This window comes from Pseudomonas sp. B21_DOA (genome assembly GCA_030544685.1).
Lineage (GTDB): Bacteria > Pseudomonadota > Gammaproteobacteria > Pseudomonadales > Pseudomonadaceae > Aquipseudomonas > Aquipseudomonas fluorescens_AO.
Map to the genome: position 1 here is coordinate 5181111 of CP086683.1, position 115343 is coordinate 5296453.

The window sequence follows — 115343 nt, forward strand, 5'->3', positions numbered from 1 at the left end:
TCGCCTGCCGCATGGCCACAGGTGTCGTTGACCAGTTTGAACTGATCCAGATCGAGGAACATCAGCGCATGCCGCCCGGGCTGGCGCGTCAGGTTGTGCAAGGCCTGCTCGAGGCGATATTCGAATTCGCGACGGTTGGCCAGCCTGGTCAGCGCGTCGTGGGTCGCTTGCCAGGACAGATTGGCGATGTATTGCCGCTCCTGGGTCATGTCGTGCAACACCAGCACCGTGCCGCTGACATTGCCGGCGTTGCGGATCGGCGCACCGACCAGGGTCACCGACAACGTGCTGCCATCCAGACGCTGAATCAGCTTGGAATGTTCGCTGCCGCCACTGAGCTGGCCGCTGAGAATGTGCTCGATCAAGGTCAGCCCTTCGGTCTGGGCGTTCTCGTCAAGCAGGTTGAACAGCGCCGACAACGGCAGGCCCGCCGCCTGCTCGGCCTTCCAGTGGGTCATCACCTCGGCGGCCGGGTTCATGTAATCGATCGCGCCGTTGACGTCGGTGGTGATCACGCCATCGCCAATCGACTGTAGCGTAATGTGCGCGCGATCCTTCTCCAGCTGCAGTGCATGGGCAAATTCATGGCGTTGCTTGAGCAGTTTGTGCGTGCGCCACAGCGCCAGCACGATCAGACCCAGCGCGGTGGCCAGGTTGGTGAACAGCAGCAGGCGCATGATCACCCGCGAGCCTTCGCCCAAGGCATCGCTGAAGGCTTTCGCGGCTGGAGTTACCGCATCGTTGATGGCGAAGATCTGTACTTTCCAGCGCTGCACATCGCCGGGGCTGGCCTGGTTCTGCGCAATGCCCTGATGCATCTCCTGCGCGACTTCGTGCAGCCGGTCGAGGTAGGCATCGCCGATTGTCCAGCGATCGATCGCGGTTTCCAGATAACTGAAATGGCGAAAATTGAGATACAGCCAGATCAGGCTGGAGACGTCGTCCGGGTGATTGCCCCCTTGAGAATGCCTTCACGCGCCGCTTGCAGATCAGGCGGCTGACGATCCAGCGCCAGGCGCAATTGGTGCCCGCCCTGGGGCACGGCGATCGCCGTCAGGTACTTGTTATAGATCGCCTCGTCACGACTGTCGGCGTAAAGGTTGAGGTAATAGATGGCGTCCTTCTGGCCTTTCGACCACAGGCTTTCGCCGGCCACGTAGCCACGCACGGCCGAAAGCACGTAAAGGCTCACGCCCCCAGTAATGCCTGGAACACCACGACAGCAATAAAGGGCCAGACGATACCCAACAACCGTGGTGTTCCCAGAGTCTGCTTTTGCTTCATGAGATTCCTTGCATGAGCACTGCCCGCTCGCCTTCCGGGCGAATTCGCTATGACGAGACTAGGTGGGGTTCTCGTTCAAGGCAAGGCGCGGCTGTACACCGCGCGCAGAACGTCTGACAGGCCGGCAAGGGTTTCGATCAGTGCTGTTGCAGGTTGCCGTAGAGCTTGGCGTACAGACCGCCGTCGGCGATCAGTTGGCGATGGTCGCCGTCCTCGGCGATTTGCCCACCGTCGAACACCAGCACGCGGTCCGCCTGTTTCACCGCCGACAAGCGATGGGCAATGATCAGCGTGGTGCGGCCATTGAGAAACTTCGCCATCGCTTGATGCAGGTTGTACTCGGTGGCGGCATCGAGGGCCGAAGTGGCTTCGTCGAGAATGACTACTTTCGGCTCGGCGAGAATCATCCGCGCAATCGCCAGACGCTGGCGCTGGCCGCCGGACAGACGCACGCCGGAGCGCCCGACGATGCTGTCGAGGCCGTTGGGCAGCGCGCGAATGGTCGCGGCCATTTGCGCGATTTCCAGCGCCTGCCAGCAGGCTTCGTCGCTGCGCATGCGACCCATAGTCAGGTTGGCGCGCACGCTGTCGTTGAACAGCGCGGGATGCTGCAGCACCACCGCGACGTTCTCGCGCACGGTCTCCAGACCGATCTCCTGCTGGGTCGATCCGCCGAAGCGAATGGTCCCGGCCGCTGGCGTGTACAGACCCAGCAGCAACTGCACCAAGGTACTTTTACCGCCGCCGCTGGCGCCGACGATCGCGACTTTTTCACCGGGCAGGATCGACAGGTTCATCTGATCCAGCACCAGTTCGTCGCCATAACCGAAGCTCAGGCCTTGCACCTCGATGCCGACGGTTTCGCGGCCCTTGAACGGATCGACGCCGCCGGGATACTGCGGCTCGTCGGCGCGCGCCAGCAATTCATTGATCCGCGCCAGCGCGCCACCCGCTGCGTAGTAGGCATATTGCAGATTGAGCAGCTGTTCGACCGGGCCGATCATGAACCACAGGTAACTGAACACCGCGAGCATCTGCCCGATCGACAGGTCGGAAAACAACACGGTGAGCATCGCCGCCGCGCGGAAGATGTCGATGCCGAACTGGAACAGCAACCCACTGGCGCGATTCGACGCGTCGGTTTTCCACTGCGAATTGACCGCGTAGTTGCGCACTTCCTGCGCGCGCAAACCGAGGCGCCCGAGGAAATAGCCCTGACGGTTGCCGGCGCGCACTTCCTGAATCGCATCGAGGGTTTCGCTCAGCGCCTGAGTGAAGCGCGAGGTGCTGTCGTTCTCCAGTTTTTTCAGGTGCTTGACGCGTTTGCCCAACTGCACCGTGGCGTAGATCACCAACGGGTTGAACAGCAGAATCAGCAGCGCCAGCTTCCAGTGCATCCACATCAGGATGCTGGCGGTGCCGACCAGCGTCAGCATGGCGACGAGGAAGCGGCTGAGGGTTTCGCCGACGAATTTGTCGAGGGTATCCAGATCGGTGACCAGGTGCGTGGTCACCGTGCCGCTGCCGAGGCTTTCGTACTCGCCGAGGGAAATGCGCTTGAGCCGTTCGATCAGGCGCACGCGAATGCGGTAGACGATGTCCTTGGCCAGCCGCGCGAACAGCCGCGACTGCAACACGCCAAAACATAGGGCGCTGCAACGCAGGGTCAGGGTTACCACCAGCATCAGGCCGATATAACCCGCCGCCTGCTGCCACATGCCCGGCAAAAAATGATTCATGACTTTCAGCGCGGCATCGCCGTGGCCGAGCAGGACCTCGTCGACCAGCAATGGCAGCAGCAAAGGAATCGGCACGCTGCACAGCGTCGCCAGCACGGCCACGCCGTTGGCGATCCACAGGGATTTCTTGTGATGCAGTGCCAGACGCCGGACTTCAGCCCAGCTCAGCCGGTCGACACGCTCTACGGCTGGCGTGTCATCGGCGCGGTCAGACACAGGCCGCGCGCTCCAGCCAGCGGCCGAGCAACGGCGACAGCTCGCTGAGCGGTTGATAGCCGTTGGTCAGCAGCGCCAGTTGCCCGTTGCGCTCGGCCAGCAGGGTCGGGAAACCGGCGATGCCCAGATCCTGCACCCAAGTGAAGTCGGCCTGGGTCGCCTTGTGCTGATCGGCATGATCGAACAACGCTGCGAATTCGATACGCGGCACACCGGCCTGCTCCGCCAGTTCGACCAGCACGCTGGCCTGGGTGACATCGCGTCCTTGGGCGTAAAACGCCTGCTGGATCAGCCCGACCAGTGTCCACGCGCAATCCGGCGCCAGACTGCGCGCGGTGACGATGGCGCGACAGGCAGGCTCAGTGTCATAGACAAAGCCGTCGCGCAACGCACCGTCGAGCTTGAACGGCTGGCCGGTGGCTTCGGTGACCGCCTGCCAGTGCTCAAGAATGTAGCGCCGCGTGGTCGGCTCCAGCGCCGAACCGCTGCCGGTACGCAAGCCGCCGACCACCAGATGCAGCTCCACCCCGGCTGCCTGCGCCTGCTCGACCAGTGCCTTGGCCACCGGAGCAAACCCCCAGCACCATGAACACATCGGATCCATCACGTAGAGCAGGCGCGCAGACATGGTTAAGCCTCGGTGGATGCTTGCTTATAGTTGTAGCCGATCGGGTGCGGCTGGTTGCGCGCCTTGGCCAGTTCGATCTGCTTTTGCCGATCGATGGCGCTGCGCCGGGTCTTCTCGCTGAGCTTGTCCCAGCAATGCGGGCAACTGATGCCGGCGACGTAGTGCTCGGAGGCGCGATCTTCAACACTGACCGGCGTGCGGCAGGCATGACATTGATCGTAGTCGCCTTCCGTCAGGTCGTGGCGCACGGTCACGCGGTTGTCGAAGACGAAGCAATCGCCGCGCCACTTGGTTTCTTCCTGCGGCACCTCTTCGAGGTACTTCAGGATGCCGCCCTTGAGGTGGTAGACCTCTTCGAAACCTTCGCCGAGCATATAGCTCGAGGCTTTCTCGCAGCGAATGCCGCCAGTGCAGAACATCGCGACCTTCTTGTGCACGGCCGGGTCGAAGTGTTCTTTGATGTAGTCGGGAAACTCGCGAAAACTGGTGGTTTTCGGATCGATGGCACCTTCGAAGGTGCCGATCGACACTTCGTAATCGTTGCGCGTGTCGATCAGCAGCACTTCCGGGTCGCTGATCAGCGCGTTCCAGTCCTGCGGCTCAACGTAAGTGCCGACCTTCTTGTTCGGGTCAACGCCTTCGACGCCGAGGGTGACGATCTCTTTCTTCAGCTTGACCTTGGTGCGATAGAACGGCTGCTCATCGCAGTACGATTCCTTGTGGTCGATGTCGACCATGCGCGGATCGTTCTTGAGCCAGGCGAGCAGACCGTCGATGCCTTCGCGGCTGCCGGAAACCGTGCCGTTGATGCCTTCTTCGGCAATCAGCAGAGTGCCTTTGATGCCGTTGTCGACCATCGCTTGCAGCAGAGGCTCGCGCAGGTCAACGTAATCTTCGAGGGTGACGAACTTGTACAGTGCCGCCACGACAATCGGTTGTGTCATGGGTATTTCTCCAGGTGGCTACCCTCGCAAAGGGTGAACCGGATTCAAAAAAACGCGCCGGCTAAGCGGCGCGTTGCGGATTCTAGCAAAAACATGATGTGTTTTGGATTTACTCAGTCTTCTGTGACAACACAAAACCTGTGGCGAGGGGATTTATCCCCGTTGGGTGGCGAAGCAACCCTAAACCCATTCAGCCCCGTTCCTTCTGCCAGGACCGTGGTTACAGGGTTTACGACTGCTGCGCAGCCGAACGGGGATAAATCCCTCGCCACAAAAATCCCGCCACATCCAAAAAATCAGTGCTTGCTACCGCCGGCACAGGTCGGCGACGCCGGGGCGCCGTCGATCTCTGCCCATTCCTGCGGGGTGTAGGTGTGCAGCGCCAACGCATGGAACTCGCCCATCAGCTCGCCGAGCGTGCCGTAGACTTTCTGGTGGCGCTTGACCCGGTTCAGGCCTTCGAACTGCGCGCTGACCACCACCGCCTTGTAGTGGGTCTGTGACCCGCGACTGTGCATGTGGCTTTCATCCAGCACTTGCAGGTGCTCAGGCTGTAACAGGGCCAGCGTCGATTCGATGCGTTGTTGCATGGTCATCACGAACTCCGCTTACTTCTTCTTGGCTGGCGCCGCGGCCGGGGTCAGCTCTTTGGTCATGTCGTCGAGCAGCTTGTTGACCACTGGCACCGCGCTTTCCAGTTTGCCCTGGGTCATCTGCGCCGACTGCTGGGTCAGCTGCGGCATTTTTTCGAGGACTTTCTTGCCCAGTGGCGACTGGTAGAAAGCCACCAGATCTTTCAGCTCGGATTCGCTGAAGTTGCTGGTGTAGAGCTTGACCATGTCCGGTTTCAGCTTGTTCCAGCCGATGGCCTGGTCCAGTGCGGCGTTGGCCTTGGCCTGGTAAGTTTCGAGCACGGCTTTCTTCGACTCAGGGGCTTTGGTCTGTTCAAAGCGCTGGGCGAACATTTGCTGCACTTGCATGTACACCGGGGTGCCCAGCTTGTCAGCGTGAGCCAGCGTCAGGAAAGCTTCGGCACTGGCGTTGTGGCTGGCGGTATCGGCAAGCACCTGGCCGCTGGCGCAAACCAGTGCAACCGCGGTACAGATGGCGCGAAGACGAGTCATCGAGTTTCCTTTAAGCAAAGCGAGGTCGAACCCCAAGGGCGACCATTCTGCGCCTAACAATCGCTGTGGCTCAACCCCGGCCCTTGCCGCGCTTGATTGGCGGGGTTTTGCGGTCAACAATCGAGTCGATGGAACCACCCGGGCCGACGCCGGCCTAAATTGCGCCAACAGACCAACAGGAGTGTGCACGATGAGCCGTATCGAAACCGACAGCCTGGGCCAGATCGAGGTCCCGGACGACGCTTACTGGGGTGCTCAGACGCAACGCTCGCTGATCAACTTCGCCATTGGTCAGGAACGCATGCCGCTACCGGTGCTGCACGCCCTGGCGCTGATCAAGAAAGCCGCCGCGCGGGTCAACGACCGCAATGGCGACCTGCCCGCCGACATCGCTCGCCTGATCGAACAGGCCGCCGATGAAGTCCTCGCCGGCGAGCATGACGAGCAGTTCCCGCTGGTGGTCTGGCAGACCGGCAGCGGCACCCAGAGCAACATGAACGTCAACGAAGTGATCGCCGGTCGCGCCAACGAGCTGGCCGGCAACCCGCGCGGCGGCAAGTCGCCGGTGCACCCCAACGATCACGTCAACCGCTCGCAAAGTTCCAACGACTGCTTCCCCACTGCCATGAGCATTGCCACCGCCAAAGCGGTGCAGGAACAACTGCTGCCGGCGATTGCCGAGCTGTCCGGCGGCCTCGCTGAACTGGCGGCGCGGCACATGAAACTGGTGAAGACCGGGCGCACGCACATGATGGACGCGACGCCGATCACCTTCGGCCAGGAGCTGTCCGGCTTCATCGCGCAACTGGATTACGCCGAGCGCGCGATTCGCGCGGCGTTGCCGGCGGTCTGCGAGCTGGCTCAGGGTGGCACCGCAGTCGGCACCGGGCTGAATTCACCGCACGGCTTCGGTGAGGCGATTGCCGCCGAACTTGCTGCGCTGTCCGGTTTGCCATTCGTCACCGCGCCGAACAAGTTTGCCGCGCTGGCCGGCCATGAGCCACTGGTGACGCTGTCCGGCGCGCTGAAAACCCTCGCCGTGGCCTTGATGAAGATCGCCAACGACCTGCGCTTGCTCGGTTCCGGTCCGCGCGCAGGTTTCGCTGAAGTGAAGTTGCCGGCCAACGAGCCGGGCAGCTCGATCATGCCCGGCAAGGTCAACCCGACCCAGTGCGAAGCGCTGTCGATGCTCGCCTGTCAGGTGCTCGGCAACGACGTGGCGATCGGTATCGCCGCCAGCCAAGGACACTTGCAGTTGAACGTGTTCAAACCGGTGATCATCCACAACCTGCTGCAATCGATCCGTTTGCTCGGCGATGGCTGCAGCAACTTCCAGCAGCACTGCATCGCCGGGCTCGAGCCGGATGCCGAGGCCATGGCCCAGCACCTGGAACGCGGGCTGATGCTGGTGACCGCGCTGAACCCGCACATCGGTTATGACAAGTCGGCGGAGATCGCCAAGAAGGCCTACAGCGAGGGGCTGACCTTGCGTGAGGCGGCGTTGCAGCTGGGTTATCTGACCGATGAAGAGTTCGATGCCTGGGTGCGGCCGGAGAACATGATCGAGGCCGGGGCCAAGGGCTGAAATCTTCAGTGCCTGGAAGTCAGCCTTCGCGAGCAAGCTCGCTCCCACAGTGGACTGCATTCTCATGCTGGGAATGCGCAAAAATGTGGGAGCGAGCTTGCTCGCGAATGCGGCCGGCGCGGTTCAACTGGCTGCCATCTTCATCCGACGCGCCTTCAATCCTGCAATCATCGACGGCCCCAACGCCACCAGCGCCGAACCCAGCACCACCAGCACCGCCCCGCCATAGCCCAGCGCATTGATTTGCTCGGCATGCACGTACTCCGGCCAGATCCGCGCCGCAATCGCCACCGCAACAAACGTCACCAGCGGCGTGATCGCCAGCGTCGCGCTGACCCGCGATGCTTCCCAGTGCGCCAGTGCTTCGGCGAATGCGCCGTAGGCGATCAAGGTGTTCATGCAGCACGCCAGCAGCAGCCAGCCCTGCAACGGGCTCAGGCTCAGCGCTTCCAGCGGATGCACCCACGGCGTCAGCAACAGCCCGCAGAACAGATAGATCACCATCATCACCTGCAACGAATTCCACACCGTGAGCAATTGCTTCTGGCCCAGCGCATAGAAGGTCCAGACCGTCGACGCCAGCAGCACCAACAGCACGCCGGCGGTGTAATCGGACAGCGAAGTCAGCAGCTCGGCCAGGCGCTGATTGAAAAACAGGCCGAAGCCGATCAGCAACACGAGCAAGCCGATGCCCTGGCCGATGCTGAAGCGCTCCTTGAACACGAACAGACTGGCGATCAGCAGCATGATCGGCCCCATTTGCACCACCAATTGCGCGGTGCCGGGGCTGAGCAGGTTGAGGCCCATCAGGTACAACACGTAATTGCCGACCAGCCCCAGCACCGCCATCAGTACCAGCCAGCCACCCTTCGGCCCGAGCACCTTGCGACTTGGCAGGCGCTTGACCGACGCCAGATAGATGAACAGGCAGCCACCGGACACCATCAGGCGAAACCAGGTCACCGTGACCGGGTCCATCACCTGCAATACCTGTTTGAGCTTGATCGGCAGGATGCCCCACAGAAACGCGGTCAGCAGCGCCAGGAACAGTCCGTACACCCAGCGCCCCGATGAAATGTGCATGCGAACCCCAAAAGCCTGCTGACAAGAACACTCATTCTAGGCGTCCGGCTGCGCACAACACAGGGACAGTTGCCGGCAGGCCGCGAATGAAACTGTGCAGGTCGCAGCAGTAAACCGGCGCGCCGCCGTTGATCGGCCGGGCAGGCGCGCCAAGTGCTTCAGGCATAAGCTGATTGCAGACTTTTCAACGCATAGCAGGGAGACCTACATGTACGCCATGCGCGCCGAGGACAGCGCCCCCGCCACCCGTTTTCGCAGCGACCGCGTGTGTCGGGTCAATGGCGAGCTGTATTTCAGCACCCGGGAAAATACCCTTGAGGGGCCGTTTGACGGTCAGGTGATCGAGCGGGAAATTCAGGCTTATATAGCGCGGATGCAGCGGCAGGGTTCCAAGGGCTAACCGTGTTGATCCCATCGCTGGCAAGCCAGCTCCCACAGGATTTTTGACATATACAAAACCTGTGGGAGCTGGCTTGCCAGCGATGGCGATCTGACCGACGACAACGAACGGAGGATTTAGCGCACCGCCTCAAACAACCCGCTCGCCCCCATCCCGCCACCCACGCACATGGTGACGATGCCGTAACGCAAATCGCGCCGCTGCAATTCCCGAATCAGGTGCCCGACCTGGCGCGAGCCGGTCATGCCGAACAGGTGACCGATGGAGATCGAGCCGCCATTGACGTTGTACTTGTCGTTGTCGATTTCCAGCCGATCTCGGCTGTACAGGCACTGCGAAGCGAACGCCTCGTTCAACTCCCACAGATCGATATCCGCCACTTGCAGGCCTTTGGCCTTGAGCAGCTTCGGTACCGAGAACACCGGGCCGATGCCCATTTCGTCCGGCTCGCAACCGGCCACAGTGAAGCCACGGAAGAACGCTTTCGGCTTGAGTCCGAGTTCCAGCGCCTTGTCCAGGCTCATCACCAAGGTCATCGAGGCACCGTCGGACAGCTGCGATGAATTGCCCGCCGTCACCGAACCGTCGTCGGCGAACACCGGCTTCAGTCCGGCAAGGCTTTCGTAGGTGGTGTCCGGGCGGTTGCAGTCGTCGCGCTCGACCACGCCATCGACAATCTGCACCTCGCCACTGTTCTTGTCTTCGACGCGGTATTTCACCGCCATCGGCACGATTTCATCGTCGAACAGACCGGCGGCCTGGGCCTGAGCGGTGCGCAGCTGGCTTTGCAGCGCATAGCGATCCTGGGCCTCGCGGCTGACGCCATAACGCCGGGCGACCACTTCGGCGGTCTGGCCCATGGTGTAGTAGATGCCGGGGGTCTGTTGCTTGAGCAACGGGTTGATCAGGTGATCGGTGTTGACGCTTTTCAGGGTCAGGCTGATCGACTCGACGCCGCCTGCAACGATGATGTCGCTGCAACCGGAGGCGATCTGGTTGGCGGCAATCGCAATCGCCTGCAAACCCGACGAGCAGAAGCGGTTGAGAGTCATGCCGGCGGTGCCGGTGCCCAGGCGCGAGAGCACCGCGACGTTGCGGCCAATGTTGTAGCCCTGCGCGCCTTCGTTGGAGCCGGCACCGACGATGCAGTCCTCGACACTGGCCGGGTCGATATCGTTGCGGGTCAGCAGCGCATTGACGCAGTGGGCCGCCATGTCATCGGGGCGGGTCTGGTTGAACTTGCCGCGAAAGGATTTGGCCAGGCCGGTCCGCACGCTGTCGACGATCACCACTTCACGCATGGCATACCTCATTGTTGTTGTCGGTTGAGAGTGGACCTGAGCATAAGTCCACCTTCTTGCCGACCGCGAGGATCATTCACCCGGCGTATGCGCGGCCATCGCTTCAGTCCTTGTGCTTTTTGGCCTTCTTGTCGGATTTCTCGAAGGCGTCTTCCAGCGCGCGGTTGATGGTGCGCAACACTTTCACCCGTGCCCAGCGCTTGTCGTTGGCCTCGACCAGCGTCCACGGCGCAATCTCGGTGCTGGTGCGGTCGACCATGTCGCCCACGGCTGCACGATAAGCGTCCCATTTTTCCCGATTGCGCCAGTCGTCTTCGGTGATCTTGAAGCGCTTGAAGGAAATCTCTTCGCGCTCCTGGAAGCGCTCCATCTGCGTATCCTTGTCGATGGCCAGCCAGAACTTGACCACGATCACGCCGGCGTCGGCCAATTGCTCTTCGAAGTCATTGATCTCGCCGTAGGCGCGCAGCCAGTCGGCCTGGGTGCAGAAACCTTCGACCCGCTCAACCAACACCCGCCCATACCAGGAGCGGTCGAACACAGTAAATTTGCCCCGCGCCGGAATGTGCCGCCAGAACCGCCACAGGTACGGTTGCGCGCGTTCTTCTTCGGTTGGTGCGGCGATCGGGACGATGCTGTACTGACGCGGGTCGAGCGCCGCCGCGACTCGGCGGATAGCCCCGCCTTTGCCGGCCGCGTCATTGCCTTCGAACACTGCCACCAGCGCATGGCGACGCATGCGTTTGTCACGCATCAGCCCGGACAGGCGCGCCTGCTCGGTAATCAGTTGTTCTTCGTAGTCTTTCTTGTCCAGACGCTGTGTCAGGTCAAGGCTGTCGAGCAGATTCAACTGATCGACCGGCGTACCCAAGGGCGCGGCGCTGACCTCGCGCGGATTGACCTCGGCACGCTTGAGCGCATTTTGCAGGCCCTCGAGGAGAATCTTGCCCACCGCCAGGCTGCGGTAGTTGGCGTCGGCGCCTTCGATGATGTGCCACGGCGCGTAATCGCGGCTGGTGCGGCGCAGCACGCGCTCGCCGTATTTGACGAATTTGTCGTAGGTCTGCGATTGCTGCCAGTCCAGCGGGCTGATGCGCCAGCTGTGCAACGGGTCGTCGGCCAGCGCTTTGAGCCGCGCTTTCATCTGTTTTTGGACAGGTGGAACCAGAACTTGAAGATCAGCGCGCCTTCATCGCAAAGCATTTTTTCCAGACGCTCGGCGCCAGCGATGGCCTGATCCAGACGCGGATCCTTGAACAAACCATGAACCCTGCCCTGGAGCATCTGGCTGTACCAGTTGCCGAAGAAAATCCCCATTCGACCCTTGGCCGGCAGCATCCGCCAGTAGCGCCACGCCGGTGGCCGTGCGAGTTCTTCATCGGTTTGCTGGTCGAAGGTGCGCACTTCAATCAGGCGCGGGTCCATCCATTCATTGAGCAATTTGACCGTCTCGCCCTTGCCCGCCCCTTCGATGCCGTTGATCAGGATGATCACCGGGAAGCGCTTCTGCTGCTGCAATTCGAACTGGGCTTCAAGCAAGGCATCGCGCAGCGCAGGGACCGCCGCCTCATAAGTGTCTTTGTCGATGGCGTGACCAATTTCAGCGGATTCGAACATGGGACGGCTCCTTCCAGGGTTCAGCAAGACTAGCGGATTGGGCACGGACGCGGCGCATAAATTCCCATGAACTCAGGACGGGAGGAGAACTTTGTGTGAGGGGATTTATCGTTGACTGGCTGTGCAGCAGGCGTAAATCCGGGAAGTGTGGTTTGGATCGGGAAAACGGGGTGGATGGTTTTGGGACTGCTTCGCAGTCCAGCGGGGATGAATCCCTCGCCACAGGGTTCTTTTCACCGCGAGCCTTGTGCTAAATCAGGTAGTACCGGCGCGATCGGCTAGAATGGCCGCCTTGTGTTTGCCGAGCCTGCCATGAAAGCCGAAATGCCCCACGCCCAACTCGACTGGGACGACCAGGGACGCCCACGTTCGCGGGTGTTCGATGACGTGTATTTTTCCGACCAGTCGGGGCTGGAAGAAACCCGTTACGTGTTTCTTGAGCAGAACCGTCTGGCCGAGCGTTTCGCTGCACTGCCCGCCGATGGGCGCCTGGTCATTGGCGAAACCGGCTTCGGCACCGGGCTGAATTTTCTCTGCACCTGGCAGTTGTTCGAACAGCACGCGGTGGCCGGCGCACGCATGCATTTTGTCAGCGTGGAAAAGTACCCGCTGGCGCCAGCGGATCTGCAACGGGCCCTGGCACTTTGGCCGGAACTCAAGCCGTTGGCCGATCAGTTACTCAAGCACTACGTAGCGATTCATCAAGGTTTTCAGCGCATCACTCTGGCCGAAGGCCGGGTGACGCTGACCTTGCTGATCGGCGATGCGCTGGAGCAACTGCCTCAACTCGATGCGCAGGTCGATGCATGGTTTCTCGACGGTTTCGCTCCGGCGAAAAATCCGGACATGTGGACCGCTGAGCTGTTCGTCGAACTGGCGCGTCTGGCCGCACCGGGATCGACCATCAGCACCTTCACCAGCACCGGCTGGGTCCGCCGTCTGCTCAACGCTGCCTGGTTCAAGATGAAGCGCACGCCGGGCATCGGCCACAAGTGGGAAATCCTGCGTGGCGAATTTCTTGGCTGGCCCGCCGAGGTGGCGGCGCCGATACCGGCGAAACCCTGGTTCGCCCGCCCTGCTCCACTCAACGGCGAGCGCCGGGCGCTGGTGATCGGTGCCGGCCTGGCCGGCTGCGCGACAGCATCGAGCCTGGCGGCGCGCGGCTGGCAGGTGAGTCTGCTGGAGCGGCATGCGACGGTGGCGCAAGAAGCTTCGGGCAACCCGCAAGGCGTGCTCTATCTCAAGCTGTCCGCCCATGGCACGGCGTTGTCGCAATTGATCCTCAGCGGCTTCGGTTACACCCGGCGTCTGCTGGAAACGCTGCAGCGCGGCAGCGACTGGGATGACTGCGGGGTGCTGCAACTGGCGTTCAATGCCAAGGAAGCCGAGCGCCACGCGCAACTGGCGCAGGCATTCCCGGAAGATCTGCTGCATTGGCTGGAACAACCTGAAGCCCAGGCCCGCGCCGGTGTCGGCGTAGCCCACGGCGGCTTGTTCTACCCCGAAGGCGGCTGGGTGCATCCGCCAGCGCTGTGTCAGGCCCAGGCAATGCATGCCAACATTGATTTGCTCAGCCATCACGAAGCTTTGGAACTGCGCAAAGTCGCAGACCTGTGGCAAGCCTTCGACGGCGAACGACTGCTCGCCAGTGCGCCGGTGGTGATCCTGGCCGGAGCCGCCGAAATCAAACGTTTTGCCCAGAGTGCCGAACTACCGCTCAAGCGCATTCGCGGGCAGATCACGCGTCTGGCTGAGACAGCAGAAAGTCATGCGCTGGCCACGGTGGTGTGCGCCGAGGGCTATGTCGCCCCGGCACGACTGGGCGAGCACACGCTGGGCGCCAGTTTCGACTTCAACAGCGACGATCTGACGCCCACGACAGCCGAGCACCAAGGCAATCTGGCAATGCTCGAAGAGATTTCCAACGATCTGCTCACCCGTCTGAACATCAGCGAGCAGCCAGTCGAGAACCTTGAAGGCCGCGCCGCCTTCCGTTGCACCAGCCCGGATTATCTGCCGATCGTCGGCCCGCTCGCCGACCGCACAGCCTTCCTCCAGAGCTACGCAGCGTTGAGCAAGGACGCCCGCCAAGTGCCGGACGTCGCTTGCCCATGGCTCGACGGACTTTACGTCAACAGCGGCCACGGTTCTCGCGGGCTGATCACCGCCCCGCTGTCCGGCGAATTGCTCGCCGCGTGGCTGGACAACGAGCCGCTGCCGTTGCCACGCAGCGTGGCCGAAGCCTGTCATCCCAACCGGTTCGCCCTGCGCCAGTTGATTCGCGGCAAGTAGGTTTCAGTCGTCGGGCATTACACAGAGGCCGAGGTCCATCAGGCGTATCGACTCTTCGGTCAGACGCTTGATTACGGCTTGTTGTGCCTCATCGCGCTCGAGCCTGATGGCATCCATCTGGCTCAGGTAATCGGCGGAGGGCAGCGTTTCGGCCTGTTCGAATACAGCATCGATGCGCGGTGCGTAGAGCGCATCGATGGGCGAGAATTTCCGCGCGAACGTGCGCTGCAGATAGTCTGTCCAGAACCCTTGCCGCTGCATGAATTTCAGCCATTCAGGCGACAGCTCCGCCGTCATGATCCGGTTCTTGGCCGTCTCCAGATCGGCAGCCGTCACGCCCCCTGTTCGGCGAATTGCATCCGTCGCGGCTGCCCGGGTAAATCGAGCGCCTCGGCGAGTCCGGTGCGATAGGCCAGATTGACCTCCAGTGCGTCAGCCTTCGGATGTTTGCGCACATGTTCAAGCGCAAGGTCGCCGAGCTTTTCCAGGCGAAACAGGCGCTTTCCCAGTTCCAATAGCGGTTTGGCAGTGACCGGCCGGCCGCCGGCGATATTACTGACCCGATCAACTTCGACCGCCACTTCCAGATGACTGAAGTTCATCGCCGCGCTGTCCGTGCAGTTGATCGGATTGGCGGCGAGGTTGAGCACTTGATCGCACAGCACCGGGTCACGCTGCGCCGCCTCAAGCACAGCCCAGACGCGCCGGCGCATGTCGGCACTGCCCTGCGTCGCATCAGCGGTATCGCCCAGTTCCGACAACAAGTGAAACAAGGCCTCGCCACGCTCATCGTCCTTGAAAGCGGTCCAGATCCGTTCACGCTCGGCGGCCTGCGCTGGGGGATTGCCGATCATCCACAGCGAACGGGCCTTCTGCTCGTCCAGCCGAGCGATATCGTCCTGCAGGTAGCCCATGCCGACACCGATGTTGTTGCGGTAGTTTTCAAGGTGAGTCTCGCTGGCCGCAGACAACGGATTGAAGCGCAGATTCAGCGCCTGACTGAATCGACGCGACACCTCGAACAACCAGTCGGGCAGATCCTTGATCTGGTTGTTGCGCAGGTCCATCCACTCGGCAGACGTAAGATTTTTGAGGCCGACCGGCATTTCCGTAAGTCCCGTTTCGCGCAGCAGCAATCGGCGCAAATCGCGCATGGCACTGACGTCCGGCGTCGCGCCCAGAGGATTGCCATTGAGATTGAGGTAGTGCAGCGTGGTCATGCGTTTGAGCTTGGCCAGCGTCGGCTCCGTCAGCCGCAGCTGATTGTTTGCCAGGCTCAGCCGCTGGAGATTGGGCATGTACGACAGCATTTCCGGCAAGCGTGTAACGCTGTTGTTGTCCAGTTCCAGCGACTCGAGCTGTTTGAAGGATTTGAGAAAGTGCGCGACGTCGTCGCTCTGGGCCATGTTCTTCATCGATAGCTGCTGGATGTGATCAAAGCTCACCCCCGGCGGCAGTGTCGGCAGCTTGCCGACGCGCATGCCATCAAGGTTGAGCGTGCAGAGGGATTTGCCCTGTTCGTCGGGCACCCAGTGAAACCGGCGAAAACCCTCCTCGATCAGTTCTGCGGTCATTTTTCGGCTGTGGCGCGCTTCTGCCAGGTCACCCCCAAGGCCTTCAGGCCCAGCGCGTCCTCGCTCCAGACAAACAAGGCGTCACGCAGGGTTTTCAGTTCCTGCTGCAGCGCTTTGACCCGGGTCGCGCGGCTCAGCGGATCCGCGCCGAGGCCATCGATCAGTTGGCTGGCCTGGGTTTCACTCAGGCGCGGGTATAGCCTGCGCACTTTGCGCAGCAGCCCGCGCGGATGCTTGTTTGCAGGGGCTTGATCACCTTGCACGCATGCCGGTTCCTCGATCCTCGCGGCCTTAGCGTTGCGTAACGTACGAGCCGTGACCTGGCGTTCCTGCAAGGCGGCATCAAGCAGCTTGCTGCGCAATTGCCGGGTGTTCGCGGCAAAACCCGGCAGCGTGCGCTGACGCTGCGGCAGTGCCTTGAAAAGGGCGGTGAACAACGCTTCAGGCCCCGTGGCCACCTTGCCAAGGGACTTTCCCTCGCCGCTGAACGCTTCATAACCGGCGGCGGATTTCACCAGTGTGCAGGTGTTTTCCGCGCTGGCCGCCGTGTCCCCGACCTCTTCCAGAACCGGCCCCGCCAGGGTGTTTTCGCGCAGCTGCAGACGCCATTGCGTATCCCAGCTGTTCAGGCGCGGCAGCAAGCGGATGGCCAGCGCATCAGTGTCAACGTTGGCCAGACGCGGCCAATGAAAACCCGCCAGAGCGTGATCGAGGCGCACCTCCTCAATGCCGGCCCTGGCCCGCTGCGCAAGGCGCAACGGCACCCGTCCGGTCGATCGCAGGTGCTGGCGCTCGACACTGGTGGCGCGGTCGACCAAGCGTTGTCCATGACGCGCCGAAAGGTCAGTGAACACCTGGCGTAATTTCACCAGTTCACCCGCCTCGCTCTGGTCGTAACGCTGGTACATGCGCTTGAAGGCCGCGCGATGATCCGCAGTGAGTGCCGCGGCCAGCTTTTTGCCAGCGCCGATGCCTGCGTGGATTTCGCCACCTTGGCGCCAAGCATCTCTTTGACTTCGTGCTGGTCAAGGCCATCGATGACCGTTTGCAGCAATTGACCTCGGGACAACTGCTCGCGCGTCACCTCGACACTGAGGGTGTCGTCGAGCAAGCGCGTCGCAGGATAGGTTGCTTCAATGGCTTTTTCGGCGCTGGTCACCGCGATATAACGGTCAGTCGGCCAGCCCGGCAACGTCGGCAAAGCGTGCAACTGCTCCTCGACAGGCTGGCCGGAATGGTACTCGCCGCTGTGCAATTCGATTGTCAGCTCGCGCAATTGCCGGATCAGGCGCACGCGCTCCACGGTGTCGCGCAAGCGCACCGGCAGCTTCAGGTTGTCATTGAAGGTTTGCAACAGCGCCTCGTGCGAGGTGTCGCTGAGCCGGCGCATCATGTCCAGATCATCATCGACGAACTCGCTGAGTTGTGGATCGATGCGCTTGAGCGTGTAGGCCGAGCTGCTCCACTCTTCCGGCGCCTCGTTGGGAACCTGCCAGCCGCCCTCGACATGCCGGACCAATTGTGGGGCATAGGCGTTTGCACGTTGCGCGTGTTCGAGGTGCCAGGTCTTGCCGTCGGCGTCGTACTTGCCCGCAAGCAGCCGATGGTCGACACGGCCTATGGTCTTGACCCCGATCCGGTAGAACGCCTCGGAGCCCGCATCGATGGTGAAACCGGCTGGAAGCGCGTGCTCATAATGGCTGAGTTCCGGCTTCCACAAGCGAGGTCTTGCGGCGTGATCGAGAATCGCAGCGAATTGTCCGAAAAACTCGGGATGGCTGCGCAGCAGCTTGCCGCCCAGGGCACCGATTGCTTTTTGCCCACCGGCGAAGACGCCCATGAGGGCAATGTTCTCGACGACACTGAGCACATGCGACAGGGCTTGCTGATGGTCACCGCGTTGCCAGTCTTCGACGCCCTCGAACACCTCGCCAAGCAATTGGCCCACTGCGACGCCCATCATCAACTGCCCGAGTACCGGCACGAACAGCCCTGCCACAGAAGCCAGGGTCACTCCCGACTCGAGCCAGTCCTGCAGGCGTTTGCGACGCGCTTCTTCATCGATATCAGCGGTCGGCACCGCCAGTTTGCGCGCATCGATCTGGCGCTTGCCGACATGACTCAGCAGCATGAAATCGAACAGTGATACATCGATCGACAGCTGTTTGATTACGGCCACCTCACCCTTGCCGGTGAACGCCGTGAAGAAATCGGCCTTGTCATCTTCATCCAGACTGCGAGCGAAGTATTCCCGATAGTCCGTCGTCTGCAGTTGTTGCGTAAGGTAGAGCTTGAAGGCCGCCAGATTGGGGTACTCGTACAGGGCTCGTGCGGGCTCGCCAGGCATGTACACCAGGCAGCCGTCCTCGGGATGGTGCTCCAGGGAACGTGCGCTGAAAACCACGACGCCCCAGACACAGCTGTCGAATATTTCAATGCCCTGCATGACCATTGGGTCCTCGCCGTAGCGCAGGGTTTGCGGCGACGCCACGCCATCGGCCTCGATCAGATCCTTGACCATGCGCAGCCCGGATGAGGTGATGTCACCTTTGAGCCAGGCCTGCTCGGCATCCAGTCGCAACAGATGCTTTTTCATCGCGACGATGTCGCTGGTCATGGCACTGCTGGCCACGACCTTCCCGCCATCGTCCACAAGGCCGAAGGTTTTCTGCAAATGCAGCTGGTATTGCTTGCCCAGATCCAGCTCGCGGCACAACGTGGCGAACGCCGCCGGAGTCAGATCCTTGACCCCGCCGGGCGCACTCTGGACGCGCACCACACTGCCTGAGGGGAACGCATCTGCCTGTTCTTCATCCTCGGTGAAATTCTGCATCGCCGCCTGCAGCAGGGTTTGCGTGGCATGTTTGATCACTTCGACGCCGGACTCATCGGCAGTGACCGCCTCACAACCGCAGTCGACACCGGGCAGGCTCAGCAGATCCCGCTCGACGTCATAGACCGCCGGCCATTTTTTCTTCAGCGCGGCGGTCAGCTCGCGGATGCAGAAAGGCTGCAACGATTCGAGGCGGCTGAAGTCCTTCTCGACCTTCAGTTGCAGGGTATGCAGATCTCTGACGGTCTGATCGAGCACCGCGAGGGTCGCAGGCGAGGCCGTAAGCAAATGCGGCGGCAGATTTTTCTGCAGGGCTTGGGCAATATCGAGGTCGCCGGTAGCCTCAAGCAATGTGCCGAGAATCGTGGCTTGAGTCGTTGGGATGTTGTTTTCTTTGGAAGGCATGGCAATAGTCCTTTATTGCGGGAGGCCTGTGACCTTAGCGATGCCTGAGGCGAATTGATAATTCAAAAAGCTCGGGGAAATCCCGGCAACCAAACAGGATTTGCGACCGTTAAAACAGCCCGCTACCACCCGGTAGCTCAGAGTCGGTTGTCCACGCTCCTTGCGCTTGGATAACCGCCGCACCTTGGCGCAGACGGCTCGCTTATAACTTATCGATCTAAAACTCCGCCTACCGTGACAGGTCAGTTTCTGAGTACCCGCACTTTTCGCGCGGTACGGCTTGACCTTCCCCAACGGAAAAACCGGTAAGGACTTTATGTGCGGATTAGCTGGCGAGTTACGTTTTGATCAACAACCTGCAGACCTTGCAGCGATCGAGAGAATCACCCATCACCTGGCCCCTCGCGGCCCTGACGCGTGGGGCTTCCATGCCCAAGGGCCGATTGCCCTGGGCCATCGACGCCTGAAGATCATGGACCTGTCGGACGGTTCGGCGCAGCCGATGATCGACAGCCAATTGGGCCTGTCCCTGGCTTTCAATGGCGCGATCTACAACTTCCCGGAATTGCGCGCAGAGCTCGAAGCGCTGGGCTATGCCTTTTATTCCGGCGGCGACACCGAAGTGCTGCTCAAGGGTTATCACGCCTGGGGCGAGGCGCTGCTGCCGAAGCTCAACGGCATGTTCGCCTTCGCCATTTGGGAGCGCGATGCCAAGCGCCTGTTTATCGCCCGTGACCGTCTCGGCGTGAAGCCGCTATACCTGTCACGCACCGGCCAGCGTTTGCGCTTCGCCTCGGCACTGCCAGCGCTGCTCAAGGGTGGCGACATCAACCCGATTCTTGATCCGGTGGCGCTCAACCATTACCTGAATTTCCATGCGGTGGTGCCTGCGCCGCGCACCTTGCTGGCCGGTATCGAAAAACTGCCGCCCGCCACCTGGATGCGCGTTGAGGCCGATGGCCGCACCGAGCAGAAAACCTGGTGGACCCTGCCCTACGGCCCACATGAGGACGAGAAAAACCTCAACCTTGAAGACTGGGTCGATCGCGTCCTCGACAGCACCCGCGAAGCGGTGGCGATTCGTCAGCGTGCGGCAGTGGATGTCGGCGTGTTGCTGTCTGGCGGTGTCGACTCGAGCATGCTGGTCGGCCTGTTGCGTGAAGTCGGTGTAGAGAACCTGTCGACCTTCTCCATCGGTTTCCAGGATGCCGGCGGCGAGCGCGGCGACGAGTTCCAGTATTCGGACCTGATCGCCAAGCACTACGGCACCCGCCACCATCAGTTGCGCATCGACGAGAAAGAAATCATCGAGCAACTGCCTGCTGCGTTCCGGGCGATGAGCGAGCCGATGGTCAGCCATGACTGCATCGCGTTCTATCTGTTGTCGCGGGAAGTGGCCAAGCACTGCAAAGTGGTGCAGAGCGGCCAGGGCGCGGACGAGTTGTTTGCCGGTTATCACTGGTATCCGCAAGTCGACGGCGCGGCAGATCCATACGCGGCCTACCGCGATGCGTTCTTCGATCGCAGCTACGACGACTACGCGGCGACGGTTCAGCCGAAATGGCTGGTCGACCACGATGCGGCAGGCGATTTCGTCAAACAGCACTTTGCCCAGCCTGGCGCCGATGCTGCCGTGGACAAGGCGCTGCGCCTGGACAGCACGGTGATGCTGGTCGATGACCCGGTCAAACGCGTGGACAACATGACCATGGCCTGGGGCCTGGAAGCGCGCACGCCGTTTCTCGACTATCGACTGGTCGAGCTGTCAGCCCGTGTGCCGGGCAAATTCAAGCTGCCCGATGGCGGCAAGCAAGTGCTGAAAGAAGCTGCTCGCCGGGTCATTCCAAGCGAAGTGATCGATCGCAAGAAAGGCTATTTCCCGGTGCCGGGTCTCAAGCACTTGCAGGGCGACACACTCAATTGGGTGCGCGAGCTGCTGCTGGATCCGAGCCAGGATCGTGGCCTGTTCAACCCGAGCATGCTCGACAAGCTTTTGACTGACCCGCAAGGCCAACTGACCCCGTTGCGCGGTTCGAAACTGTGGCAACTGGCGGCCCTGAACCTGTGGCTCAGTGAACAAGGAATCTGATTGATGAAACCTCATGCCACGTCCATCAACCAACGCCTGTTGCGTGGTCAGGCCCCTCGTATGAACGTTTGCAGGCGCGCCTGGCCGAAGACGGCAGCGAGCCTGCCAGCGCCCCGATTGCTGTGCATTGCGGTTGGGGCCGGCTGCTGATCGGGCACACCTTTCCCGACCCGGCGTCGCTGGCGCAGGAGCTGCTCAACGAGCAACCCGGCGAGCGCGATATCGCCCTGTATGTTGCCGCACCGCAGCAGATTCTCGGCCTGGAGCCGACGCAGCTGTTTCTCGATCCATCCGACACCCTGCGCCTGTGGTTCAGCGATTATCGGCAGGCCACGCGGGTGTTTCGCGGCTTCCGCATTCGTCGCGCGCAGAGTGAAACCGACTGGCAAGGGATCAACCGCTTGTACCAGGCGCGCGGCATGTTGCCGATCGATCCGGAGCTGCTCACTCCGCATCATCAGGGCGGTCCGGTGTATTGGCTGGCGGAAGACGAGGATAGCGGCGCGGTGATCGGCAGTGTCATGGGCCTCAACCATCAAAAAGCTTTCAACGATCCGGAACACGGCAGCAGCCTGTGGTGCCTGGCGGTCGACCCGCATTGCTCGCGCCCCGGCGTCGGCGAAGTGCTGGTGCGACATCTGGTCGAGCACTTCATGAGCCGTGGCCTGGCTTATCTGGATCTGTCGGTGCTGCACGACAACCGTCAGGCGAAAAACCTCTACGCCAAACTCGGTTTCCGCAACCTGCCGACCTTCGCCATCAAGCGCAAGAACGGCATCAATCAGCCGCTGTTTCTCGGCCCGGGGCCGGAGGCGAATTTCAACCCTTACGCACGGATCATCGTCGAAGAAGCGCATCGACGCGGTATCGACGTGCAAGTGGATGACGCCGACGCCGGGCTGTTCACCCTCAGCCATGGTGGCCGTCGCGTGCGCTGCCGCGAGTCGCTCAGCGACCTGACCAGCGCCATCAGCATGACCTTGTGCCAGGACAAAAGCCTGACCCACAAGGTGCTCAAGGCCGCCGGCCTGAAACTGCCGGCACAGCAACTGGCGGGCAATGCCGACGACAACCTGGCCTTCCTCGATGAACACCAGCGGGTGGTGGTCAAACCGCTCGACGGTGAACAGGGCCAAGGCGTCGCGGTGGATTTGCGCACCATCGAAGAGGTGCAGAAGGCCATCGAAACCGCCAAGCAGTTCGACAGTCGCGTGTTGCTGGAGAGCTTCCACGAAGGTCTCGATCTGCGCATTGTGGTGATCGGTTTTGAAGTGGTCGCGGCTGCTATTCGCAAGCCCGCCGAAGTGGTCGGTGATGGGCAGCATTCCATCGGTGCGCTGATCGAAGCGCAGAGCCGCCGCCGGCAAGCGGCCACCAGCGGCGAGAGCAAGATCCCGCTGGACCACGAAACCCAACGTACGCTGCACGCTGCCGGCTATGACTACAGCAGCATCCTGCCGGCCGGCGAGCATCTGTTCGTGCGGCGCACGGCCAACCTGCACACCGGCGGTACGCTGGAAGACGTGACCGACATTCTTCATCCGACCCTGGTCGACGCGGCAGTGCGCGCGGCGCGGGCGCTGGATATTCCGATGGTCGGCCTCGATCTGATGGTGCCGGCGGCGGATCAGCCCGACTACGTGTTCATCGAAGCCAACGAACGCGCCGGCCTCGCCAACCATGAACCGCAGCCGACGGCGGAGCGCTTTGTCGATCTGTTGTTTCCGCATAGTCAGCCGGCTGTCTGAACCTTTCCTGATCGTTCCCACGCTCTGCGTGGGAACGCCTCATCGGACGCTCCGCGTCCATTCGAGGGACGCAGAGCGTCCCGGGCTGCATTCCCACGCAGAGCGTGGGAACGATCAGTGCTCAACCCATCAGGAGTTTCCATGACCATGACCACACAAATCCCTGAACCGGATCTGGCTTACCTGCAAAAAGTCCTGCTGGAGATGCTCGCCATTCCCAGCCCTACCGGGTTCACCGACACCATCGTGCGCTATGTCGCCGAGCGTCTCGAAGAGCTGGGTATTCCGTTTGAAATGACCCGACGCGGCACCATTCGCGCGACGTTGAAGGGCAAAAAAGCAGCCCCGACCGCGCCGTATCGGCGCACCTGGACACCATCGGCGCCGCGGTGCGTGCGGTGAAGGACAATGGTCGCCTGACCCTCGCCCCGGTCGGTTGCTGGTCGAGCCGCTTTGCCGAGGGCAGCCGGGTCAGCCTGTTTACCGACACTGGCGTGATTCGCGGCAGCGTGTTGCCGCTGATGGCTTCCGGGCATGCATTCAATACCCAGGTCGATGAAATGCCGATCAGTTGGGACCATGTCGAACTGCGGCTGGACGCCTACTGCGCGACCAAAGCCGATTGCGAATCGCTGGGCATTCATGTCGGTGACGTGGTGGCGTTCGATCCGCTGCCGGAGTTCACCGAAAGCGGACATATCAGTGCGCGCCACCTCGACGACAAGGCCGGCGTGGCCGCACTGCTCGCCGCATTGAAGGCGATTGTCGACAGTGGCCAGGAGCTGAACATCGATTGCCATCCACTGTTCACCATTACCGAGGAAACCGGCAGCGGTGCGGCGGCAGCATTGCCGTGGGATGTCAGCGAGTTCGTCGGCATCGACATTGCGCCGGTCGCGCCGGGCCAGCATTCCAGTGAACACGCGGTGAGCGTGGCGATGCAGGACTCTGGCGGGCCGTACGACTATCACTTGTCGCGGCATTTGCTGCGTCTGGCCGGCGAGAACGAATTGCCGGTGCGCCGTGACATGTTCCGCTATTACTTCAGCGATGCGCATTCGGCGGTCACCGCCGGCCACGACATTCGCACTGCCCTGCTCGCCTTCGGCTGCGATGCCACGCACGGCTACGAACGCACGCACATCGACAGCCTGGCGGCGCTCAGCCGTTTGCTCGGCGCGTACATCCTCAGCCCGCCAGTCTTCGCCAGCGATGCGGCGCCGGCCAATGCGTCTCTGGATCGCTTCAGCCATCAGATCGAGCATGACACGCAGATGGAAAGCGAAACCCGCGTGCCGCCGGTAGACAGTCTGGTGGGGCAGCGTTCTGACAGTTGAGCCTTCGGTGAACAGATGACCGCCTTCGCGAGCAGGCTCGCTCCCACAGGGATCGCATTTCAAATGTGGGAGCGAGCCTGCTCGCGAATGGGCCGACAAGTCCAATACAGAACTGGCAGGCAAAACCCAATCCCCGTAGCATCCCGACATTGATTTGACCGAGGTGCCCATGCTCATTCCACACGACGCGCTTGAAGTCGACACCCTCACCCGCCTGATCGAGGATTTCGTCACTCGCGACGGTACTGACAACGGCGATGACACCCCGCTGGAAACCCGCGTATTGCGCGTGCGCCAGGCATTGACCAAAGGCCAGGCACTGATCGTGTTCGACCCGGAAAGCGAACAGTGCCAGCTGATGCTCAAGCACGACGTACCCAAGCATCTGTTCGACTGAAACCGTCAGCCAGCCTTCGCGGCGGCCTCCTTGCGCTTGATCCGGTCATAGACCTCGGCGCGGTGCACATGGACTTTCTTCGGCGCCTCGACGCCGAAGCGCACGCTGGAGCCATTGACCGACAGAACACGCAGGGTGATGTCGTCACCGATTGAAATCAACTCACCGACCACACGGCTGAGTACAAGCATGGGATTCATCCTTCAGGACTGGCAAACCCTGAAGATGCGCGGCTTACAGCGTCTTCACAATCCACGACGAGCAAATCAGTCTTGCCCTACAGTCGCCCACGCCCACAGCTGTCAGACGCTTCGCACAAAAGCCTCAGGCGGCGGAAAAGCGCGGCCCGAACAGAATGATGCTGGCACCGACCACGCACAGGGCCATGCCAATCCAGTCCGAACCCAGCGGACGCACCCGCTCGACCACCGCTAGCCAGCCAATCGAAGCAACGATGTAGATCCCTCCATATGCTGCATAGGCGCGCCCGGCGTAGACCGCTTCAACACGGGTCAGCAACAGCGCGAACAGGGTCAGGCTGAGCAACGCGGGAATCACCCACAACGCACTCTTGCCTTGGCGCAGCCACATGTAGAAAGCAAAACAGCCGGCGATTTCGAACAGCGCCGCAAGGAAGAACCACAGGTAATTGAGCATCAACGCGTCTCGACAGGGTGACCATGGCGGTCACCCTAACCACGCGGCCAGCAACGAACAAGATCAAGCGTTGTTTTGTCTGGCCTTGGCGCGCATTTTCTCGGCCATTGAGGTCATCTCGTTGTAGAGCAATTGCGGGTTCTTCTGTTTGAGCGCCCAGGCCATGCGCCCTTGTTCGTGAGGCAGAATCATGAACTCGCCGGCGGCGACTTGCTGATAGATGTAGTCAGCGATATCCGCTGCACTGATCGGCGAACTTTCCAGCAACTTGCCGACCTGCGCTTTCATTGCCGGGGTCGGGCCACGGAAAGAATCCAGCAAGTTGGTCTGGAAGAATGATGGGCAGACGACATGCACCGCCACTTCCTGCTGCGCCAGTTCAATCAGCAGACTTTCCGACAAGGCCACCACGCCAGCCTTGGCCACATTGTAGTTGCTCATCGCCGGACCCTGCATCAGCGCGGCCATAGAGGCGATGTTGATGATCTTGCCCTTGCTCTGTTCCAGCAATGGCAGGAACGCCTTGCAGCCTTTGACCACGCCCATCAGATTGATCGCGATCTGCCAGTCCCAGTCTTCCAGCGACAGTTCGCTGAAGAACCCGCCGGAGGCGACGCCAGCATTGTTGACGATGATGTCGATGCCGCCGAGTTTTTCTTCACAAGCCTGGGCGAACGCGGTGAGCTGGCTGTAATCGCGCACGTCGCAGCGCTGGATGAAACCGTCACCGCCCGCCTCGCGCACCAGCTTCAGGGTTTCCTGCAGACCGGGTTCACTGACGTCGGACAAGGCCAGCCGCCAGCCTTCACGGGCCCAGCGCAGGGCGATTTCGCGACCCAGGCCTGAGCCTGCACCAGTGATCATCATGCGATTTTGCATAGCGGACAGCCTTGTTGTTCCGGGAAAGATGCGCCGAGTGTAGCGAAGGAACTTCGTTCGCCCACGCTCCATCCAGTTGCTGAATGGAGGATCAAAAGATTGCAGCCGTCTTTGTTTTCCGGTTGGTCTCATGCAGGAGCTGACGAGTGCAACGAGGCTGCGATCTTTTTGCTGGAAAGGAAATAACAGAGCAATCCAAATACATTAAAAAACATTGAATTATTTTTCACTGACGCAAGTCGGAACATGTAAGCCGGCTGGAATTTAGTTGCTCTCCAGCTGCCCACTGAGCATCAAGACTCTTCCAGACTCTGAACAAGGAAATCACCCATGGGCACAATTCTAATCATCATCCTGATCCTGTTGCTGATCGGTGGTCTGCCGGTCTTCCCGCACTCCAGAAGTTGGGGTTATGGCCCGTCGGGCATTATCGGCGTGGTGTTGGTCGTGCTGCTGGTGCTGTTGTTACTCGGCAAGATATGACGATTTGAAGCTGTAAAAAAAGAGGCCCTTGTTCAAGGGCCTCTTTTTTATTGCGTGGACTTTAACCAGGCATCAGTCCGGCGTGCCGTGAATCACACCGGCGGTGTTATCGAGCAGGCTCTTGGTCGCGGTTTGCAGGAACGCTTCAAGTTTGAGTTTGAGTTCGGCAGTGCGCGGCGCGTCCGGCACAACTTCGGCGTGCGGATTGGCACCGAGCTGGTATTGCCAGATTTTCGGGCCCATGTCCTTGTCACGCGGCAACACCAGAATCTGCTCGGCGGTAACGATGGCGGTGGTCTGCTCGCTGCCCGATGGCTTGATCACACCGAAACCGGTATCGCCCTGCGGCAGGTTGAGCAGGTCACGGCCCCAGCACTGGTGACGCACTTCACCACCAAGACGGCCCATAATGGTCGGCACGATGTCGATCTGCGTACCCACGGTATGGTCACGGGTACCGAACTTCTGCTGAATGCCTGGAGCAATCATCAGCATCGGCACGTTGAAACGGCCCAGGTCCATTTCGGTGATCTGGCGCTCGTTGCCGAAGCCATGGTCGCCGACGATGACAAACAGGGTTTCGTTGAAATATTTCTCTTTGCGCGCCTTCTCGAAAAACTGGCCGAGCGCCCAGTCGGAGTAGCGCATGGCGGTCAGGTGTTCGTTGAGGCTGCCACGGTCAGTCACGCGCTCGACCGGCAACGGTGTCGGCAAAGCGTACGGGGTGTGGTTGGACAGCGTTTGCAGCAATGCGTAGAACGGCTTGCCGTTTTCCCGCGCCTTCAGTTCCTGCAGGCCACGATCGAACATGTCCTGGTCGGAAACGCCCCAGGTCGGATCGGAGAACACCGGATTGACGAAGTCATTGCGGCCAACGAAGTTGGTCATGCCCTGGTTGCTGAAGAAGCCCGACTGGTTGTCCCAGGCGAAATCGCCGTTGTAGACGTACACGTCGTCGTAGTCGCGAGCACTGAGCACCTGCGGCAGACCGGACAGTTTGTGACTGCCCTCCGGAGTCTGCATCAGGTATTCGAAACCTGGCAGGTTAGGGAAGCAGGCCATGGTCGCAAACATGCCCTGGTGGGTGTGGGTGCCGTTGGAGAAGAAACGGTCGAACAGCAGACCTTCCTTCGACAGCTTGTCCAGGTACGGAGTGATGTTCCCCGGCGCGCCCAAGGCACCGACCGAGTGACCGGCCATGCTTTCCATGAGAATCACGACGACGTTCTTGATCGGCAGGGTCTTGTCGGCTGGCGGCGTGTAATCACGGCGCACGGCGGCAATATCGGCGTCGACCAGTTTGTCGTCCGGCATGAGCAGCATCTCACGGACGATTTTCTGCGCCTGCTCCTGCGGCAGCGTGGCTTTCCAGATATTGTCGCGATCTTCGCCCATGCGGGACTTGGCGGCCTCGATCAGCGACAGCGTGGCATTGAGACCGAGCTGGTTGGCAAAGTTGGAATCGGTAGTGTAGACGTCACCCCAGCGCATCGGCGGGCCTTGACGCAGGGTGCCACGGGCGGCAATCACGCAGATCAACAGGCAGACCACGAACACCGCCAGACGGGTGTACCACGGTGCGACCTGACGGGAGCTGACGCTGCCGCCGCTGAACGGTCCGCGCGGGCGAGTGGCACGATCGGCGCCTTTGAACGCCAGGGTCAGAATCGCTGTGCCGATCACCCACGCCAGCAGGTAGCGCACCACCGGAAAACCGTACCAGAGCATGCTCATTACGGTTTTCGGGTCTTCCTTCACGTACTGGAACACCAGACCGTTGAGGCGCTGGTGAAACTCGCGGTAGAAGTCCATTTCCATCAGGCCGAGGAACAGCGCGATGCTCGAGGCGACGGTCAGCCACAGGCGGAAGAAACCGCGCGCGGCCATGGCCCGGGCACTGAACAGCGCCAGCACCAGCGGAATGCACAGGTACACCACCAGGCGCAGGTCGAAACGCAGACCGTTGACGAACGCTTCGAGGAAGGTCGCGGCCGGAGTGTCGAGGATCATTTCGCGGTTGTAGACCAGCAGCGCGAGGCGCAGCGCGGAAAACATGACCATCATGACCAGTGCGCACAGCAGCGTGTAGGCCAGATGCGATTTGACGGTCGGTTGCAGCAGGCGAGCAGAAGATCGCTGCTGATTCAGGGCGTCCGGGTTTGCCATGTCGTTTTAGGACCCATTGGAAGTTGAAGTTGCAAAAATACAGCGGCGCCAGGCCCTCTATTGGTCATTCCAGACCCCGGGGCGTGCGCGGTGCGCAAATGTTGCACGATCGTTCACACCATTGCCATTGATTACTGCCCTGCTCTTGAAGACTTTCATTCAAAGGGCTGGCAGTGCTATGGCAGGCAACAAGTGCGGGCGAATTGTCTTTAAGACTCTGTGAAAATTTCGTGCAACGCATATCTGGAAATACAATTTAGAGACAAAACAAAACGCCCCGAACCGGTCGGGGCGTTTTGTTTAGAGCGCGAAGATTATTTCTCGGCGCGTTCTTTCAGCGCTTTCAAGGTATTGAATGGCGCATCGACGACAAACTTGTTGGCAACCATGGCCGGCACGCTGCCGCCTGGCTCGGTGTGCACTTGATAAGTCACTTCGACCTGATCGCCTTTTGGCACGAACTTCCAGAAGCCTTTGACCTGCTGGACCCGCACGAAGCCTTTTTCTTCCGGCAGATAGGTCGGTACGCCTTCAAGATTCCGGGTCAGGCTGCCGTCGGCGCCTTCAACGGTGGTGATCTTCAGCACCGAATCACGCGGGGTCACCGGCCACGGCGTGTTGAATTGCGAATAGGTCCAGCTCAGATCGCCTTCGTGCTTGAGCAGTTTCTGGCTCTTGCATTCGTGAATCCAGGCGCAAGCGCCGGAGACGTCTTCCTGCAAGGCGCGCAGTTTGGCAACGGTGGTTTTCATCAGCGCGACGCCTTGGTAGGACTTGTAGTCCGAACCGGGTATTTCGCTCAGGGAAACCTTGATGCCGTCTTCATTCTTGGCGACTTTCCAGTCTTCCGCCTGGGCGACCGAAGTGACGAGCACGGCAGTCAGACCACACAAAACAGCGATACGGTGCAGCGAACCCATAGTGTTATTCCTTATTGTTGAAGTTCCGTTGGTGAACACATCACGCCGCCGTCATCTGCTCCCACCAGCCGATCAATCTGATCGCTTCTTCGGAGCTACTGCCGCAGACCTCGACATCCGCAGCGAAGCCCGAGCAGACAGCTGGGCGTTCCGGACGGCCGAAAATGCTGCACAGGTTATCGACCGACAGTTGCACGCAACGTTCGCCGGCGGGTTTGCCATCGGGCATGCCCGGGATCGGCGAACTGATGGAGGGGGCAATGCAGCAAGCGCCACAGCCTTCACGGCATTTCATGACGAACAGATCCTCGCGACGGGCGATGTGTAAAGAGACGCGAACAGAGTAACCGCTAAAACGGCTGTTTCAAATTGCTGCAAGCGGGTTTTCAACGATAAGTAAAAGTGACCGGGCAGTCTCCGACGAAGCGTCTGGTCTGCGCGTCGCAGATGCCCGGATCTATTGTTTGAATTCGAAATCCAGCGCCGCACCTTCCACATCGCGGCGCGCTTCGTTGCGCAGTTGCAACTGCATTTCGTTGCTGAGCAAGCGGCCGTTGAGCTGGAAGCCGTTATCTTTCTCGCCAAACATCTGCGGCAGGATCGCCTCGCGTTTGGGCAGCTCCACGGTGCCCCGTGGCTTCAACTCTTCAACCATATCCTTGGGCAGGCTGAGGTCGAGTTTTGCCGGCGGCAATTTGGTCTTGGCCACTTCGCTGGCGGGTTTCGATTTCGAAGCAACCGGGCGGCGCTTCTTCACCGTGGCGTTTTTTTCGCTTGGGCTTTTTTGCCGGAGCCGCGGTTTTGGTGGCTTTGTTCGTGGTACTGGTCGCTGCCGGTTTTTCCTGGGCTGCGGCCGCCAGGACACCCGGCGCCTGGCCGATCATCAGCAAACCCAGCAGTACCCACGCGGCAGGAACAATCGCTTTCATGGACCCAACGAACTAACGGCAGAGGGCCACATGCTCGCCTGTTGTGCGTCACATGACAAGCATCACCGCCCTCTTCGTTCAGAATCCGCCAGCGGTTTCCTGACACAGTTGGGTGGCCAACAGACCCAGCGTCATCAGCGCCCGCTCCGCCTCGCGATTCCACGGAATGCCGCAATTCAGGCGGATACAGTGGTTGAACTGCTCGGTATTACTGAAGATCAGCCCCGGCGCGATGCTGATGCCTTGTTGCAACGCGCGGACATGCAATTCCTGGGTGTTGACCCGCCCCGGCAAGCTCACCCACAGGATGAAACCGCCCGTAGGTCGGGACATTTGCGTGCCTTCAGGGAAGTGCTGCTGCACCGCCAGCTGGAACGCGCTGAGGTTTTTTCGGTATTCCTGACGGATGTAGCGTAAATGCCGGTCATAACCGCCGTTTTCCAGATAGGCCGCTATCGCCATCTGCGTGACGCTGCACGCTGAATGGGTACTGAAGGTTTGCAGGCGCTGGATTTCCTGTTGGTACTTGCCGGCGATCATCCAGCCGATGCGCACACCGGGCGACAGGGTTTTGGAGAAGCTCGAGCAGTAGATCACTCGATCCAGTCGATCGTAGGCCTTCAGCGCTTTGGTGCGGCCCTGCTCGAACATCAGTTCCCCGTAGATATCGTCTTCGACAATCTGGATATCGAAATCCGAGGCCAGGCGCAGCAACTGTTTCTGCCGCTCTTCCGGCATGGTGCCGCCGAGGGGATTGCTCAGGCGCGTGGTCAGCACCAACGCCTTGATCGACCATTGATTGGCGGCCAGCTGCAAGGCTTCCAGACTCATGCCGGTAGCGGGGTCGCTGGGGATTTCGATGACTTTCAGGCCAAGCAGATCGGCCAGTTGCAGCAGGCCGTAATAGGTTGGCGATTCGGCAGCGATCAGATCGCCCGGCCGGGTCAGCACACGCAACGACATCTGCAAGGCGTCGACACAGCCGTGGGTGATCACTACTTCCGACGGGTCCACCACCACACCAGCATCACGCATGCGAATCGCCACTTGCCGACGCAGCGGTTCAAAACCGGGGCTGAACATGTAGCTGAACGCCCGTGGGCTGTGAAACCGGGTCACCTTGGCCAACTGCTGATGCAGCGCACGCACCGGCAGATAATCGACACTCGGGACCGCAGCGCCCAGCGGAAACACGCCTTCCCGGCGGGACTCCACCAATACCTGTTGAATGATGCTGCTGCGCGTCACCAGCCCCGGCCGTTCGACCCGGGCAATGTCAGGCGTCGGCGCGGTCAGCGCGGGGTCTGGTGTACGTAATAACCCGATTGCGGACGAGCGCGGATCAGGCCCTGATCTTCGAGATTGGCGTAGGCCTGCAACACCGTCGCATGACTGACGTTGAGCTGCGAACTCATCTTGCGCACCGAAGGCACGCGCTCCCCGGGTTGATAGACACCCCGGCGGATGTCTTCGGCCAGTTGCTGAGCAATACGTTGGTAGAGCAAGAGATTGGTCATGACGCAGCACTCGATTTCACGGGCGTTTTATTCTTGTCTGAAACAATACCGGAACAGTTTAGAAGTGTACTGGGACAGTTGCCAGATTACTCGACCATACAGTGCGGTGTCTGCCCCCGACTGTACCGATTTGCCAGCCAATAGACAGACGTAAAAAAGCCCGGCACTGCATGACAGGCCGGGCTTTGCAGGAGCTGTGTAGGAGCTGACGAGTGAAACGAGGCTGCGATCTTTTGATCTTGTTTTTAAATTCAACATCAAAAAATCGCAGCCTTCGGCAGCTCCTACAGGGTTTTGCGTTGCTTAGCGGGCGGCGCCGAGCTGGCCCTTTTCGTCGGAAAACACGATTTCCACACGGCGATTCTGCGCCCTACCGCGCTCGGAGGCGTTGGCATCGACCGGAAACTGATCACCGTAACCTTCGACCTGGATGCGCTTTTCGTCGATCCCCAGATCGACCAGCACGTCAGCCACCGATTGCGCGCGGTCACGGGACAGTTTGAGGTTCTCCTGTTTCCCACCAGTGCTGTCGGTGTAACCCTCGATGCGCACCACGCGCTTGGGATTGAGCTGCAGGAACTGAACGATCTTCAGCACGACCCGGTTGGCCGAGTTTTTCAGTTCCGCTTCGCCAGTGTCGAACAACACATCGCCGAGGGTCATCACCAGACCGCGATCGGTCTGCGTGGTCGCCAGCGCGACGATCTGTTCCTCCAGCCACTTGCCTTGTTGCTGCACGCTGAGCAGTTTCGATTCGCGCAGGGCCAGTTGCAGGCGCTGCCGCTCCAGTTCGAGCTTGGCCGCTTGCTCCTCGTTGAGTACCTGATTGGTGTGCTCGCGAGCGATTTCGCTGTAGCGCTGGCTCAGGTAGGCGTAATGCACCACGTCGGCACCGCTGCCCCAATAGGTCGACAGCCGATCGGCGCGGGCCAGGGATTCGCCGGCGCGGATCACGTCTTTCGGCGCGATGCGCAGCACGTTGGAATCTTCCTTGACCTTCTGGAAATCAGCGCCGGCCTGTTGCAGCGCCGCCTCGCTGTGCTGGCCGGCGCAGCCGTAGAGGCTGGCGCAACTGGCAAGAAGCAGAATGCCGAGAGCGTTGGACTTGAGGCTCATTGCGCTTCCCCAGTTGCAGCTGCTTGCGCAGGCGGACAATGCGGGTATTGAGCACATTCAGTTGCTCTTGGCTTTTTTCGTCAGCACCTTGGCTTCAGCCAGACGCGCATCCAGTTCGGCCTGCTCGGCCCGCATGCGCGCGTTGCGATAGGACTCGTCCGCCATGTTGCCTTTGGCGCGGTTGTACTTGGTTTCGGCCAGTTGCATTTCCGGCACGTCGTCAGCGGTGGCGCCAACGGCCTTGGCCTGCACGATGGCTTGTTCGGTCAAACGCATTTGTTCACTGGGTGCCGGATCGGTTGCGCACCCGGCCAGGGCCAGAACGGCCACAGCCGCGAAAAGAGGTCGAATACTCACTAAGAATCCCTACTGTTTTGGGGCACTGACAGGTCGTGGCGGCTGTTGCTGTTGCGCCTTCCAGCGCTCGAGGTTGCGTTGCAGCGCGGCTTCCGTCAGTCCGGACGCGGGCAATTCTGTCATCTTTTTGGCGAGCTGTCCGCGCAACCACGGATCGTTGCAGGCCGAGTTATGCGAAACCGCGAGGAACAGACCCGGCCGGTCGATGGGTTGTTCGAACGCCAGCAGATCGCTGGTCATGCCCAATGTCTGCGCGGCGGCCAGGCCTGAGTAGCGCCCGGCGAGGACATATTCCACCTCGCCCAAAAGAAGTTTCTGTAGTGCCTGGGTAAGGTTGGCTGTCCGCGTCAGGGTCAGATTCTGCTCGGCGAAAGTGCCGAATGCCTGGGTCATCCGAGATTTTTCCGACACCGCGCCGGCGTGCCCTTTAAGGTCGCCGGCCTCGGCATAGGTCAGCGTCGAGCCTTTGCGCGTCCACACCAGATAGTCGTTTTCCAGCAGTGGCGGATGAATGAAGTCGAAGTTTTCCAGCTCGGTCACGGTCAGCGGTGCGTCGGCCAGCATGTCCATGCGCCCGCTGCGCACTTCATCGAGGGCCTGCGAGCGTTTGCCGGCGTAGAGCAGGTCGACTTTGATGCCCAGATCCTTGGCCACTTGCTGCAACAGATCGGCACTGGCGCCGATCAGGCGCTTGGGGTTTTGCGGGTCCTGCCACAGGTACGGCGGCGCATCCGGGCTGCCGGTGACGACCAGGCGCTCGCACTTGCCCGCGGCCATGGCCAAACCGGGCAACAGCATCAATCCCAATAACCATCCGCAGCGCAGATCCATGGCAAAACACTCCCCACTCAAATCCGAGACAAAAAAAGCCCGACCAACAGGCCGGGCTCTTTATAAGTGAAGCCGCCGGATTAGACCAGCTTCTCCAGCTCAGGTACTGCTTCGAACAGATCCGCCACAAGACCGTAATCGGCCACCTGGAAGATCGGCGCTTCTTCGTCCTTGTTGATCGCAACGATCACCTTGGAGTCTTTCATGCCGGCCAAATGCTGGATCGCGCCGGAGATGCCGACGGCGATGTACAGCTGTGGCGCAACGATCTTGCCGGTCTGACCGACCTGCATGTCGTTCGGTACGAAACCTGCGTCGACCGCAGCGCGCGAAGCGCCAACAGCCGCGCCGAGCTTGTCGGCCAGCGCGTACAGGTGCTTGAAGTTGTCACCGTTCTGCATGCCGCGACCGCCGGAAACGACGATCCTGGCAGCGGTCAGCTCAGGACGATCGGACTTGGCCAGCTCTTCGCTGACGAAGCTCGAAGTACCGGCGTCGTGAGCAGCGCCAACGGCTTCAACGGCAGCCGAACCACCTTCAGCAGCCACCGGATCGAAACCGGTGGCACGCACGGTGATCACTTTGATCGCGGCGGTCGATTGCACGGTAGCGATGGCGTTACCGGCATAGATCGGACGCTTGAAGGTGTCAGCGCTTTCAACCGAGATGATCTCGGAGATCTGGTCAACGTCCAGCGCAGCAGCAACGCGCGGCAGGATGTTTTTGCCGTTGGAAGTGGCGGCAGCGAGGATGTGGCTGTAGCCAGCGCCCAGCTCTGCAACCAGAGGAGCAATGTTTTCCGGCAGCTGATGCGCGTAAGCGGCATTGTCAGCGTTGAGGACTTTGCTCACGCCAGCGATTTTCGCAGCGGCTTCGGCCACCGGGCCAGCGCCTTGGCCTGCAACCAGAACGTGGATGTCGCCGCCGATTTTGGCAGCAGCAGCCACGGTGTTCAGTGTGGCCGGAGCCAGCAATTTGTTGTCGTGTTCGGCGATTACCAAGATAGTCATGATTAGATTACCTTCGCTTCGTTTTTCAGTTTCTCGACCAGTTCAGCCACCGACTTGACCTTGATGCCCGCGCTGCGTGCAGCCGGCGCTTCGACTTTCAGGGTCTTGTTGGTGGAGGCGGTGGAAACGCCCAAAGCGTCCGGAGTCAGCGTCTCGAGAGGCTTCTTCTTGGCTTTCATGATGTTTGGCAGGGACGCGTAGCGCGGCTCGTTCAAACGCAGGTCGGTGGTGACGATTGCAGGCAGTTTCAGCGAAACGGTCTGCGCGCCGCCGTCGATTTCGCGGGTCACGGCAACGCTGTCGCCGGAGACTTCGACTTTCGACGCGAAGGTGCCCTGACCGTAGCCGCTCAGTGCCGCGAGCATCTGGCCGGTCTGGTTGTTGTCGCTGTCGATCGCCTGTTTGCCAAGAATCACCAGCTGCGGCTGTTCCTTGTCGACAACAGCCTTGAGCAGCTTGGCCACGGCCAGCGAGGTCAGGTCTTCAGCGGATTCGACGAGGATGGCGCGGTCGGCACCCAGAGCCAGTGCGGTACGCAGCTGCTCCTGAGCGGTGGTCGGGCCGATGGAGACGACGACGATTTCAGTCGCAACGCCCTTCTCTTTCAGGCGTACGGCTTCTTCCACGGCGATTTCGCAGAATGGGTTCATCGACATCTTGACGTTGGCGAGGTCGACGCCGGAATTGTCCGCCTTGACGCGGACCTTGACGTTGTAATCCACAACGCGTTTGACAGCTACAAGAACCTTCATGGATTCCTCGTTACTCTCCGGTGAAAAGAAAGTCGCCTAGGCGAACCTGGCGGATGATGCTCATCGGGCGACAAGGGCACCTCTAAAAACGCCGGCTTGAATGTAAGGTGATTCACTTCGCGAAGGGAGGTGACCGTTCGTCAGGGGTGACTGCCGGGTCATTCATTCTCACGCTGTGTAAACTGCGCGCCGGACTTGCGCTGCGCATCACCGTCTACTGCCTGTGCCCTGTCTTTAGAGGTGCTCTTGAAACCGCCAGTCTGCCTACGGCGAGCGCAAAACCGCCCGTATCTTGACCGGAACGCCCATTCTGGTCAATACGCCAAAATGCCCTGTCATAAGCCGCGCTTCTTTGATTTATCAGGGCTGGAGGCGATTCAAACAAACGTTTGTATTGGACGCTCGGAGTGGTGTAGATATAATGCGCCGCCTAGAGAGAAAGGTGGATTCGCCAATATTCCCTTTGACGTTAACGTAAAGGCAATACGGATGCGAGATCAAACCTCCATATTAGAAAAAACTGTTGAGCCTTGAGTAGGAGATAGCCTGTGGAACGCGAATACATGGAATTCGACGTCGTCATCGTCGGTGCCGGCCCCGCTGGTCTGTCCGCCGCCTGCCGCTTGAAGCAGAAGGCCGCTGACGCCGGTAAGGAAATCAGCGTCTGCGTGGTCGAAAAAGGCTCCGAAGTCGGCGCGCATATCCTCTCCGGTGCGGTATTCGAACCCCGCGCTTTGAACGAACTGTTCCCGGACTGGAAAGAGCTCGGCGCGCCGCTGAACACGCCCGTCACACGCGATGACATTTTCGTGCTGAAAAATGCCGACAGTGCGCAGAAGATCCCTGACTTCTTTGTGCCCAAGACCATGCACAACGAAGGCAACTACATTATCTCCTCGGCAACCTGTGCCGCTGGCTGGCTCAGCAGGCTGAAAACCTCGGTGTTGAAATCTACCCGGGCTTCGCCGCTCAGGAAGCGCTGATCGATGAAAACGGCGTGGTGCGCGGGATCATCACCGGTGATCTGGGCGTCGACCGTGAAGGCCATCCGAAAGAAGGCCTGTACACCCCGGGCATGGAACTGCGTGGCAAATACACGTTGTTCGCCGAAGGCTGCCGTGGCCACATCGGCAAGCAACTGATCAAGCGCTACAACCTCGACAGCGATGCCGACGTTCAGCATTACGGCATCGGCCTCAAGGAAATCTGGGAAATCGACCCCGCCAAGCATCAGCCAGGCCTGGTGGTGCACACCGCCGGCTGGCCGCTGGACATCATGGGCACCGAAAACACCGGCGGCTCGTTCCTCTATCACCTGGAAAACAATCAGGTGGTGGTCGGTCTGATCGTCGACCTGTCCTACAGCAACACTTACCTGTCGCCGTTCGATGAGTTCCAGCGCCTCAAGCATCACCCGGTGCTCAAGCAATATCTGGAAGGCGGCAAGCGCGTCAGCTACGGCGCCCGCGCCATCGCCAAGGGCGGCCTGAATTCGCTGCCGAAAATGGTCTTCAAGGGCGGCGCGCTGATCGGTTGCGACCTCGGCACCCTGAACTTCGCCAAGATCAAAGGCAGCCACACGGCGATGAAGTCCGGCATGCTCGCGGCGGAATCGGTAGCCGATGCGCTGTTCGCCGAGCAGGACTGCACAGTCGAACTGACCACTTACGTCTACGCGTTCAAGAACAGCTGGCTGCACGAAGAACTGTTCGCCAGCCGCAACTTCGGCGCGGCGATTCACAAGTACGGTGCGATCATCGGCGGTGGTTTCAACTGGCTGGACCAGAACATTTTCGGCGGCAAACTGCCGTTCACCCTGCGCGACACCAAGCCGGATTACGCCTGCCTCAAGCTCGCGGCCGACTGCAAGAAGATCGACTACCCGAAACCCGACGGCAAACTGAGTTTCGACAAACTCAGCTCAGTGTTCATCTCCGGTACCAACCACGAAGAAGAGCAGCCGTGCCACTTGAAGCTGACCGATCCGAGCATCCCGATCAGCAAAAACCTGCCGCTGTACGACGAACCGGCGCAGCGTTACTGCCCGGCCGGCGTATACGAAGTGATCACCAAGGAAGACGGCGAGAAACGCTTCCAGATCAACGCCCAGAACTGCGTGCACTGCAAGACCTGTGACATCAAGGACCCTGCGCAGAACATCACCTGGGTGGCGCCGGAAGGTGCCGGCGGCCCGACTTACCCGAATATGTAAGTCGAAACGCTGAACAACAAGGCTCCCGAATCGGGGGCCTTTTTGTTGCCCGCAATTCAGAGCATCACATCTCCCCTGTGGGAGCTGGCTTGCCAGCGATGGGGCCGCACCGAACGACATCGTGGCAGCCTGACCCACCGCTATCGCTGGCAAGCCAGCTCCCACAGGGATTATGCGAACTCTCAGGCAGCGCGTTCATCCCCGGGCTACGTTCGAAGTAACGCTTGTACTCGCGGCTGAATTGCGACGTGCTCTGATACCCAACTCGATGCGCCACCTGCGCCACGCCAAGCCCTTCCGCCACCAGCAACGTCTGCGCCTTCAACAAGCGCAAACGCTTCAGATACTGCACCGGCGACAACAATGTGCTGCGTTTGAAATGCTCATGAAAGGTCGACACGCTCATGTTCGCGCAACCGGCCAAGGTCTCGACATTCAGCGGCTCGGTGTAATGCGCATGCAGATGGCTGATCGATGCCGCGACCCGGGCGAATTGCCCTTGTTGCTCGACCAGCGCACGCAACACATCCGCTTGCGGCCCGCGCAGCGCGACGAACAATAATTCGCGGACCCGCGCCGGGCCGAGAATCTGGCATTCCAGCGGATCGTGCAGACAGCTGAGCAGCCGTTCGACGCAACCGCGCATGCCATCGTCGAGCACCACCGAGGTCATCGACTCCGGCGTCTGCGCCGGAATATGCCGCCCCGGCGCCAGCCCCATGGCCAGCACCAGTTCGCCGAGCAGGACGCGATCGATCGCCACCGACACCCCGAGCAAGGGCGCATCGGGCAAGGCGAAAGTTTCACATTCGAAGGGCACCGGCAGCGCCTGGATCAGGTAATGCCCGGCGCCATATTCCATGGTGCGTGGGCCGAGGAACGCCAGTTTGCTGCCCTGGGCAATGATCATCAGGCTCGGCTCGTAGATATGCGGGCCACGGGCGACGTCGCAACTGGCGCGCAGAATCTGCACACCGGGCAGGCCGGTCTGGCTGTAGCCATCGCGCAGCGCCAGCGGTTCGATCAACGAAACCAGCCGGGCATTGGCATCAAGATGACGGGTCAACTGCATCGAATAGGTCTTCGTAAAATTCACGGAAAAAGGGATGAAAACATCATCGCAGATCCGCAGGCCAATGCGACCGCAGAAACCCGCATGCCGGAGGATTAGGCATGAGACCCGGAGAAATCGTCATGGCCGCACCCGCCTCTGGCGCCCAGAATTCACCGCCTCACTTGTCACTGTTTTTGCGAGGTCACCCATGTACACCGCCATCGGCTATGCCGCCCAGTCGGCCACCACTCCCTCGCCCCGATGAAATTCGAACGCCGCAGCCCGCGCGCCGACGACGTCGCCATCGAGATCCTCTACTGCGGCGTCTGCCATTCCGACATCCATCAGGCACGCAACGAATGGGGCATCGCCGTTTATCCGCTGATGCCTGGCCATGAGATTGTCGGAAAAGTCACCGCTGTCGGTGCGAATGTCACCCGTCACAAAGTAGGCGATCTCGTTGGCGTCGGCTGCATGGTCGACTCCTGCCGCAGCTGCGAAGCCTGCCAGGCGAACCTCGAGCAATATTGCCTCGAAGGCCCGACCATGACTTACGCCACCCCGGACCGGGTCGATGGCAGCAACACCATGGGCGGCTATTCGGACAGCATCGTGGTCAGCGAACACTTCGTTGTGCGCATTCCGGAACGTCTGGCTCTGGCCAGCGCCGCACCGATTCTCTGCGCCGGCATCACCACTTATTCGCCGCTCAAGCACTACGGCGTCAAGGCCGGTGACAAGGTCGGAATTCTCGGCATGGGCGGCCTCGGCCACATGGGCATCAAGTTCGCCAAGGCCATGGGCGCGGAAGTCACGCTGTTCACCCGCTCGGCGAGCAAGGCTGAAGAAGGGCGCCGTCAGGGCGCCGATCACGTCATCGTCTCCACCGATGCCGAGCAGATGAAGGCCGCTGCCGGCTACTTCGACTTCCTGCTCGACACCATTCCGGTGCAACACGATTTGAACCCGTACCTAGATACCTTGCGTTTCGACGGTGTGCACATTCTGGTCGGCCTGATCGAGCCGGTGAACCCACCCGTCCACGCCGGCAAACTGGTGATGAGCCGCCGCGTTCTGGCCGGTTCCTTGATCGGTGGTATCGCCGAAACCCAGGAAGTGCTGGATTTCTGCGCCGAGCACAACATCACCTGCGACATCGAAATGCTCGACATCCGCAATATCAATGAAGCCTACGCGCGGATGATTGCCGGTGACGTGAAATACCGTTTCGTCATCGATATGGCGACGCTGAAGGCTTAAGCCTTCAAGGCTTACACCTTCAAGCCTAGCTCCGCCGACAGCCGGGTTGTGACCCCTTTGAGCAGGGGGATCAACTCGGCCATTTTTTCCAGCGGCATGTACGGCACGGTGCTGGCGATACTGATTGCCGCGACAATGCCCTTGCTCGCATCACGAATCGGCGCCGCCACGCAGCGGATCGACGGTTCGTTGTCTTCCAGATCGAACGCATAACCACCGGCGACATACTCGCCCATGCGCTGCTCAAGCTGTTCCCACGACTGCTGGGGATGCTGCGGCCAGAACTGACTTTTGCCACCTGCCGGCAGGCTGATGTCGTACAGCCGCCGCCAATCCTGCGGCGAATCATCGAGCATCAAGGCCTTGCCGATCCCGGTGCGCACCAGCGGCATGCGATGGCCGACCCTTGAACGCATTTCCGGGCCGTTGCGTCCAGGATTCTTCAATAGATACAGCACTTCGTCGCCTTCGCGGATTCCGAGGTGCACGGTATCGCCGGTCAGTGCCGACAACTCGTCCAGATACGGCCCGGCCAACGTCACCAGCGGCAACTCTTCGCGGGCCTGAAAACCCAGTTCGATCAGTTTCGGCCCGAGCAGATAACCGATTTGCGGCACCACGCGCAGATAACGCTCGTCGACCAGGCAACTGGCCAGACGATGGGTGGTGCTGCGCGTGGTGCCGATCAGCCGGGCGATCTCCTTGAGATCGCGCGCGCCACTGGCCACTGCCTGTACCACACCGAGGCCGCGCAGCAGCGTCTGGGTGCCGGTGGGCGCGGCGTCCTTGGTTTTTCCGGGGCGTCTTCCTGCATATCCAGCCTTTTACCGTTGAGCGAAGGAACGGGCGGCATTATGGTCGCCCGAGACTGAGCACTACAACTCGATACGCTCGACCTTGCCCACCAGCAGCACGTAGGACAAGGCACCGACCAGCGCGAGCACGGCGACGTAGGTGATCGCCGGAGCGAACGAATCGCCGCTGGCGAGGAAGCCGATCACGATCGGTGTAGCAATCGCCGAGAGGTTGCCGATGAAGTTGAATACGCCACCGGTCAGGCCGAGCAAACGCGCCGGCGCCAGTGTCGACACCAGTGACCAGGTGATCGACGCCAGACCGTTGCCGAAAAATGCCAGCGCGAGGAAGGCAATCACCAGCGGCGTCGACTCGACAAAGTTGGCGCCGATGATCGAAGTCGAAATCAGCAGCCCGCCGATGATCGGCAACTTGCGCGCGAAGCCCACGGTATAGCCACGGCGGATCAGGAAGTCGGAAAAGAATCCCGAGCACAACACGCCGACGAACGCGGCAAGAAACGGCAGGGACGCGAGCAGGCCGGACTTGATGAAGTCCATGCCGCGATATTTCACCAGATAGGTCGGGAACCATGTGAGGAAAAACCACAGCGTTGAGTTCAGGCAGAACTGGCCGAGGTAGATGCCCCACAACTTGCGCTTGCTGAGGACGATGCCAAGATCGGTCCAGCTGAATTTGGCCTTGACCTTGGCCGCCTCGGCCTGGATATCCACCAGCCCGCCGCCTTCACGAATCAGGTCGATTTCCGCCTGATTGGTGCCTTTGAAATCGCGTGGCTCGCGATACACCGCGTACCAGATCACTGCCCAGAGAATGCCCACCGCGCCGGTGGCGACGAACACCATGTGCCAACCGAATTCATGTTGCAGCCAAGCCAGCACCGGGGTCAGGAAGGCCAGACCGACAAACTGTCCGGAGGTATAGAAACCAATTGCCGTGGCGCGTTCGCGCTCAGGGAACCAGGTGGTGACTACGCGGCTGTTGATCGGATAGGCCGGCGCTTCCAGCGCACCGACGGCCATGCGCAGCACGAACAGGGCAATGAAGCTGCTGACGAAACCGAGCATCACTGTGGCCACCGACCACAGCAACAGCGCGACACTGTAAAGAATCCGTGGCGGCACGCGATCGACCAGCCAGCCGCCGGGGATCTGCATTGCGGCGTAAGTCCAGCCGAAGGCGGAGAAGATCAGACCGACATGAACCGGGTCGATGCCCAGTTCACTGGTCAGCGCCGGCGCGGCAATCGACAGATTGCTGCGGTCGAGGTAGTTGATGACCACGGTGATGAACAGCAACACCATGATGAAAAACCGCTTGCGGCTGGGCGTGACTAAAGACGCCTGCCCGGAGAGGGTGTGCGTTTGCATGAGAGATGCCTCTTTTTATGTTTGTTGAGGTCATGACGCAGATCTCCTCTCCCTGGAGATCAAAAACTGACTGATCGTTCCCACGCTCCGCCTGGGAATGCAGCCCGGGACGCTCCGCGTCCCAGCAGCGGACGCAGAGCGTCCATTGAGGCATTCCCACGCAGAGCGTGGGAACGATCTGATGCTAGCGAGTCAGAGACTCACCACTCGGCAAAGCTGCCATCGGCATGGCGCCAGATCGGGTTGCGCCAGCGGTGGCCGACGGCCGCACGCTCGATCACGTATTCCTCGTTGATCTCGATGCCCAGCCCCGGGCCGTTCGGGATTTTGACGAAGCCTTGGTCGTAGTCGAACACCCGTGGATCCTTCACATAGTCGAGCAAGTCGTTGCTTTCGTTGTAATGGATGCCCAGGCTCTGCTCCTGGATAAACGCGTTGTAACAAGCCGCGTCCAGTTGCAAACACGCCGCCAGCGCGATCGGTCCCAGCGGGCAGTGCAGCGCCAGCGCGACGTCATAGGCTTCGGCCATGTTGGCGATCTTGCGGGTTTCAGTGATACCGCCAGCGTGAGAGGCATCCGGCTGGATGATGTCGACGTAGCCTTCGCTCAACACCCGTTTAAAGTCCCAGCGCGAGAACAAGCGCTCGCCGAGGGCAATTGGCGTGCTGGTCAGCGGCGCCAGTTCTTTCAGCGCTTCATAGTTTTCGCTGAGCACCGGTTCTTCGATGAACATCAGTTTGTACGGATCAAGTTCCTTCATCAGCACCTTGGCCATCGGCTTGTGCACGCGGCCATGAAAGTCGACGCCGATACCGACGTTCGGCCCCACCGCATCACGCACGGCGGCGACGTTGGCCAAAGCGAGATCGACTTTTTCGAACGTGTCGAGGAACTGCAGCTCTTCGGTGCCGTTCATTTTCACCGCCGTGAAACCACGGCTCACTGCTTCTTTCGCCGCACGCGCGGTGTCGGCCGGACGGTCGCCGCCGATCCAGGAATAGACACGAATCTTGTCGCGCACCTGACCACCGAGCAGATCGCTGACCGACACGCCGAGCGCCTTGCCCTTGATGTCCCACAGCGCTTGGTCGATACCCGCCAGCGCGCTCATGTGGATCGCGCCGCCACGGTAGAAACCGCCGCGATAGAGCACGGTCCAGATGTCTTCGATATTGCGTGGGTCTTTGCCGATCAGGTAGTCGGACAATTCTTCCACCGCAGCCGCTACGGTATGCGCGCGCCCTTCGACCACAGGCTCGCCCCAACCGGTCACGCCCTCGTCGGTTTCGACCTTGAGGAAGCACCAGCGCGGCGGAACGATGAAGGTCGTGAGTTTGGTGATTTTCATCTCTGCTCTCTTTTGTAAATGCAGCTTTTATTAGATGCAGCGCTCACAGCGCCAAAAGTCTTAACGCAGGGCTTTCCAGGCAGCCACGTAGGCCTTGGCATTGACCGCCACCTGCTCGGGTGTCATGCCCGGTTTGAACAGGCCGGAACCGAGGCCAAAACCTTTCACACCAGCGTCAATAAAGGCCTGCATGTTGTCCGGTGTAATGCCACCGACCGGTGCCAGCACCGTGCCGGCCGGCAACACCGCGAGCCATGCTTTGACGACGGCCGGGCCCATCTGCTCGGCCGGGAACAGCTTGAGAATGTCCGCACCCTCGGCCAATGCGGCGAAGGCTTCGGTCGGCGTGGCCACGCCGGGCGACAGGTACAGCCCCGCCGCTTTCGCCGCGCGCAACACCTTGGCATCGCTGTGCGGCATGACGATCACTTGGCCGCCAGCCGCTTTGACCTGCTCGACCTGCTCGGGGTGAGCACCGTGCCGGCACCGATCAGGCAATCGTCAGGCAGCGCGTCGCGCAGGATGCGGATACTTTCGTACGGCGATGGGGAATTGAGCGGTACTTCGATGACACGAAATCCGGCGGAATACAGGACTTCTCCGACAGCCGCCGCTTCCTGCGGTTGCAGGCCACGCAGAATCGCGATCAGACCGTTTTGTGCCAGTGCTTGCTTGAGCATGTCAGGCCTCCAGTCAGGGTTAACGGGATGAGGAATCGATCAGTCCGGCGGCGCGCGCCAGGTGCCACAGGCCACGCTCGGTCGCCTGCTCGGCCAGCGTCACCTGAGCAAAGCCGCAGGCGTTGAGGGCGCGGTGATAACGCGTGCACAGTTGCGCATTACCGATGAGCACGATCGCTGGAAGGTTCGATTGATTGCGCCGGCGCCGCTGCACATTGGCAAGCGCTGCCAGCTCATGGCCGATCATCAGGCCGGAGAGATAATCCGCCTGAGCGGTCGGGCTCAGTTCACCGGTCAGGCCGAGGGTGCGGGCGCTGAACAAGGTCGAGAGCACACCGAGCTCGGCATCCGCCGACAGCGCGATTTGCACGCCGCGATCGAACGCTTGCGCATCGAACGTCGCGCTCGGCTGCTGGGTACGGCCAAGGATGCTGTGCTCGCTGAGCACGGCGAAGACTTCGCCGGTCATGAACGTGTCGAAATGCGTGATGCGGCCATCGACCACTTCCACCCATTTCGAGTGGCTGCCCGGCAGGCCGATCAGCAGATCGTTACCCGCTTCGGCCGGCAGACTTTGCAGCACGCCGAGGACTTGGGTTTCTTCGCCACGCATCACGTTGGGCAGTCGCGAACGCTGAATCACGCCCGGGACGATATGCACCGGCTTGCCGCGCAGACTGATAACGGTTTGTAGGGAATTTCCGAGATGGGCGACGTCGGCCGGCGTCTCGCAGTAAGCCGCCTCACGCCAGCCCTGCGCACTGCCGACCATGCCGCAAGCGATCACCGGCAGATCCGGCTGCGCATCGAGCCAGTCACCGCAGGCCTCGTCAAACGCCAGTTCAAAACCGTCGGCGCATTCACGGCCGTGAATCACTCGTGGAGTCTTGGGCAACTGCATGATCCCGGACGACAGCGCACGCTGTTCCAGCACCACACCGTCCGCCGCGAGTTTGTAAGCACGTAATGAGGTCGTCCCCCAATCGAGCGCGATCAATTGCGCCTGCATCGCTTCACCTGTTTTGTTTTTGGCAGTGAGTGCGACGGACTATAAACCCGAGGGACGGGAAATCTCAATATATAAATATCAATCCCACATTATGGGAAGAATCATCAGTAACGGGATCACCTCACTCAAAACGCCCCCCATGGGCTGCAACGATGGCGATCGAATGCCGGGAAGGGCCGAGTCAGGCTTGCACGGACAAAAATGCAAGGTTCGCCATGCCGCTGCGGTCGGGAAATACTCAGGGAGAGCGGCCCTCGAAAGAGGCAGGGCCGGACGGGATAGTTTTTTTATTTTGCAGGTCCAGTTGTCAGCAAATCCGCGCTAGGTACCCGCATAATCTTGGAAAAATACGTCTTGTATGTAGTGGAGTGGACTCTATACACACAGGCAAAGGAATCTCTGGCTTTTAAAAAGGGATCCAGTGTTTCCCCTTTCAGGCGCCTTTCTCCCCCTCATCGTCTACCGACTCGTCAAAAATGACATCTGCCCTATAAATTAACGAGTCCGGCGAAACCCTCTCGATAAACCCGAAACCGGACTGTTTAATTCGGTGTGCCTGAGAAAAATCAAGATCATTTGTCAACGAGCAGACCAGCCCACGCCCTATAGACGACTTGAACAGGCCGAGAAGTTCCACATCGGACTTGAAATAAACTTGATAAATTCCGGTAGTACGAAGCCGCTCTGTCTTTTCGTATTGAAGGTTGGCAATGGGCCGACCATGATTCAAAGAACAAGCCGAGAGCACCGACACACATATTGTCAAGATCAAAACCTTCACAGGTTGTTACCCCTTAATCCATTTGAATATTGACTCCGCTACAATCTGTCGCGCTGACTTTCCACCGGGCAAGGCGTGAGCGTACATAGAGTTCGCATCTGCGTGATTGATATCGAGCCGCCCCATGACGTTCGGTCCTTCGGAGATCTCCCATTGCTCACCGAAGTCTGCAACCAGATCTGACAGGTTCCAATCGACCGCAGCTGCCCTGATATTTACCCAATACTGCGCTTTAGGCTTGGGAACCTGACGATATATTTTCGAAATACCATATACGATTTTGCCGTGTCCTACGGGATCCAGGGTCACCAAAATTTTTATTTCGAAACCGCGCTCGGTTAAAACGGCAGACAAATGAGCACCGTTCCAGCCACCCAAACTGTGGCCAATGATATAAATCGCAGTATTGCAACTTGGAATTTTTCGAATAACGTTACGCTCCAAATCCTCCTCACTCATAAATGAGTTATAACCAAGAGGCAACGTCGTACAAGATGTCTGTATTTCCAGCGCTTCGATGTCCGCGTCGACCATGTCTCGCACATAGTCGACGTTGTGATTGGGACCATCAACGTAATACCGTTCCTGATCGCCAGCTCCACCAACAAGAAAAACCATTGCATCGCGGATGCTTACTGTTACTTGCTTGACCGATTGATCTGTCTTGCAAGTAAGTGTATGACTCACCGGATCCCTTTTCGCCATTGGCGGTGGTGGAGCCTCTGCTGTAGCACTTCCATTTGCCATCTCTAATTACTCCACAAATAATTTAATCGTCTCAGCCAGGTGCGAACTGACGGTATGGGTAAATCCCGCCGCATCCGTCACGCCAGACTCTTCACTGCCGTCACCCCGCTGAATGATGTAAGGGTGATAAGAGACCGGCTCTCCGGTGTCCTGATTGACTACTTGCAACCTGTCAGTGAAATGCACCGGCATCGGCAACAGCCCGCTAAACGCAGCCCCTCCCCCACTCTGGCCGATGATCACCGTTCCCGAGCCACCGATCACGACATTGCCATGCCCACCAGTGCTGTCGAGCATCGCGGCGTTAAGGCCGTTGATGAAAACAGTGCCGGAGACCGCTCCGGTAATAGGGCTGCCACACGCTGATTTATCGGTCATGCGGGCAGCAGCGAGGCCGTCGAAGAATACGTCCGGCGAGCCGGAGACAATCGGGTTGGTGCCGTGACCTGGCAGTGGGCAGGCGGTTGGGTCGGTGACGCGAGCTGCGGGTTTACCACTCAATTCAAAGCTCCTTGCTTAAGGGGTGCCGGGGATGGCTGATAGATGTCGATGTCGGTCGCGGCAAAGCGCCAGCGATTGTCGACAGGGTCGAACAGAGCATGACGATGCTCACGGCTGTCAGGTGATGTCGCGGTTTGCACGGCACGCCAGGCTTCGTCGGCTTGCCATTTCAGGTCGGCAGACGTTGCGTCATCCAGTTCGTTGAGCCAGGCGTTGTAGTTGCGCAGCTGATTGCGCTCATAAGTCGATTGCAGCACGTCGCCCATTTGCACGCCGAAATCCAGATGATGCCCAGTGGTCCAACGCCCTACTTCGGAGTAGACGTGCCAGCCCATCGGGATCAACGCACCGTTTTTCAACAGAGAATGGCCGGCGAGAGCGACGAAGCCGCAACAGACGTGCAGCATCAGCCAGCCTTGATGGGCGTCGATAATCGCTGTGGGATCAAAGGTTCTCAGCGCTATCACGCGGTAGTCGCCAAGGTCGGAACTGCGCGTCATCAACTCGGCATCAAGCCGCGACACGAAAGCCCGTATAGCCACGCCGCCAGTGCGCTGGGCCATGCAGAGAATTTCGACAGCCTGTCGATTCGGGTCGTCAGAAGAGCCGGTAATTTTCACCAGACCATACAGACGCATAGACGCCTGCAGTCCGCTCATAGCTGGTCACTCATTGACGCAGCGAGGGCTCCACAGGCGCGGAGAAATTTTGCCAGATGCATTGCAAGTGTCGTCCGTGAGCGCGCAAAAATGGCGCACAGAATGCCGGACTAGAGCGGTGGCGACAACTGAATCAGCAGTAGATTGCCATCATTGTGCTCAGCCCTCGGCAAATTCGCGCAACACCTTGCCATCCATGCGATACCGCACCCACTCCTCCTGCGGTTGTGCGCCGAGGGATTTGTAGAATTCGATGGCCGGGGTGTTCCATTCCAGCACGCTCCATTCGAAGCGGCCGCAGTCGTTGGCGCAGGCGATTTTTGCCAGGTGGCGCAGCAGGGTTTTGCCGGCGCCGCCGCCGCGTTGTTCGGGGGTGATGTAGAGGTCTTCGAGGTACAGGCAGTTGCTGCCCAGCCAGGTCGAATAACTGAAGAAGAACACCGCGAAGCCGATCGGCAAGCCGTCGCGCAGGCAGATCAGGCCGTGGGCGGTGGCGCCTTCGCCGAACAGGCTACGTTCGATGTCGGCGACGCTGGCGATGACTTCGTGACGGGCCTTTTCGAAATCGGCGAGTTCGGTGATGAAGGCGAGGATCTGCGGTGCATCGCTGGGGGTCGCCGGGCGGATTTCGATCGTCATGGACGGGCCTTCTGTGCAAATTAAAGCGCCATACTAAGGCGCGCAGCGGCGCTCGTCACATGGCAAACGGGATTAATGTACAGTCATTGCCAACACCGCGGGACTGTGTGGAGCGAGCTTGCTCGCGAAAGCGGTGGATCAGGCGCTATCTGTTTCCCTGACCGGACGCCTTCGCGAGCAAGCTCGCTCCCACAGGTACCAAGCCAACCTGAAAGGAATCTGATGAGCCTTAATGCATTCGTGCCGATGACGACCCTTGCGGCGCAGTTGCTGCCCCACGCACTCGAACCCTCGGACGACGGCGCCCACGACCTCGCCCATTTGCAGCGGGTCTGGCACACCGCACGCACCCTGCATGCAACCGAAGGCGGCGATCTCGAGGTTTTGCTCGCAGCGGTGCTGTTGCACGACTGCGTATCGGTCGAAAAAACTCGCCGCTACGCTCGCAGGCTTCGCGTCTGGCAGCGGAAAAAGCTTCGTCCGTTCTGAAGGAGATGGACTGGCCTCGCGAAAAAACCATCAGCGTCGCCCACGCCATCGAAGCCCACAGCTTCTCCGCCAACATCGCCCCGCTGACCCTCGAAGCGAAAATCGTGCAGGACGCCGACCGCCTCGACTCGCTGGGCATGCTCGGCGTCGCCCGCACCTTCTACGTCGCCGGGCGCATGGGCTCGGCCATTTACGATCCGCAAGACCCCGAGGCGCAGCACCGCGAATACGACGACACACGCTTCTGCCTGGACCACTTCCAGACCAAACTGCTGCACCTCGCCGAGGGTTTCCAGACCGCCACCGGCCAGCGCCTGGCGTGGGTTCGACATCAGCGCTTGAAGGATTTCATGGAGCAGTTCAAGGAAGAAATCGGCATCGTCTGATCCTTTACTCCGGCAAAGCGCGATCCTGACTTCAGCAACCTCACACCTGACGCGCACGATCGCCGTGATAAACAGACAAGGTTAATTCCCCGCTCAAGGAAGCGCGCCATGTCCCATGTAACATCCAAGGTGTCAGGCAAACTGTTCGGTCTGTTCTGTCTCGCCAGTTATCTGCTGTCGCTGTCATATGGCACGACGTTTTTGCTGGCGCTATTGATCGGTGCGCGCGGCGGCAATGAACATGACGCGGGCACGGTGATTTCGGCGGCGATGCTCAGTACCTTTGTTGCCGTACTGGGCTGTGGTCATCTGGCGGATCTGCTCGGCGCGGCGCGCTCGATTGGCGTGTTCGCCCTGTTGCTGGTGGCGGCGAGTCTGGGCTTTGCGATGACATCGGGGTTCGGTTACGGGCTGCTGTTTTTCGGTTTGCTGCTGGGATTGGGTTGGGGCGTGTTCTACACCCTGGGGCCGATCATCGTTGCCAATCTGGTGGTCCCGGCTCAGCGCGCGAAATATTTCGCTTTGCTGTCCGGCAGCATGATGAGCGGGATCGGCAGCGGACCATTGTTCGGAAGGGCGGCCAGTGCACTGGATTTACCGCTCGCTTCAGCCTTTTATCTGGCTGCGCTGGCGAGCTTCGTCGGCGCGCTGCTGTTCTGGCGACTTGCTCCGAGACTGACCCCATCGCAAACCACCACAGCGAAAATCACTTGGCGCGCGACCACTCAAGTCTTCAGCTCACAGGCCTTGCTGCCGATCATCATGGTCGGTCTGGGCGGTTGTGTGTTTGGCGGGTTGTCGAGTTTCCAGACCAGCTACGCCGCCGTGCGAGCGCTGGATTATTCGTGGTTTTTCGTGGGGTTCATGGGCGCGGCGATCAGCAGCCGGATGTTGATCGCAGGCTACGTGATCAAGCGCGATCCGTTAGGCGCCTCGTGCCTGCTGTCGGGTGTGATGCTCGCGTCGGTCATGCTGTTCGCGTTCGGCGTCAACGGCGGCCTCAGCTATCTGCTGGCGGCGGTCATGCTCGGCGTCGGTTACGGGTTGACCTACTCGGTGATTAACGGCCTCGCCGCCAACGAAGCACCTGATGGCACCACTTCCCAAGCACTGCTGCTGTTCAGTCTCGCATACTTTATCGGGGTGTTCGGTTTCCCGTTGCTCGCCGGCAAACTCATCGTCGAGCAAGGCATGGCGTCATTGCTGCTGACGTTGTTGGGTGTGGCGCTGGCGAACTGGTTGATCACTATCGGCCGCCTGCTATGGCGCCGATTCACTGCAAAAACCCAAGGCCGAGGCCGACCGTTCGTCGATCCTCAGGCACCAATCCGTCATAAGGGCTGACCAACCCAGTGTAAGGATTCCAATCACTGGAGAAGCCCTATGATCCCGTCAAGGTTGACCGCTCTAGTCTTCAGCGCCCTGCTCTGCCCTGCGGTGTTCGCCGCCTCGTCCACGGCAGCGGGCACTGGCCCTACCGATCCGACCCCGCCACGCGCGCCCGCTATCAACAGCGCCCCCGGAATGAACACCGATGGTTCCGGCGTGCCGTTGATCAATCAGCCACCCGCCACTGGCACCGATCCGCGTACTCAGGGCAGCGATCCGGGGCGCCAGGGCGGCATGAATACACCTGATTCTCCTGCTACTTCCCTGACAACGCCGGCCCTGGTGTCGGTTCGAAAACCACCACAGGTGGCTCCGGTTCCGAAGGTGCCGGTCAGTAGTTCGCCGACGCGAGCGCCCTATTCACTCCCATGAAGAGGTAACCATGAACGTCGACAAAGACCTGGAAAAGAAGTCCTCACCCGCCTGCTGCACGCGCATCCCAACGGCCTGGGCAAGGAGGTGCTGGACAATTACCGGGGCGAGAAAGTCGTGGCCAGCGCCCTCGCCGCCCTGCAGGATCGCGGGTTGATTCATCATGGTCATGTGACCTTGAGCGAAGCGGGCGAACACTCGCTGAACCTGCCGATCAAGCTCAGTTCTGCCGGCGTCGAAGCGGCGCGTAAACTGGATCTGCAGTAGTGCCACGCCGCTCGCCGTCGAAGCGGCGAGCGGCCGGATCCGCAACTTGAGGAGAAATCCCATGCCTCGTGGAAGCAAAGACAAATACACCAGTGAACAGAAGCGTAAAGCCGAACACATCGAAGACAGCTACGAGAAAAAGGGCGTGTCGAAAGATGAGGCTGAGGCTCGCGCTTGGGCGACGGTGAACAAGCAGTCCGGTGGCGGCGAGAAGTCCGGTGGCTCGGGGCGCAAGAAGCCTGCGAGTGCCAAGTCGGAAGATCGCAAAGAGTCATCGCGCCGCGCGGTGGCGAGTCGCAAGGGCCATTCGCGCAACAGCGAGACTTCGAAGGATACGCAGACTGTCGATAGCCTGATGAAAGAGGCCCGGGCAAAGAACATTCCGGGACGGTCTTCGATGCGCAAGCAGGAGTTGATTGAGGCGTTGCGCAAGGCTGGCTAAGCCTGATGGCCTCATCGCTGGCAAGCGAGCTCCCACAGATCTTTCGGGTGGTTGCACTATTGCACTTACACACGAAGACCCTGTGGGAGCTGGCTTGCCAGCGATTGCGGTGCATCAGTCGCGGCAGGACTCGCGGATAAACGCATCCACCTCACCCGCCCCGGCGATGTCGCCGGCCCCCAGCGAGTCACCGCCATCGCCGCCGCCGCATTGGCCCGCCGCGCCGCTTCCGGTGCCTCCAGCCCCTGCGCCAATCCGGCCACAAACACCCCGGCATGCGCATCACCAGCGCCATTACTGTCCACTGCTTTCACAGCAAACCCCGGCACCTGTCGACGCTCGCCACGCTGTTGAATCCAGCAACCCTGCGGTCCATCGCGCACCACCATCAGCACTTTTTCCGGTAGCAGTTCCACGAGCCGATCCATTGCCAAGCCAATCTCATCAGCGCCGGCAAAGCGCAGCGCCTCGACGCTGTTGCTGGTCCACACATCAATGCGCGGCAGCAACGCCTGCATCATTGGCGCATCGGGCGACTCCACCAACGGCCCCGGGTCGAACACCACATTGACCGCCGCCGGCAGCGCCAGCGTCCAGTCGAGCAACGCCTGCGCCTTGCCTTCGTGCAGCAGGCTGTAGCCGCTGAGATAAACGTAATCGCCAGGCTCGGCAGCCACGCTGTTCAAATCGTCCTCGGTCACCTCGCCTTCGGCGCCGATGTAGGAAATGAAACTGCGTTCAGCCGAGGCATCGGTCAGCGCCACGCACAAACCAGTGTCGCGCTCGGCCGGCTCGCGGATGCCGATGGCGATACCTTCCGCCTGCATCGCTTGGCGCGCCAAGTCACCAAAACGCCCCGTGCCATGGCGACCTAGATAGACCACCGGCAGGCCGTTGCGCACCGCCGCCGCCATAACGTTGAAGCCGCCACCGGCTTCGAATCCCGCCGACTGCGCCAGCACGTCGCCGCCAATCTGCGGCAGTTTTTCCACGGCCATGACCAGGTCGATAATGACCTGGCCGGTGTGCAACATCTTAGGCATGAGCATTCTCGGGTTGCGCGGCGCGGCGATCTTTCGCACCGCCAAGTACCAGGTAAATGCCGCCGGCGACGACGAAGGTCACGATCCAGCCGAGGCCGTTGTGACCCAGCCAGGAGTCGGACAGAAAGCCCTTGAACCAGACGTTTTCCGCCGTGGTGCCGATGGTGGTGAAGCTGAAACCGAGGACGATGGCGATCGCCCACGCGCCGAATGCGCGCCACTCGATGCCGCCGCGATACCAGTAGGCGCTGCTCGGGCTGACGTCGAGCAGGTCTTTGGGGCTGTAGTAGTGACGGTGAATCAGGTCGACCACGAAGATCCCAACCCACGCAGTGATCGGCACCGCCAGCAGGGAAATGAAGGTAATGAACGGACCGTAGAAACTGTCGGCGATCAGCATGAAGTAGATCGAGCCGGCGAAGATCGCGACGATGTCGACCACCACCGCATAGACGCGTTTGACCTTCAGGCCCAGTGTCAGCGTGGTCAGGCCGGCGGAGTACACCGACAGGTTGTTCGACAGCAGCAGACCGCCGAACGCGGTGATCAGGTACGGCACGGCCATCCACGTCGGCAGCATGTCGCGGATTGCCACGATCGGGTCAGTCGCCGACGCCAGGTCATTGTTGCCCACCGACAACAAGCCGCCGAGAGTGATCAGCAGCACCAGCGGAATGCCCGCTCCGAACGCCGCCGACGCCACCAGGCGCACAGCCTTGACGCTGCGATGCTGATAGCGCGACATGTCGGCACCAGCGTTGGCCCAACCGATGCCGGTGCCAGCGGCCATGGTGCCGATGCCGATGATCATTGCGCTCAGCGGCGCTGGCGTGGCGTTGAATACCGCACTCCAGTCGATGGTCGCGCAGAGAAAACCGCCGACGAGAATGTTCAGCGCACCGAACACGTACGTCGCCCACTTCTGGATCACCAGCAGGGTCGCGTGGCCGAGGCCGGACACCGACAAGGTCAGCAGGACGAAGATGGCGATGAAGATCAGCGTCAGTACCGGCGCACTTTTCGCCTCGACCGGCGAGCCGAACAGAATCGAACACAGCGACAGCAGCACGAAGGCTGCGGTGGTGGTATTGACGGTTTCCCAACCCAGACGCGACATCAGCGAAACCAGCGTCGGGCCGATGTTGCCGCGCACGCCGAAGATTGCTCGCGACAGGGTCAGACTCGGCGCACGGCCACGCCGGCCGGCAATCGAGATGATCCCCACCACCGCAAACGAACCGGCAGCACCGAGAATCGCGACGATGATCGCCTGCCAGATCGCCAACCCGCGAAACGCCACCAGCGTGGCGCCCAGCGGCAGGCCGAGGATGGAAATATTGGCCGCAAACCAGACCCAGAACAGCTGCAACGGATGACCGTTGCACTCGGCTTCCGGCACCGGCTCGATGCCCCGGGTTTCCAATTGCCCGACGCTTTGCCCGGCGGTTGATGAACTCATGAAGATGCTCCTGTTTGCCTTTTTTGTGGTTGTGGCAATGATGCAAAACGACAAGACAATTGGCCTTCCGAGGCCTGTCTGTGCGATCCATTGCTGTGTGAATTCTTTAGAAATGCGCCGCCTTTCGCGAGCAGGCTCGCTCCCACAAGGGAATGCATTCCAATTGTGGGAGCGAGCCTGCTCGCGAAGAGGCCAGCCAGTCAACGCAAGGCCAACAGCCCCTGTACCAACGGCTCAAGCTGCAGTTGATTAACAGCTTTCACCGTCTCGATCATTTGCTCCGGCCAGCACTCAAGCCCCAGGCAGGCCTCGAGCATGGCGCCGAGAATCGCCGCGATGGTATCCGTGTCGCCACCGAGGCTGGCGGCCATGCACAACGCCTCGAATGCCGTCATCTCACCGATGGCCACTTGTTGGGCCAATGCGAATGAAACCACCACCGACTCCTGCGACGCCACCGATGTACCGATCACGTCGTAGAGCAGATCGGCCAGCAGTGCTTTGTCACTGTCGACGCTGATACTGCGCGCCCAACTGATGCGCGACGCCATGCGCCCGCCAGCGACCCAGTGCCCGTGGGCTTCGGCCTGCTGGGCGATCTGCTGGCCGATGTTCAGCGCCTCGCCCAGATCAACGCCGTTGATGCCAGCGGAGACCACCGCCGCCACCGCCGCCGCACTGGAAATCCCCAGCGTGGTGTTATGGGTCACTTGGCACGCCTGCACGACCGCCGCAATGAAGCGCTGCGGATCGGCCACGTTCGCGGCAATCCCCACCGGGGTGATGCGCATGGCTGCGCCATTGGTGGTGCCGTAGCGGCCGGCTTCTTCCGGGGAGTGCCCGGCGAGGATCATTTCAATGGCGCGTTTGGTCGAGGGGCCGAGCAAGTCCTGCGAGCCTTTGGCCTGCATCTCGGCTTCCCATTCGATCAAGCGCTGAGCGAGGACCGCCGGCTCAATGCGGCCTTGGCCTTCGACCAGCAATTCACCGACCAGAATCGCCTGCTCGGTGTCATCGGTGATCGAGCCTTTGGGCATGTTCGCGGCGATCGGTTGCAAGGGACCTGCGTCCTGCAGATCAGTGATCTGGCCGAAGCGCGCTTTGATCGTTTCGCGGTTGAGCGACTGCGTCGGCATGCCCAACGCATCACCCAGGGCCAGACCATAGAAAGCGCCAAGCGCACGATTGAGCGCGGTCATTTCGATTCTCCGAATTGCAGGTGCAGACGAAAGTGCACCGGGTCGAGCAGGCTTTCGACCTGTTCCATGAAACGGTTCTGCCGGTCGTAAGTAGTGCGCAGGGCTTTGAGAAACACCGTGCCGACCGGGCGACCGAGCAGCTCGGCGTCTTCGGCATTCAGCGGCTCGGCGCCGATCCACTGATCGCCGCGCTCGCCGATGTAGCCGTAGGCGGCCAGGGTGATAGTCAGGGAATTGTCGATCAAACCGACGCGAGGCAGGCTTTCCAGGCCGCCATTGGCCGGCATCAAGGATCGTTCCAGAGACACCAGCGTACCGTCGGTGGCGCGCCGGCGACGGTCGAGGGTGATGAATTGATCGGTGCCAAAACGCACCAGCAGATCCGGGCGGGTCACGGCTTCGAGGCGCAACACTTCGGTATTGATCAGCGCCCCGCTGTCGGCCAGCGCCTGCGCCCAGCCGCTGCGCTGATCCAGCGCGACACCGTCGAAAGTGACGATAGAGCCGACACCGCTTTGCGTGGCGATGTAATTACGCCGCTTCAATTCGGCCAGCGCCTCACGCAAGGTGCCACGGCTGACCTGGAATTCTTGAGCCAACTGATGTTCGCCGGGCAACAGAAAGCCGTCCTCCATGAGGCCGCTTTCGATGCGTCGGACGAGCTCGTCGACCACCCGTTGTTTCTTGTCGAATCGTACCTGTCTAATCATGTACAAATTGATAACCGAAACGGGGCGTGGCGGGCAAGGGGTATTTGCGTGAGGTGACCGAAGGTGGAGGATTTACGCGATCACTGTAGGAGTGAGCCTGCTCGCGATGACGTCAGCACATTGAGCTTCAATGTGTATGAAAGGACGCTATCGCGAGCAGGCTCACTCCTACAGGGTTGAGGTTGTGTCAGCGCTGTTTCAAACGGTCGATGACCACGGCCAGCAAAAGAATCGAACCGCGAATCACATACTGATAAAACGTATCGATGTTCTTCAGGTTCATCGCATTCTCGATGATCGCCAGAATCAACACCCCGGCAATCACGTGGCGGATCATGCCGATGCCGCCACTCAGCGAAACCCCGCCCAATACGCAGGCAGAAATCACCGTCAGTTCAAAACCCTGACCAATCATCGGCTGCCCGGAAGTCATCCGCGACGCCAGAATCACACCCGCCAGCGCACCGATCACACCGTGCACGGCGAAGATGATGATCTTGGTCCGGTCAACGTTGACGCCCGCCAGCAGCGCCGCTTCCTGATTGCCACCGATGGCCATGGTGTTGCGCCCGTAGGTGGTGTAGTTCAACAGCCAGCCGAAGAACAGGAAGCATACGATGGTGATCAGGATCGGCACCGGCACACCGAACAGCTGGCCGTTACCGAAGACGAAGAACGACTCCTGCGACACACCGACCGCTTTACCGTTGGCAAAAATATAGGCCAGGCCGCGCACGATCTGCATGGTCGCCAGCGTCGTGATCAAGGCATTGACGCGCAATTTGGCAATCACGATGCCGTTGATCAAACCAACGATCAGGCCCATCACCAGTGCCGCGCTGACGCCGAGAAATACGCTATTGGTGTCACGCATCACCACCGCCGCGACGACGCCGGCACAGGCGATCACCGAACCGACCGAGAGGTCGAAGTGCCCGGATGCCAGGCAATAAAGCATGGTGCACGCGGCAATGCCGGTGGTGGAAATCGCCAGGCCCAGACCGCGCATGTTCAGTGGCGAGAGGAAGTTGTCGATCAGCAGTGTGCAGGCGACAAAGATGCCGATCGCCGCCAGCAGCATGACCCAGTCATCGAGGAAGCGCCGCAAGTCCAACGGTTTGCGCTCGGTCGGCAGGGTTTCGTTTTGCGTAGTCATCATAGTCACCTCTCAGTTCGCCACGCCGTCAGCGCGGTGGCGTGGCAAAGCCAGTTGTAGCAGGTTGGATTCATTGGCCTGGTCGCGGCTGACTTCGCCGCGCAGGGCGCCCTCGCACAGCACCAGGATGCGGTCGGAAATGCCCATCACTTCCATCAGGTCGCTGGACACCACGATCACCGAAATACCGTCAGCGGCGAGGTTATGGATGATCTGGTAGATCTCGGCCTTGGCGCCGATGTCGATGCCTCGGGTCGGTTCGTCGAGCAGCAGGACTTTCATCGGCATCGACAGCCAGCGGCCGAGGATGGCCTTCTGTTGATTGCCGCCGGAGAGAAATTTGATCTGCTGGCCGGCGTGCGGGGTTTTCACTTTCAGGGCTTTGATCTGCTTGTCGGCGTTACCCTTTTCCCACAAACCGCGAATCAGGCAGCCGAGCCCGGAATGCGCACCACGGGCACTGATGTTGATGTTCTCGGCGACGCTGGCCAAGGGGATGATGCCTTCCTTCTTGCGATCTTCCGGGCAGAGCAGAATGCCGGCGGCAATCGCGTCACGCGGCGAGCGCAGTTTCAGCTCATGACCGCGCAGTTCGAGGCGTCCGGCGGTGTTGCGCTCCAGCCCACTGAGCAGGCGAAACAGCTCGGTGCGCCCTGCCCCGACCAGCCCGAACAGGCCTAGGATTTCACCCTTGTGTGCTTCGAAACTGATCGGCTCGCGCAAGCCCGGACCGAGTAAGCCGTCGACTTTCAACGCCACGGCGCCACGCGGACGATGGCGGTAATCGTAGATGTCCTGAATGTCGCGACCGACCATGCAGGTCACCAGTTGATCGTGGGTCAACTGGCTCATGTCATCGAAGGTGCGCACGTAGCGGCCGTCCTTGAACACGGTGACGGCGTCGCAGATACGGAAGACTTCTTCCATGCGATGGGAAACGTAAAGCACCACTTTGCCTTCGTCGCGCAGGCGACCGATGATCGCCATCAAGCGATCGATCTCGCGCGCCGAGAGGCTACTGGTCGGTTCGTCGAAAGCGATGACGTGGGCGCCGCGCGACAGCGCTTTGGCGATTTCCACCAACTGCCGCTGGCCCAGTGACAAGCGGCCGACCTTGGTTTGCGGATCGATTTCGTCGGCCAGGCCTTTCAGGCAGTTCAAGGCTTTCTGGCGCAGCTCACCGCGATTGATCAAGCCGAAACTCGCCGGCAGATGGCCGAGAAACAGGTTTTCGGCCACGGTCATTTCCGGGACCAGATGCAGTTCCTGGTGAATCACCGCGACGCCGCTGCCGATGCTGTCGGCAGTCGACTTGAACGCCATCGCCTGCTCGCCGATCTGCAGTTCGCCGCTGCTCGGAATGTAGGCGCCACCGAGGATTTTCAGCAGGGTCGATTTGCCCGCGCCGTTCTCGCCCATCAAGGCATGAACCTGGCCGGGGTGGGCGACGAAGCTGATGCCGTCGAGCGCTTTCACGCCGGGAAAGGTCTTGCCGATCCCGTTGAAGCGCAGGCTGCCGCTGGCGCCATGTTGTTCTTGTGTCTGTACTTGCGCGTGCATAAAGCCACCTCTTCACACCGAAAAACGGCCCGGCTGCCCGGGCCGTCGCTGCCTCAGTTCCACAAGCCGATTTTTTCCAGCTCTTGCTTGAAGTTTTCGCGGGTGATCAGGGTGACGTCATCCATGGCGGTGTACTTCGGCGGCTCTTTGCCGGCCGTGATCCACTCGTACATCATCTCGGCGGTCTTGTAGCCTTCGATGTGCGGGCTAGGCAGCATCGAACCGAAGAAGCCGCTGTTAGGCTTTTTCAACTCGCCGATGGCGTCGGTGCCGTTGATGCCGATGCCGATCACGTTGCTCGCGGCAAAACCGGCCGCTTCGGTGGCGCGCACGCCGCCGAGCACGGTGTTGTCGTTCATGCCGCCGATGATCAGGTTTTTCGCCGCGCTCGGCAGTTTCACCAGCGCCGAGTTGGTGGCGTCCATGCTGCCCGGTACGTCGAGGGTTTTCAGTGCGGCGAAGAGGATATGGTCCTCCGGCATGCCGGCCTTCTTCAAGGCATCGACCGAACCGTCGGTGCGCTTCTTGCCAGTGTCGAGTTCGTTGTAGGTGTTGACCACCGCGTAGGTGTCTTTCCAGTCCCAGTTACGCTTCTTCGCTTCGGCAGCCATGGCGGCGCCCTGTTTCTGACCGACTTCAAACGCGGCCATGCCCAGGTACGGCACGTCTTCCATGAACTTGCCGTTGGCGTCGACGAAACGGTCGTCGACGGCAATCACTTTCAGGTCGTTGATCTTGGCTTTGGCCATGATGGCCGGGCCGAGGACACGTCCGGCGGGCAGATCACAAAACCCTTGGCGCCGTTGGCGGCCAGACTGTCGATCGCCGAGAGGGTCTTCTCGCCATCCGGCACAGCGATCTTGATCAGTTCAAAGCCTTTGTCCTTGGCAGCTTTTTCGGCAAAAGCCCATTCGGTCTGGAACCACGGTTCTTCGGCCTGTTTGACCAGAAAACCGATCTTTACCGCGTCGGCGGCAAGCAGCGCACTGCTCAGGCTGAACGCAGTGACCGCCAGAGCAGTGCTGCAGAAGGTACGAATCCCGAAACGACGTTTCATCAGATGACTCCTTGTTATTTTTTTGAGCAAGGTTTGAAAAGCGTTGAAGCGTGTTCTCAGTGAAGCTGGTTGAAAATAGTCATATCGTATGATGATTGGATTTCAAGCGTAGTTCAGCGCTGGAAATTCGTTTTATTCAGTCGTGGTACATCACCGAACGACCACCATCGATGGTGATGCACGAGGCGTTGATAAACGGTGCTTCATCACTGGCCAGAAACACTGCGGTCATCGCTACTTCGATCGGCTGGCCGATGCGCTTGGGCGGATGCAGATCGAAGGCGCGCTGACGTTCGGCGTGGGGATCGGCAAAGCCGTTCCAGTAATCGACGTTCAGCTGCGTTTCGATGTAGCCCGGCGCGATGGCGTTGACGCGAATGCCTTTGGCCGCGTATTCGATGCCGAGTGCGCGGGTCAGGCCGAGCAAGCCGTGCTTGGCGACCGGGTACGGAAAGCAGCCGGGAATGATGTGGCTGGAATGGGTCGAGGCGATGTTGATAATGCTGCCGACGCCCTGCTCGATCATCTGCGGCAGCACCGCTTTGCAGCCATACCAGGCGCCGTCCAGATCGATGGCGAAGCAGCGCCGCCAGTCTTCTTCGGTCATCTGTAAAGGATCGCGGAACACATTGACCCCGGCGCAGTTGACCAACACATCGATGCGGCCATGCAATTCCACGGCGCGTCGGGCCAGGGCATGCAGATCCTGCTGATTCGATACGTCGACCTTGAGCGCCTGCACGTCATGGCCCTGATCGCGCCAGTGAGCGGCGACCTGCTCGACCTTGTCGGCCTGGATGTCGCTGATGAGTAATCTGGCTTGCTGCGAGGCGAAGGCGGCGACGATGGCTTCGCCGATGCCCTGAGCGGCCCCGGTCAACAGCACGACCTTGTTTTTCAGGCGCTCGCCTTTCGGCGGGGCCGGCACTGCCGGCAATGTCAGCGCTTCAGCCATGGCTCAGGCCTCCTGCACACAGGCGCAAAAAAACCGGGCATCGGTCGATGTCCGGTTCTGACGGCTGGGGAAAACAAACAGGCAAGCGTCGCCGCCGGCATTGAGCCGTGGCGAAAGGCGGATCCCGCTTGCGCGGGCGACAAGAATTCGCTGCATCACTTCACCTGTTTTGTTCTTTTTAAGTGTGAGTGCGTGTTACTGCTGGAGCCGACTATAAACCCGACCGCCAAATAATCTCAATATATAATTTTGCATCCCATATTTTGGGATTTAACCAGCAAAACGCGTACAGAGTTTTCCTGCAACGTCGACGCGCATGCTCAGCACCGCACCGTCCAACGGATGATTCAGCGGGCTCTTGGCACTGGTGATGAACAGGGTTTTCAAGTCTTCGCCACCGAAAACGCAACTGGTCGGGCGACTGACCGGCAAATCGATTTTGCGCTCGACCTGCCCGTCCGGCGTCAGGCGCAACAGGCAACTGCCGTCCCAGCGTGCATTCCACACGTAGCCTTCGGCGTCCATCGCCGAGCCATCGGGGCCGCCATTCTGATCGGACGAGTAAAACACCTGCGGCGTATCGAGACTGCCGTCGGTGCGGATGAAATATCGATTGAGCGTGCTGTCGAGACTTTCACCAAACAGCAGCGTGGTGCCGTCATCGCTCCACAACAAAGTGTTGGGGATGCCCAGACCGAGCAGCAGCGGTCTCACGCGTTGATCGGGATCGATACGGAACAGGCCACCGGAACGGCGCACCAGCGGCAGATCCTCACCATGCTCGCCGATGTTGTTTTGCATGGTGCCCAACCACAACCGGCCCAAGGCATCGCAACGGGCTTCGTTGGGGCGGTTGCCCGGTTGCGGGTCGGCGACGCAGAACAGCGTCAACCGTGGCTCGAGGCCCGGTGAATCGAGATCCAGTCGATAGACACCGCTGCTGAGCGTGACCAGCGCATCTCCGCTGGCGGAGGGAATGAAGGCGGAGATGTGCTCAGGCATCTGCCAGATCTGCACATTCTGACCAATCAGGCGCAACGCTTGTTTGCCAGCGATATCCACCCAGTACAACGCCTGGGTCGGCGCATCCCAGAACGGGCCTTCGCCGAGTTGCGCGCGGTGTTGGGTCAGGGCGGTGCAGGTCATCTGGAATCCTTCATGTTCTTGTTGTGCGCATTGTAGGAGTGAGCGTGCTCGCGATAGCGGTGGTTCAGTGCCAATGATGTCGCCTGATACACCGCTATCGCGAGCAGGCTCACTCCTACAGGGAATCTCGGTGTTCAGCTGGCTTTTCGGTCCGCCATGACTTTCGGGTAAAAGCGTTTTATCGCCAGGTCGGCGTTGTCGATCAAGGTCATGCACGCCCACACGCCACGGGTCGAATCGCGCGCGGCGATGGCGTCGGCCATGTCTTTATGGATCGGCAAGGTGCGGCGCAGTTCATCGGGGTCGGCGGCGGAGACTTCGAACGACACCGCCAGCAACGCGCCGAGGGCCGGGACCATTTGTTCGATGAACTGATTATGGCTGGCGGCCAGGATGCATTCGTGGAAGGCCTGGTCGGCACGGTTGTAGTCGATGCCGCTGTCGACGGCACGCTCCAGTGCGTTGAAGGCCAGTTGCACCGCTTCGATCTGCTCCGGCGTCGCCCGCTCACAGGCCCAGCGCACCGCCATCGGCTCAATGGTACGGCGCAAATCCAGCAGGTCATCGACGAAGTTTTCCGGCAAGCCGTTGCGCGATAGCCAACCGACCACTTGCGGATCGAACAGATTCCAGCGCCGGACCGGCAATACCCGCGTGCCAACCTTCGGCCCGACTTCGAGCATGCCTTTGGCGACGAGGGTTTTGATGGCTTCGCGAATGACCGTGCGGCTGACGCCAAGCTGCTCGCCCAGATCCGCCTCGACCTTGATGGTCTGCCCCGGCTTGACCTGACCGGCAGCAATCCAGCTGCCCAGCCAGTCAACGGTCGACGCATGAAAGCTGCTGGACATGTACACCTCAAGGCGAATCGCGATGGGGGCCTACGCTAATCATCATACGATTAACAGTCAATCGGATTTTTTCAGCTTGCACAAACCATTGTGGAGCGAGCCTGCTCGCGAAAGCGTCGTGCCAGTCAACAATGATTGCGACTGATACACCGCGTTCGCGAGCAGGCTCGCTCCCACGAAGGTGATGTGTTTTAAGGTTCGAGGCCGATGCGGAAGAACTCGCCGCCACTCCACACGCCCAACCAGCGCTGACCATCGATCTCGCGGCTCACCGCCAATTCCACCAACTGGTAAAACACATTGCGGTGAATCAGCGCTTCAAGGTTGCTGCGCACATGCACATAAGGCGCAGGCTCTTGGGTCTCAGGATCGATCTCGACACGGATCGGATGATCCGCTCCCGCCTCGATGGTTTCCTCGACGTTGCTGGTAAAGCGCAAGACCTGCGCCTCGCCCTCGCCTTCCACTTCCACCGCAACCGCCACAAACGGCGCGTCATCGACCTTGATCCCGACCTTCTCGACCGGGGTGATCAGGAAGTAATCATCGCCGTCGCGGCGGATGATGGTGGAGAACAGTTTGACCATCGGCTTGCGCCCGATCGGTGTGCCCAGGTAATACCAGGTGCCGTCACGGGCGATGCGCATGTCGATGTCGCCGCAGAAATCCGGGTTCCACAAATGCACCGGTGGCAGGCCTTTGGTCTTGGGGATCTGCCCCAGCAGGTCATTGGCTGTTTGCGGGTCACTCATGGCGTACTCCTTGATTACTGGTCGCCGATCCCCAGCAGGCTGCGTGCGTACTGCGCCAGCGGCGGACCGATGAGGTCTTCGGGTTTGGAGTCATGGAACGTCAGTAAACCGCCACGACTCTTGATCCGTGCAGTATCAATCAAATACTGGGTGCTGGTCTCGATCAACATGATCTGAATCACGCCGCCGTCGATACCGAGGCGATCCACCGCCTCTTGATCCAGCCACTCGTCGGAGTTGCCGATGCGGTCGTCAGCCTTGGCGAAACGTGTGTAGAGCAGGTAATGCGCGCCGGCATCACGGGCTTCGCCCATGGCTTGATCGAGGCCTTCCGGCGCACGGGCGCGGCGGACCATCGGGAAGTATTCGACAAAGCCCTTGAAGGCTTCTTCGGCGACCACGTTCGGCCGTGGATAGGGACCACCCGGCGGCGCGAACGCGCCCTGGGCGATGAAGATGAACGAGTCCGGCTGAATGCGGATATTGTTCACCCGGCGGCTGTCGCTGTGGTCCAGAAGCCCCGCATCGCTCATGTGATAGCGAGTGCCTTCGGCCATATCGCTGACATTCATGCAGCCACCAAGCGCCAAAACGGCCAGCAGCAAAACCAGGCTACGCATCCTATTCCTCCAGAAGCCGGTGTCGGAAAACCGGCGAATGGCCGTTGGATGCAGCTTTTGCGCCAGCTCGGCAAATTCAGTGATAGAGGCATTCGCGAGCAGGCTCGCTCCCACAATTGAAATGCATTCCAAATGCGGGAGCGACGGTGCGACGATTCGACCTGCTCGCGAAAGCGATTATTCAGCCGCCAATAATCTTCATGACAGTAGCACCACCGGAGAACGCCACCTCCTGCTTGTCACTCAACGCCTTGACCAGCAACCGTTGCAGCGCCGGCAACGCCTGATGGCGCGGCTTGTCGAGCAGATCGCCGACATAGTGGCGGTTGCTCGACGACAAACAGCCATGCAGCCAACCGGTAGACGACAGGCGCAAGCGCGAGCAGGTGCGGCAGAACGGCACGCTTTCGTTGGCGATCACCCCGAAATTGCCGCGACCGGGGATCGCGTAGCGTACCGCTGTGGCATCCACCGGTGCGTCGGTCTGGGCGTATTCATAACGTTCGCCGATCAGGCCGCGCAACTGCTCAAGGCTGACGAACTGCTGCAGGAATGCGTTGGAATCTTTGGCCAGATGGCCCATGCGCATCAGCTCGATGAAGCGCAGTTCGAAGCCGCGCTCCAGACAGTAGTCGAGCAGCGGCATGACCTGATCGAGGTTTTGCCCGCGCAACGGCACCATGTTGACCTTGATCTTCATCCCGGCGGCGGCAGCCTGATCCATGCCATCAAGCACGCTGGCCAGGTCGCCGCCACGGGCGATGCTGCGAAAAGCAGCGGCATCAAGGGTATCGAGGGAAACGTTGATCCGGCGCAGACCGGCATCGACCAGCAGCGGCAGTTTTTTCGCGAGGAGTTGACCGTTGGTGGTCAGACTGATGTCGTCGAGGCCCATCTGGCCGACGGCAGTCATGAACGATTCGAGCTTGGGGCTGACCAGTGGCTCGCCGCCGGTGATGCGCAGGCGCTCGATGCCGGCCGCTTCGATCAGGTATTCGACGCCGCGTGCCATGGCTTCGGCCGACAGTTCATCCTGCGCAGCGACCAACCGCTTGCCGTTGGGCACGCAGTAGGTACAGGCGTAGTTGCAGGCAGAGGTCAGGCTGATGCGCAGATTGCGAAAACGCCTGCCTTGACGGTCAACGATCATGAAACACTCCGGCGAAAGAAAATCGAGCGAGCAAAACTTGACTGAGAAATCAGGTTTTAGCAAGCCCTATGCCTGAGTATATTCCTGTGCTATTGCGCCATGTTGCGAAAACACGGCGCAATCAGCCCGCTGAATGGCTTATGTGCTCGGCGTTTCCGGGTCGCGCTTGCGCTTGTTGCCCATGCGCACGCCGATGTCCATCAGGAACTGGAAGAAGCCTTCCTGATCTTCCAGCACATTGCTCCAGAATGGCGAGTGATACAGCGCCACCGCGCCGTGCACCAGCGCCCAGGATGCGCAGTAGTGGAAGTATGGAGGCACGTCTTCGAGCTTGCCTTCGCTGATGCGACCCTTGATCAACAGCGTCAGGCGTTCGAAGTTCGAGGCACGGATCTTGTGCAGCTCCTCGACCATCTCCGGCACCTGATTGCCCTTGACGACTTTCTCTTCGAGGCGGTCGAACAGGCGATAGCGCTGCGGGTCGCGCATGCGGAATTCGAAGTAGGCGCGGGACAGCGCTTCCTTGTCCTTGTCGACATCAGCCGAATGCAGCAGCTCGTTCAGATCGCGCTCGTAATCGAGCATCAGGCGCAAGTAGATCTCGGCCTTGGATTTGAAGTGCTTGTAGATCGTGCCTTTGCCGATACCCACGGCATCAGCAATCATCTCGACGGTGACACTGTCTTCACCCTGGTCGAGGAACAGCTTGAGCGCGGTATCGAGAATTTCCTGCTCGCGGCGACGAAACTCACGGACCTTACGAGGTTCTTTATGCATAAGAAAAAGGTCTGAAGGGTCAAAATTCGAAGCCGCGTATTATGCCTAACTTGCACAAAAAGCACGGTTCATCGACCAAATCTGTGTTTCTTGTTCATTTCGAGAACGATTAGGGTGCAATGAGAACTCAACTGAAGCAAACGTATTCCAAATTTGTTTAAAAACCCCGACCGGCTCACTGGACTGCGCGCCAGACTGATCAATACTTGAACTGTCGGGCGACATCTCCCCAAGTGTCGCGCCGGTAAAGGTACCAACGGACCGCGTGCCTTTGTTTTACTCCTAATGGTCTTAACCCGGATTCACCCCCAGAACCCGGGTTTTTTTGCCTGCGATTTGGCCAGCGGTCACGGGGCAGAATTAACACTCGCCAGCGGGAACAGACGCTTGAAGTTCTCTGTGGTCTGCTCGGCAAAGCGCTCGTAGTTTTCACCGCGCAACATCGCCAGAAACTCCGCGACTTCGCGCACGTACTGCGGCAGGTTCGGCTTGCCGCGATACGGGATCGGCGCCAGGTACGGCGAGTCGGTTTCCACCAGCAGGCGATCGGCCGGCACTTTGCTCGCCACGTCACGCAAGGCGTCGGCATTGCGGAACGTGACGATGCCCGACAGGGAAATGTAATAGCCCATGTCCAGCGCCGCTTTGGCCATGTCCCAGTCTTCAGTGAAGCAATGCAACACACCGGCCTGTGGCAACGCCGCTTCGCGCAGCAGTTCGAGGGTGTCGGCACGGGCGCCACGGGTGTGGATGATCACCGGTTTGCCGGTCTGCTGTGCCGCTTGCAGGTGCAGGCGAAACGATTCCTGCTGCAGCTCGGCGGCCTCCGGCTCGTAGTGATAATCGAGGCCGGTTTCGCCGATCGCCACCACTTTCGGGTGATTGAGTTCGTGCAGCAGCCAGTCCAGCGCTGGCGCCGCGCCCGGCTGCACATCCAGCGGATGCACACCGACCGAACAATCGACATCGTCATAACGTTCAGCGAGGGCTTTGACGTCGGCGGCGTTGTCAGCGCTGACGCCGATGCACAGAAAATGTCCGACCCCACGCTCGCGGGCCGCAGCGAGTGCGGCATCCAGCGAGCCGTCATGGGCGGCGAGGTCGAGACGATCAAGGTGACAATGGGAATCTACGAGCATAAAAAGGACTGCAACTTACATCGTATGAGTGGGACGGTCGGATTTCAGCGCTCCGGCCAGATGAGTTTCGATGCGACTGCGCGCAGTGTCGTCGCCGTCGTTGAACTGCACGCCGACACCGGCGGCGCGATTGCCTTGTGCACCTTTGGGGGTGATCCAGGCGACTTTGCCGGCGACGGGAATTTTTTCCGCTTCATCCATCAGGTGCAACAGCATGAACACCTCGTCGCCCAACCGGTAGCTTTTGTTGGTCGGGATGAACAGACCACCATTCTTGATGAACGGCATGTAGGCGGCGTAAAGCACCGACTTGTCCTTGATGGTCAGGGACAAGATGCCGTTACGTGGCCCCGGGCTGACAGGCTCAATCATGTTCACCTCCACTGCTGATTTTCAGAGTCTAGGTACACATTCTTATCTTTGACCAGGCAATCCCACCCATTGCACCAACAATGCTTCCAGCAACAGGGCCGGATTTAGGTTGGCCTTGCTCAACACTTTCTGCCGTTGGGCGAGAATCCAGTCCTGAATATCCAGCACTTTGCCCTGCGCACTTTTCTGCGCCAGGTATTGCACAACCTTGCGCATATCGGCCAGGCCGAGGCCCGCTTCGTCCTGAGTCAGTTGATAGCGCAGGATCAGGCTCGACCAGTCGCAGAACCAGTCGAACAGACGCAGCATCGGAATGCTTTTCCACTCTTCCGCCAGTTGCGTCGGCGACTGCTGGCCCTTGAGCAACTTCTTCACGCCTTCGACCACTTGCGCGCGCTGTTCACGTACACCCTGGGATTGCAGGCTGACCGCCATCAACGGCGAACCGGCGGCCAGCGTCAGCAGTTCGACGCGCTCCTCTTCGGAACATTCCGGCAACGCTTGCTCCAGCCATTGCAGACTCATTGCTTCGCCCGGCAGCGGGCAGGCCTGCTGCACGCAACGGCTCTTGATGGTTGGCAACAAACGGCTCGGCTGGTGGCTGACCAATAGCAGAACCGTATCGCCGGACGGTTCTTCAAGACTTTTGAGCAAGGCGTTGGCAGCGTTGATGTTCATCGACTCGACCGGCTCGATCAGCACCACTTTGCGCCCGCCAAGCTGCGCGGTCTGCACGACGAAACTGACCAGATCACGAACCTGATCGACCTTGATCGCCTTGTCCGCCTCTTCCGGCTCCAGAATGTAATTGTCCGGATGACTGCCGGCCTTGAGCAGCAAGCAGGATTTGCACTCGCCACACGCCTCAGGTGTAGGGCGCTGACACAGCAGGCTGGCCATCAAGCGTTCAGCGAGTGCGCGCTTGCCGATCCCGGCCGGACCGTGCAGCAGATACGCATGGGCATGCTGACTGCGTCCGGCCAGTTGCTGCCAGAGACTGTCCTGCCATGGATAGGCCTCAGCCACGGGCCAGCTCCAACAAGTTCGGAATCAGGGTATCCAGCGATTGTTGAACCTTGGCCAGTGGCTGACCGGCATCAATGCGCACATAGCGCGAAGGATCGGCTTCGGCGCGCTTCAGAAACGCATTGCGCACAGCCTCGAAAAATGCCCTGCCTTCCAATTCGAAACGGTCCAGTCGACCGCGGGCACTGGCGCGGGCCAGACCGATTTCCACGGGCAGGTCGAAAATCAAGGTCAGATCGGGCCGCAAGTCGCCCTGCACGAACGTTTCCAGGGTGGCGATGCGTTCCAGCGACAAACCACGACCGCCGCCCTGATAGGCGTACGTCGAATCAGTGAAGCGATCACACAACACCACCGCGCCACGAGCGAGCGCCGGGCGAATCACCTCAGCCAGATGCTGCGCGCGGGCGGCGAACACCAGCAACAGCTCGGCGTCGGGGTGCATCACTTCGTCGGCCGGGGTCAGCAACACGTCACGAATCCGCTCGGCCAGCGGCGTACCGCCAGGCTCACGGGTGAGCAGCACTTCGATACCGGCGGCGCGCAGGCGCTCGGCGAGGTATTCGCGATTGGTGCTCTTGCCCGCGCCTTCCGGGCCTTCCAGGGTAATAAACAAGCCAGTCACAGGCAGTCCTTCATCAAAGTCATTGCGCGTTCTGTGGTGCAGCGGCGTCCGGTTCTTGGGCTGGCGCCGGATCTTGCGGCGGCGCTTTCGATGGCACTTCGGGCAGCACCTCGGGCGCGGTGTTCGGCGAGGCCGCCGGAATCGCCTCATCGGTGGCCGGCGCGGTTACTGGTGCCGGGCTGGAACGGTAATCGGCACGGCGCTTGAGCTGGTATTCGCGCACCGCGTTGTTGTGTGCATCCAGATCATCGGAAAACACATGGCTGCCATCGCCACGGGCGACGAAATACAGGCTGCTGCCTTCCACCGGATTGAGCGCAGCATGAATCGCTTCGCGCCCGACCATCGCAATCGGCGTCGGCGGCAAACCGGGAATCACGTAGGTGTTATAGGGTGTCGGTTCTTTCAGATGCGCGCGGGTCAGCTTGCCGGTGTAGCGATCGCCGAGGCCATAGATCACTGTCGGATCGGTCTGCAACTGCATGCCCAGCGCCATGCGCCGTACGAACACTCCGGCAATCTGCCCGCGCTCCTGCGGAACGCCGGTCTCTTTCTCGACCAGCGAGGCCATGATCAGCGCTTGATAAGGTTCGCTGTAAGGCACATCGGCAGAACGCTGCGCCCACTCTTTGGCGAGCACCTCGTCAAGTCGATCAAACGCCTTTTTCAGCAACTCGGCATCGGACATGCCGCGCACGAAGCGATAGGTGTCCGGGAAGAACCGGCCTTCAGGGAACAAGCCTTTGTGTCCAATTTTCGCCATGACGTCGCTGTCGCTCAGACCATTGAGGGTCTGCTCCAGCTTGTCGTCTTTGGCCAGGGCGGCGCGCACCTGATGGAAAGTCCAGCCTTCGACCAGGGTCAGGCTGTACTGAACCACGTCGCCGCGCTTCCACGAATCGATCAGACCGTTGACGGTCATGCCGGGCTGCATGCGGTACTCGCCGCTGTGAATCGGTGTGCCGGCAAGATTGAAGCGCCAGTAGACGCGCAGCCAGAACGCGTCCTTGATGACGCCATCGGTTTCGAGTTCAAGGAAGGTACGGGTCGGTGTAGAGCCTTTCGGCACATCCAGCAGTTGTTCCTGCGGGATGTTCAGGGGCTGTTCCAGCGCCGAATGAATTTTCCAGGCGCTGGCGCCCAACAGCAGCCCTGCCAGAACCAGTCCGGTTTCCAGCAGCAGCAAAAGTTTACGTCTCACGAATCAGGCATCCAGTAGCGCGCGGGCAATGGTTTGCAGTTTACGGGTGAGCGGGCCAACCGGCCAGCTCAGTGCAGCACAGGCGCGTACCGGCCAGACGCCATAAACGCTGTTGCAGACAAACACTTCATCAGCCCATTGCAGCTGTTCGAGGCTGATATCGGCGATTTGCGTGGGGATGGCCAGTGACTCGGCCTGAAACAATATTTCCTCGCGCATCACCCCGGCAACGCCGCAGCGCTTCAAGTCGGGCGTGATCAAGCCGCCGTCGCGCACCAGGAAAATATTGCTGAACACGCCTTCGACGACGCGCCCGGCCTGATCGAGCATCAAGCCTTCGGCATGATCGCTGTCCTGCCATTCGGCGCGGGCGAGCACCTGTTCCAGTCGATTCAAATGTTTCAATCCGGCCAACAACGGCTGCGTAGATAAACGCGTGTTGCAGGGATACAGGCGGATGCCGTGCTCGGCATGGGCAGCGGGATAAGCCGCCGGCGGGTTGCCTTGCAGAATGCGTCGGGCCTGCGCCGCAGGATCGGGCGCATAACCGCGCAAACCGTCGCCACGAGTGAGGATGAGCTTGAGCACGCCCTCGCCCATCGCAGCGGCATAGCTGAGCAGCTCATGGCGAACCAGCTCGAGATCGGTCGCGATGGCCAGACGCACGCAGCCATCAGCCAGACGCGCCAGGTGCCGATCCAGCAGGACCGGCTGACCATTGCGCACAGCGATGGTCTCGAAAAGACCATCGCCGTAAGCCAGGCCGCGATCTTTCAGCGACAGCGCGTCAGCCGGTTGACCGTCGACCCAGCTGTCCATCAGCCGGCGAACCGACGGAACGCCAGGGTGCCGTTGGTGCCGCCAAAACCGAAGGAGTTGGACAGCACGACATCGATGTCCATGTTGCGCGCGGTGTGCGCGACGAAATCGAGATCGCAGCCTTCGTCCGGCTCATCAAGGTTGATGGTCGGCGGCGCCACCTGGCTGTTGATGGCCAGCACGCTGAAGATCGCCTCGACCGCGCCCGCCGCACCCAACAGATGGCCGGTCATCGACTTGGTCGAGCTGACGGCCAGCTTGTAGGCGTGATCGCCGAACACCGACTTGATCGCATTGGCTTCGGCGAGGTCGCCGGCCGGCGTCGAGGTGCCGTGAGCGTTGATGTACTGCACCTGGTCGACGTTGATCTTCGCGTCGCGCAGGGCATTGGTGATGCAGCGCGCGGCACCGGCGCCATCGGCGGGTGGCGAGGTCATGTGGAACGCATCGCCGCTGGTGCCGAAACCGATCAGCTCGGCGTAGATCGTCGCACCACGGGCCTTGGCGTGTTCGAGCTCTTCGAGAACCAGCGCACCGGCACCGTCGGACAGAACAAAGCCGTCACGGCCCTTGTCCCATGGACGGCTGGCGCGGGTCGGCTCGTCGTTGCGGGTCGACAGCGCACGGGACGCGCCGAAGCCGCCCATACCCAGACCGCAGGCGGCCATTTCCGCACCGCCGGCAATCATCACGTCGGCTTCGTCGTACATGATGTTGCGCGCTGCCATGCCGATGCAGTGCGTACCGGTGGTGCATGCGGTGGCGATGGCGTAGTTGGGTCCCTGTGCGCCCAGATGGATCGACAGGAAGCCGGAAATCATATTGATGATCGAGCCAGGCACAAAGAACGGCGAGATCCGTCGCGGACCGGTCTCGTGCAGGGTGCGGCTGGTCTCTTCGATATTGGTCAGACCGCCAATCCCCGAACCCATGGCCACGCCAATGCGTTCACGGTTGGCATCGGTGACTTCCAGACCAGCGTTGCGCACGGCTTGAAAGCCTGCGGCGAGGCCGTACTGAATGAACAGGTCGAGCTTGCGCGCTTCCTTGACCGACAGGTATTCCTCGACATTGAAGCCTTTGACCGAGCCGCCGAAGCGAGTCGAATAGGCAGAAAGGTCGGTGTGTTCGATCAGACCAATGCCACTGCGGCCAGCCAGAATGCCCTGCCAACTGCTCGGCACATCCGTGCCCAGTGGCGACAACATACCCATACCGGTGACTACGACGCGTCTACGCGACACAGCACTCTCCTTTTTCAAATGACGACTTTGCATCAGGCCTAAAGAAAAAACCGCACGCCATGATGGCAGTGCGGTTTTTCCATGACAGCAAGCAACGATTACAAACTATTACGCCTGATGGCTGGTAACGTAGTCGATTGCAGCTTGTACAGTAGTGATCTTTTCAGCTTCTTCGTCAGGGATTTCGGTCTCGAATTCCTCTTCCAGAGCCATCACCAGCTCAACGGTGTCAAGGGAGTCGGCACCCAGGTCTTCTACGAAGGAAGCGGTGTTGACCACTTCTTCTTCTTTAACACCCAGTTGCTCGGCAACGATTTTCTTGACGCGCTCTTCGATGGTGCTCATACCTTGTTTTCACTCCTAATGGACAAATTCAGGCAGCTGGCCAGTGGGTAAGTGTATAGAAAGCCTTTTCAGTTTTTCAACTGAAAGCTTCACTCCTCAAACCCTGCGGCCCTCTGCCTATAAATAGATTGCAGCTTTATAACGGATTTTAGACAGCTCGTATGACATTTTTTTGAAGCAATCCGTCACATTTTACTTACATGTACATCCCACCGTTCACCGGGATTGTAGCCCCGGTAACGTATGCCGCACCGTCAGATGCAAGAAAAGCGACCACGGACGCGATCTCTTGAGCTTGTCCCAGACGACCCAGCGGAATCTGCGTCTGCAAGGCTTCACGCTGTGCTTCAGGCAGTTCGCGGGTCATATCGGTGTCGATGAACCCTGGGGTTACCGAGTTGACCGTAATCGAACGCGAACCGACTTCACGCGCCATCGCCCGGCTGAAACCTTCCAGACCGGCCTTGGCGGCTGCATAGTTTACTTGGCCGGCGTTGCCCATGGCACCCACCACCGAGCCAATACTGATAATTCGGCCCCAGCGCGCCTTGGTCATGCCACGCAGAACGCCCTTGGACAGGCGATACAGACTGTTCAGGTTGGTATCGATCACGTCGTACCATTCGTCGTCTTTCATGCGCATCATCAGGTTATCGCGGGTGATACCGGCATTATTGACCAGAATCGCTACCGGCGAACCGAACTGCTCCTGAATGCCAGCCAGTACGGCGCTGACCGATTCGTCGCTGGTGACATTGAGTTCGAAACCGGCGCCTTGGATGCCGTTTTCCTTCAGGGTCGCGGCAATGCGCTCGGCGCCCGATGCGGAGGTCGCGGTGCCGACAACAATGGCGCCCTGACGACCCAATTCCAGCGCGATGGCCTGGCCGATACCGCGGCTTGCACCGGTGACCAGTGCAACTTTACCTTGCAGACTCATGCAAGTTTCTCCTGATTCAGGCCTGCGCTGCGCGAGCGGCAGCGAAGGCGTCTGGGGTATTGAGGTTGGAAGTCGAAACGCCTTCGGCGCAACGCTTGTTCAGGCCAGCGAGGACTTTACCCGGGCCGCATTCGACCAGATTGGTCGCGCCCTTGGCGGCCAGAGTCTGCACCGATTCAACCCAGCGCACTGGCTTGTAGAGCTGTTCAAGCAGATCGCGCTTGAGGGTTTCCAGATCGGCTGGCACTTGTGCGCTGACGTTCTGTACCAGCGGGATCTGCGGCGCCTGCCAGTCGATGGCGGCGATGGATTCGGCGAAACGCTCGGCAGCCGGACGCATCAGCTCGCAGTGCGACGGCACGCTCACCGGCAACGGCATGGCGCGTTTGGCACCACGGGCCTTGCAGCCTTCGATGGCGCGCTCGACGGCTGCCTTGGCACCGGCGATCACTACTTGGCCCGGCGAGTTGAAATTCACTGCGCTGACGACTTCGCCTTGCGCCGCTTCGGCGCAGGCAGCCAGCACGTCGGCATCTTCCAGACCGAGGATCGCGGCCATGCCGCCCTGCCCGGCCGGCACCGCTTCCTGCATCAACTGACCACGGCGTTCAACGAGCTTGACCGCGTCAGCCAGGCTCAGGCTGCCGGCGGCAACCAGCGCACTGTACTCACCCAGGCTATGGCCGGCGACGAATGCCGGACGCGCGCCGCCTTCGGCCAGCCACAGACGCCACAGGGCGATTGACGCGGTCAGAATGGCCGGTTGGGTTTTGTCGGTTTGGTTGAGCAGCTCTTCCGGGCCCTGCTGGGTCAGTGCCCACAGGTCGTAGCCCAGCGCAGCAGAGGCTTCTTGAAAGGTTTCGAGGATCAGCGGATGTTGCGCGCCCAGCTCGGCCAGCATGCCGAGGGACTGCGAACCCTGTCCTGGAAAGACGAATGCGAGGGAAGCAGACATGTAACAAGCCCCTAATGATCTTGTCGTCGGAAAATAACGCCCCGTTGGGGACGCCAGAAACTGACAGTTTGGATGGCCCTTTGAACCGGGCGGTCACATTTAAGCATTGTCCGACGAAAACGCCTAAGACAACAGTTCCTCCAGACGACCGTGGAGACGCTCGGGCAGGTTCTCCTGAATCTCGATCAGCGCCCGTTGAATGGCACTCTGAAAGCCCTGCACCCCGGCCGATCCGTGGCTTTTCACAACGATGCCCTGCAAGCCGAGAAAGCTTGCGCCATTATGTCGCGCCGGGGCCAGATCAGCCTGCAGACGCTTCATCAACGGCAACGCGAGGGCGCCGACCGCACGAGAGGCCATGTTTTTCTTGAACAACGCCTCGATGCGCGCGGCAATCATCGTCGCCAGACCTTCGCTGGACTTGAGCAGGATGTTGCCGACGAAGCCGTCACACACCACCACGTCGGCCTCACCGCGATACAAGCCGTCGCCTTCGATAAAACCGATGTAGTTGATTCCGCGTGCAGCCTGCAACAGCGTTGCGGCCAGTTTGACCTGCTGATTGCCCTTGATGTCTTCGGTGCCGATGTTCAGCAACGCAACACGGGGACGGGCAATGCCCAAGGTCTGCGCGGCCACCGAACCCATCACGGCGAACTGCAACAGGTGCTCGGCACTGCAATCGACGTTGGCGCCAAGATCGAGCAGTTGGCAATAACCGGTCTGCGTCGGGATCGCCGCGACCATGGCCGGACGATCAATGCCGGGCAATGTCTTCAGCACGAATCGCGACAAGGCCATCAACGCGCCGGTATTGCCGGCACTGACACAGGCCTGCACCTTGCCATCGCGCAGCAGCTCGAGGGCGACACGCATCGACGAATCCGGCTTGCCACGCAGGGCCTGAGCGGGTTTTTCGTCCATGGTGATGACTTCGCTGGCCCCAACAATCGTCAGGCGCGCGCGATCAGCAGCCGACTGGCCGTGGATCAATTCTTCAAGAAGGGAGGGTTGACCGACGAGGGTCAGGTGCAGCGAGGGCGTAGCAGACAGGCAAGCGAGACTGGCCTGAACAATGCTGCGGGGACCGAAGTCCCCGCCCATTGCGTCAATCGCGATGACTTGAGCAGACAAGTGATTACTCGTCAGCGCCCTTGTCGATCACTTTACGGCCACGGTATACGCCTTCTGGCGATACGTGGTGACGCAGGTGAACTTCACCAGTGGTTTTTTCTACAGACAGGGTGCTAGCCTCGAGAGCGTCGTGCGAACGGCGCATGTCACGGGCAGAGCGGGATTTTTTGTTCTGCTGAACAGCCATAATTGATTAACTCCTAAACGTTTGGGTCACGCTTTAACTGCGCCAATACACTGAACGGGTTGGACCGCGTTACCTCGTCCTCGCTCGGTTCGGGCTCATCTGCTCCCGCCGGCTGCTGGCATTCTTCCGGATGATGAGCAGGCACAATGGGCAAGGCGAGCAGAAGCTCCTCCTCGATCAGTGACTGCAGATCCAATGGATCTTCGCCCAGTTCCAGCACGTCATAACCTTTCGGCAACGACTGGGTATTCGCACCCTCCTTCACCACCGCGTAACTGCATTCGCTGTGGATCGGCAGGGTGACCAGCTCAAGACAACGCTGGCAAACCATTTTGACTTCGGTGTCGATAAAGCTGTGGATGACCACAGACTTACGTTCATCTCGTTCAAAAACGAATTTTGCCTGCACCGTACCGACATCGTCGGAAAGCGGGTCGCAGAGTCTCTTCAAATCGGCCAGCAGCAGTTCACCTTGAAGGGTGGTGCCACGGTCAGCCAATTTGCGCGGGTCAACGTGAGGTGGAATCGGGTCATTCAACATAGGCGCAGCATTATAGGGATGCACCCACCCATGTCAAAGGAAATTGTGCCCTGTCCGTCACTTGCGCGCCTCCGCTAGAATCCGTACCTGCCTCAGGAGACGTCCATGCTGCCTTTATTACTCGCTTCAAGCTCGACTTATCGCCGCGAATTGCTCGCCCGCCTGCACTTGCCGTTCGTCTGCGGCTCGCCGGACATCGACGAAAGTCACCGCCCGGGCGAATCCGCGATCGATCTGGTCAAACGTCTCGCTGAAGAAAAAGCCCGCGCCCTGGCGGACAGCCACTCTGCTCATCTGATCATTGGCTCGGATCAGGTCGCCGTCCTGGGCGAACAGATCATTGGCAAGCCGCACACCTTCGAAAAGGCCCGCGCGCAATTGATGGCGGCCAGCGGCGCGAGCGTGACCTTCCTGACCGGGCTGGCACTGCTCAACAGCCAGACCGGGCAATGCCAGGTCGACTGCGTGCCGTTTACCGTGCACATGCGTCAGCTGGATCAGGCGCGCATCGAACGCTACCTGCGCATCGAGCAACCGTACGACTGCGCCGGCAGCTTCAAGGCCGAAGGACTGGGCGTGAGCCTGTTTCAATCGACCGAAGGCCCGGATGCTACCAGCCTGATCGGCCTGCCGCTGATTCGCCTGATCGATATGTTATTGGTCGAAGGCGTGCAAATCCCTTAAAAGCAAAGATCGCAGCCTTCGGCAGTTCCTACACCGATCCGTGCAAGAGTTGCCGCCGACTGCGATCTTTCGACCTTGAAACGTCTTACCGCAACGACGGCCCGTGGAACCCCATCCACATCGCCAACTGCTCGGCCACGCTGGCGCCGAGCTTTTTCGAGAAGCGATCAAACGGCGATTCCTGCACGGTGAAGTCCACCAGCTCCTTCTCGCCAATCACATCACGCGCCACCGAACTGGCACTGCCCAAGCCATCGATCAGGCCCAGCGGCAGCGCCTGCTCACCCGACCAGACCAGTCCGGAAAACAGCTCTGGATGCTCCTTGTCCTTCAGGCGATCGCCACGACCCTGCTTGACGCTGTTGATGAACTGCTTGTGCGTGGTGTCGAGCACGCTTTGCCAGAATGCGGTTTCTTCAGGCTTTTGCGGCTGGAACGGATCAAGGAATGCCTTGTGCTCGCCCGAGGTGTAGGTGCGACGCTCAACCCCGAGTTTTTCCATGGTGCCGACAAAACCGTAACCCGCTGCTGTCACGCCGATTGAGCCGACCAGACTGGCCTTGTCGGCGTAGATCTGATCCGCCGCGCTGGCGATGTAATAGGCGCCCGAAGCACCCAGATCGGAAATCACTGCGTAGAGCTTGATCTCCGGGTGCAAAGCTCGCAGACGCTTGATCTCGTCATAGACATAGCCAGACTGCACCGGACTGCCGCCCGGACTGTTGATGCGCAGGACCACGCCCTTGACCTTCTTGTCTTCGAACGCCGCGCGCAAGCTGCCAACGATATTGTCGGCGCTGGCTGGCTCCTTGTCGGCAATGACGCCGTCGATCTCGATCAACGCCGTGTAGTTCGGGCCGCGGGTGGCGCTTTTTCCATGTCCATCAGCGGCGTGAACAGCAGCAGCGCAACAAACAGATAAACAAACGTCAGCAGCTTGAAGAAAATCCCCCAGCGCCGCGAACGGCGTTGTTCCTGTACACCGGCCAGCAAAGTCTTTTCCAACAGCTTCCAGCTTTTCGCGTCACCGTCGGCGGCACTTGCCTTGTCCGGTGCTTTCCATTCGTCGGTCATGCCATCCACCCCAACAAAAACCTGTTAAGCCCGCTGACCCAGCCAGGCGTGCAATTCAGAAAAACGGTCAATCGACAGGCGCGGCTCGAACTGTTGCAGGGACTCGATCGATTGTGCGCCATAACTGACCGCCACCGAATCCATCCCCGCGTTGCGCGCCATCAGCAGATCGAACGACGAATCACCGACCATCAACGCCTGCTCCGGGCGTACGCCGCAGTGGCTGACAATCTGCTCAAGCATCAGAGGGTGCGGCTTGCTGGCAGTTTCATCGGCCGCGCGGGTGATATCGAAATAATCTTCCCATCCGTTGGCCTTGAGCACACGATCCAGTCCGCGCCGGTTCTTGCCCGTCGCAACCGCCAAGTGATAACCCTGCTCGCGAAACGATGCCATCGACTCGACCACACCTTCGAACAACGGCGAAGGCACAGCTTCGGCAGCGATGTAGTGATCGGCGTAATACTCGCGAAACGCGAGCAATTCTGCGTCGCTGATCTCGGGGTATAGCGTGCGAATCGCTTCCGGCAAGCCGAGACCGATGATGCCTTTGACGGCGAAGTCATCGCGCAACTCGAAACCGGAACGCCCGGAGGCCGAGTGCATGGCCTCGACGATCCGATGGATGGAATCGGCGAGGGTGCCGTCCCAGTCGAAAATCAGCAGTTTGTAATCAGATGGGCGCACTCAATCGCTCCACGGTTTTGGCCCACATTTCATCGACGGGCGCTTGCAAATTCAGCTTGCCACCGTCAGGCAGCGGCACCGTCAGCATGTAAGCGTGCAGGAACAGGCGCTTACCACCCAGATCTCGGATTTCCTTGGTGAAATCCTCGTCGCCATACTTACTGTCACCGGCGATGCAATGGCCAGCATGCAAGGTGTGCACGCGAATCTGGTGGGTACGACCGGTAACCGGCTTAGCTTCGACCATGGTGGCAAAATCACCGAAGCGGCGCAGCACCTTGAACATCGTCAGGGCTTCTTTGCCTTCATCGTTGACTTCGACCATGCGCTCGCCGGAACGCAGATTGCTCTTGAGCAACGGTGCGCGAACCTGCTTGATCGAGGTTGCCCAGTTGCCACGGACCAGTGCCATGTAACGCTTGTCGACGCCATCGCCACGCAGTTGCTCGTGCAGGTGGCGCAACATGCTGCGTTTTTGGCGATCATCAGCAGGCCGGAGGTGTCACGGTCGAGACGGTGAACCAGCTCCAACTCCTTGGCATCGGGACGCAACTGACGAAAGGCTTCGATCACGCCGAAGTTCAGCCCGCTGCCGCCATGAACCGCAATGCCGGCGGGCTTGTTGATCACGATCAGGGCTTTGTCTTCGAAGACGATCGAGGCTTCCAGGCGCTGCAACAGCCCCTGGGCCAGCGGCACCGGCTCGTCACGCTCAGGCACGCGAACCGGCGGCACGCGCACGATATCGCCGGCCTGCAGCTTGTATTCGGGCTTGATCCGACCTTTGTTCACGCGCACTTCGCCTTTGCGCAAAATGCGGTAAATCAAGGTCTTGGGCACGCCTTTGAGCCGGGCGAGGAGAAAGTTGTCGATTCGTTGGCCGGCATACTCCGGCGAGACTTCAAGCAGTTGAACGCCTGGAGTCGAAGGGGCAGTAGTTGTCATGCCGCGGATGATAACAATTTTTATGGAATTGAAGCACTTAATCATTGCTGCTATAGTCGCGAACGCCGCCAAAAGCGGCCTGGACAGCGGAACCACGGTCAAAGACCGGCCCTGACCAACGCAATTCACCAGGGCGCGAGGCCGTCCTACGGGGCTTTCGCTACGTAACGGTGGAGTTTGTGGTTGTAACGAGCGCAGGTGACATGAGGCCTGAATTACACCGCCGAGCAGAGTTCTCACTCGCCCGGCAGGCAACATTCAAGGCCAGTTCACAAAGTGCAGTCGACTGCGAATGACCCCGAGCGATTGCTTCGGAAACATCGCCTGAATTAGCCATGATGCGTGACCTCCCCTTTCGGAGCTCACGGTAAATGCCAACCCGCTGCGGATTCTGCGCGCGGCAGCACCCGAATTATCAGGGATACGTGTAGGGTGGAGATGCACAACCGCCGGACTGTGTAGCAACAAGCTTTGATCAAGACGCTTCATCTCGTCCACAGCCGCTGGTTGATTCCTCCTCCTGACTGAGTGCTTAAGTAGCCACAGCAAGCAGGACGCGTACGTCGCGGTATCGGCCCAATTGGCCGCACATCGCTGGACACGGGAATGGCCAACCACTCCCGACGCACCTGACACCGACCGTGAGAAGTCGTGTGTGCCGAACGCCGTTTCCGGCAGCCCGGAAACCGACGGTACTACATGAAAAGAATGCTGATTAACGCAACTCAACCCGAAGAGTTGCGTGTTGCACTGGTAGACGGCCAGCGCCTCTACGACCTGGACATCGAATCCGGTGCACGCGAGCAGAAGAAGGCCAACATCTATAAAGGCCGCATCACTCGCATCGAACCAAGCCTTGAGGCTGCCTTTGTCGATTTCGGCTCCGAGCGCCACGGCTTCCTGCCCCTCAAAGAAATCTCCCGCGAATACTTCAAGAAAGCGCCCGAAGGCCGCGTCAACATCAAGGATGTCCTGAGCGAAGGCCAGGAAGTCATCGTTCAGGTCGAGAAAGAAGAGCGTGGCAACAAGGGCGCCGCCCTGACCACCTTCATCAGCCTCGCCGGTCGCTACCTCGTACTGATGCCGAACAACCCGCGTGCCGGCGGCATCTCCCGTCGCATCGAAGGCGAAGAGCGCAACGAACTGCGTGAAGCGCTGAACGGCCTGGTTGCTCCGGCCGACATGGGCCTGATCGTGCGCACTGCTGGCCTGGGCCGCAGCAGCGAAGAAATGCAGTGGGACCTCGACTACCTGCTGCAACTGTGGACCGCCATCAAAGAAGCCTCGCTGGATCGTTCCGCGCCTTTCCTGATCTATCAGGAAAGCAACGTGATCATCCGCGCCATCCGCGATTACCTGCGCCAGGACATCGGCGAAGTGCTGATCGACAGCGTTGAAGCCCAGGACGAAGCCCTGACCTTCATCCGTCAGGTGATGCCGCAGTACGCCAGCAAGATCAAGCTGTACGAAGACAGCGTGCCGCTGTTCAACCGTTTCCAGATCGAAAGCCAGATCGAGACCGCATTCCAGCGCGTCGTTGAACTGCCTTCCGGCGGCTCCATCGTCATCGATCCTACCGAAGCACTGGTGTCCATCGACATCAACTCGGCGCGCGCCACCAAAGGCAGCGACATCGAAGAAACCGCCCTGCAGACCAACCTTGAAGCCGCCGAAGAAATCGCCCGTCAGTTGCGCTTGCGCGACATCGGCGGCCTGATCGTCATCGACTTCATCGACATGACCCCGGCCAAGAACCAGCGCGCCGTGGAAGAGAAAGTCCGCGAATGCCTGGAAGCTGACCGCGCCCGTGTGCAGATCGGTCGCATCTCGCGTTTCGGCCTGCTGGAAATGTCCCGTCAGCGCCTGCGTCCATCGCTGGGCGAAAGCAGCGGCATCGTCTGCCCGCGTTGCAACGGCACCGGCATCATCCGTGACGTTGAATCGCTGTCGCTGGCCATCCTGCGCCTGATCGAAGAAGAAGCCCTGAAAGACCGCACCGCCGAAGTTCGCGCGCAAGTGCCGATCCCGGTCGCTGCGTTCCTGCTCAACGAAAAACGCAACTCGATCACCAAGATCGAACTGCGCACCCGTGCCCGCATCGTCATTCTGCCGAACGATCACCTCGAGACGCCGCACTTCGAAGTGCAGCGTCTGCGTGACGACAGCCCGGAAGCTGCGACCAACCAGTCCAGCTACGAAATCGCTGCCGCCGCTGCCGAAGTCGAAGAAGTCCAGCCAGCCGCTGCGACCCGCACCCTGGTTCGCCAGGAAGCTGCAGTGAAAACTGCGCCGGCCCGTGCCAACGCACCGGTGCCGACTGAAGTTGCACCTGCCGCACCTGCTCCGGCACCGGTTGCCGCGCCTGAGCCAAGCCTGTTCAAGGGTCTGGTGAAGTCGCTGGTCAGCCTGTTCGCCACCAAGGAAGAGCCAGCCGCACCGGTTGCCGTTGCGAAACCGGCTGCCACCGAGCGTCCTGCCCGTAACGAAGAACGTCGCAACGGTCGTCAGCAGAGCCGCAACCGTAACGGTCGCCGCGATGAAGAACGCAAGCCGCGCGAAGAACGTGCTCCACGTGAAGAACGCGCACCGCGCGAGCCGCGCGAAGAGCGTCAGCCACGTGAAGCCCGCGAGCCGCGTGAAACTCGCAGCGAAGCGCCGGTAGCCCGCGAAGAGCGCGCACCACGTGCCCCGCGTGAAGAACGTGCACCCCGCGTACCGCGTGAAGATCGCAAGCCGCGTGGCGAGCGTGAAGAGCGCGTGCGTGAACTGCGTGAACCACTTGACGCCGCGCCAGCCGCAGCCGTTGCTGCCGTGACCGCTGAAGAGCGTCCGGCCCGTCAGCCACGCGAAGAACGCGCTCCGCGTCCGCCGCGTGAAGAGCGTCAACCGCGTTCCGATCAGGCCGCTGCTGCCGTCGCTGAAGAAGAAGTGAACAGCAACAACGAAGAGCAACTGCCGGAAGACGGTCAGGACAACGCCGAAGGCGATCGTCCACGTCGTCGCTCCCGTGGTCAGCGTCGTCGCAGCAACCGTCGCGAGCGTCAACGTGACGCCAATGGCAATGTGATCGAAGGTTCGGAAGAGTCCGAGTCCGCTGAAAACGCTGGCGAGCCAAGCACTGCCGATCTGGCCGCTGGCCTGGCCGTCACCACTGCCGTTGCCAGCAGCACCATCAGCGCTCCGGCAGAAGCCCAAGCTCACGAGCAGGCTGAACGCGCCACTGCCGCCACACTGGAAACTGCTCCAGTCGAAGCGCCGGTTGTCGAAGCCACCACTGCTGTGGAAGTGACTGCTGCACCGGAAATCGAAGTCGCTCCGGTCCGCGAAGCTCAGCCTCAGGCTGAAGCAACTGCCGAACCGGAAGCTGTCGTCGAAGCACCAGCGGCCGCCACTGAGCCAGCGGTAGAAACCGTCAGCGAAAACGTGACCAAAACCGTGCGTGAAGTTCGCGAAGAGCAGACTGCGTTCAACTGGGTTGCCGAGCCAGCTGTGACCGAAGTTCCGGCGCCAGTCGCTGAAGCCGAAGTGCCGCAAGCCATGGTTTCCGAGCCAGTAGTTGCAGCAGCAGAGCCAGCGCCGACACCAGTGGTTGAAGCTCCGGTTGCCGAAGCTCAGGTTGAAGAAGCACCCGCCGCAGTCGAAGCGCCAGCGCCAGTGGTTGAAGCGCCGGCTCCGGTCAGCGCCCTGACGCCAAACGGCCGCGCACCAAACGACCCGCGTGAAGTGCGCCGTCGCAAGCGTGAAGCCGAGCGTCTGCAGAAGGAAGCCGAACTGGCTGCCGCTGCGGCTCCGGTTGCTGCCGAACCAGCCCCTGCAACTGAAGTGATCGAGGCAGCCCTGCCCCGGTCGCTGAAGAAGCATCGGTTGAAGCGGTGATCGCTGAAGCGCCACGCTCCGTTCAGGACGCGGTAGAGCAGCGAGAAGAAGCTCAGGAAAAAGAGCACGAGCCTAAACCACTCGTGTAATTCCTGAAGCCGTTAAAAAGCCCCGCCTGGTGAAAGCCTGGCGGGGCTTTTTATTGCCTGAAATCCAGCATCATCGCTCCCACAAGGGATACAACACGGCTCAGGGCCGAGGAAATACCAGAGATTCAGGCACATCGATATCCCACAACACGCCAGGATCATCCACCGCCACTTCCACCACCCGTCCCTGCGCAAACAACGGCCGTGCGCCACGATCGCCGGTCAGCGCCTGCAATTGCGCGCCAAACGAACGACCAAACCCCACCGGATGGCCAAATTCGCCATCCAGCACCGGCACGCTCACCGCGTCATCAGCCATCGCCGCGAGCACTCGCTCGATACTCGAAGGCAAGATAAACGGCATATCGCCGAGCACAATCAACCAGCCATCAGCGTCCGGGCAAGCGGCAACACCGGCGGCAATGCTGTCGCCCATGCCGGTCGATTCGATCGACACCACGTCGCAGCCGTAAGCCTGGGCCATGCGCATCGCCTGCGGTCGCGCTTCGGTGGTGACCAGTACACGTTTGTCGAGACTGGCCGGCAGGTTCACCAGCACCTGCTCGACTACCGAGCGAACCGCGCCGTCGCGCCCGGTGCAATCAGCGAGCAATTTGTCTTTGTCTGGCCCGGCGATCTGGCGAAAACGATTGCCCTCGCCCGCCGCCAGCACGATCACTGCGATGGATTGGCTCATGCACCCTCCAGCGGTTTTTTCTGCTTCAACTCCACACCGTTCTTGATCGCAACAATTTCCGCCAGCAAGGACAAGGCGATCTCTGCCGGCGAATGACTACCGATGTGCAGGCCGATCGGCCCGTGCAAGCGATCAATCGACGTTTGCGACAAGCCTAGCTGAGCCAGATTTTCCCGGCGCTTCTGGCTGTTGACCCGCGAGCCAAGCGCGCCGACGTAGAACGCCGGCGAGTCGAGCGCGGTGAGCAAAGCCATGTCATCCAGGCGTGGATCGTGAGTCAGGGCGACAATCGCCGTGCGCTCGTCGGTCTGGATGTTCAGCACAGCCTCATCCGGCATGCCGGGGACGAAACGGCCATGCTGCTCTTCCCAGCCGTAAACGAACTCGCTGCGCGGGTCGCAGATCAGCACTTCGAAATCCAGCAGCCGCGCCATGTCGGCGACGTAGCGCGACAACTGCCCGGCACCGATCAGCAACAAGCGCCAGCGCGGGCCGTAAATCGCCCGCAGAACCTTGCCATCGAACACCAGCGAATCGGACTTGCTCGCCGCAGCCAGCCGCACCTCGCCGGTTTCGATGTTCAGTTCCCGGGCAACGATTTCATGGTTTTCGCAACGCTGCAGCAGCTCGGCCACCCACGCCGGGTCGCCGACACGCTCTTCGGTCAGGCGTAAAGTGCCGCCGCAAGGCAGGCCGAAACGCGCGGCCTCCTCGCGGGTCACGCCGTAAGTAATCATCTGCACCGGCGGGCCGTCAGTGGCGATGCGACCGTCATGCAGTCGCGCGATCAAGTCATCTTCGACACAGCCGCCTGACACCGAACCGATCACCACACCATCCTCGCGCAAGGCGAGCATGGCGCCGGGCGAGCGCGGCGCGGTGCCCCAGGTCTGCACCACGCTGAACAGCACCACCCGCTGCCCGGCGCGGCGCCATTCGAGGACGCTGCGCAGGACGTTGAGATCGACGCTGTCCATTACGCTTGCGCCTTCTGCCAGCCTTGCAACTGATACCGCACCGGCAGATTGCGGATGCGCTTGCCGGTGGCGGCGAAGATCGCATTGCACAGCGCCGGGGCAATCGGCGGCACACCCGGCTCACCGACGCCACCCAACGGCACGTCACCTGGAGGCGTGACCAGATGCACCGCAACTTCCTTGGGCGCCAGCGACATGCGCGCGACCTCGTACATATGGAAGTTGTCCTGCTGGACCTTGCCGTCCTTGAAGCTGATTTCGCCGAGTACAGCGTTGCCCAGGCCCATGACGCACGCGCCTTCGAACTGCGAACGGATGCGCTCAGGGTTGATCTGCGGCCCGCAGTCGACGGCGATGTCGGCCTTGTGCACGATCAGCGAACCGTCGTCCTTGACCTCGACTTCGATCACTGCCGCCACATAGGTGACGAAGCTGTAATGCACCGCCAGACCGAGCCCACGGCCCTTTGGCAGCTTGCGCCCCCAACCGGCGGCCTGGGCGGCAGTTTCCAGCACCGTGCGCATGCGCCCGGTGTCGATCGGATAACGCTCGGGCGATTCCCCGTAGTTCCACTCCTCGCTCAAGGTGCGTGGATCGATCTGCCGATCCGGGCCGAGCAATTTGATCTGGTACTTGAGCGGATCTTCACCGGCCTTGTGCGCCAGTTCGTCGACGAAGCTCTGAATCGCGAAGCCGTGGGGAATGTTCGACACCGAGCGATACCAGCCGACCCGCGTGTGCACCTTGGCTTCGGGGTTTTCCAGGCGCACGTTGGGAATTGCGTAGGCCATGTTGGTAAAGCCCATGCCCAACTCGAACGCGGCCTCGTGGTTCATGTCCGGCGCAAACAACGCAGTGATGCTCGGCGCCACGGTGCGATGCAGCCACCCGGACGGCAGGCCGTTCTTGTCGATGCCCGCTTTCAGATATTCCGCCGACACCGTGTGGAAATACGAATTGTGGATGTCGTCTTCGCGGGTCCACTGCACCCGTACAGCCTTGCCCGGGAACTCCTTGGCGAGAATCGCCGCTTCGACGATGAAGTCCGGTTTCGACTTGCGCCCGAAACCACCGCCCAGCAATGTCACATTGAAGGTGACCTTTTCGAACGGCACGCCAATACGCTCGGCGATGCGCTCACGGGTGACCTGCGGTGCCTGACTCGGCGCCCAGGCTTCGCAGACGCCGTCCTTGAATCGCGCGATGGCGACCATTGGTTCCATCGGTGCCTGCGCCAGGTGCGGCAGGTAATACGAGGCTTCGAGAGTGCTGGCGGCGCCGCTCAAGGCCTTGTCGATATCACCGGTGTTACGCACCACTTTGCCGGCCTTCAGCGACGCGGCTTCAAGCTCTTTGCGATAGGCAATCGAGTCATAACTGGCATTCGGGCCGTCATCCCACTCGATCTTCAGCGCCTCGCGGCCCTTGATCGCCGCCCAGGTGTTGCTGGCCACAACCGCGACGCCGCCCAGTGGCTGAAACTCCGACGGCAACGGTCGGCCTTCAATCTGCATGACTTTTAGCACGCCGGGGACTTTCAGTGCGGCGCTGTCATCGAGGCTTTTGACCTTGCCGCCATACACCGCCGGACGAGCGATGGTGGCGTAGAGCATGCCGTCGAAATGCACGTCAGCGCCGTACACTGCGCGGCCATTGACGATATCGGCACCGTCGATGGCCTTGGTGCCTTCCTTACCGATGTAGCGAAATTCCGACGGCTGCTTGAGTCGCAGGCTGTCACGCGCCGGTACTGCCAGCGCACTGGCGGCAGCGGCGAGTTCGCCGTAGCCCAGTTCGCGGCCGGACGGTTTGTGAATGACTTTGTGCAATTGCGCATGGCATTCGCCAACCGGCACTTTCCACTGCGCAGCAGCGGCCTGTTCGAGCATGGTTCGCGCCGCGGCGCCGCAACGACGCATCGGCTCGTACCAGTGACGCATGCTGCGCGAACCATCGGTGTCCTGGTTGCCGAAGCGCACTTCGTCACCCGGCGCCTGCTGCACTTTGACCTGAGCCCAATCGGCCTCAAGTTCATCGGCGACCACCATGCTCAGGCTGGTGCGCACCCCTGGCCCATTTCCGAACGGTTGCACACCACGGTGACGCTGCCATCGGCAGCAATGCTCACGTAGACCTTGGGATCGTCGATCCAGCCATTGGGCATGCCATCGGCGCCAAACCTCTTCGCGTCATCGGCCAGCGCATCCTGCCAGCCCCAGCTCGCGGCGAGGACCAGCGCGCTGGTGGCGCCGACGCCTTTGAGAAACCCACGGCGGCTGAGGTTGCTCAGGGCGAAATCATTCGGGACGCGGCTCATGCCTTCACCCCCTTCAGTTGGGTGGAGGCCTGGCGGATCGCGGTTTTGATCCGGTTGTAAGTACCGCAGCGGCAGATATTGCCGACCATGGCTTCTTCGATCTGCTCGTCGCTCGGGTTGGGGTTGGTTTTCAGCAGAGCGGTGGCCGACATGATCTGCCCGCCCTGGCAATAACCGCATTGAGCCACGGCGCTGTCGAGCCAGGCTTGCTGCACGACCTGGCCTACCGGGTCGGCGTGGAGATTGTCGATGGTGGTGACGTTCTGGCCGATCACCGAGCCGATCGGCGTGATGCAACTGCGTGCCGGCAAGCCGTCAATATGGATGGTGCAGGCGCCGCACAGGCCCATGCCGCAACCGAATTTGGTGCCGTTGTAACCGGCGACGTCACGAATCGCCCACAACAGCGGCATGTCTTCGGTGACATCGAGGGAGTGGTCTTGACCGTTGAGTTTCAGGGTAATCATGGGCACGCCCGCATATTTTTTAGTGGTTATGGGTTACATCTTAGCGGCAAGCTGCAAGCTGCAAGCTCAAAGTGAAGGCGCGTCTGATTCGCTCGCAGATTGCAGCTCGCAACCGCGCCTTGGGTGAAGCAAATGATTGGTATCGTTAGGCGGCTAAGTTAACCCAGCATTAACAAAAAAGCCCTGCTTATACAGGGCTTTTTAGCTGCAAGTTTCTAGCTACAAGCTGCAAGCAAGAGCGGCAGATAGCTCATGACGCAGTGCAGCTTGCCGCTCGAAGCTTGAAACTTGCAGCTGCTTCAATACCGATTGGGCTCCATTTCCAGTTCGACATTAAACCGTTCGGCGATGTCTTTCTGGATACGTTGCGCCAGGTCGAGCAGTTGCAGGCCGGTGGCCGTGCCGTAGTTGACCAGCACCAGCGCCTGCAACTTGTGCACGCCGGCGTCGCCATCGCGAAAACCCTTCCAACCGGCGCGTTCGATCAGCCAGCCAGCGGCCAGTTTCATCTGCCCATCGGCTTGCGGGTAAGCCACCAGATCCGGGTGCTGCGCTTTGATCTGCGTGACGACAGCGGCGGGCACCAGCGGATTCTTGAAGAAGCTGCCGGCATTGCCGAGCACCGCCGGGTCCGGCAGTTTTTCACTGCGGATGCTGCAGATGGCGCGGCTGACATCGCTGGGCGTCGGCTGCTCGATGCCCTGCTCGCTCAGGCGCTGACGGACCGGGCCGTATTCCAGATGCAGGTGCGCGGCGCGATCAAGCTTGAAGCGCACCCGCAGGATCAGCCAACGTCCCGGCTGCTGCTTGAACACACTGTCGCGGTAGCCGAAATTGCACTGCTCCAGGCTGAAATCCCGCAGCTCGCCGCTCTCGCGGTCGAGCGCAGTCAGGCCGGCAAACACGTCCTTGATCTCGACACCATAGGCGCCGATGTTCTGCATCGGCGCGGCGCCGACGGTGCCGGGAATCAGGCTGAGGTTTTCCAGCCCGGCAAAACCCGCGGCCAGCGTGTGCTGCACGAACGGATGCCACGGTTCGCCCGCTTCCGCCTCGACCACCACGCGACTGCCATCGTCGCTGAGCACGCGGATGCCGCGCGTGGCCATGCGCAATACCAACGCCGCAATATCCGCCGTGAGCAGCAAGTTGCTGCCGCCGCCGATCACCAGCAACGGCACGTCATGGGAAGCGGCATAGGCCAGCGCTTCGCGGACATCGTCATCACTGCGGGCTTCGGCAAACAGCTGCGCGCGCACATCGACGCCAAACGTATTGAAGGCCTGCAACGATACTTGCGGTTGGACCTGCAAACTCATAAACGGCCCTTCACTTCGATCAGCAACTGGTCGCAGGCCGCTTCGATCAGATCGAGCACCTGCTCGAAACCCTGATCACCGTCGTAATACGGATCCGGCACTTCATCGACCAACCCGGAATAACGACGCAAAAACAGATCCAGCTCGGCTCTGCCGGTGGACGGCTGCAGGGCCTTGAGATTGCGCAGATTGCTGTTGTCCATGGCGAGAATCAGGTCGTAGCTGGCGAAATCGGCCCGGCTGACCTGCTGCGCGCGTTGCGTCGACAGGTCATAACCGCGCACTTTCGCCGCGGCCTGGCTGCGCTTGTCCGGCGGGTTGCCGACGTGCCAGTCACCGGTGCCGGCGGAGGCCACTTCGACCACATCGGCCAGCCCGGCTTCACGCAACTTGTGACGCAACACACCTTCAGCGGTGGGCGAACGGCAGATGTTGCCCAGGCACACAAACAGAACGCGCATCAGGCCCCCAGCAGGCGACGAACCCGCTCAAGGTCTTCAACGGTGTCGACACCGGTCGGCGGCGCGATCAGCGCGTCGGCAACATGGATACGCACGCCGTGCCACAAGGCACGCAGTTGCTCAAGAGATTCGGTATTTTCCAGCCAGCACGGCCCCCAGCTCACGAAGTCGTGGAGGAACCCGGCGCGATAGGCATAAATACCGATGTGGCGACGATAGGGCACGCCTTCTGGCAGCTGCTCGCGGCTCTTGGCAAATGCATCGCGTGCCCATGGCAAGGTCGCGCGGCTGAAAGTCAGCGCGAGGCCGTTGATGTCGCTGGCGACCTTGACCACGTTGGGGTTGAACAGGGTTTCCACGTCTTCGATCGGCTCAGCCAGCGTGGCCATGCGCGCTTCGGTGTGAGCGGCAAGGTTAGCGGCGACCTGATCGATCACACTCGGCGGAATCAGCGGCTCATCGCCCTGGACGTTGACCACGATCGCATCAGGCGCAAGGCCCAGTTTAGCCGCGACCTCGGCCAGACGATCAGTGCCGGAGTTGTGATCTTCACGGGTCAGCACCACTTCGGCGCCAAAGCTTTTGCATGCCTCGACGATGCGTGCATCGTCAGTTGCAACAACGACGCGGGTCGCGCTGCTTTTGCTCGCCTGTTCCCAGACATGCTGGATCATCGGTTTGCCGGCAATATCCAGCAACGGCTTGCCCGGCAGACGGGTCGAGGCGAACCGCGACGGGATGACAACGGTGAAGGCTGTGGTCATTTATCCAGACGCTCGTCGGTGGTCAGGGTGCGCGCTTCGCTTTCCAGCATCACCGGGATGCCGTCGCGGATCGGATAGGCCAGGCCGGCGCCCTTGCTGATCAATTCGGTCTTGTCGGCGCTGAGCTTGAGCGGGCCTTTGCACACGGGGCAAGCGAGGATGTCGAGCAGTTTGGTGTCCATGAACATTCCCAGAAATAAAAGAGTTAAGGCAGCAGACGATCCGGCAACAGGCGCATCAGCTGGGTGTCGAACCAGCCCACGAAGGCCGGCGACGGCACGGCATCGACCGCCAGATACCACCAGTCGGCAGCAGCAAAGGCACGGCACTTCACCGCGTCCTTTTCGGTCATCACCAACGGCAATGACGGGATGAAATTCAACGCCTGCACGCTGTACTCGGCGTGGTCGGCAAATGCATGGGCGATCGGCCGCCAGTCTAGCGCTTCGAGGGTATTGAAGAAACGTTGCGGGTTGCCGATCCCGGCCACCGCATGCAGCGCTTGCCCGGGCGGGAAATGCTCGAGCGACTGACGCTCGCCGCTGCGCAGATTGACCAGGGCCGTAGGTTGCAGGCGGAAGGCGAAACCATCGTCGCGATCATCAAGGGCACCGTTGAACAGCACGCCATCAACGCTTTGCAGGCGCTCGACCGGCTCACGCAACGGCCCGGCCGGCAGACAGCGCTGATTGCCCAGGCCCCGTGCGGCATCGATCAGCACCAGTTCCAGATCCCGCGCGAGGCGATAATGCTGCATGCCGTCGTCAGACAGAATCAGGTCCAGTGGCTCACTGGCGATCAAGGCTTTGACGGCGGCGCTGCGATCAGGGTCGATCATCAGCGGCACGCCGGTGCGCTGGACAATCAGCAGCGGCTCGTCACCGGCAATCTCGGCACTGTGCTCGGCCTCAACCCGCCACGGCAGTTGCGGCGGTTTGGCGCCATAACCACGACTGACCACGCCGACGCGCAATCCACGGCGCCGGCAATGTTCGATCAGCCAGAGAATCATCGGCGTCTTGCCGGTGCCGCCAACGGTGATATTGCCGACCACGATCAACGGCACCGGCGATTGGTAGATTTCACCTTCGCCGTCGAGAAAGCGCTGACGCTTGTTGATCACCACGCGGCGATACAGCATTTCCAGTGGCCGCAGCAGCGTCAGGGCCGGATGCCCCTGATACCACGCGGCGAGCAGGCGATCGGACAGGCTCATCAGGATTTCGGCGCCGCCTCGACCGTGGTCATGCGCAGATGGCTGAAACCGAGCTTGCCGGCCGCGTCCATAGCGGTGATCACTGATTGATGCTGGGCCTTGCCATCGGCACTGATCGACAATGGCATGTTGGTGTCGCCGTTGGATTCTTTCTGCATGGCTTCCATCAGCGTCGCCAGATCATTCTTCGGCAGAATCTTGTTGTTCACCGAGAACACGCCTTCGGCGCTGATCGCGACGTCCAGCTGTTTGACCTGCTGATCTTCGGCAGGCGAACCGCTGACCGCTTCCGGCAGATCCACGCGCAACTGGGTTTCCCGAGTGAAGGTGGTAGTGACCACGAAAAACAGCAGCAGAATGAACACCACGTCAATCAGCGACGCGAGGTTGATGTCCACGGTTTCCCGGGGCTTGCGACGGAATTTCACGCTTTGCCCTCGGCCAGGTCGACATCACGGTCGCCCTGCACCACTTCCACCAGTTTGATCGCTTCCTGCTCCATGCCGACCACCAGCTCGTCGATACGACGTTGCAGGAAGCGGTGGAAGAACACCGCCGGAATACCGACCATCAGGCCCGCTGCGGTCGTGATCAGCGCTTTGGAAATACCGCCGGCCAATACCGAAGCATTGGTGGTCATGCCGGAGCCGGTGAAGGCACTGAAAATGTCGATCATGCCCAGCACGGTGCCGAGCAGGCCGAGCAGCGGCGCCATGGCGGCGATGGTGCCGAGCGCGTTGATGTAGCGTTCGAGTTCATGAATGACCCGCGCGGCGGCCTCTTCGATGCACTCTTTCATGATCTCGCGACCATGCTTGGAATTGGCCAGGCCTGCGGCGAGGATTTCCCCAGCGGCGAGTTGGCGCGCAGTTCCTTGAGTTTTTCCTTGTTGAGCTGCTTGTCCTTGATCCAGACCCAGACCTGACCCAGCAGATGCTCGGGGGTGACGCGACTGGCGCGCAGTGTCCACAGGCGCTCGGCGACGATCGCCATGGCCGCGATGGAACTCAGAATGATCGGCAACATCATCCAGCCGCCGGATTTGACCAATTCCCACACAGTGACAGTCCCCTCGAAAAAGTGCGCCACTTTACCATACCGATTCGCGATTAAGACCCGCCGCCCCGACGACCGTGAGGTGGCACCCATGCTGGCACCGATCAACGGCCAGCCACCGGCGGATCGCGCCAGAACCGCCGCTGTTGACGCATCGTCCACGGCGGCTTGAAGCTGCCCAGTAGCAGATGAATGGCACCGTGCTCGGCGCTGTCGTAGATGCGCAGGCCTTGCTTGCGGTAGCGCGCAAGCACGGTTGGATGCGGATGACCGAAGGAGTTGCCGTGGCCGCGGGAGATCAGCACCGCTTCGGGCTGCAAGGTTTTGAGCAGGGCCATCGACGATGAACTGCGGCTGCCGTGATGTGGCGATTGCAGCCACTGCGTCGGCACGGCCAGTGGGCTGTCGAGCAGGACGCGCTCGGCATGAGTGTCGATATCGCCAGTGAGCAGCAGGCGTTCGCCGTTGGCCTCGATCTGCAAGACACAGGAGCGCTGGTTGCTGTCATCGGCCGCCGACCACTGCCAGAGCTGAAACTGCACGCCATCCCACTGCCATTGTTCGCCACTGGCGCAGGCTTCGGCGTTCAGCTCCGGCGGCAGGTTTGGCGCATCGCCACTGACGACACGGTGCACATTCAATCCACGCATAACCGCCCTGGCGCCGCCAGCGTGATCGGCGTCGGCATGGCTGAGCAGCATCAGGTCGAGCGCTTGCACATTGAGTTTGCGTAACGCAGGCAACACCACTCGTTCACCGAGATCGAACTCGCCGAAACGCGGGCCGGCGTCATAGAGCAATGCGTGATGGCGGGTGCGAACAAGGATGGCCAGGCCCTGGCCAACATCGAGTTGCCAGACATCGGCTCGGCCTTCCTCCATCCGCTCTCGGGGCGGCAACACCAGAAGCAACAGCAGCGGCCAGCCAAACGGGCGCAACGGCACGCCACGGGGCAACAGCAATAACAACGCGCCAAGGCTGCCCAGGACCAACGCCCACCATGGAATGGCGGCGGGTATCCACGCCGGCCATTGCCCGGCAATCAGCGCCAGCCCGATAAACAGCCAGTCGATCAAACCGCCGGCCAGCCACAGCAGCCCTTCGCCAACATAAGGCACGGGCAGCAATAGCGTGCCGAGCAACGCCGGCGGCAACACCACGAGGCTGACCCACGGTACCGCCAGCAGATTGGCTACAGGCCCGCTGACGCTGATCGGCAAGCTCAGCGCCAGCAACACCGGACACAAGCCGATCGCGATCAGCCACTGCGCGCGGGTCCAGGTCTGCCACCACCGCCAAGCGCCCAGCCGCCCGCCGAAAGTGAAGATCAACACTGCCACCGCCGCGAAGGACAGCCAGAAGCCGGGACGCAAGCTGGCCAGCGGATCAAGCAGCAGCACGCCATTGAATGCCAGCAGCAACGGCCACCATGCGCCGAGATGACGAAAACGCAGGCGCCACAGCAGCACCAGCGCCACCATCACGCAGGCGCGCTGCACCGGCACATCGAAACCGGCGAGCAAGCCGTAACCGAGCGCCGCCGCGAATGCCAGACCACAGCCCCACGGCAACCATGGCCAGCGCAACGGCCAGATTCCGAAACGCGCCAGCCCGGCGACCAGCATATACATCACCGCCGCCAGCAAACCGATGTGCTGGCCGGAGATCACCAGCAAATGCACGGTGCCGGTATCTTGCAGCACCTGCCAATCCTCGCGACTGAGGCCTGAACCGTCGCCGAGCACCAGCGCTGCCAGCGCACCCTCTCGCCCTTGCGCATCCACGGCCAGCAGGCGCTGCCGAACACCGTCGCGCCAGGCATGCCGGGCCTCAGCCAGACGCTGGCCATCCTTGATCGTCCCGGTTGCACCGATGCGCTGTGCCAGCAGCCACGCGTCGTAATCGAAGGCGTCCGGATTGAGCAAGCCACCCGGGCGCTTCAAGTTCACGGCCAGGCGCCAACGCTCACCACTGTTGACCGGCGGCCCGGCATACCAGGCCAGGCGCAGCAGCGATGGAAGTTTCTCGTGCCGTGAGTGCGCATCGGCCAGCTCGAAACGCACCACACCGTCGCCGTGCTGCGGCAAGCCGACCACACGCCCTTCGAGCCAACGGGTTTCGCCGTCCAGACTCGGTGGCAAGCGGTCATTCAGCGCCCACTGCGCGCTAACGCAGGCCCAGGTAAAGCCAAACAGCAAACATGCCAATGGATAGCTGCGAAACGGCAGCAGCATCAGCGCCACCAGTGGCAGCACTACCAGCAAGCCGACCGGCGGCAAGGCCGGCAAAAAACCGGGGCCAGCAGACCGACTGCCAGCGCCATCATCCCTGTGCGCATATGCCCGTCCTTGAGAGTTCCCTCCTTAGGCATAGCGGGTCTGCGGCACCACCGTCGTCAACAATTGTCACAAAGTCTGAATGGGCGGTTCGTAGAATCCAGACATACTTGCCGCCTTAACCGACCGAGAAGCCTTATGCCCCGGCGCTTATTCAAACGTTACATGCCCGACCCGACGAGCATCAGGGAACACAAATCCTTACGCTTTCTCGGCACGTTGCTGCATGACCCGAACCTCTGGCATCTCAACCGCCACTCGGTCGCCCGGGCGATGGCGGTCGGCCTGTTTGCGGCATTCCTGCCGATCCCGGCACAGATGCTGGTGGCGGCGGCATTGGCGGTGATGGTGCGCGGCAATATGCCGATCGCGGTGAGTCTGGTCTGGCTGACCAATCCGATCACCATGCCGGCGGTGTTTTTCTGCACCTACCAGGCCGGGGCGTTCCTGATGGATGTGCCGGCGCGGCATCTGCCGGACGAGCTGACCTGGGAATGGATCAGCGGTGAGCTGTCGACATTGTGGCAGCCGTTTTTATTGGGCTCGGTGGTTGTCGGTCTGGTGCTGGGCGTTCTCGCGTACTTTCTGGTGATGCTGTACTGGCGCTGGTGGGTGGCGCGGCAATGGCGGCGGCGCAAGAAAAGCCGGCAGAAATGAATGCAAAACGGCCTCCGCGATGGGAGGCCGTTTTTTGTTGTGTCTGGGCTGGCCCCTTCGCGAGCAGGCTCGCTCCCACAGAGAACATCATTCCAGTGTGGGAGCGAGCCTGCTCGCGGAAAGCGACGCGGTCGGGATCAGGTACGCATCCCGCGCCCGCTCACCAGCAACCGCGCACAGCCGAGATACAGCACCACGGTCGCCACCAGCATGAAGGTGATGGCGATGCCGATACGGATATCCGAGACACCAAGGATGCCGTAGCGGAAGGCGTTGACCATGTGCAGCACCGGGTTGGCCAGCGACACGGTCTGCCAGAACGGTGGCAGCAAAGTGATCGAGTAGAACACGCCGCCCAGGTAAGTCAGCGGAGTCAGCACAAAGGTCGGAATAATCGAAATATCATCGAAGTTGCGCGCAAACACCGCGTTGATGAAGCCCAGCAGCGAGAAGATTGTCGCGGTCAGCACTACCACCAGGATGGTCACGCCGAGGTGATGCACCTGCAAATCTGTGAAGAACAGCGACAGGATCGTCACGATCAGACCCACCGCCAGACCGCGCAATACGCCACCAATGGTGAAGCCGATCAGGATCGTGTGCGGTGACACCGGCGAGACCATCAACTCTTCGATCGAGCGCTGGAACTTGCTGCCGAAAAAGCTCGAGACCACGTTGCCGTAGGAGTTGGTGATCACCGACATCATGATCAGCCCCGGCACGATGTACTCCATGTAAGTGAAGCCACCCATGTCGCCGATCTGCCGGCCGATCAGGTTGCCGAAGATCACGAAGTACAGAACCATGGTGATCGCCGGCGGCAGTAACGTCTGCGGCCAGATCCGCATGAAGCGTTTGACCTCGCGGTAGACGATGGTTTGCAGGGCGACGAGGTTAGGACCGAACTCGGAACTCATACCGCCACCTTCGACAGATTTTTCTCCACCAGGGACACGAACAACTCCTCGAGGCGATTGGTTTTGTTACGCAGGCTCAGCACTTCGATGTTCTGCTGCGCCAACTGGGTGAACAACGCCGTGATGCCCATGGATTTATCGACCTGGACTTCCAGGGTATGGCCGTCGAGCAAGCGGGCCGGGTAGCCGAGCAATTGCGGCGGCGCGTGCAAGTCGTGTTTCAGGTCGAGCAAAAAGGTTTCCACGTGCAACTGGCCCAGCAACTGTTTCATGCTGGTGTTTTCGACGATGGTGCCGTGGTCGATGATGCCGATATTGCGGCACAGCTGCTCGGCCTCTTCCAGGTAATGCGTGGTCAGGATTATGGTGATGCCTTTCTGGTTCAGCTCGGTGAGAAAGGTCCACATCGAACGGCGCAGCTCGATATCGACGCCCGCAGTCGGCTCATCGAGGATCAGCAGACGCGGTTCGTGCACCAGCGCACGGGCAATCATCAAACGCCGTTTCATGCCCCCGGACAGCGAACGCGAAGGCACATCGCGCTTGTCCCACAGTCCGAGCTGGGTCAGGTACTGCTCGGCGCGTTCCTTGGCGACTTTCGCCGGAATGCCGTAGTAACCGGCCTGGGTCACGACGATGTCGAAGGTCTTTTCGAACTGGTTGAAGTTGAATTCCTGCGGCACCACGCCGATCGAGCGCTTGAGCGCCGCCGGGTTCTTGTCCAGGTCATGGCCGAAAATATTCACGGTACCGCTGGTCTTGTTGACCAGGGTCGAGAGGATGCCAATGGTGGTGGATTTGCCGGCACCGTTAGGGCCGAGCAAGGCGAAAAAGTCACCTTCGGCGACGTCCAGATCGATACCACTCAAGGCCTGGAACCCGTTGCCGTAGGTTTTGGTTAGCTGCCGGATGGACAGAGCGGAACTCATATCGGATTTACGCACCAAGAAGGAAGGAAAGGGATAGATAAGGGCGGGCGGCGAGGGAAACAACCGCGGCGCACGTTCGCAATGGTGCTTGCCGCCGCCGCACAAGTACAGTCAAGTGTGTCGATAGTAATTATCAAGTCAACGCGGTCATGACCGCCTTCTGATAGGCCGCACGCTGCTTCAAACGTTCATACCAGGCTTGCAGATGCGGTTGCGGAGCGCGCTCGATGGGCATTTCGAACCAGGCATAAATGAAGCTGCCCAGCGGGATGTCGCCCATGCCGATATCATTGCCGGAGAGATAAGGCTGGCTGATCAAGGCATGATCGGCCATGTTCAGCAATTCATCGCATTCCTTGATCGCGGCGTTGATCGCCTTCCAGTCCTGCTTCTCGGCAGGCGTGCGCAGCACACCCCAGAACACCGTGCGAAACGGCCCGGCGAAACTGGAAGTGGTCCAGTCCATCCACTTGTCCGCCATGGCGCGGGCTTGCGCATCCGCCGGGTACCAAGCGCTGTCCGGGGCGTGTTTGGCCAGCAGATAGCGAACGATCGCGTTGGATTCCCACAGCACGAAACCGTCATCCTCGATCACCGGCACCCGGCCATTGGGGTTCATCGCGCGGTACTCGGGCGTATCGACCACACCGAACGCGCCGCCGGCATCGATGGCCTCGTACGCCAGGCCCAGCTCTTCGGCAGCCCACAAGGGTTTTCTGACATTCGATGAATTTTTCCGTCCCCAGATCTTCAGCATGACCGCCTCTTTGCAAGTGAGTGGACGGCCAGCATACGCCGGATCAGGTGCGACTCAAATCGCTCTGCATATCGCCCAGCAGCACCGGCAACTGCTCACCGAACAGATGCGGATAGCACTTTTGCAGGTGCTCGAAGAAGAAGGCTTCCGGCACATCGGTGAACTGGCCGTGATCGAGCAGATACTCCATCAGCTGCGCGCCGTCACGGTTGAACGGATGGAAAACGCTGTCATTGATGCCATCGAACTCCAGCGCTGCGACGTTGAACAACTCGCACAGTTGCTGGTTGAACGCTGGCGTCGCCTTGACCCAGCGGCCGTCGAGAAACAGCTCGGTGTAGCCATGCATGGCAAACACATCGCTTTTCAGCAACTCGAGCAGACGCGGCGTCGACAGATGATTGCGTACGTCGGCCAGACCGATGCGCGCCGGGATCCCGCAATGCCGCGCGCAACCGGCGAGCAGGGTGGCTTTCGGCACGCAATAGCTCTCCCCGCTGCCAGTGCGTAACTGCCGCACAGGGTTTGCGGATCACGGCTGAAGGTGTACGGGTTGTAGCGCACCGCCTCGCGCACAGCGTAATAAAGACTGATCGCCTGCTCGCGCGGATCATTACTGGCACTGCGATGCCGCTCGGCGAACTCCACCACCGCCGGGTGGTCACTATCGATGAAGCGGCCGGGGCTCAGATACTCGTGCATGACGGCAATCTCCTGGGTAAGCCACGAGTCTAGCGACAGCTTGAGCACAGAGATAACGACGTTTCGGCCAAACCTGAAAGCAAAGCTGCGCAGCAGCGAACGATTTCCCACACGTGTTGCCCACCGAACCTACGAAAACCATCTGGGGTTTCCCACGATTTCAATCACCATGCTCTGACCACCCTTATTTGCAGATGCCGTCTAAGCTCTGGAGGGTCGTTTTGCCTTGGTTCACGGAGGACTGAATATGCTGTTGTTGTGGATACTGGTTTTGATCGTCGGCGTGGCGTATCTCGCCCATCGACGCATCGCCCCGCTGCCCGCGTTGGGCATCGTTGCGGCCTATCTGGTTGCCATGGGGATTTTCAGTCACGCGCCGGGCTGGCTGCTGTTTGTCTTTTGGGTATTGCTGGCGGTGGTCGCCGCGCCGTTGTTGCTGCCTGACCTGCGCCGCAAGCACTTCACCGCGCCGCTGTTCAACTGGTTCCAGAAAACCCTGCCACCAATGTCGCAGACCGAGCGCGATGCGATCGACGCCGGCACCGTGTGGTGGGACGGCGAGCTGTTCAGCGGCCGTCCGGACTGGGACAAATTGCTGTCCTATCCAAAAGTGCAACTGAGCGAAGAGGAACAGGACTTCATCGACGGCCCGACCGAAGAACTCTGCGCAATGGTCAGCGACTGGCAGATCGGCCAGTCAATGGACCTGCCGCCCGAGGCCTGGACGCACATTAAGGAACACGGCTTTTTCGCCCTGATCATTCCAAAGGAATACGGCGGCAAAGGCTTCTCCGCGTACGCTCACTCCCAAGTAGCAATGAAACTGGCGACACGTAGCGGCGACCTCGCCTCGACCGTGATGGTGCCCAACTCCCTCGGCCCTGCCGAACTATTGCTGCATTACGGCACCGACGAACAACGCAATCACTACCTGCCGCGCCTGGCCCGTGGCGACGATATTCCATGCTTCGCCCTCACCGGCCCGCTGGCCGGTTCCGACGCCGGCGCGATGCCCGACACCGGGATCATCTGCAAAGGCCAGTGGGAGGGTGAAGAAGTGATCGGCCTGCGCCTGAACTGGGAGAAACGCTACATCACCCTCGGCCCGGTCGCGACTCTGCTTGGCCTGGCATTCAAGGCTTACGACCCGGACCACCTGCTCGGAGAAGAGGAAGACCTCGGCATCAGTCTGGCGCTGATCCCCACCGATACCGCAGGTGTGGAAATCGGTCGTCGTCACCTGCCACTGGGCGCCGCGTTCATGAACGGGCCGAACTCCGGCAAGGACGTGTTCATTCCGCTGGACTACCTCATCGGTGGTCAGGAAATGCTCGGCAAGGGCTGGATGATGCTGATGAACTGCCTGTCGGTCGGGCGTTCGATCTCTCTGCCAGCCGTCGGCACCGGCGCCGCCAAGTTCACCAGTCTGGTCACAGGCCAGTACGCGCAAATTCGTGAACAATTCAACGTACCGCTCTCGGCTTTCGAAGGCATTCAGGAAGCCATGGCGCGTATCGGCGGCAACGCGTGGATGATGGACGCCGCACGGATGCTCACCGCCAATGCGGTGGATCTCGGCGAAAAACCATCGGTGCTCTCTGCGATCCTCAAATATCACCTCACCGAACGCGGCCGCGAATGCATCAGCCACGCCATGGATGTGCACGGCGGCAAAGCCATCATCATGGGGCCGAACAACTACCTCGGCCGCAGCTGGAACGGAGCGCCGATCTTCATCACCGTCGAAGGCGCGAACATCCTGTCGCGCAACCTGATGATCTTCGGTCAGGGCGCGATCCGCTGCCATCCATTCGTGCTCAAGGAAATGGCCCTGGCCGGTCGCGAGGACAAGGATCAGGCGCTCAAGGAATTCGACGGTCTGCTGCTCAAGCACATCGGCTTCGCCGTCAGCAATGCCGCCAGCACACTGGTGCTGAACCTCGGCCTGGGTCACTTCGAACATGCGCCGGGCGACAGGATCAGTCAGGGCTACTTCCGCGCGCTGAACCGTCAGGCCGCCGCATTCGCCATGCTCGCCGACTTCAGCATGATGCTCCTGGGCGGCGAACTGAAGCGCCGCGAACGCCTGTCGGCACGCCTCGGCGATGTGCTGAGCAACCTGTATCTGGCCTCTGCCGCGCTCAAGCGGTATCACGACCTGGATTCGCCGGCGTACATGGAGCCGCTGTTCCGCTGGGCCATGGAAGAAAGCCTCGGCCAGTCGGAGCGTGCGCTGGATGAACTGCTGAGCAACTTCCCGAACAAGGTCTTCGGCTGCCTGCTGCGGGTCATCGTCTTCCCGTTCGGGCGCCGTCACAAAGGCCCATCGGACAAACTCGGCGCCGAAGTCGCTGCGGTCATCGGTCGCGCCAAAGGCGATCCGGCACTGGAAGAATTGCTCGCCGGCTGCTACCGCCCGCAATCGGCGGACGATGCCGTGGGTGCGCTGCAACACGCCAGCGACCTGCTCAACGCCGCGCAACCACTGCACAAAAACTGCATACCGCACTGAAGAGCGGCCAAGTCAAACCGGCCGCCGGCGAACACGCCATCGATGCCGCGCTGGAAGCCGGCGTACTGCAAGCCGTCGAAGCGCAAAACCTGCGCGACGCCGAAGCGGCCCGCCGCAAGGTCATCGACGTCGATGATTTCGACAAAGAGGAACTGACCCAGGCAGCGGGCAAAGTCCGCTGATCCCGGTTTATGTGAAAAAACGGCGCGAGGGCTTTATACTCCCGCGCCCGTTTTGCTCTTGAGGACTTATCTCGTGTCCAACGTCGTTGCCGATCATCTCGTGTTGCTCGACCACCTGCGCAGTATCCTGGTCGCCGTAGGTGACGCCGAACAAGTGCCCGAAGAAAGCCATGCCCTGTTCCTCGAGCGCTTCGACGAACTGCTGGCCTCCCTACCAATCGACCCTATCGAAAGCCAATACCTGGGCCAGGACATCCTTACCCAAGTCATCAGCCGCTACCCGCAAATTGCCCACCTGATCCCGCGCGACCTGCTGTGGTTCTTCGCCGGCGACTGCCTGCACTACCTCTCCGACGAAGAAATCGACCTCTACCAGGCCCTCGAAGAACGCCGCTACGAAGCCGAACAGAACGACGAACCGTTCGACTGGAACCAGGAAAAACAACTGCTGGCCATGTCCGCACAGGACAGCAAGCACTGATATTCGACAGGTAATCAAAAGGCCCGCACTGGTAATTCAGTGCGGGCCTTTTTTCAAGATCAAAAGCCCCTCACCCTAGCCCTCTCCCGGAGGGAGAGCGGACTGACCGCGCTGTTTGGATGAGGTACGTCGACCTGAATTACCGAGTCGAAGATTTCGAAAAGCCAAAAAATCGGCTCCCTCTCCCTGGGGAGAGGGCTGGGGTGAGGGAAAATCCACCACAAAACCAGCCAGATACCACCCGCTCCTCACCACTCAACACAATGAGCGCAAGCTCGAGTACCGCTCTTGATCCACAGGCGACGTCGGAAGGCTGAGCGGAGGGATTGATCCGGGCGTGGGAGCGCAGCGACCGTCTGGCGCAGCCAGACACAGCGGAAGGAGGTGCAGCGAAGCAAACCGTAGCCGCTGCGCCCGGATCAGTCCCGAAGCGAAGGTACCCCGAGCCCCAGCGAGCGGGCCGAACGTAGGAGCTAGCGTTTTTTGCTTACTTTTTAGGCGCTTGTAAAAAAGTAAGTCGCCGTAAGGGCGAAACCCTAAGCAGCCGTTACCGCAGAAACGGATATACACCCAAAACCCCAAGAGTCTGGTCGGCCCCAAGGCCGTCAAGCCCCCAAAGAAACCTCAAAGCAACCCCTCACTCTCCGGCAGCTCATACGCCACAGCCGCATTGCTCTCATCGGCCGACTTCCCGGGCTTGCCCAACGTCGGCTCCTTCTGCAAACACTCCACCAGATAATCAATAAACACCCGCAACTTCGGCGGCAGATACCGCGTCGGCGAATGCAGCAACCACAACCCACCATGATAGGAAGCCAGAAACGTCCAGTCCGGCAGCACCTGCACAATCAGCTTCTGCTCCAACGCATAACGCGCCGTGAAATACGGCAGACTGCCAATCCCGATGTGCTGCAACACCGCCCCCAACCGCACGCCCGTGTGATTGGCGGCATAACGCCCACGCACACCGACCGTGACCGCCTTACTGCCCTTCTTGAATTTCCAGCGCGCATCGCTCGGCGTTTCGCCCAGATAAATACAACTGTGATTGAGCAAATCGTGAGGATGCGTCGGCGTGCCATGTTCGGCCAGGTATTGCGGCGTGGCGCAAAGCAAATGATCGATGGTCAGCAACTGCCGCCCGACCAGACCGGCCGGTGGACGATCAGTGATGCGAATCGCCAGATCGACATGATCATCGATCAAGTCGACCTGCCGATCTTCCAGCAACAACTCGACGTCGACCTTGGGATAGCGGCGCAGAAACTCCGGCATGTGCGGATGAATCACAAAGCGCCCCACCGCTTTCGGCACGCTGACCCGTACCAGACCTTCGGCTTCGTGGGTGAACTGGCCGCTGATTTCCATCACCGATCTGGCCGCGCTGACCATTTCCTGGCAACGCTTGAACACCTCCTCACCGCCATCGCTCAAGCGCAGTTTGCGCGTGGTGCGTTGCAGCAAGCGCGTGGCCAACGCCTTTTCCAATCGGGAAATACTGCGACTGACCGCCGAGGGTGAGGAACCCATCTGCCGCGCCGCTTCAGAGAAGCTGCCGGTCTCGACAACCTTGACGAAAATCGCCATTTCACCCAGCAGCGGCAGCGGAAGATTGATGCTCACGACGCACAAGTCCTTTGATGTTCGAACGGATTATCACGTTATTGCACGATTCATATAATAAAAACAGAACTTCGATCAGGGCATGGAATATGACGCTTCGCCTGTTTTTTCACATTGACGACCTCAAGGCGAATGTCGAAGTCCTCGACTGCACACCCCACGAGAACGAATTCGCCGTAGTGCTGCGCGCTACCCTGTTTCACCCCAGGGCGGCGGTCAGCCTTGCGACACCGGCTGGATCGGTGAAAGCCGGGTGTCGCGCGTGGTGCAGGAAGCGGAGCGCATTGTGCATTTCGTCGACCGCCCGCTGCCGCTGGGCATGACTGCTATCCGCATCGATGAAGAGCGCCGCCGCTTCAACACACGCATGCACTCGGCCGGGCACCTGATCGGTCATTTCATTCAGGCCATGGGCTGGATGCCGATCAAGGCGCACCACTGGCCGGACGAAGGCCGGGTGCAATTCAAACCGGGCGATGGCGCAGAAGAAGTCGATGCGCCAACCGTGCAAACCGGTATCGAGCAGTGGATCGAACACGATCTGCCGCGCCTGACCTCGCTGCGCGAGGGCGCGCGGGAAATCAGTTTTGGTGAACTGCCAGCCTATGGCTGCGGTGGCACCCACGTACGCAGCCTGAAGGATCTGGGCACAGTCACGATCGCGTCGCTTTCGCAGAAGAAAGGCACGCTGTCCGTCCACTACAGCGTGGATTGAGCATTTCGGACGTTGCCGTCGCGCAACGTCCGACGCCGGGGAACCGCACTCGCCGGTTCCGTTGACTATCGATAGATGGACCTAAAACAAATGATGCTAGACGTCGAGCGTCTCGATGAGACGTGCATAAAAAAACTGGCCAACGAAGAAGTCCTCGCCATCCGCGTCAAACGCTTTCTCCCCGAGCCGCTGGCGATCGAAATTGGCGACAAGATCCTCGCCCCGGGCTTTGAGGGCTACATCAACGCACCGAGCATCGGCCGCATCGGCATGGCCTTCTACGAGGCGGAAAACCAGCCGCTGCTGATCGAGGATTACTTCGAACGCGCCACCCGCAACATCGCCGAACTGCGCCAGCGCTGCGCGCCCTACTCCTCGCCGATCGACACCCTGCGCTGCATGCTCGACGAATCCTGGCCCGCCGGCGCACATCTGGAAAACCTCTACGGGCGCAAGATGTATGTCGGCTTGTCGCGAGTGGTCAAACCCGGCGTGTGCTTTCTTGCTCATCACGACATCTTCGCCAAAGACGCCCCGGACAGTTTTCAGGCGCGCAGTCTCGAGGCGCAATTTGCCTGCAACGTCTACCTGAACATGCCCGCCGAGGGTGGCGCCTTGCAGATGTGGAATGACCACATCACCCCCGATCAATTCGACGAAATGCGCGGCGACAGTTATGGCATCGAGCCGTCGCTGCTGGGGCCACCCGCGCTGGAAGTGCGACCGCAGCCCGGCGATTTCATCATGTTCAATTCACGGCGCATGCACTCGGTAACTCCGGGCGTCACGGATCCGCGTTTGAGCCTGTCGTTCTTTGTCGGCTATCGCGGCAATGCTTCCCCTCTGACTTTCTGGAGCTGACATGCTTTCCAATTACCTGGGCGAGTTTCTCGCATTGGCCACCATCCATTTTCTCGCCGTGGTTGCACCCGGTCCGGACTTCGCTGTGACCATCCGCCAAAGCGTGCGCTTCGGTCGGCTCGTCGGTATCTGCACTGCGCTGGGCATCGGCGCGGGAATTTCCGTGCACGTGCTGTATACCCTGCTCGGCGTCGGCGCTTTGATGCACACCACACCGTGGCTGCTGACCGTGGCCAAAGTGGTGGGCGGGGCGTACATCCTCTATCTGGGCGTCAGCCTGATTCGCAGCAAACCGAAGAGCAGCGTCGAAGGCGAGAAAACCGCCGATGAGCCACTGGTTGAACAGTCACTGTTCAAGGCATTCAGCACCGGTTTTCTCACCAATGCGACCAATCCCAAGGCCACGCTGTTTTTCCTGGCAATTTTCACCACGATCATCAGCGCCAGCACGCCGCTGCAGATTCAGGCGCTCTATGGACTGTGGATGTGCTTCGTCAACGCGTTGTGGTTCGTCATCGTCGCGCTGTTTTTCTCCAGCAACAAAGTGCGCCTGCTGTTCATGCGCCTCGGACACTGGTTCGAGCGCAGCATGGGCGTCATCCTGATTCTGTTTGCCGGACGCCTGATGCTGTCGATGTAGGCCCCATAAAAAGTCCCGGCGCAGCTGCCGGGACAGTTTCATTTGTGCGTCTCTTTTGCATTTCTGTGCGACAGATCAAGTTTGAGACTCCCTCTCCCAGCGCTCGCAGTGTTAGGTTTACAAAATGTTTCCGTCGCAAGCGTCAGAAATAATTTCCCAATCCTTTGCAAAGGAATGCCTGCTCCATGGTCTTTTCCCTGAAAAAACTGGCCGCTGCCACGCTCGTCATGGCCAGCCTCACCGCGTTTACCAGCGCCGCACAAGCAAACATCACTGCCGAGCAAAGCGCAGCGATCCTGAAATCCTTCGACGGCAAGAGCTTGACGGATTTCCGCAGCTTCCTTGGCAGCCTGGCGAAAAGCGACCTGGCCAAGACGGATAAACTCACCCCGTCCATCAGCGCCTTCCTCGACAACAAGACCCTGAACGCCGAACAGCAGAATGAAATTCACCGTCTGCTGGGCATTTATACCCGCGTGAAATATGGCAAGGCCGCGCTGGAAACCCTGCGCCAACTCGTCGAGATCCCGACCTTCCGCAAGGACGGCGTGGAGCAACACGACAACCCGGAATTCATCAAGATCGCCGGCGAGATCCAAAAGCTCGCTGAATCCTTCGGGTTGAAATTCCGCAACATCGATAACCGTGTCTACGAAATTTCTCTGGACGGTAAAGGCGACGAGGTCGTCGGCATTCATGCCCACGCCGATGTGGTGCCAGTGACTCCGGAAAATTGGGTGCTGAAGGACGGCACCAAACTCGACCCGTTCAAAGTCACGCTGATTGGCGATCGCATGTACGGTCGCGGCACCGAGGATGACAAAGAACGCTATCGTCGTCGCGCTGTACGCCATGAAAGTGATCAAGGACGAGAAGCTGCCTCTGGCGCGCAACTTCAAACTGCTGGTCGACACCACCGAAGAAACCAGCGGCGACGCTATTCCTTATTACTTCGAGCGCAACCCGACGCCAACCTACAACATGGCGCTGGACGGCGGTTATCCCGTGGTAATCGCCGAAAAAGGTTACGGCACTGTCATGGCTAACTTTGCCAAACGCAAAGGTGAAGGCAACGGTGCGGAAATCGTTTCGATGACTGGCGGCAAAGCGACCAACCAGATCCCATCGGCTTCGGTGGTCACGCTGGTAACCGACAAGCCAGCCGAGCTCGCCGCCAGTCTGCAAAAGGCCGGCGACGCTTATGCCAAGGCCAACGGCGGCGATTTCGAAGTCGCGGCAAAGGTTGATGGCGAAGACGTCAAACTGACCGTGACGGGAGTTTCTGCGCACTCCTCCGAACCAGAGTCCGGCGTCAACCCGGTCGCGCGGATGCTGAGCTTCATCAACAGCCTGGACGGCAAAGTCGCGCTCAAGCACAACCAGTTCACCGACGCCGCACGTTATGCCGATGAAAACTGGGGCCTGGATTATCTGGGCAAAAAACTTGGCGTGGGCTTCTCCGACTCGTTCATGGGTCCGCTGACCACCTCGCTGACCTACGTCGGCGAAGATGACAAAGCCTTCAAGCTGGCGGTGAACCTGCGCGTACCGAAGGGCAAATCTCCGGAAAAGCTCAAGACTGAGATCGCTGAGAAACTGGATGCCTGGAGCAAGAAGACTCACGTTGCCGTGGCGTTCGATTACTCGGTGGCAGAGACCGATGTATCGCAACCCCGAGGGTGAGTGGGTCAAGGCGCTGCTTGCCGTGGCCAGCGAAAACCTCGGCATGAAGTCGGAATTCGGTACTTCCGCTGGTGCGACGTCGGTTCACGAATTGCCGAACGGCGTGCAATTCGGCCTGGCGCGACCTGAAGCCAAATACACCGGCCACACCGATGGCGAGTTCAAGACCGTCGAGCAGTTCCTGCTGGATCTGCAGATCGTCACGGAAATGATGGGCCGTGTCGGGCAATTGCCGAAGCTGTAAAGCTCTGCCTGAGCCCGATCATTGATAACCGGGCTCAAAATAAAAAAGGACCTGTGAAAAGGTCCTTTTTTATTGCCGCCGCAAAACGCGCACAAACAAAAACGCCGATCATCACTGATCGGCGTTTTTGTGAAATTGGAGCGGGAAACGAGACTCGAACTCGCGACCCCGACCTTGGCAAGGTCGTGCTCTACCAACTGAGCTATTCCCGCAAATGGCGTCCCCTAGGGGACTCGAACCCCTGTTACCGCCGTGAAAGGGCGGTGTCCTAGGCCACTAGACGAAGGGGACACGCTACCCGGAACACATGGTGTGTGTTTCGGTGTCCAGATCCGCATCCGAAGACTTGGTTCTGGTTTCACTCAGCACCGCCCGAAAGCGCTGCTGTTTAAAATTGGAGCGGGAAACGAGACTCGAACTCGCGACCCCGACCTTGGCAAGGTCGTGCTCTACCAACTGAGCTATTCCCGCATTGGCGTCCCCTAGGGGACTCGAACCCCTGTTACCGCCGTGAAAGGGCGGTGTCCTAGACCACTAGACGAAGGGGACACACTACAACATTCACTCCCTGCCGCGTTTCGCTGTGTGCTTTACGCTGCAAGTGGCGCGCATTCTATGGATGGATTGAGGGGTCGTCAACCCCCTGATATAAATTTATTTAAATCAATGACTTCGACCTGGATTACGGGCCGCGTAGGGCTTTTCCGTCGTTCGAAACCTGACGCCTATATTCCGCCACTCGCCAAGACGTTATAGTCACCGCACAGTGATGGCAATCTGCACATCCAGCGCCAGCATTCATCTATACAGCCGGCGGCCGATACAGATTGCAGCAGCCGATCAAACCCGTCGAGCGGCGCTAGGCGCCTAAATGCCCAGCCACTACACTCGCATGCGAACCCTATAAAGAGGTCTTACCGGTGACACCACTCATGATCACCCTGCTAGTCGTAGCCGGGATCGCAATTCTGATCGCCATTGGCTACATGAACCATGTGGTGGAAAACAACAAACTGGAGAAGGCCCGCACCAAAGTCGAACTCAACGACCGCCTGCGCCGCTGCGGCGAACTGACCGAAACCTTCCCTGGCCAGTTCATGACCCCAGCGCTCAAGCTGCTGCTGACCCGCCTGGAACTCAACGTCTGCCAGCGCCTGCTCAATCTGGAAAAGACCAGCGCAACCACCAAGGCCCGCATCACCGAACTCAGCGCACTTGTAGCCCAGGGCGAATCGATCCCGGTGAACAACCCGCCCGCGCCGATCCTGACCGAAGCCAAAGCCAAAGACGTGCGCTTCCTCCTCGAAGCCCTGCACGGCCAGATCACCCGCGCCGCCCACGACGGTTTCCTGCCACCGAACGAAGCCAAACAATGGATTCGCGAGGTGCGCCACATCCTCGTGCTGCTGCACATCGAATTCTTCAACAACCTCGGCCAACAGTCCCTGCAACAAAACCAACCCGGCCAGGCCCGCCTCGCCTTCGAACGCGGCGTGCAATATCTGCGCAAGCAGCAGGACCCGCAGATGTATGCCGAGCAACTGCAATACCTGGAAAAACTCCTCGCCCGAGCCAACGCCCAGGTCATGGACAAGATTGCCCCGGTGGAAGGTGAAGAAAACCAACTGACCGCCGGTTTGAAGGATGTCGAAGCCGATGCGGACTGGAAGAAGAAAGTGATTTACGACTGAGTCGGCGATGCTGGTAAAGAAGCCACCTTCATGGGTGGCTTTTTTGTGGGTGACTTGAAAGAGGATGTGAATTGAAGACCGCTTTCGCGAGCAGGCTCGCTCCCACATCGGGAAGCAGTGTTCTCAGGTAAAAATCGGTCGGCTGGCAGGCCGCCTTCGCTGGCAAGCCAGCTCCCACAGAACAGCAAAAGCAAAACCGGGCCATACCCACGCGTCGAAGCCGAGAACCTGGTCGGCCCAAAGGCCGCCAAGGCTCAAAGCCGAAAATGCCCAACCATCGAGCGCAACTCGCCGCCCAACTGCGCCAGCTCAACGCTCGAAGCCGCATTCCCGCGCATCGCCACGGAAGAGTGATCCGCGCTCGCACGAATCTGCGTAACACTGCGGTTGATCTCCTCCGCCACCGAACTCTGCTCCTCCGCCGCCGCCGCGATCTGCTGATTCATCTGCTGAATCAACGACACCGCCGCGGCAATACTCCCCAGCGCACTCTCGGTCTGCAACGCATCGCTGACCGCCAGCTTCACCAGCTCGCCACTGCTGCGAATCTGCTGCACCGAAGACTGCGCCGCCGCGCGCAGGGCACTGACCAAGCGCTCGATCTCCTCGGTCGACTGCTGCGTGCGCCGCGCCAGCGCACGCACCTCATCGGCCACCACCGCAAACCCCCTGCCCTGCTCCCCGGCCCGCGCCGCTTCGATCGCTGCGTTCAGCGCCAACAGATTGGTCTGCTCGGCCACGCTCTTGATCACCTCCAGCACCGTGCCGATATTCTGAATCTCGGCGCTGAGGCTCTCGATGCTGGAACTGGCAGACGTCGCCGAATCCGCCAACTGCTCGATCCGCGCCATGCTTTGGCGCACCACCTGCTGGCCGCTCTCGACTTTGTCATCCGCCGTCTGCGCCGCCAGCGCCGCTTCTTCGGCATTGCGCGCGACGTCATGTACCGTGGCGGTCATCTGGTTCATGGCCGTGGCGACCTGCTCGGTTTCCTCCTTCTGGCTGTTGACCTCCAGATTGGTCTGCTCGGTCACCGCAGACAGCGATTGTGCGGAGCCGGCCAGTCGCTCGATACCGGCCTGCAAGCCACTGACAATCGTGCCGAGACCGGCGGCCATCTGCTGCATCGCCAACATCAGCTGCCCCATTTCATCGCGCCGCGTCACCTCGACCTTCGCCGTCAGATCACCCGCAGCAATCTGCTGCGCCACGCGAATCACACTGCGCAGCGGCGCAACGATCAGGCGCGTGATTACCCACGCAGCTAGCAATCCGACCAACAAGGCCAGCGCCGAAGAGCCAATGATCAACACCGTGTTCTTTTTCAGCTCCGCCTGCATCGCAGCATCTTCGGCGACATAGGCCTGATTGACCCGGTCCACCACTTGCGCCGCGCGCTGATGCAGTTGGTCATAAACCGTTTTTCTTGCGCCAGCAAACCGGTGTATTCAGCCAGTTTCTCGTTGAATCCAGCGATATGTCCCGAGACTTCATTGAGCACGGTCAGATAGCCCTCGTCCTTGACCGTGGTTTTCAGCGCCTCGGCCTGCTCCTGTGCTTGCGCCGCCTGCTCGATGTTGCCTTGACCGGCATTGTCGGCATCGCCCTTGCGGCTCTGATCCAGACGCACGCGCGCTTCGTTCATCGCCTGCAACATCAGTCGCGAGACCTGACTGACCTGATTGGCCTGTTCGATGAACTGGGCGCCGTCCTTGCCCTCGGTGTCTTTCAATGTGTAGGCGCCATCATCGGCGAGCCCGCTCTGCAACACATCGAGGTTATTGGCCACGCTGGACACCGACCAACTGGCCATTTCCAACGCAAGATCCTTGGCCTGACTCAGCGAGACAAACTCATCGAATGCCTTGCGATACGCGCCCAGCGCTTGCTCGACATCGTTCATCACCGGCACATTGGCCGGCGTTCGCGCCCTGAGCTCACCGGCGAGGACAACCAACCCATCGACGCCTTCACGCAAGGCATCGGCAGTTTTCCGATTGCTACGCAGCGCGTACTCCTGCTCGAGCAGGCGCACATTCAGCAACCCGCTGTTGAGCGCGGACATCTGCTTCAATCCGTCGAAACGCAGACTGATCGTTTGCAGGGACCAGACGCCAATCGCCGCGACCAGTGCAGTCAACAGCAAAACCAGCACAAATCCGATACCCAGTTTTTTCGCCATACCGAGGTTGGCAAAACGTCCTTGCACGGCCGAAATCATTGCGCGTAGTCCCCTGCCAAAGTCTGTTGCCGAAGATTCGCAACGGGCCCGAACCAGCACAAGTCTCGGGCGTCGGAATAATGGCAAAAAGCTACGCCCGCGTCGTTTTCAGAATGCTGGAGGTCGATCCGCGCAGGTATTGCGAAGAAACTGCCGGGCCCGTGGGTCACAGGCACAAGCCACATTGATGCGATGCCAATCACCCGCCTCGCCGCTGGGACTGAAGGCATCTGCTGCCGATAACTCCAGCCCGCAATGCTGAGCCTGGCTGCGCACCAATGCTTGATCCTTCAATCGTGCCCGCGCCCAGATGAACAGTCCGCCAACCGGCTTGCCGAACACTTCCCACTCGGCATCTTCCAGGGCCTGCAAGGCCGCTGCGCGATCGGCATTCAAGCGCTGGCGCTGACGTTGTACCAGTTTGCGATAGGCGCCGGTCGCCATCAGCCTCGCCAGCACCGCCTCAGCCAGTCTCGAACAGCCCATGCCGCTGATCATCTTGACCTCGGCCAGGCGCGTCAGCAGGTGGCTGTCTGCCAGAACAAAGCCGACGCGCAACGAACTGCTCAGTGTCTTGGAAAAGCTGCCCACGTAAATGACCCGGCCCTCATGATCCAGCGCCGCCAGCCGCGTACCGTTGCCGGTGTGCAGGTCAGCGTAGACATCATCCTCAATCACCTGCAGATCGTAGCGCTTGCTCAACTGCACAATGCGCTGGGCCACGGCGGGCGTCAGGCAACTGCCGGTGGGATTGTGATGATGACTGCCGATGAACAGGGCGCCGGGACGAAACTGACGAAGTACCGATTCAAGCATTTCGACATCTGGCCCGTTCGATGTACGGCGCACTTCGAGCATCCGTATGCCGTGCATGCGCAAGAGGTCAAACAACGGTGCATGACCGGGCGTTTCCACCACCACACAATCGCCGGCCTTGAACAGGGTGCGGACAATCAGGTCCAGCGCATGACTGGCACCGCTGGTACTCATCAGCCGGCTGCTGCAGGCAGCAATATTCAGCACTTTGAGGCGCCTGACAATTTGCTCGCGCAGCGCTGGCAGAGCCCAGCGGCGAGCTGTAATTGAACAGGCTGTCCATATCGGTGCGCGCGACCTCACGCAACGCGTAGCTGAGGTCGTCGGGCTCGCGCCAGCTCGACGGCAAGCTGCCCTGCCCCAGTTTCAAGCGACCGCTCGCAGCACTGATCTCACTGCACCAGGCATGGCGCCCCTCGAACCCGGCGAGTTCCGGATCTGCATCGCGCAGCGTCGGCGGCGCCGCAACGATAAAGCCGGAGCCCTGACGCGTGGTCAGGACACCCTGCGACACCAGGCGCTCGCAGGCCTCGACCACGCACGACTGGCTGAGCAGATTACCGCGGGCGATTTGCCGCACAGAGGGCAACCGCGTTGCAGGCGGGACGCCGCTTTGCACAATCCAGTCCGTCAGACCGTCGACAACCTGCTGCACGACCGGCACCATTGCCTGTCGGTCAATTCTCAGTTCCATGAGCTCGCAAACTCCTGTCCGTTTTGCTGACAGCAGTAAATCACAGCCGCGCCGTCGAAGCTGTGCGACAAACGCGTCAAATGCAGCCGTTCTAACTCTTTGATACACATTGTTTAACGGCATTCACGCCGCAGAGCGCGAGGCACAAAAAACCCGCGCGAAGGCGGGTTCGTTGGATGAGGGCGAATGTCAAAACGCGGTCACACCGCCGTCCACCGCCAGAGAGTGCCCGGTTGTGAATGCCGCGCCATCGCTGCACAGATACAGCACAGCACTGGCGATTTCTTCGACCTTGCCGATGCGTCCGACCGGGTGCATGGCGTTGGCGAATTCGCCCTTCTTCGGGTCGGCTTCGTAGGCGCGGCGGAACATGTCTGTATCGATTACCGCCGGGCACACAGCGTTGACGCGGATTTTCTTCTTCGCGTATTCGATCGCTGCCGACTTGGTCAGGC

General features: G+C 60.4%; 84 protein-coding genes, 4 tRNA genes and 28 pseudogenes (2 of these 116 cut by a window edge). 25 read left to right on the forward strand and 91 right to left on the reverse strand.

The window, feature by feature from the left end:
- From LJU32_23955 to LJU32_23980, 6 genes and pseudogenes are all read right to left on the reverse strand, one after another.
- A pseudogene (locus tag LJU32_23955) lies at positions 1 to 1284 on the reverse strand (EAL domain-containing protein) (it extends 1174 nt beyond the left edge of the window).
- A 137-nt stretch (positions 1285 to 1421) separates the two neighbouring features.
- Positions 1422 to 3239 (reverse strand): ABC transporter ATP-binding protein/permease, encoded by a 1818-nt coding sequence (locus tag LJU32_23960; protein WKV88443.1) that lies wholly within the window; start codon positions 3237 to 3239, stop codon positions 1422 to 1424.
- Positions 3232 to 3867, reverse strand: a complete 636-nt coding sequence (locus LJU32_23965) for a DsbA family protein (GenBank protein WKV88444.1) — start codon at positions 3865 to 3867, stop codon at positions 3232 to 3234. Before LJU32_23965 ends, LJU32_23960 begins: the two co-directional genes overlap by 8 nt.
- A gap of 2 nt (positions 3868 to 3869) precedes the next feature.
- Positions 3870 to 4811 carry a rhodanese-related sulfurtransferase gene (locus LJU32_23970; protein ID WKV88445.1) on the reverse strand — a complete coding sequence of 314 codons (942 nt, stop codon included), beginning with the start codon at positions 4809 to 4811 and terminating at the stop codon, positions 3870 to 3872.
- Positions 4812 to 5107: 296 nt separating this feature from the next.
- The gene (locus LJU32_23975; GenBank protein ID WKV88446.1) at positions 5108 to 5407 is read right to left on the reverse strand and encodes a BolA family transcriptional regulator; all 300 of its coding nucleotides are present in this window, start codon (positions 5405 to 5407) and stop codon (positions 5108 to 5110) included.
- Positions 5408 to 5419: 12 nt separating this feature from the next.
- Positions 5420 to 5935: a DUF2059 domain-containing protein gene (locus LJU32_23980; protein ID WKV88447.1), complete on the reverse strand. Its 516-nt coding sequence runs from the start codon at positions 5933 to 5935 to the stop codon at positions 5420 to 5422.
- Between the two features lie 190 nt (positions 5936 to 6125).
- Between LJU32_23980 and LJU32_23985 the strand changes: the two genes are divergently transcribed.
- Positions 6126 to 7520 (forward strand): class II fumarate hydratase, encoded by a 1395-nt coding sequence (locus tag LJU32_23985; GenBank protein WKV88448.1) that lies wholly within the window; start codon positions 6126 to 6128, stop codon positions 7518 to 7520.
- A gap of 123 nt (positions 7521 to 7643) precedes the next feature.
- On the opposite strand, the gene LJU32_23990 is transcribed toward LJU32_23985, so the two are convergent.
- Complete coding sequence (locus LJU32_23990) at positions 7644 to 8603, reverse strand: DMT family transporter (GenBank protein WKV88449.1); 960 nt, start codon at positions 8601 to 8603, stop codon at positions 7644 to 7646.
- 208 nt (positions 8604 to 8811) lie between these two features.
- Here LJU32_23990 and LJU32_23995 point away from each other — a divergent pair, with 208 nt between their 5' ends.
- Positions 8812 to 9003 (forward strand): DUF6316 family protein, encoded by a 192-nt coding sequence (locus LJU32_23995; protein WKV88450.1) that lies wholly within the window; start codon positions 8812 to 8814, stop codon positions 9001 to 9003.
- Between the two features lie 116 nt (positions 9004 to 9119).
- Here LJU32_23995 and LJU32_24000 read toward each other — a convergent pair whose 3' ends face one another.
- Together LJU32_24000 and pap are read right to left on the reverse strand one after the other, a co-directional pair.
- Positions 9120 to 10304, reverse strand: a complete 1185-nt coding sequence (locus LJU32_24000; GenBank protein ID WKV88451.1) for a thiolase family protein — start codon at positions 10302 to 10304, stop codon at positions 9120 to 9122.
- 103 nt (positions 10305 to 10407) lie between these two features.
- Positions 10408 to 11921: pseudogene (gene pap, locus LJU32_24005) on the reverse strand (polyphosphate:AMP phosphotransferase).
- Between the two features lie 312 nt (positions 11922 to 12233).
- Between pap and mnmC the strand changes: the two are divergent.
- Positions 12234 to 14213, forward strand: a complete 1980-nt coding sequence (gene mnmC / locus LJU32_24010) for a bifunctional tRNA (5-methylaminomethyl-2-thiouridine)(34)-methyltransferase MnmD/FAD-dependent 5-carboxymethylaminomethyl-2-thiouridine(34) oxidoreductase MnmC (GenBank protein ID WKV88452.1) — start codon at positions 12234 to 12236, stop codon at positions 14211 to 14213.
- A gap of 3 nt (positions 14214 to 14216) precedes the next feature.
- On the opposite strand, the gene LJU32_24015 is transcribed toward mnmC, so the two are convergent.
- From LJU32_24015 to LJU32_24030, 4 genes are read right to left on the reverse strand one after another with little or no spacing between them, the layout of a single operon-like run.
- Entirely contained in the window at positions 14217 to 14549 is a 333-nt protein-coding gene (locus LJU32_24015; protein ID WKV88453.1) for a hypothetical protein, read from the reverse strand.
- Positions 14546 to 15787 carry a hypothetical protein gene (locus tag LJU32_24020; GenBank protein WKV88454.1) on the reverse strand — a complete coding sequence of 414 codons (1242 nt, stop codon included), beginning with the start codon at positions 15785 to 15787 and terminating at the stop codon, positions 14546 to 14548. Before LJU32_24020 ends, LJU32_24015 begins: the two co-directional genes overlap by 4 nt.
- The gene (locus LJU32_24025) at positions 15784 to 16695 is read right to left on the reverse strand and encodes a hypothetical protein (protein WKV88455.1); all 912 of its coding nucleotides are present in this window, start codon (positions 16693 to 16695) and stop codon (positions 15784 to 15786) included. The genes LJU32_24020 and LJU32_24025 overlap by 4 nt, the downstream gene beginning before the upstream one ends.
- The gene (locus tag LJU32_24030) at positions 16653 to 19025 is read right to left on the reverse strand and encodes a hypothetical protein (GenBank protein WKV88456.1); all 2373 of its coding nucleotides are present in this window, start codon (positions 19023 to 19025) and stop codon (positions 16653 to 16655) included. The genes LJU32_24025 and LJU32_24030 overlap by 43 nt, the downstream gene beginning before the upstream one ends.
- Before the next feature lie 316 nt (positions 19026 to 19341).
- Here LJU32_24030 and LJU32_24035 point away from each other — a divergent pair, with 316 nt between their 5' ends.
- The 4 genes and pseudogenes from LJU32_24035 to LJU32_24050 all read left to right on the forward strand — a co-directional run bounded on the left by LJU32_24035 (position 19342) and on the right by LJU32_24050 (position 24596).
- Positions 19342 to 21114 carry an N-acetylglutaminylglutamine amidotransferase gene (locus LJU32_24035; protein ID WKV88457.1) on the forward strand — a complete coding sequence of 591 codons (1773 nt, stop codon included), beginning with the start codon at positions 19342 to 19344 and terminating at the stop codon, positions 21112 to 21114.
- 3 nt (positions 21115 to 21117) lie between these two features.
- Positions 21118 to 22862: pseudogene (ngg, locus tag LJU32_24040) on the forward strand (N-acetylglutaminylglutamine synthetase).
- A gap of 147 nt (positions 22863 to 23009) precedes the next feature.
- Positions 23010 to 24199: pseudogene (locus LJU32_24045) on the forward strand (osmoprotectant NAGGN system M42 family peptidase).
- 169 nt (positions 24200 to 24368) lie between these two features.
- Positions 24369 to 24596: a YheU family protein gene (locus tag LJU32_24050; GenBank protein WKV88458.1), complete on the forward strand. Its 228-nt coding sequence runs from the start codon at positions 24369 to 24371 to the stop codon at positions 24594 to 24596.
- Between the two features lie 5 nt (positions 24597 to 24601).
- Here the strand turns inward: LJU32_24050 and csrA are convergent, their stop codons facing one another.
- The 3 genes from csrA to LJU32_24065 form a co-directional block, all read right to left on the reverse strand.
- Positions 24602 to 24787 (reverse strand): carbon storage regulator CsrA, encoded by a 186-nt coding sequence (gene csrA, locus LJU32_24055; GenBank protein ID WKV88459.1) that lies wholly within the window; start codon positions 24785 to 24787, stop codon positions 24602 to 24604.
- A 133-nt stretch (positions 24788 to 24920) separates the two neighbouring features.
- Positions 24921 to 25253, reverse strand: a complete 333-nt coding sequence (locus LJU32_24060) for a YnfA family protein (protein ID WKV88460.1) — start codon at positions 25251 to 25253, stop codon at positions 24921 to 24923.
- A gap of 63 nt (positions 25254 to 25316) precedes the next feature.
- Positions 25317 to 26132 (reverse strand): SDR family oxidoreductase, encoded by an 816-nt coding sequence (locus LJU32_24065; GenBank protein WKV88461.1) that lies wholly within the window; start codon positions 26130 to 26132, stop codon positions 25317 to 25319.
- 330 nt (positions 26133 to 26462) lie between these two features.
- On the opposite strand from LJU32_24065, the gene LJU32_24070 reads away from it, so the two are divergent.
- Positions 26463 to 26615: a DUF3309 domain-containing protein gene (locus tag LJU32_24070; protein ID WKV88462.1), complete on the forward strand. Its 153-nt coding sequence runs from the start codon at positions 26463 to 26465 to the stop codon at positions 26613 to 26615.
- A 72-nt stretch (positions 26616 to 26687) separates the two neighbouring features.
- Here LJU32_24070 and LJU32_24075 read toward each other — a convergent pair whose 3' ends face one another.
- The 10 genes and pseudogenes from LJU32_24075 to LJU32_24120 form a co-directional block, all read right to left on the reverse strand.
- Positions 26688 to 28781, reverse strand: coding sequence for an LTA synthase family protein (locus tag LJU32_24075; protein WKV88463.1), 2094 nt, complete (start codon positions 28779 to 28781; stop codon positions 26688 to 26690).
- A 314-nt stretch (positions 28782 to 29095) separates the two neighbouring features.
- Positions 29096 to 29701, reverse strand: a complete 606-nt coding sequence (locus LJU32_24080) for an START domain-containing protein (protein ID WKV88464.1) — start codon at positions 29699 to 29701, stop codon at positions 29096 to 29098.
- 40 nt (positions 29702 to 29741) lie between these two features.
- A complete protein-coding gene (locus LJU32_24085) occupies positions 29742 to 29996 on the reverse strand; it encodes a YkgJ family cysteine cluster protein (protein WKV88465.1) in 255 nt (84 codons plus the stop codon).
- 162 nt (positions 29997 to 30158) lie between these two features.
- Positions 30159 to 30630 (reverse strand): annotated as a pseudogene (locus tag LJU32_24090) (translation initiation factor 2).
- 78 nt (positions 30631 to 30708) lie between these two features.
- A pseudogene (locus tag LJU32_24095) lies at positions 30709 to 32147 on the reverse strand (PLP-dependent aminotransferase family protein).
- Positions 32148 to 32450: 303 nt separating this feature from the next.
- Complete coding sequence (locus LJU32_24100; GenBank protein ID WKV88466.1) at positions 32451 to 33263, reverse strand: OmpA family protein; 813 nt, start codon at positions 33261 to 33263, stop codon at positions 32451 to 32453.
- A 4-nt stretch (positions 33264 to 33267) separates the two neighbouring features.
- A pseudogene (locus LJU32_24105) lies at positions 33268 to 33620 on the reverse strand (DUF4398 domain-containing protein).
- 9 nt (positions 33621 to 33629) lie between these two features.
- The gene (locus tag LJU32_24110) at positions 33630 to 34451 is read right to left on the reverse strand and encodes a transporter substrate-binding domain-containing protein (GenBank protein WKV88467.1); all 822 of its coding nucleotides are present in this window, start codon (positions 34449 to 34451) and stop codon (positions 33630 to 33632) included.
- A gap of 80 nt (positions 34452 to 34531) precedes the next feature.
- A complete protein-coding gene (locus tag LJU32_24115; GenBank protein ID WKV88468.1) occupies positions 34532 to 35461 on the reverse strand; it encodes an FAD-binding protein in 930 nt (309 codons plus the stop codon).
- A 2-nt stretch (positions 35462 to 35463) separates the two neighbouring features.
- Positions 35464 to 36213, reverse strand: coding sequence for an electron transfer flavoprotein subunit beta/FixA family protein (locus LJU32_24120; protein WKV88469.1), 750 nt, complete (start codon positions 36211 to 36213; stop codon positions 35464 to 35466).
- 548 nt (positions 36214 to 36761) lie between these two features.
- Between LJU32_24120 and LJU32_24125 the strand changes: the two are divergent.
- Positions 36762 to 38425 (forward strand): annotated as a pseudogene (locus LJU32_24125) (electron transfer flavoprotein-ubiquinone oxidoreductase).
- A gap of 199 nt (positions 38426 to 38624) precedes the next feature.
- Here LJU32_24125 and LJU32_24130 read toward each other — a convergent pair.
- Positions 38625 to 39497, reverse strand: a pseudogene (locus tag LJU32_24130) (AraC family transcriptional regulator).
- A gap of 190 nt (positions 39498 to 39687) precedes the next feature.
- Here LJU32_24130 and LJU32_24135 point away from each other — a divergent pair.
- A pseudogene (locus LJU32_24135) lies at positions 39688 to 40739 on the forward strand (NAD(P)-dependent alcohol dehydrogenase).
- Between the two features lie 11 nt (positions 40740 to 40750).
- Here LJU32_24135 and LJU32_24140 read toward each other — a convergent pair.
- The 10 genes and pseudogenes from LJU32_24140 to LJU32_24185 form a co-directional block, all read right to left on the reverse strand.
- Entirely contained in the window at positions 40751 to 41497 is a 747-nt protein-coding gene (locus tag LJU32_24140) for an IclR family transcriptional regulator (protein ID WKV91187.1), read from the reverse strand.
- Positions 41498 to 41614: 117 nt separating this feature from the next.
- Complete coding sequence (locus LJU32_24145; protein ID WKV88470.1) at positions 41615 to 42925, reverse strand: MFS transporter; 1311 nt, start codon at positions 42923 to 42925, stop codon at positions 41615 to 41617.
- Between the two features lie 200 nt (positions 42926 to 43125).
- Positions 43126 to 44274, reverse strand: coding sequence for a galactonate dehydratase (dgoD, locus tag LJU32_24150; protein WKV88471.1), 1149 nt, complete (start codon positions 44272 to 44274; stop codon positions 43126 to 43128).
- Between the two features lie 60 nt (positions 44275 to 44334).
- Positions 44335 to 44954: pseudogene (locus LJU32_24155) on the reverse strand (2-dehydro-3-deoxy-6-phosphogalactonate aldolase).
- A gap of 19 nt (positions 44955 to 44973) precedes the next feature.
- Positions 44974 to 45963, reverse strand: a complete 990-nt coding sequence (locus tag LJU32_24160) for a 2-dehydro-3-deoxygalactonokinase (protein WKV88472.1) — start codon at positions 45961 to 45963, stop codon at positions 44974 to 44976.
- A gap of 433 nt (positions 45964 to 46396) precedes the next feature.
- Positions 46397 to 46744 carry a hypothetical protein gene (locus LJU32_24165; protein WKV88473.1) on the reverse strand — a complete coding sequence of 116 codons (348 nt, stop codon included), beginning with the start codon at positions 46742 to 46744 and terminating at the stop codon, positions 46397 to 46399.
- 6 nt (positions 46745 to 46750) lie between these two features.
- The gene (locus LJU32_24170) at positions 46751 to 47491 is read right to left on the reverse strand and encodes an alpha/beta hydrolase (protein WKV88474.1); all 741 of its coding nucleotides are present in this window, start codon (positions 47489 to 47491) and stop codon (positions 46751 to 46753) included.
- A gap of 6 nt (positions 47492 to 47497) precedes the next feature.
- A complete protein-coding gene (locus LJU32_24175; protein ID WKV88475.1) occupies positions 47498 to 47992 on the reverse strand; it encodes a PAAR domain-containing protein in 495 nt (164 codons plus the stop codon).
- On the reverse strand, positions 47989 to 48651 hold the full coding sequence (locus tag LJU32_24180; protein WKV88476.1) for a hypothetical protein: 663 nt from the start codon (positions 48649 to 48651) through the stop codon (positions 47989 to 47991). Before LJU32_24180 ends, LJU32_24175 begins: the two co-directional genes overlap by 4 nt.
- 159 nt (positions 48652 to 48810) lie before the next feature.
- Positions 48811 to 49290: a GNAT family N-acetyltransferase gene (locus LJU32_24185; GenBank protein WKV88477.1), complete on the reverse strand. Its 480-nt coding sequence runs from the start codon at positions 49288 to 49290 to the stop codon at positions 48811 to 48813.
- 222 nt (positions 49291 to 49512) lie between these two features.
- On the opposite strand from LJU32_24185, the pseudogene LJU32_24190 reads away from it, so the two are divergent.
- The 5 genes and pseudogenes from LJU32_24190 (at position 49513) to LJU32_24210 (ending at position 52635) form a co-directional block, all read left to right on the forward strand.
- A pseudogene (locus LJU32_24190) lies at positions 49513 to 50165 on the forward strand (HD domain-containing protein).
- A gap of 108 nt (positions 50166 to 50273) precedes the next feature.
- Complete coding sequence (locus LJU32_24195; GenBank protein ID WKV88478.1) at positions 50274 to 51509, forward strand: MFS transporter; 1236 nt, start codon at positions 50274 to 50276, stop codon at positions 51507 to 51509.
- Between the two features lie 39 nt (positions 51510 to 51548).
- A pseudogene (locus LJU32_24200) lies at positions 51549 to 51892 on the forward strand (hypothetical protein).
- A 44-nt stretch (positions 51893 to 51936) separates the two neighbouring features.
- Positions 51937 to 52193: pseudogene (locus LJU32_24205) on the forward strand (hypothetical protein).
- 61 nt (positions 52194 to 52254) lie between these two features.
- Positions 52255 to 52635: a Rho termination factor N-terminal domain-containing protein gene (locus LJU32_24210; protein WKV88479.1), complete on the forward strand. Its 381-nt coding sequence runs from the start codon at positions 52255 to 52257 to the stop codon at positions 52633 to 52635.
- 114 nt (positions 52636 to 52749) lie between these two features.
- Here the strand turns inward: LJU32_24210 and LJU32_24215 are convergent.
- The 27 genes and pseudogenes from LJU32_24215 to LJU32_24345 form a co-directional block, all read right to left on the reverse strand.
- Positions 52750 to 53678: pseudogene (locus tag LJU32_24215) on the reverse strand (PfkB family carbohydrate kinase).
- Positions 53671 to 55137: a cytosine permease gene (locus LJU32_24220; GenBank protein WKV88480.1), complete on the reverse strand. Its 1467-nt coding sequence runs from the start codon at positions 55135 to 55137 to the stop codon at positions 53671 to 53673. Before LJU32_24220 ends, LJU32_24215 begins: the two are co-directional and overlap by 8 nt.
- Positions 55138 to 55337: 200 nt before the next feature.
- On the reverse strand, positions 55338 to 56336 hold the full coding sequence (locus LJU32_24225) for an ADP-ribosylglycohydrolase family protein (protein WKV88481.1): 999 nt from the start codon (positions 56334 to 56336) through the stop codon (positions 55338 to 55340).
- On the reverse strand, positions 56333 to 57046 hold the full coding sequence (locus LJU32_24230) for a GntR family transcriptional regulator (protein WKV88482.1): 714 nt from the start codon (positions 57044 to 57046) through the stop codon (positions 56333 to 56335). The genes LJU32_24225 and LJU32_24230 overlap by 4 nt, the downstream gene beginning before the upstream one ends.
- Before the next feature lie 187 nt (positions 57047 to 57233).
- A complete protein-coding gene (gene araH, locus LJU32_24235; GenBank protein WKV88483.1) occupies positions 57234 to 58202 on the reverse strand; it encodes an L-arabinose ABC transporter permease AraH in 969 nt (322 codons plus the stop codon).
- A 12-nt stretch (positions 58203 to 58214) separates the two neighbouring features.
- Entirely contained in the window at positions 58215 to 59762 is a 1548-nt protein-coding gene (araG, locus tag LJU32_24240; protein WKV88484.1) for an L-arabinose ABC transporter ATP-binding protein AraG, read from the reverse strand.
- A 53-nt stretch (positions 59763 to 59815) separates the two neighbouring features.
- Positions 59816 to 60819, reverse strand: a pseudogene (locus tag LJU32_24245) (substrate-binding domain-containing protein).
- 136 nt (positions 60820 to 60955) lie between these two features.
- Entirely contained in the window at positions 60956 to 61774 is an 819-nt protein-coding gene (locus tag LJU32_24250) for an SDR family oxidoreductase (protein WKV88485.1), read from the reverse strand.
- A gap of 270 nt (positions 61775 to 62044) precedes the next feature.
- A complete protein-coding gene (locus LJU32_24255; GenBank protein ID WKV88486.1) occupies positions 62045 to 62920 on the reverse strand; it encodes an SMP-30/gluconolactonase/LRE family protein in 876 nt (291 codons plus the stop codon).
- 134 nt (positions 62921 to 63054) lie between these two features.
- Positions 63055 to 63771 carry a FadR family transcriptional regulator gene (locus tag LJU32_24260; protein ID WKV88487.1) on the reverse strand — a complete coding sequence of 239 codons (717 nt, stop codon included), beginning with the start codon at positions 63769 to 63771 and terminating at the stop codon, positions 63055 to 63057.
- A gap of 191 nt (positions 63772 to 63962) precedes the next feature.
- Complete coding sequence (locus LJU32_24265; protein WKV88488.1) at positions 63963 to 64523, reverse strand: DUF1285 domain-containing protein; 561 nt, start codon at positions 64521 to 64523, stop codon at positions 63963 to 63965.
- Positions 64524 to 64537: 14 nt separating this feature from the next.
- Complete coding sequence (locus LJU32_24270; GenBank protein ID WKV88489.1) at positions 64538 to 65143, reverse strand: DUF4823 domain-containing protein; 606 nt, start codon at positions 65141 to 65143, stop codon at positions 64538 to 64540.
- A gap of 181 nt (positions 65144 to 65324) precedes the next feature.
- Positions 65325 to 66293: a radical SAM protein gene (locus LJU32_24275; protein ID WKV88490.1), complete on the reverse strand. Its 969-nt coding sequence runs from the start codon at positions 66291 to 66293 to the stop codon at positions 65325 to 65327.
- A gap of 138 nt (positions 66294 to 66431) precedes the next feature.
- A complete protein-coding gene (locus LJU32_24280) occupies positions 66432 to 67070 on the reverse strand; it encodes a TetR/AcrR family transcriptional regulator (GenBank protein ID WKV88491.1) in 639 nt (212 codons plus the stop codon).
- 347 nt (positions 67071 to 67417) lie between these two features.
- A complete protein-coding gene (locus LJU32_24285; protein WKV88492.1) occupies positions 67418 to 68209 on the reverse strand; it encodes a TatD family hydrolase in 792 nt (263 codons plus the stop codon).
- 15 nt (positions 68210 to 68224) lie between these two features.
- Positions 68225 to 68581 (reverse strand): PilZ domain-containing protein, encoded by a 357-nt coding sequence (locus LJU32_24290; protein WKV88493.1) that lies wholly within the window; start codon positions 68579 to 68581, stop codon positions 68225 to 68227.
- Positions 68582 to 68623: 42 nt separating this feature from the next.
- Entirely contained in the window at positions 68624 to 69607 is a 984-nt protein-coding gene (locus tag LJU32_24295) for a DNA polymerase III subunit delta' (protein WKV88494.1), read from the reverse strand.
- The gene (gene tmk, locus LJU32_24300) at positions 69600 to 70232 is read right to left on the reverse strand and encodes a dTMP kinase (protein ID WKV88495.1); all 633 of its coding nucleotides are present in this window, start codon (positions 70230 to 70232) and stop codon (positions 69600 to 69602) included. Before tmk ends, LJU32_24295 begins: the two co-directional genes overlap by 8 nt.
- Before the next feature lie 19 nt (positions 70233 to 70251).
- Positions 70252 to 71433 (reverse strand): endolytic transglycosylase MltG, encoded by a 1182-nt coding sequence (gene mltG, locus LJU32_24305; GenBank protein WKV88496.1) that lies wholly within the window; start codon positions 71431 to 71433, stop codon positions 70252 to 70254.
- Positions 71434 to 71436: 3 nt separating this feature from the next.
- A complete protein-coding gene (pabC, locus tag LJU32_24310) occupies positions 71437 to 72252 on the reverse strand; it encodes an aminodeoxychorismate lyase (protein WKV88497.1) in 816 nt (271 codons plus the stop codon).
- Positions 72252 to 73496: a beta-ketoacyl-ACP synthase II gene (gene fabF, locus LJU32_24315; GenBank protein ID WKV88498.1), complete on the reverse strand. Its 1245-nt coding sequence runs from the start codon at positions 73494 to 73496 to the stop codon at positions 72252 to 72254. Before fabF ends, pabC begins: the two co-directional genes overlap by 1 nt.
- Before the next feature lie 108 nt (positions 73497 to 73604).
- Positions 73605 to 73841, reverse strand: a complete 237-nt coding sequence (gene acpP, locus LJU32_24320; GenBank protein ID WKV88499.1) for an acyl carrier protein — start codon at positions 73839 to 73841, stop codon at positions 73605 to 73607.
- A gap of 196 nt (positions 73842 to 74037) precedes the next feature.
- Positions 74038 to 74781 carry a 3-oxoacyl-ACP reductase FabG gene (gene fabG, locus LJU32_24325; protein WKV88500.1) on the reverse strand — a complete coding sequence of 248 codons (744 nt, stop codon included), beginning with the start codon at positions 74779 to 74781 and terminating at the stop codon, positions 74038 to 74040.
- A gap of 16 nt (positions 74782 to 74797) precedes the next feature.
- Positions 74798 to 75736 carry an ACP S-malonyltransferase gene (fabD, locus tag LJU32_24330; protein WKV88501.1) on the reverse strand — a complete coding sequence of 313 codons (939 nt, stop codon included), beginning with the start codon at positions 75734 to 75736 and terminating at the stop codon, positions 74798 to 74800.
- A gap of 123 nt (positions 75737 to 75859) precedes the next feature.
- Positions 75860 to 76840 (reverse strand): phosphate acyltransferase PlsX, encoded by a 981-nt coding sequence (plsX, locus tag LJU32_24335; GenBank protein WKV91188.1) that lies wholly within the window; start codon positions 76838 to 76840, stop codon positions 75860 to 75862.
- 34 nt (positions 76841 to 76874) lie between these two features.
- Positions 76875 to 77057 carry a 50S ribosomal protein L32 gene (gene rpmF / locus LJU32_24340; GenBank protein ID WKV88502.1) on the reverse strand — a complete coding sequence of 61 codons (183 nt, stop codon included), beginning with the start codon at positions 77055 to 77057 and terminating at the stop codon, positions 76875 to 76877.
- A 13-nt stretch (positions 77058 to 77070) separates the two neighbouring features.
- A complete protein-coding gene (locus tag LJU32_24345) occupies positions 77071 to 77598 on the reverse strand; it encodes a YceD family protein (protein WKV88503.1) in 528 nt (175 codons plus the stop codon).
- A gap of 105 nt (positions 77599 to 77703) precedes the next feature.
- Here LJU32_24345 and LJU32_24350 point away from each other — a divergent pair, with 105 nt between their 5' ends.
- A complete protein-coding gene (locus LJU32_24350; protein WKV88504.1) occupies positions 77704 to 78282 on the forward strand; it encodes a Maf-like protein in 579 nt (192 codons plus the stop codon).
- Positions 78283 to 78367: 85 nt separating this feature from the next.
- Here the strand turns inward: LJU32_24350 and sppA are convergent.
- The 3 genes and pseudogenes from sppA to rluC form a co-directional block, all read right to left on the reverse strand.
- A pseudogene (gene sppA, locus LJU32_24355) lies at positions 78368 to 79356 on the reverse strand (signal peptide peptidase SppA).
- 24 nt (positions 79357 to 79380) lie between these two features.
- The gene (locus LJU32_24360) at positions 79381 to 80043 is read right to left on the reverse strand and encodes an HAD-IA family hydrolase (protein WKV88505.1); all 663 of its coding nucleotides are present in this window, start codon (positions 80041 to 80043) and stop codon (positions 79381 to 79383) included.
- A pseudogene (gene rluC, locus LJU32_24365) lies at positions 80030 to 80988 on the reverse strand (23S rRNA pseudouridine(955/2504/2580) synthase RluC). Before rluC ends, LJU32_24360 begins: the two are co-directional and overlap by 14 nt.
- A 699-nt stretch (positions 80989 to 81687) precedes the next feature.
- Here rluC and rne point away from each other — a divergent pair.
- Positions 81688 to 84953: pseudogene (rne, locus tag LJU32_24370) on the forward strand (ribonuclease E).
- Positions 84954 to 85053: 100 nt separating this feature from the next.
- On the opposite strand, the gene LJU32_24375 reads toward rne, so the two are convergent.
- The 12 genes and pseudogenes from LJU32_24375 to LJU32_24430 form a co-directional block, all read right to left on the reverse strand.
- On the reverse strand, positions 85054 to 85650 hold the full coding sequence (locus tag LJU32_24375) for a nucleotidyltransferase family protein (GenBank protein ID WKV88506.1): 597 nt from the start codon (positions 85648 to 85650) through the stop codon (positions 85054 to 85056).
- On the reverse strand, positions 85647 to 86627 hold the full coding sequence (locus LJU32_24380) for an XdhC family protein (protein WKV88507.1): 981 nt from the start codon (positions 86625 to 86627) through the stop codon (positions 85647 to 85649). The genes LJU32_24375 and LJU32_24380 overlap by 4 nt, the downstream gene beginning before the upstream one ends.
- Positions 86627 to 88944: pseudogene (locus tag LJU32_24385) on the reverse strand (xanthine dehydrogenase family protein molybdopterin-binding subunit). The gene LJU32_24380 and the pseudogene LJU32_24385 overlap by 1 nt, the downstream one beginning before the upstream one ends.
- Positions 88941 to 89411, reverse strand: a complete 471-nt coding sequence (locus LJU32_24390) for a (2Fe-2S)-binding protein (protein ID WKV88508.1) — start codon at positions 89409 to 89411, stop codon at positions 88941 to 88943. The pseudogene LJU32_24385 and the gene LJU32_24390 overlap by 4 nt, the downstream one beginning before the upstream one ends.
- A 299-nt stretch (positions 89412 to 89710) precedes the next feature.
- Entirely contained in the window at positions 89711 to 90730 is a 1020-nt protein-coding gene (gene murB, locus LJU32_24395; GenBank protein ID WKV88509.1) for a UDP-N-acetylmuramate dehydrogenase, read from the reverse strand.
- Entirely contained in the window at positions 90727 to 91191 is a 465-nt protein-coding gene (locus LJU32_24400; protein ID WKV88510.1) for a low molecular weight phosphotyrosine protein phosphatase, read from the reverse strand. The genes murB and LJU32_24400 overlap by 4 nt, the downstream gene beginning before the upstream one ends.
- Positions 91191 to 91955: a 3-deoxy-manno-octulosonate cytidylyltransferase gene (gene kdsB, locus LJU32_24405; GenBank protein WKV88511.1), complete on the reverse strand. Its 765-nt coding sequence runs from the start codon at positions 91953 to 91955 to the stop codon at positions 91191 to 91193. The genes LJU32_24400 and kdsB overlap by 1 nt, the downstream gene beginning before the upstream one ends.
- Positions 91952 to 92137 carry a Trm112 family protein gene (locus LJU32_24410; GenBank protein WKV88512.1) on the reverse strand — a complete coding sequence of 62 codons (186 nt, stop codon included), beginning with the start codon at positions 92135 to 92137 and terminating at the stop codon, positions 91952 to 91954. The genes kdsB and LJU32_24410 overlap by 4 nt, the downstream gene beginning before the upstream one ends.
- A gap of 23 nt (positions 92138 to 92160) precedes the next feature.
- Complete coding sequence (gene lpxK, locus LJU32_24415) at positions 92161 to 93171, reverse strand: tetraacyldisaccharide 4'-kinase (protein WKV88513.1); 1011 nt, start codon at positions 93169 to 93171, stop codon at positions 92161 to 92163.
- A complete protein-coding gene (locus LJU32_24420) occupies positions 93171 to 93599 on the reverse strand; it encodes a biopolymer transporter ExbD (GenBank protein WKV88514.1) in 429 nt (142 codons plus the stop codon). Before LJU32_24420 ends, lpxK begins: the two co-directional genes overlap by 1 nt.
- A pseudogene (locus LJU32_24425) lies at positions 93596 to 94230 on the reverse strand (MotA/TolQ/ExbB proton channel family protein). The gene LJU32_24420 and the pseudogene LJU32_24425 overlap by 4 nt, the downstream one beginning before the upstream one ends.
- 101 nt (positions 94231 to 94331) lie before the next feature.
- Positions 94332 to 96565 (reverse strand): annotated as a pseudogene (locus LJU32_24430) (DNA internalization-related competence protein ComEC/Rec2).
- A gap of 136 nt (positions 96566 to 96701) precedes the next feature.
- On the opposite strand from LJU32_24430, the gene LJU32_24435 reads away from it, so the two are divergent.
- Positions 96702 to 97220 (forward strand): DUF2062 domain-containing protein, encoded by a 519-nt coding sequence (locus LJU32_24435; GenBank protein WKV88515.1) that lies wholly within the window; start codon positions 96702 to 96704, stop codon positions 97218 to 97220.
- 137 nt (positions 97221 to 97357) lie between these two features.
- On the opposite strand, the gene LJU32_24440 is transcribed toward LJU32_24435, so the two are convergent.
- The 4 genes and pseudogenes from LJU32_24440 to LJU32_24455 form a co-directional block, all read right to left on the reverse strand.
- Complete coding sequence (locus tag LJU32_24440) at positions 97358 to 98137, reverse strand: ABC transporter permease (GenBank protein WKV88516.1); 780 nt, start codon at positions 98135 to 98137, stop codon at positions 97358 to 97360.
- Positions 98134 to 99066 carry an ABC transporter ATP-binding protein gene (locus LJU32_24445; GenBank protein WKV88517.1) on the reverse strand — a complete coding sequence of 311 codons (933 nt, stop codon included), beginning with the start codon at positions 99064 to 99066 and terminating at the stop codon, positions 98134 to 98136. The genes LJU32_24440 and LJU32_24445 overlap by 4 nt, the downstream gene beginning before the upstream one ends.
- Before the next feature lie 133 nt (positions 99067 to 99199).
- The gene (locus tag LJU32_24450) at positions 99200 to 99823 is read right to left on the reverse strand and encodes a glutathione S-transferase (protein WKV88518.1); all 624 of its coding nucleotides are present in this window, start codon (positions 99821 to 99823) and stop codon (positions 99200 to 99202) included.
- Between the two features lie 43 nt (positions 99824 to 99866).
- Positions 99867 to 100525, reverse strand: a pseudogene (locus tag LJU32_24455) (transglutaminase family protein).
- Between the two features lie 247 nt (positions 100526 to 100772).
- Between LJU32_24455 and LJU32_24460 the strand changes: the two are divergent.
- Positions 100773 to 103219: pseudogene (locus tag LJU32_24460) on the forward strand (acyl-CoA dehydrogenase).
- 73 nt (positions 103220 to 103292) lie between these two features.
- A complete protein-coding gene (locus LJU32_24465) occupies positions 103293 to 103700 on the forward strand; it encodes a dehydrogenase (protein ID WKV88519.1) in 408 nt (135 codons plus the stop codon).
- Between the two features lie 624 nt (positions 103701 to 104324).
- Here the strand turns inward: LJU32_24465 and LJU32_24470 are convergent.
- The gene (locus tag LJU32_24470) at positions 104325 to 105323 is read right to left on the reverse strand and encodes a LysR family transcriptional regulator (GenBank protein WKV88520.1); all 999 of its coding nucleotides are present in this window, start codon (positions 105321 to 105323) and stop codon (positions 104325 to 104327) included.
- An 89-nt stretch (positions 105324 to 105412) separates the two neighbouring features.
- Between LJU32_24470 and LJU32_24475 the strand changes: the two are divergent.
- The 4 genes and pseudogenes from LJU32_24475 (at position 105413) to LJU32_24490 (ending at position 109466) form a co-directional block, all read left to right on the forward strand.
- Positions 105413 to 106038, forward strand: a pseudogene (locus LJU32_24475) (alanyl-tRNA editing protein).
- 90 nt (positions 106039 to 106128) lie between these two features.
- Entirely contained in the window at positions 106129 to 106899 is a 771-nt protein-coding gene (locus tag LJU32_24480) for a 2OG-Fe(II) oxygenase (protein ID WKV88521.1), read from the forward strand.
- A 1-nt stretch (position 106900) separates the two neighbouring features.
- A complete protein-coding gene (locus tag LJU32_24485) occupies positions 106901 to 107539 on the forward strand; it encodes a LysE family translocator (protein WKV88522.1) in 639 nt (212 codons plus the stop codon).
- A gap of 185 nt (positions 107540 to 107724) precedes the next feature.
- Positions 107725 to 109466 (forward strand): annotated as a pseudogene (locus LJU32_24490) (dipeptidase).
- 136 nt (positions 109467 to 109602) lie between these two features.
- Here the strand turns inward: LJU32_24490 and LJU32_24495 are convergent.
- The 4 genes from LJU32_24495 to LJU32_24510 form a co-directional block, all read right to left on the reverse strand.
- A tRNA-Gly gene (locus LJU32_24495) sits at positions 109603 to 109678 on the reverse strand.
- 3 nt (positions 109679 to 109681) lie between these two features.
- Positions 109682 to 109757 (reverse strand) — tRNA-Glu (locus tag LJU32_24500).
- 104 nt (positions 109758 to 109861) lie between these two features.
- A tRNA-Gly gene (locus tag LJU32_24505) sits at positions 109862 to 109937 on the reverse strand.
- A gap of 2 nt (positions 109938 to 109939) precedes the next feature.
- Positions 109940 to 110015, reverse strand: a tRNA-Glu gene (locus LJU32_24510).
- 383 nt (positions 110016 to 110398) lie between these two features.
- Between LJU32_24510 and LJU32_24515 the strand changes: the two genes are divergently transcribed.
- Positions 110399 to 111157, forward strand: coding sequence for a hypothetical protein (locus LJU32_24515; GenBank protein WKV88523.1), 759 nt, complete (start codon positions 110399 to 110401; stop codon positions 111155 to 111157).
- Positions 111158 to 111411: 254 nt separating this feature from the next.
- Here LJU32_24515 and LJU32_24520 read toward each other — a convergent pair.
- The 3 genes and pseudogenes from LJU32_24520 to LJU32_24530 all read right to left on the reverse strand — a co-directional run.
- Positions 111412 to 113378 (reverse strand): annotated as a pseudogene (locus LJU32_24520) (methyl-accepting chemotaxis protein).
- 108 nt (positions 113379 to 113486) lie between these two features.
- Positions 113487 to 114888, reverse strand: a pseudogene (locus tag LJU32_24525) (PLP-dependent aminotransferase family protein).
- A 189-nt stretch (positions 114889 to 115077) separates the two neighbouring features.
- Positions 115078 to 115343, reverse strand: partial view of an SDR family oxidoreductase gene (locus tag LJU32_24530; protein ID WKV88524.1) — the 3' end only. It continues 496 nt past the right edge of the window; the window shows 266 of its 762 coding nt (coding positions 497-762); its start codon lies beyond the right edge, outside the window; it ends in the stop codon at positions 115078 to 115080.

What these genes read in the sequence shown, in the direction of transcription:
- LJU32_23965 (WKV88444.1), bottom strand. Translation starts at nt 3,867, where the DNA reads ATGTCTGCGCGCCTGCTCTACGTGATGGATCCGATGTGTTCATGGTGC.
- LJU32_23970 (WKV88445.1), bottom strand. Translation starts at nt 4,811, where the DNA reads ATGACACAACCGATTGTCGTGGCGGCACTGTACAAGTTCGTCACCCTC.
- LJU32_23975 (WKV88446.1), bottom strand. Translation starts at nt 5,407, where the DNA reads ATGACCATGCAACAACGCATCGAATCGACGCTGGCCCTGTTACAGCCT.
- LJU32_23980 (WKV88447.1), bottom strand. Translation starts at nt 5,935, where the DNA reads ATGACTCGTCTTCGCGCCATCTGTACCGCGGTTGCACTGGTTTGCGCC.
- LJU32_23985 (WKV88448.1), top strand. Translation starts at nt 6,126, where the DNA reads ATGAGCCGTATCGAAACCGACAGCCTGGGCCAGATCGAGGTCCCGGAC.
- LJU32_23990 (WKV88449.1), bottom strand. Translation starts at nt 8,603, where the DNA reads ATGCACATTTCATCGGGGCGCTGGGTGTACGGACTGTTCCTGGCGCTG.
- LJU32_23995 (WKV88450.1), top strand. Translation starts at nt 8,812, where the DNA reads ATGTACGCCATGCGCGCCGAGGACAGCGCCCCCGCCACCCGTTTTCGC.
- LJU32_24000 (WKV88451.1), bottom strand. Translation starts at nt 10,304, where the DNA reads ATGCGTGAAGTGGTGATCGTCGACAGCGTGCGGACCGGCCTGGCCAAA.
- mnmC (WKV88452.1), top strand. Translation starts at nt 12,234, where the DNA reads ATGAAAGCCGAAATGCCCCACGCCCAACTCGACTGGGACGACCAGGGA.
- LJU32_24020 (WKV88454.1), bottom strand. Translation starts at nt 15,787, where the DNA reads ATGACCGCAGAACTGATCGAGGAGGGTTTTCGCCGGTTTCACTGGGTG.
- LJU32_24025 (WKV88455.1), bottom strand. Translation starts at nt 16,695, where the DNA reads ATGTACCAGCGTTACGACCAGAGCGAGGCGGGTGAACTGGTGAAATTA.
- LJU32_24030 (WKV88456.1), bottom strand. Translation starts at nt 19,025, where the DNA reads ATGCCTTCCAAAGAAAACAACATCCCAACGACTCAAGCCACGATTCTC.
- LJU32_24035 (WKV88457.1), top strand. Translation starts at nt 19,342, where the DNA reads ATGTGCGGATTAGCTGGCGAGTTACGTTTTGATCAACAACCTGCAGAC.
- LJU32_24050 (WKV88458.1), top strand. Translation starts at nt 24,369, where the DNA reads ATGCTCATTCCACACGACGCGCTTGAAGTCGACACCCTCACCCGCCTG.
- csrA (WKV88459.1), bottom strand. Translation starts at nt 24,787, where the DNA reads ATGCTTGTACTCAGCCGTGTGGTCGGTGAGTTGATTTCAATCGGTGAC.
- LJU32_24060 (WKV88460.1), bottom strand. Translation starts at nt 25,253, where the DNA reads ATGCTCAATTACCTGTGGTTCTTCCTTGCGGCGCTGTTCGAAATCGCC.
- LJU32_24065 (WKV88461.1), bottom strand. Translation starts at nt 26,132, where the DNA reads ATGCAAAATCGCATGATGATCACTGGTGCAGGCTCAGGCCTGGGTCGC.
- LJU32_24070 (WKV88462.1), top strand. Translation starts at nt 26,463, where the DNA reads ATGGGCACAATTCTAATCATCATCCTGATCCTGTTGCTGATCGGTGGT.
- LJU32_24075 (WKV88463.1), bottom strand. Translation starts at nt 28,781, where the DNA reads ATGGCAAACCCGGACGCCCTGAATCAGCAGCGATCTTCTGCTCGCCTG.
- LJU32_24080 (WKV88464.1), bottom strand. Translation starts at nt 29,701, where the DNA reads ATGGGTTCGCTGCACCGTATCGCTGTTTTGTGTGGTCTGACTGCCGTG.
- LJU32_24085 (WKV88465.1), bottom strand. Translation starts at nt 29,996, where the DNA reads ATGAAATGCCGTGAAGGCTGTGGCGCTTGCTGCATTGCCCCCTCCATC.
- LJU32_24100 (WKV88466.1), bottom strand. Translation starts at nt 33,263, where the DNA reads ATGAGCCTCAAGTCCAACGCTCTCGGCATTCTGCTTCTTGCCAGTTGC.
- LJU32_24110 (WKV88467.1), bottom strand. Translation starts at nt 34,451, where the DNA reads ATGGATCTGCGCTGCGGATGGTTATTGGGATTGATGCTGTTGCCCGGT.
- LJU32_24115 (WKV88468.1), bottom strand. Translation starts at nt 35,461, where the DNA reads ATGACTATCTTGGTAATCGCCGAACACGACAACAAATTGCTGGCTCCG.
- LJU32_24120 (WKV88469.1), bottom strand. Translation starts at nt 36,213, where the DNA reads ATGAAGGTTCTTGTAGCTGTCAAACGCGTTGTGGATTACAACGTCAAG.
- LJU32_24145 (WKV88470.1), bottom strand. Translation starts at nt 42,925, where the DNA reads ATGCAAACGCACACCCTCTCCGGGCAGGCGTCTTTAGTCACGCCCAGC.
- dgoD (WKV88471.1), bottom strand. Translation starts at nt 44,274, where the DNA reads ATGAAAATCACCAAACTCACGACCTTCATCGTTCCGCCGCGCTGGTGC.
- LJU32_24160 (WKV88472.1), bottom strand. Translation starts at nt 45,963, where the DNA reads ATGCAGGCGCAATTGATCGCGCTCGATTGGGGGACGACCTCATTACGT.
- LJU32_24170 (WKV88474.1), bottom strand. Translation starts at nt 47,491, where the DNA reads ATGGCAAATGGAAGTGCTACAGCAGAGGCTCCACCACCGCCAATGGCG.
- LJU32_24180 (WKV88476.1), bottom strand. Translation starts at nt 48,651, where the DNA reads ATGAGCGGACTGCAGGCGTCTATGCGTCTGTATGGTCTGGTGAAAATT.
- LJU32_24185 (WKV88477.1), bottom strand. Translation starts at nt 49,290, where the DNA reads ATGACGATCGAAATCCGCCCGGCGACCCCCAGCGATGCACCGCAGATC.
- LJU32_24195 (WKV88478.1), top strand. Translation starts at nt 50,274, where the DNA reads ATGTCCCATGTAACATCCAAGGTGTCAGGCAAACTGTTCGGTCTGTTC.
- LJU32_24210 (WKV88479.1), top strand. Translation starts at nt 52,255, where the DNA reads ATGCCTCGTGGAAGCAAAGACAAATACACCAGTGAACAGAAGCGTAAA.
- LJU32_24220 (WKV88480.1), bottom strand. Translation starts at nt 55,137, where the DNA reads ATGAGTTCATCAACCGCCGGGCAAAGCGTCGGGCAATTGGAAACCCGG.
- LJU32_24225 (WKV88481.1), bottom strand. Translation starts at nt 56,336, where the DNA reads ATGACCGCGCTCAATCGTGCGCTTGGCGCTTTCTATGGTCTGGCCCTG.
- LJU32_24230 (WKV88482.1), bottom strand. Translation starts at nt 57,046, where the DNA reads ATGATTAGACAGGTACGATTCGACAAGAAACAACGGGTGGTCGACGAG.
- araH (WKV88483.1), bottom strand. Translation starts at nt 58,202, where the DNA reads ATGACTACGCAAAACGAAACCCTGCCGACCGAGCGCAAACCGTTGGAC.
- araG (WKV88484.1), bottom strand. Translation starts at nt 59,762, where the DNA reads ATGCACGCGCAAGTACAGACACAAGAACAACATGGCGCCAGCGGCAGC.
- LJU32_24250 (WKV88485.1), bottom strand. Translation starts at nt 61,774, where the DNA reads ATGGCTGAAGCGCTGACATTGCCGGCAGTGCCGGCCCCGCCGAAAGGC.
- LJU32_24255 (WKV88486.1), bottom strand. Translation starts at nt 62,920, where the DNA reads ATGACCTGCACCGCCCTGACCCAACACCGCGCGCAACTCGGCGAAGGC.
- LJU32_24260 (WKV88487.1), bottom strand. Translation starts at nt 63,771, where the DNA reads ATGTCCAGCAGCTTTCATGCGTCGACCGTTGACTGGCTGGGCAGCTGG.
- LJU32_24265 (WKV88488.1), bottom strand. Translation starts at nt 64,523, where the DNA reads ATGAGTGACCCGCAAACAGCCAATGACCTGCTGGGGCAGATCCCCAAG.
- LJU32_24270 (WKV88489.1), bottom strand. Translation starts at nt 65,143, where the DNA reads ATGCGTAGCCTGGTTTTGCTGCTGGCCGTTTTGGCGCTTGGTGGCTGC.
- LJU32_24275 (WKV88490.1), bottom strand. Translation starts at nt 66,293, where the DNA reads ATGATCGTTGACCGTCAAGGCAGGCGTTTTCGCAATCTGCGCATCAGC.
- LJU32_24280 (WKV88491.1), bottom strand. Translation starts at nt 67,070, where the DNA reads ATGCATAAAGAACCTCGTAAGGTCCGTGAGTTTCGTCGCCGCGAGCAG.
- LJU32_24285 (WKV88492.1), bottom strand. Translation starts at nt 68,209, where the DNA reads ATGCTCGTAGATTCCCATTGTCACCTTGATCGTCTCGACCTCGCCGCC.
- LJU32_24290 (WKV88493.1), bottom strand. Translation starts at nt 68,581, where the DNA reads ATGATTGAGCCTGTCAGCCCGGGGCCACGTAACGGCATCTTGTCCCTG.
- pabC (WKV88497.1), bottom strand. Translation starts at nt 72,252, where the DNA reads ATGGACAGCTGGGTCGACGGTCAACCGGCTGACGCGCTGTCGCTGAAA.
- acpP (WKV88499.1), bottom strand. Translation starts at nt 73,841, where the DNA reads ATGAGCACCATCGAAGAGCGCGTCAAGAAAATCGTTGCCGAGCAACTG.
- fabG (WKV88500.1), bottom strand. Translation starts at nt 74,781, where the DNA reads ATGAGTCTGCAAGGTAAAGTTGCACTGGTCACCGGTGCAAGCCGCGGT.
- fabD (WKV88501.1), bottom strand. Translation starts at nt 75,736, where the DNA reads ATGTCTGCTTCCCTCGCATTCGTCTTTCCAGGACAGGGTTCGCAGTCC.
- plsX (WKV91188.1), bottom strand. Translation starts at nt 76,840, where the DNA reads ATGGGCGGGGACTTCGGTCCCCGCAGCATTGTTCAGGCCAGTCTCGCT.
- rpmF (WKV88502.1), bottom strand. Translation starts at nt 77,057, where the DNA reads ATGGCTGTTCAGCAGAACAAAAAATCCCGCTCTGCCCGTGACATGCGC.
- LJU32_24345 (WKV88503.1), bottom strand. Translation starts at nt 77,598, where the DNA reads ATGTTGAATGACCCGATTCCACCTCACGTTGACCCGCGCAAATTGGCT.
- LJU32_24350 (WKV88504.1), top strand. Translation starts at nt 77,704, where the DNA reads ATGCTGCCTTTATTACTCGCTTCAAGCTCGACTTATCGCCGCGAATTG.
- LJU32_24375 (WKV88506.1), bottom strand. Translation starts at nt 85,650, where the DNA reads ATGAGCCAATCCATCGCAGTGATCGTGCTGGCGGCGGGCGAGGGCAAT.
- LJU32_24380 (WKV88507.1), bottom strand. Translation starts at nt 86,627, where the DNA reads ATGGACAGCGTCGATCTCAACGTCCTGCGCAGCGTCCTCGAATGGCGC.
- LJU32_24390 (WKV88508.1), bottom strand. Translation starts at nt 89,411, where the DNA reads ATGATTACCCTGAAACTCAACGGTCAAGACCACTCCCTCGATGTCACC.
- murB (WKV88509.1), bottom strand. Translation starts at nt 90,730, where the DNA reads ATGAGTTTGCAGGTCCAACCGCAAGTATCGTTGCAGGCCTTCAATACG.
- LJU32_24400 (WKV88510.1), bottom strand. Translation starts at nt 91,191, where the DNA reads ATGCGCGTTCTGTTTGTGTGCCTGGGCAACATCTGCCGTTCGCCCACC.
- kdsB (WKV88511.1), bottom strand. Translation starts at nt 91,955, where the DNA reads ATGACCACAGCCTTCACCGTTGTCATCCCGTCGCGGTTCGCCTCGACC.
- LJU32_24410 (WKV88512.1), bottom strand. Translation starts at nt 92,137, where the DNA reads ATGGACACCAAACTGCTCGACATCCTCGCTTGCCCCGTGTGCAAAGGC.
- lpxK (WKV88513.1), bottom strand. Translation starts at nt 93,171, where the DNA reads ATGAGCCTGTCCGATCGCCTGCTCGCCGCGTGGTATCAGGGGCATCCG.
- LJU32_24435 (WKV88515.1), top strand. Translation starts at nt 96,702, where the DNA reads ATGCCCCGGCGCTTATTCAAACGTTACATGCCCGACCCGACGAGCATC.
- LJU32_24440 (WKV88516.1), bottom strand. Translation starts at nt 98,137, where the DNA reads ATGAGTTCCGAGTTCGGTCCTAACCTCGTCGCCCTGCAAACCATCGTC.
- LJU32_24445 (WKV88517.1), bottom strand. Translation starts at nt 99,066, where the DNA reads ATGAGTTCCGCTCTGTCCATCCGGCAGCTAACCAAAACCTACGGCAAC.
- LJU32_24450 (WKV88518.1), bottom strand. Translation starts at nt 99,823, where the DNA reads ATGCTGAAGATCTGGGGACGGAAAAATTCATCGAATGTCAGAAAACCC.
- LJU32_24480 (WKV88521.1), top strand. Translation starts at nt 106,129, where the DNA reads ATGATGCTAGACGTCGAGCGTCTCGATGAGACGTGCATAAAAAAACTG.
- LJU32_24485 (WKV88522.1), top strand. Translation starts at nt 106,901, where the DNA reads ATGCTTTCCAATTACCTGGGCGAGTTTCTCGCATTGGCCACCATCCAT.
- LJU32_24515 (WKV88523.1), top strand. Translation starts at nt 110,399, where the DNA reads ATGATCACCCTGCTAGTCGTAGCCGGGATCGCAATTCTGATCGCCATT.